Source organism: Enterobacter sp. Li2LvB3 (genome assembly GCF_056156645.1).
In genome coordinates this window covers 57,341-154,623 of sequence record NZ_JBSICG010000011.1, presented here as the reverse complement: position 1 = coordinate 154,623, position 97,283 = coordinate 57,341, and the positions used below count along the sequence as shown (strand labels likewise).

The window sequence follows — 97,283 nt, the reverse complement described above, 5'->3', positions numbered from 1 at the left end:
GATTATGGCTGCAACATTCTGGCTATTTTCTGGAATCAAACTTCCCAAGCCCTTGTGTCGTGTAGCCATCTGGATTCACCTGACAACGTCAGATAAAGACTGAGCGGGATTAATGCCATCCAGTCATTTGTTCCGGCGTGATGTTACCTGTCAGCAGACTCTCACTTAACGACAGACTCCGTGTCTTATGTGCGCCTCGAGGTTATCAGCAGTATTGAGGATATCGACGCTTGGCTTGAGACTTTCATTGCAGACTTCAATCGTCGTTTCGCCAGACCATCAAAATACCCCAAAGAACTGCATTACTATACGCTTCGCGACCATCTGGCTGGAGATCACTTACGCAGGCACTGTATATTTACGCGAGTGATATACCGACTTCGAGTCGATACTGGCGTGTGGAAAGTTTGAAGAATTTCACGACGTCCTTCCGTCAAAAAATATCTCTGGCTTAACGGAACCGTTCTTCCCTACTCCACCATAATCAGGCAAATCGGCCAAGGTGTTATTCGGGCGCACACTCGGATTTATCCAAACGGTTCAGGATAAACGCGACAACAGCCCTTCACAGGCATTACCGACCGGTTACGATCTCTCAAACAAATCCCAATATTAGTTAAAACGATACGCCTGATGCGTTGAAGACATTAAAGCTAAATTCTGAGGAAATCTTTGGTACAAGTAAATAACTTCAATGATATGATGTATAAGGAAGACTTTTTGGAAACAATGGTAAAAAGTTCTGCTCGAGTGTCAAAGAGGAATTGAACCTTGTTCTGAGCAATTCCGTTATCTTCCTTAGCTCTCATTTTTTAACCTCAAGTTAAAAAGGGTTTTTATGGCGAAAGTTATGACACAAGCTGATTGGAGGAGTGAACTGGTGATGGTGGTAAATATTAACCCGCCTTCCGATGATGATGACATTCCATTCTAACAAGAACAAACTCTCTTTCTATCAATCTAACAAGTAAAGCCTCTACTATTTAATATTTAGAGGCTTTGCAGTAAATCAATATCACTGACTTCAAGTGATTTGTAGATCGCAATTTTTCCTGATAAAGAGTTTTCTGCGGCTATACATGATGCCGAGATATTCATTGTGAACAACCTTAACCTACGGCCATATCTCGGAAATGTTCAGAATCACACTACATCATTGTAGCCGACTGTCATGCTGACTGCATTTTGCCCTGATTTCCTTCGAGCACGTTAACCTAGTATTGCGCTACGGGAGTCGTTGGTGTAATGACTGCCTTCTCAACTGATAATTGTTCATCGGTGGTATTTTTGATAGCTGACATTACATCCTTTACATCTAAACTTTTCCCACCCTGTACAGGCGTAGTGACAACAACGCTACCATTGCCACCACTATTATCTACAGAAATGCATTCCTTTCCTTTCTCCCATTGTTGACAAATAACTTTTTCGGCATAAATTGGGGTTACGATAAGCATCAGTAAAAGACTGGCCAGATTTATTTTCATGCTCATTTTAATTCATCCTTATACAGTTGCTGAACCATGCTAACAAGGCACTGCTGAAATCTCTCATCATCATACTTCCTGCAACTTTTATAAAATCCTACCAATGCACTTGTTTTATCTATCTCATCGTTTTTTTCAGGAGTTGAGGAAGTAAGAATCTGTACGTATCCAGGAATAGAAGCAGTGGTATAAAGATTATTAATTAAAGCCCCGCCGGAGGCCATAAGTGCGCCAGCGATAAATACAGCAAGTCCAGATGATGCTGTTTTTATATTAAACGACATGCCAGTAAGATTTGCAGTTCCATCTGCGCCGCCATCGTTTATTCCTAAGATAATAAACATCATCCCTACACTCATGACGGCCAGTCCGATATGAATAATAGCAATCTTCATTGACTGCTTATTGAGCATGGTTCTTTGGTTTGATTGTTCTATAAACATCAGAGAATATAATATATAGTCATTGGCTGAGGCCAAATTACCTTTTAGAGTCGTGTAGTTATTCTGTAATTCCTTAGAGGTATCTATTCTATTTATTTTCTCATCAATATCTGTCAGGTGAGAGTAGGCACCAATTAGTAAAAATACCGGTAATATTAATCCGAATAAAAAAACCACTGTACCGTGTGTTAGTTTCTTCATTGCAATCACCCAAATATTATATAGTTCCGCAAATATTCAATTGTTTTTGTTGACCTTTAATAAGTTTAGTATTTTAAAATAATTTAGTGGGTGATTTTTCTACTACTTTTTATCCTGTATTTTCTCCATTCCAGCCCTATTCCTCTGTACTTTGCCATAGGGCAACCACACCCACGCCAAACTTTCATGCACAAATCCACTTGAAACTGCACGATAATGCGTATTAACATGCATTCTTCATTTTAAAACATGCAAATACATGCTTAACCGTGCAGTCTCGCGCAATAAAACGGTTAAGCAGGTTTGCAGGACCTACAACAAAGAATGAGGTATGTATGACACAACAACTGATCTTAATCGCTGGCCCTTATCGCAGTGGAACTGACGGCGTACAGGCCCGCATTGATGAGAATCTTGTCAGGCTGGAAAATGCCGCACTGGCGGTTTACCAGCGTGGGCATGTTCCGGTTATCGGTGAGTGGCTGGCTCTGCCGCTGGCAAAAGCGGCGGGATCTCAGTCCGTGGGTGATGAAATCAGTGAAGCGATGCTTTATCCCGTTGCTCACCGGCTCATTGCAAAATGCGATGCCATTTATCGTATTGCCGGAGAATCCAGAGGGGCTGATTTGGATATTGAAGTGGCGCAGAAACTGGGATTAGCGGTGTACACATCCCTCGACAGCATTCCTCAGGTCTGAGGATAGTCGCAAACCTGCCTGTATTTTCAGGCAGGTTTCAGGCTCAGGCCCCTGCACTTTTGCTCAACCGGCCGTGTAGCCTGAGCACATTCTTGTATATCGAGGTCGCGACCTTTTGCGAAAAGTCCGTGGGTAAAGACGCCATCACCGTATCCAGTGCCTGCGGCACATGGTCGATAAATTCCTGCATAATCTCGGTCATCTGGTTTTCAGGAAACCTGACGGCCCTGGCTGTCGCCATAAAATGTCTCGGGTAGATCTTGTCGATATCGTTTTTACGACCTTTTGAGGCATTCAGGCTCATGGCCAGTTTCAGATCGCTGATGTGGATCCCGGCGCCGCCCAGAACAGGAAAAGCCGAAATGATGTCGTAGAACGGCGTCAGTCGATAGCTTCCGCCAGGCTGGATGAATATTGAGAAGTTCTTGGCATGTCCATCCGTTGCGCCCGTTATCCACTGAAATAGCTGGAATTTCATGAAATTATAACGATCGGTAAGTGCTTCGCTGGAGCCCTGTAAAAATGCCATGATTTGTGGAATACCTGGACCGCCATCAGATTCATACTTCACGGACGAAGGAAGCCCAAAAGTCTGACACATATCTTCCTGCGGTAATCGCAATAAAATGGAGCGGCTCGCGTTCCAGCGGCGGTCAAAACGCTCGACGGCTAGTGCCCGCACCCTGCCCGCTCTGATGATTTCCGCCTTTGGTACATCAAGGCCCAGCGCTCTCGCCAGCTCTAAACAGAAGTATTCATTATCCACACTATCGCTCAGATCCAACGTGGCATTGGGCTGTTTAATCTCGCCAATCGGCAGTTTGATGATATGCGTGGTCGGCGTGATCCCTTTCGGGATACACCAGTCGTCGCCGGCTTTAAGGAGCGCCGTTTTTTCCTGAGCACCGGCAACGGAAATGCGGAAATCATTTTCCTCATTAATCATCCCCAGCGGAATGTCTGACTGATAAGCCGTCAGCACCGTCTCGAGCTTCTCTTCGCTCAGCGTCTCCCATGTCATTTCCGGTGTCGTACTGTTTTCATTCGCGGGTAATAACGTTACCGCGCCAACGCTGTCACGCCCTACCTCAGCCAGTAAATCAAAAGGTTGCTTAGAACGGGCATGGTAGCGCTTCACTATACGATCCCGTACCGCAGGGCTATCCGGGAGCAGGTTGTCAAAGAAATTGAACACCGCATCGGAGGTAATCTCACCAAATTGCAGCGGAAGCGATAACGACAAAGGCCTGGCATACCGGTTCATTAGCCATTCATTGGCGTATTTAAACGTATGGGCCCCGTTGGTAAGCTTTGTCAGTTCGCCGACCCGCTCGTTATTCATCCACGTCACTAATTTTGGCATTACCAGTCCAGGCCCTGTTGGCTGTTATTGTCTGACCCCGACGCCGCATCGTCTTTTTCATACAACGCCATTGTCATTCCAAGGGATTGCAAGATCCTGAAGAACGTTGTCAGCGTGGTGTTATCCGGGTTGTTTTCAAAATTTGAGATGGTGGCCTGCTTAATGCCGATTCTTTTGGCCAGGTCGCTTTGCGTCCAGTTATTTTTCTGACGCACCAGTTTCATGGTATTTGCCAACTGGACCGGACTATAAATCATTGGTGGTTTCATCTGTTCACGCCCGTGGTTTATCCTCTCAAAGGGATATTGTCAGTATTATCCCTTGCAGGGGATATTGTCAATGCTTTATCCCCCATAAGGGATATCGCAGCATTTATCCCTTATAGGGGATAATACCCACGCTTTAAACCTATTTTGATACAAATGTTGTCGCCATTACAGGAGACGACACAACGCTCCACCCGTACCTGTTCGCAGGAATCGATATCAATGCCGTCAGTGCTTGTCCCTGCTGAATTGTTCTGAAGCAGGCCATGATAGTTTGAAAAGTGAGCCATTTTCTTGTGTTACGCTGTAGCTAACGTCTCCGCCGTGGGCACGCATAATGGCTTTTACTACTGACAACCCTAAGCCACAACCCTCAGGGTTAATATTTTTGGCGTATTCTCCTCGTTGAAAAGGCTGGAATAAGGACTTCTGAAGTTCTTCAGGAATTCCAGGTCCTTTGTCCTGAACGAGGATAAAATTATCATTCCCCACAATACCATTCTTCACTAAAAGTGTTTGAGATGTGGAATACTTTAAGGCATTGTCAAAAAGAACGGTCAGGCACTGAATAATGCGTAAAGGATCGCAGATGCAACGCTGACAGCTAATCTCAGTAACTATGTTAAAGTCTTTCGTTTCGAAATCAGGCAAAAAAGTATCAAGCGCACTGGAGATAGTTGCCGCGAGATCGACTTCGCAGGGCATCAAGGAATATCCTGCCGCACCTGAGGAGCTCACGACACGAAGATCCTCGATTAAGTTAGTCAGACCTTCAGTCTGTTTAAGGAGGTTTCTGAAGAGCGGCAGTTCTGGTTCGAATACTCCGTCAACCAGCCCCTGAAGCCTGCCCCGCAAAATAGTAACAGGTGTTCGGAGTTCATGAGCGATTGCAGCATTCCATAAATTTCGCTGAGCATCCAGCGTCTGTAACTTCTCCGCCATTTCATTAAAATCATCGACGAGTTTATTCATTTCCCCCAACTGAGAACCGCGGCTAATCGCTCTTGCGCTAAGGTTTCCCTGAGAGATTTGTTTAAGGCTGTATGCTACATCATTCAGGGGTTTTAATATTCTTGCAGACAGTTTTACGGTAAAAAAAAGCGAAACAACCAGACTGGTCAATGAAGCGATCAATATCCACATCCAGTCAAGAAAGGTCATAGTATCTTCGTTTCCAGAGTTTATACCTCCCGGAAGGTAGTCAATCAAGAAACTATAAAATAAGTAGGAGCCCAGTACAGCAATTGCAATTATTACGAATGTTAACGACAGCATATATGTCAATATCTGGCGGCTAAGAATTGTTTCTTTGTTCATTTTTTGTCACCCAACCGGTAGCCTAATCCTCTGATACTTTCAGGAACGCCTTTAAGTCCGGCATGTTCAAGCTTTTTCCGGAGCTTGCTCATATGACTGTCTACAGTGCGATCCAGCGAATCCCCCTCAGGCAAACACGCATCGAGTAACTCTTCACGTGAACATACTTTTCTTGGATTTCTGGCCAAATAGGTTAGAAGCTTAAATTCAGTGGTAGTTAATACCGGCGTGGAAACCTCACCTTGGGTCGCGATCTCAACGTAAAATTCATCGGGATAAATTGTAAGAAAAGGCGTTCTTAAAGGCCGTGAATGTGCCGCCTCTGCAACCGTTCTGGTTCTGCGAAGTACGGCTTCAACTCTGGCAACAACCTCAGAGGGATTGAAGGGTTTTATCACATAGTCATCAGCCCCGAGCCGCAGGCCCATCAGTTTATCAACGTCTTGATCAAGTGCTGTAACCATGATGACAGGTACGTTCGTTTCCTTTCTTAACGTTGTCAGAACATTCCAGCCATCGTACACGGGCAGGTTGATGTCCAATAACAGGAGGTCAGGCTTGTTTAGACGGGTAAGGTTGATTGCCTGCTCACCGTCTTCGGCTCTTAAGGTTTTCATGCCTGCCTTATTTAAATAGCCTATCAGTATGGCGGCGATGTCATCATCGTCTTCTGCGACGATAATCAGATTGTTGTTGTTCATATTTTCTTCCACAGTACTGATGACAGCATGCATTTTACCCTGAAAGGCTCTTTTATCGTCATGCCTAAAAATTTTTTACTCAATTAAAAACCTTAATTTTCAGGTTGGTTTTTTTTGACAGGTATTTTTTGAAAAGGTTCATCAAAAAAAATTCTGTAAACTTAACCTGCCACTCTCTCCACATTCACTACATATTTCATAAATAATTAATCAACATCGCTAAGCGATAATCCACAACCAGTTGAGGGTTACATTCAATATGTACTGTTGTGTAAGGAACGTTATGGTGCTGACTAAGTCTTTTGTCCGACGTGAGAATTTGATGGCCTCACTTTTATTTTGCATGGTTACATATGGGTTATTATCTTCCTGGCTTTATCTTGTGCATGCAATTAATGAAAAAGTAGAATCCACTTTACCCTCATCCTTACTGATTCGTGTTTTGATAATCATTGCTGCATTATTTTTTATTATTCAGAAAAAACCAGGGGTTTTAAGATACCTCATTGCAATAACATTCGGCCTTATTTTGCTATTTATACATACTATCACAGTATTACATCTGCTTTTGAATATTCTTCCAGATATTTATGATTTTGTTTTTTATTATGAATGTTTTTTATTGATTTTCTTTTGCGGACTACCTGTGTGCTTATGTATAAGAATGATTTGATCTTATGCATTGTCATCACGATGCACAACTTCAGGAGTGAGTACACATATCCTCCATAAAACATCCATTCACGATTGACATCATGACGTTACACTTAGCGCATGTCTTTTATGACAGCTCTATTATGCCGCCTCGTTTCACTTAACTGCAATAATAAACCAACGGCAGAATACTTTTACACTTCGATGCTTAATACTCATTTATCATGATTTATAAAGACAACAATAAGCCTACGGCCCCCGGGGTTGCTATCTCGCTTAAGAGACTCGCCTACCGGCACAGAAAGAAATTGTGCATTACTTTTATGCTGGTTATTGCTGAAAACGGTGCATTCCTGCTCTACCCCGTACTGGCGGGCATGGCGATAAATGCCATCCTGGCCGGACAGACGCCACGTGCGGTCCTTTATGCCCTGATGGTTCTGTTCATGTGGTGCATGGGAGCCGCCAGACGTAGTGTAGATACGCGAACGTTTGCACGTATCTACGCAAGTCTTGCTGTGACTGTAGTATTAGCCCAGCGAAAATATTCACTTAATCACTCGACTATTGCTGCGAGAGTGACTCTATCACGAGAATTTGTGGATTTCTTCGAGTTGCACCTGCCTGTATTGATCACCTCAATCATTTCCCTTTTCGGTGCAGCAATGATGCTGTTATGGATTGAATTCTGGACAGGAATAACCTGTTTGACCATCGTGGCAATACTGATGTGCTTCGTCTCCGGCTATGCCCATAAAAACGAGACGTTATATCAGCGTCTTAATAATCGCCTCGAAAAAGAGATCGATTATGTTAATAAGGCATCATTTGGGGCTCTCAAAAGACACTATGACACGCTTGCCCGCCTGCGCGTGGTGTTATCCGACAGAGAAGCATGGGGATATTTATCCATAGGCGTTCTGGTTTCTGCTCTCTTTTCCACGACCATTATCAGGATGAGCATGGAATCTGGAATTAATGCCGGACATATTTATTCCGTCATGACGTATATGTGGATGTTTTCAACCAGCCTGGATGACGCTCCACGTCTCCTGGAAAAATTTTCCCAGCTCAAGGATATCGGTAAACGAGTCTCAACAGACGATGAGCCTTCTTTATCAGGAAAGATATATTGATTTTTGACCATTCGTACGTTGACTGGAAGTACATCTGATGCCGCATTTTTTTATTGAACGCCCTATTTTTGCATGGGTTATCGCCCTGTTTATTGTTCTGACAGGAATATTGTCTATTCCTCATTTACCGGTGGCGCAATACCCTGCCGTTGCCCCACCGGGTATTATCATTTCAGTCAGTTATCCTGGTGCGAGTCCGGACGTAATGAATACGTCCGTTGTGTCTCTTATCGAGCGCGAAATAGCGAGTGTTGATAATTTACTTTATTTTGAATCTTCCAGCGACACGACGGGGATGGCGTCAATTACCGTAACCTTCAAACCCGGAACCGACATCAAACTCGCCCAGATGGATCTGCAAAACCAAATTAAGATTGTGGAATCTCGCCTGCCGCAGTCGGTAAGACAAAATGGGATAAATGTTGAGGCAGCTAATTCCGGGTTTTTAATGATGGTGGGATTAAAATCTCAAAACGGAGAATATCAGGAAGCTGACTTAAGCGATTATTTTGCCCGGAATGTTACTGATGAACTCCGGCGCGTACCTGGTGTAGGTAAAGTCCAGCTTTTTGGCGGAGAAAAGGCACTTCGCATATGGCTGGACCCGATGAAATTGCACGGCTATGGGATGTCTGTTACTGATGTATTAAACGCCATCAGTCAACAAAACGTGATTGTTTCACCGGGCAGAACCGGAGATGAACCAGCGACTAACGGGCAAGGGGTGACCTATCCGATAACAGTAAAGGGGCAACTCTCTTCGGTTGAAGAATTTCGCAATATTACGATTAAATCGGAGGCTTCCGCCGCCCGGCTGACGTTGGCAGACGTTGCCCGCGTAGAATCCGGGTTACAAAGTTATGCATTTGGGATCCGTGAAAATGGCGTGCCAGCAACTGCTGCCGCTATTCAATTGTCTCCTGGCGCGAATGCGATCAGCACCGCTGCGGGTATCCGGGCGCGGTTAACCGAACTATCGGGTGTACTTCCCGAGGGCATGGAATTCACCGTACCTTTCGATACGGCACCGTTTGTGAAGCTATCGATATTGAAGGTGGTTGAGACATTTATTGAAGCCATGGTGCTGGTGTTCTTCGTTATGCTGCTTTTTCTTCACAAGATACGCTGCACGCTTATCCCGGCGATTGTCGCACCCGTGGCGCTGCTCGGTACCTTTAGCGTGATGTTATTAAGCGGCTACTCCATCAATATTTTGACCATGTTTGGTATGGTGCTGGCCATCGGAATCATCGTCGACGATGCGATTGTTGTGGTAGAGAACGTCGAACGTCTGATGGAAGACAAAAAAATGTCTCCCCAGGATGCAACGCGAGAAGCGATGCGCGAAATTACGCCGGCAATTATTGGCATTACATTGGTTCTTACTGCGGTATTTATTCCTATGGCTTTTGCCAGCGGATCCGTTGGTATTATTTATCGACAGTTCTGTATTTCGATGGCGATATCCATATTACTATCGGCATTCCTGGCGCTGACGTTAACCCCTGCGCTTTGTGCAACCCTGCTTAAACCGCATGGCAGCCATCAGGGTAAAAGCAGTGTATTTTCCGCGTGGTTCAACAGTCACTTTAGCAGGATGGCTTCATTTTATGCCACTGGCCTGGGCTTTGTTCTGAAGCGTACCGGCCGTATGATGGTCATCTACGCCGCGTTATGTTTAGCGCTGTACGCTGGTCTGTCTTCCTTACCTACATCATTTTTACCCGATGAAGATCAGGGCTATTTTATGTCATCAATCCAGCTTCCCTCTGATGCCACGATGCAGCGGACGCTTAAGGTCGTCGATGCATTTGAAGAGGAAATCGCCCACCGACAGGCGGTAGAAAGTAACATTATGATCCTGGGATTCGGTTTTTCTGGCTCGGGTCAGAACTCGGCCATGGCGTTCACCACCCTGAAGGACTGGAAGCACCGTGAAGGAACCACGGCACAGGATGAAGCCGACTCCATTCAGTCACGAATGGCAAACGTGCCAGACGCAGTGACGATGAGTCTGCTGCCTCCAGCCATTTCTGATATGGGTACCTCATCCGGGTTCACTTACTATTTACAGGACAGAGGCGGTAAAGGGTATCAGGCGCTAAAAAAGACGGCGGATGAACTCGTTCTGGAAGCAAATCATAATTCTCAGCTTGCCGATGTCTATATTGATGGGCTTGGTGAGGGGATGAGCCTTGCTCTCAATGTCGACAGGGAAAAAGCGGAAGCCATGGGCGTGTCCTTTGATGAGATTAATCAAACCATTTCCGTATCTGCGGGCTCCAATTATGTCAATGACTACACCAATAATGGCCGGGTTCAGCAGGTTATCGTCCAGGCGGACGCGCCGTACCGGATGCAACCAGAACAGCTTTTGGCCTTGTCGGTCAGAAATCGTCTGGGGCAGACGCTTCCGTTATCCACTTTTGCGACATTTTCGTGGAATGTTGCACCACAGCAACTGATACGCTACCAGGGATATCCCGCTATACGCATAACCGGAAGCGCCGCGCAGGGAACATCGTCGGGTATCGCAATGGCGGCAATGGACAGCCTGGCCGGGCACTTACCGGCAGGGTTTGCAGGAGAATGGGCAGGAAGTTCGCTCCAGGAAAAGGAGTCTGCATCACAGCTTCCGGGGCTCATTGCGCTCTCGGTACTGGTGGTATTCATGGTACTGGCTGCACTTTACGAAAGCTGGTCGGTTCCCTTCGCGGTAATGCTTGTTGTTCCGCTGGGGCTGCTCGGTGCCGTGCTGGCCGTATCCGTTACGAATATGACGAACGACGTCTTTTTCAAAGTGGGTCTGATAACCCTGATTGGACTTTCCGCCAAAAACGCGATTCTGATTATCGAATTCGCCAGACAGTTGATGAAAGAAGGAAAGAGTCTTATTGATGCGACATTGATGGCTGCAAAGCAGCGTTTGCGGCCCATACTGATGACTTCTCTGGCATTTACGTTAGGCGTTGTTCCGCTGATGCTGGCTAATGGAGCCAGTGACAGCACGCAGCATGCTATTGGTACCGGTGTATTCGGCGGGATGATTAGTGGAACGCTACTGGCAATTGTCTTCGTTCCGGTATTTTTCGTGGTGATTACCCGATTTACTGAAAAGAGAAAATACAGCAAGGAAAATTATCGATATCCAGACTGACCCCTAATCACCCAATACCCGATCAGAAAGCGAGTTCAGGCACCAGGGCATCTTTACTGTGCACACACGCCTTCCACGCTCGCCCAGGGTCGCCGTTATCTAAAATCGTGGATGTTCTGTATTCAACAACGCGTACCCGCTGGGTGGTGAATTCCTCATCCGGCGGAAGAACATATTTCACCGTCGTCCAGCGGCTGTTGGTTGATTTCCCCTTAACCACCAGGTCGATCGTTTTCTCTTTTACCTCTTCCGAACACTGATGCGCCGCCGCATCAACCCGCTGGTATTTCTTTTCCTGAGGGGATAAATACCCCTGAGACGAGCAACTCACCACGGCAAAACATGCCAGGGTTGCTACACACATCTTCTGAAACATGGTCTGTTCCTTAAGCGTAAAATCTGCTCACCGTTTTTGGCAGTTTCCACCTAAGCGTAGTCACGGTATCCTGAATTTTCATGTCTATAGCGGAGCATATTATGTCAATGCTGCATCTTCTTTGCGGGAAAATCGCCAGCGGAAAATCCACGCTGGCCGCGAGCCTGAGCGAAACGCCTGGCACGTTGGTGATAAGTGAGGATACCTGGCTTGCGGCGCTTTACGCCGACCAGATGGCAAGCGTGGCAGACTATGTTCGTTGCGCAGGAAAATTACGTCTGGCACTCACGCCGCATCTTGTGGCGTTACTGAAAGCGGGAGTCTCAGTGGTGCTCGATTTCCCGGCGAACACCGTTGCTAACCGCCAGTGGATGATGACGGTTATCCGTGAATCCGGGGTGCCGCATCAGCTGCATTTTTTGGATGTGGCGGACGATATTTGTAAAACCAGGCTGCGCGCCAGAAATGCTTCTGGCGAGCATGATTTTGCAGCCTCCGATGAGCAATTCGACCTGATCACCCGTTACTTTGTCGCCCCGGAAGAACAGGAAGGATTCAACATCATTCGTTATCAGGGTCAGCCGTCGTAATCACGGAAACCCCCTTTTCTTTGATCGTTTTTATCCAGGTCTTATCGGTGTCGCTTTCAACCACGACGGTGTTGATAAGCGACAGGTCGCCAATCACAAAAGACGATGCGGCATTAATTTTCTCCGGTGAAGCCAGAACGATGGTTTCCGCCGCTCTGCCGGAAAATGCACGTTTGATGCACGCTTCTTCATAATCTCCCGTCGTCAGGCCGGCATCAGGATGAATACCGGTGACACCCATAAAGAACAGATCGGCATGAATGTTACCGATACCCTCAATGGCCGCGGCACCCACGGTAACAATCGAGTGCTTATACAGTCGCCCGCCAATCAGGATAACCTCAACACACGGATGATCGACCAGACCCAACGCAATTCCCGGGCTGTGCGTCACCACGGTAATGCGCAGATCCCGTGGTAAAAAGGTCAGCAGTTCGGAGGTGGTTGTCCCACCATCCACAATCACCACTTGCCCCGCAGAAATCAGCTGAGCCCCTTTTCTGGCGACACTCTTTTTAGCGTCAATTTTCAGCGTCTTACGTTCAGCAAACGGAGCAATCGCAGTGGAAGATGGCAATGCGCCGCCGTGGACGCGTTGCAGACGCCCTTCTGCGGCAAGCTCGCGCAAATCGCGGCGGATAGTATCTTCGGACACATCAAAATGGAGGCTCAGTTCCCTGGAGAGAACCTGTCCCTCCGCGCCAAGTTTTTCAAGGATCAATTGCTTTCGCTGGCTGGTTAGCATAGTCGTTTTCCTGATATTGCACGTTTTATCTTGAAAATGCGCGTTTATGCTGATTATGATAACAGCTCAACGCGAGGAGATACAATCGTGCACACCAAACATGCAGAAATACGCATCATCGAAACGAAGACGTTGTCCGATAACTGGTACATCCTGAAAAAATACACATTTGACCTGCAACGCCACGACGGTGAATGGCAAAGACAGCAGCGCGAAGTCTATGACCGGGGAAACGGCGCAACGATCCTGCTCTATAACCGCGATAAAAAAACGGTGATCCTGACCCGCCAGTTCCGCTTCCCGGTGTTTATCAACGGACATAATGGCTATCTGATTGAATCTGCAGCTGGGCTTCTGGACAACATGGATCCTGAAAGCAGAATCAAAGCCGAAGCAGAGGAAGAGACCGGCTTTCGTGTCTCCCGCGTGCAGAAGGTTTTCGAGGCGTACATGAGTCCCGGCTCTGTTACCGAAAAACTCTATTTCTATCTTGCTGAATATCAGCCCCACGACCGGGCAAGTGCTGGTGGGGGTATAAAAGCGGAAGGTGAAGATATCGAAGTGCTTGAGCTGACGCTTGAAGATGCTTTGCGCGGAATTGAAACCGGGCTTATCGTCGATGGTAAAACCATCATGCTGCTTTATCACGTTGCACTGAAAGGTATTTTATAAAATCAAATCTCAACAGATACCTGCGCGCCGCGCAGGTATCTGCCTATGCTATTCTTGCTGAAGAATAAAACAGGAGATGCGCAAATGGCTGACTGGAACCCCTCGCTTTATCTGCAATACGGCGCAGAACGCACGCGCCCCGCCATTGAATTGCTCGCCAGAATCACCCTTGACAATGTCACATCAATTGTTGATCTCGGTTGCGGGCCGGGTAATAGCACAGCACTGTTAAAACAACGCTGGCCTGCCGCCGACATTACCGGCGTTGATAATTCCCCTGCAATGCTTGAAGAGGCGCGCCATGCGCTGCCAGAGTGTCGTTTTGTTGAATCCGATATCCGGCAATACAAACCAGGTCAACCGCTGAGCCTGATTTACGCCAATGCGTCTTTGCAGTGGGTCCCTGACCATTACACGCTTTTGCCCCACCTTGTTTCGCTACTGCGTTTAAACGGCGTTCTGGCCATTCAAATGCCTGATAACTGGCTTGAGCCAACGCACGTCGCGATGCGCGAAGTGGCGTACGAGCAAGGTTATCCTGACCGTGGCCGTGAACCCTTACCGGGCGTATATGCGTATTACGATATTTTGAGCGATACCGGGTGTGAAGTGGATATCTGGCGGACAACCTATTATCACAAAATGAGTTCGCACCAGGCGATTATTGACTGGGTTAGCGCTACCGGGTTGCGCCCGTGGTTGCAGGAGTTAAACGAGAGCGAGCAGAATAATTTCCTGAAACGTTACCTTCAATTGCTGGAAGAGCAGTATCCGCTCCAGGAAAATGGGCAGATACTGCTGGCTTTTCCGCGACTGTTTATTATCGCTAAACGTGTGCCCTGAGGCGTTTATCAGAACTGATAAACGACGCCTACAGCGACAACATCGTCGGTGTTGATCCCGGCTTCACGGGTAAATTTATCTTCATCGACGAGGTTAACCATATAATCAACAAACACATTAATGTTTTTGTTGAAGTTATACGTTGCACCAAAATCAACATATTTGATCAGGTCTTCGTCACCATAAGTATTTCCTGTGGCTGCTTTGCCCAGGTTTTTACCTTTCAGGACGTCATACGCCACAAATGGTTGCAGACCGAAATCAAATTGATAACCCGCGTAGAATTCCATGATTTGCGATTTATTCGCATAGCCATAGGCACTGTCGCTGGAATGAGAGCCAAAGCGCGATGCATTATATGCCTGGGTAAACATAGCGGCCAGATAGATATTATTGGCATCATATTTAATTGCGCCGGAATACGCTTCAGCGCGTTTACCCTGCCCCATAATACCGCTGGTGTTATTTTGCTCGTTAGAGCGATCAGCACTCATCATGGAGCCGGCAATGCTGAAACCTGCGCCGATATCATAAGTAATAGATGCACCGAAACCATCGCCATTCTGGCGCAACACGTCGCGCACGCCAGGCTCACCGCCACCGTCATTTTTACCCTGATATTGCAGGGCAAAATCGAGACCATCAACAGCACCGAAGAAATCGGTATTACGGTAAGTCAGCAGACCGTTGGCACGGCTAAACATGAACTGGTCTGATCCATAGGTCATGCCATCGAACTCAGGCTGCATGTCGGTATAGCCAAGGGAATCGTACAGTACGCCCTTGTTACGACCGTAATCGATGGAGCCGTAGTCTTTCACCTTCAGGCCAGCAAACGCATAACGAGTACGTGGATTGTTGCTTTCTGATTCTGCGCCGTTAGCATTAATATGCATCTGCCACTGACCATAACCAGTGATTTGATCGTTAACCTGGGTTTCACCACGGAAACCAAGACGCATATAGGTTTGGTCGCCATTCCAGTCGCTGCTGTCATTATCGGAGAAATAATGTTCGGCAGAAACTAAACCATACAGATCCAGTTTATTACCATCTTTATTATAAATTTCGGCTGCGTGTGCAGTTGTCGCGAGCAGCGCTGTGCCAATCAGCACGCTCAGTTGATTGATTTTCATTTTATATACCCTGTTATATGCCACTTATTATATTTTTTGCAACGCCAAAGCAGTTGCAGGGCAATATAGTTACCATCGTTGTAAATCTATGTAAAACGATTAAATCATTAGCGCACAAATCGCCAAGAATGAATAAAATAAAACCATTATTTAAAAAGCACATATTGTTAAGGCGTGTCGCTTTAAAAAAAGATATTAAGGCAACACGCCATCAATTTATGTTCTGGCCTCTTTCAATAGTTGCTGAATCACCTGTTCTTGCTTGTCATAATTTCCTTCGCCAAATGAGGTATAACGAAGCTGGCCTTTAGCATCGAAATAGTAATGTGCCGGCCAGTACTGGTTCCCAAATGCGTTCCAGATCTGGTAGTTGTTGTCTGCCACAACGCGGTACGGGAGCTGCCATTTATTCACCGCATCTTTCACCGAGGAGAGCGGTTTCTCCCAGGGATATTCCGGTGTGTGTACCCCAATGACCACCAGGCCCTGAGACTGGTATTTATTCGCCCAATCGCGAACATAAGGCAACGTATGTTGGCAGTTGATGCAATCCCACGTCCAAAAATCAATCAGAACCACCTTCCCTTTTAAAGATTCTGGGGTAACCGGGTCGCCATTTATCCAGTCAGTGCCGCCACTCAACGAAGGCAGGTCGCTACGTGGCATCTCCTGCACAACAGGCTGTAATTTCGGCTGGGTTGATGCTGTTTTAGCCAGACTCAGCAGCGAATTTTCAAGGTTATCGGCAAGACCATTCGCCCCTTTTAAGGTCGTGATAAACCCTGTGGCATTGAATACAACGGCTGCCAGCATCACAACGCCCGCCCCCTGGCGTAACCTTGCCATCAGCGCCGATTTTGCTCTCAGCGGTGCCATCAGCGTGCGCCCTCCAGCCGCCAGCAGAGCCAGCATCAGGGCGCATCCGCTGCCGTAAGCAACCAGCAGCGCGCCGGTCGTAATAGATGAATGTCCGGCGATATTAATACTGAAAATCGCCCCCAGGATCGGCCCGGCACAGGGCGACCACAGTAAGCCAACCGAAAGCCCGGCCAGAAATGCAGACAACAACCCGCGCGTCTGCGTACTGCGATTATTCAGAGCATTCCCCGCACTGACCGCAGGCCCGGCAATGCGCAGGGCGAACTGCGGGAAGATTAACGCCAGCGCCGCAATCGCCAGAACCAGCAGCGCTATCCAGCGCCCAATCAGGGTGGCATTCACAATCCACTCGCTTGCCACCGTAACCAGCATGGCAACCAGAGTGAACATCACGATCATACCGGCAAATAGCGCAAGGAGATGGCGGCGTTGCCCCTGAAATCCGGCAAACAGCAGCGGGATCACGGGGAGCGTACAGGGGCTGAGCAGGCTTATCATCCCGCCCAGAAAAGCGATAATCAGAAACATAATGACCTCACAGGACAGATTATCTGCGACGTTGCAGTGAGGACATTTCAGCGTGCTGATGTGTTCAGACGATGTGCAAAACAACGCGTTTTGTGAGGCCCTGTATCCCGTTCCCTGTTTGATACAAAGCCGTACAATTAACTGCGGGGTAAGGTGATAACAACATCCAGCCCGCCTTCCGCGCAGTTATTCAATTGTAGAGTGCCATTAAGCTGGGCGGTTAACTGCGCGGCAATGGCCAGCCCCAGCCCGGTGCCGCCGGTATCGCGATTGCGCGACGTTTCGACCCGGTAAAATGGCTGCAATACCGCTTCCAGCTCGGCCTCAGGAATGCCAGGGCCGTTGTCACTGATATGAATGACAACGTGCTCAGGATCATGGTCATTGAGGGTGATAACCGCACAATCGCCAAACTTAAGCGCATTATCCAGCAAGTTAGTCATCACACGCCGCAAGGCCTGCGGGTGTGTTGTCAGCGGCAGGTGTGTGTCTGTTGCCTGAAACTGCACGTTTTTACCGATATCCTGGTAGTCACACGCGATGCTGTTAATCCAGGCGTTCAGCTCCAGTTTTAACGAGGTTTCTTCCAGAGGTTCTGATGACCGGGCATAGGCAATGCCTTCCCGCACCAGGCGAGACATATTGTCTAAATCATTTAATAGCTTATCGCGCAGTTCGGGTTGGTCTGCCATTTCAACTCGCAGCTTCATCCGGGTGATTGGCGTCTGGAGGTCGTGCGAGATCGAAGCCAGAATTTGCGTGCGCTCGCGAAGATAAGCCTGAATACGGGATTGCATGGCATTAAAGGCGTGCGCCGCGCGGTGAACTTCGATCGGCCCCTGCTCCGTCATCGGGGTGTTGGCCGAAGGATCGAGCGTATCAACCGCCCGGGTGAACAGCGAAAATGGCCGCACTACCTGGCGAACCGCAATCCAGGAGCACAACGCGACAAGCAGCAATTGCATAACCAGCACCACAGGCAGCCAACTGGCAACTGGCGGCATTCGCGGGATCAGGTCGATCGTCAGCGGCGCGCCGTCGTGCAGTTGCAGGTGGGCCTGAATATGTGAAACCGGCCCGGGGACGGCTGTGAAACGCAGCGGGTATTGGGCAGCAAGCGTATCAGTTAATGTGCGGATCGCATCCTGAGAGCGTTTATCCTGCGGAGTTGCACCTGCCTCGCCCTCGCCCAGGATATAACGGTAATTACCACGTTCGAGCCGTGGCAGCCAGGCTGCGCGCTCATTCGCTGGCAGACGGTCGAGGATCGCCACGCTGGTGGCGACATCGTATTCAAGGTTGCCAAGCATCACGGTACGGGCGCTGCGCATTCGCTCATACATAACCAGCGTCAGGCTGAGAGAGTTCGCCAGCAGAAGCCCCATCAGGACAATGATCAACAGGCGCGAAAGTAATGAGCGCGGCCAGAGCCTCATTCATTGGCCTCTTTGATGGTGACGGGCATCGTAAATACGTAACCTTCGCTGCGCACGGTTTTGATGTAGGCCGGTGTCCGGGCGTCTTCGTTAAGGCGCTGGCGCACGCGGCTGACCAGAAGATCAATTGAACGTTCAAACAACTCGGCATCGCGCCCTTGAGTCAGATTGAGCAGTTGATCCCGCGTCAGCACGCGCTGGGGATGGTCAAGGAACACGCGTAATAGCCGGTATTCCGCCCCGCTTAACGCCACTATCATGCCTTCGTTATCAATCAGATGGCGGGCAACGGTGTCCAGTTGCCATTCACCAAACACCACTAACCGTCCGGCTTCCGTCACCTGTAAATTGGGCGGCATGGTTCGGAAACGGCGCAAAATGGCTTTGATTCGCGCCAGTAACTCCCTGGCAACGAAGGGCTTAACCACATAGTCGTCAGCCCCCATTTCCAGCCCGAGTATCCGGTCGGTATCTTCATTGCGCGCGGTCAGCATCAAAATTGGCAGGTCTTTATGCTTACTGCTGCGCAACTGGCGACAAAGCGTGAGCCCGTCATCGCCGGGCATCATTACATCCAGTACCAACAAATCGACATGCTGTTTATCCAGGATCACACGCATCTCTTTACCATTGGCGGCACCAGACGCGTGATAACCCGACTTCACAAGATAATCGACGATTAACTCACGAATATCCCTGTCGTCATCGACGACAAGGATATGATCAATATGCTCCACCGAACGCTCCTGAATGAAGGGTAACGTATTGAAAATAGCACATTTCAGAGCTTATCCGCGTCGACGACTGCTTTCACGAAATCCTGCGGATCTTCCTGTGGAGGATTGTGGCCAACGGTTGCCCCAAAGGTGCGGTGCTCATATTTGCCGGTAAATTTACTGGCGTACGCTTCGGGTGCCGGGTGCGGCGCGCCGTTGTTGCCGCCTTCAATGGTGATGGTCGGCACGCTGATTGTCGGTAACATCGCCAGTTTTTGCTCGTAGCTGTCGTATTTGTGTTCACCTTTTTCCAGGCCTAAACGCCAGCGGTAGTTACTGAGGGTGACAGCGACATGGTCCGGGTTGTCCAGTGATTTGGCGCTGGCGTTAAATGTGGCATCGCTAAATTTCCAGTCAGGCGATGCCTGGGACCAGATTAAACGGGCGAAGTCGTGGGTGTTTTTTGCATAGCCCTGCGCACCGCGCTCGGTCGCAAAATAGAACTGATACCACCATTGCAGCTCCGCTTTCGGCGGCAGCGGCTGTTTGCCGATGGCCTGGCTGCCAATCAGATAACCACTAACGGAAACCAGCGATTTCACACGTTCTGGCCACAGTGCCGCCACAATATCAGCGGTGCGGGCACCCCAGTCGTAACCGGCGAAAACGGCCTGTTTGATATTCAGTGCGTCCATCAGATTCACAATGTCTTTTGCCAGGGCAGAGGGCTGGCCGTTGCGCGGCGTTTTGTCTGACAGAAAACGGGTGGTACCGTAACCACGCAGTGAAGGCACAATAACGCGATAGCCTTTCGCCGCCAGCGCCGGAGCTACATCCGCGTAACTGTGAATGTCGTACGGCCAGCCGTGTAACAGGATAACGGGCTGTCCATCTTTCGGGCCGATATCCACATAACCCACGTTCAGATCGCCTGCGTTAATCTGATGAACCTGGTTAAACGCGGCGGAGTAATCTTTGCCGGTGACTTCAGCCTGGCAGGACATCACAGTGCCAAGAGAAACGGTCAATGCTAATGCTGAGGAAGTGAGTTGAGTAAACATGTTGGTATCTCCGGTTGAGTACGATTGACGGGGATATCACAACAAATTTATGTATAGGGGATATGTGTGAATACGGCTTTTTTGCAAGCCTGTGTATGTATCTCAATACCCGATACAGTGTGATACAAACACAGGCTCATTCAGCGGGGCGTTACAGCGAAATACGGTAGCGAACATAGTCATCGGCTTCGCCAAAGCGGTCATACAGTTTTCGCGCAGGGTTATTCTGCCTTGTTACCCAGTAGAGTTTTGACCATCCTTCGCGCTTGCCCTCTTCCATCAGCGCATCGATCAGTGCCTGGCCAGTTCCGGCACCACGCACCGCGGCATCTACAAACAAATCTTCGAGATAGCAAATGGGTGCCGTCGACCATGTGCCCTCGTGCAAAACACACATCGCAAACCCAATCACGCGCCCCTCTTTTTCTGCCACCCGACAAAACATCGATGAGTGCGGGTTTATCGCCCGCTCCCAGGTGGATGCAGTGACAGATTCATCCAGTACACAGTCATAAAAATGCGTGTACCCGTCCCAGAGCGGGCGCCACTGTGGGTAATCTTCTGCACGTATTGCTCTTACAATGACTGCCATATTTTCCTCATATTACAGATCTAAAACCATTTCAAAACAGCGCAACTCCGCCCCCGCCATGCGGGAAAGATGACGACTCTCCCTGAGCGTGACAAAGCCGTGCTTCTGATAAAACGTGTGTGCGTTTGGCGTTGAAGAGAGGTTTATACGTACTATTCCGCGCGTTCTGGCCTCTGAAATTAAGGCATTGATAATCTGCGTTGCCAACCCTTTTCCTGATGCGCCAGGCAAAGTAAATATCGCCTCGACACTCTGGGTTTCCAGGTCCAGATACCCCGTAGCAACGATCTCCCCGGTGTCATCTTCGACCACATAAAACGGGTTTATCTCTACCATATGTCGGTAGTGCTCTGGCATCAGTTCCGGCGTCCAGCGGGCAATCACGTCCGCGTCGTAACTGGATTTGCAGCCAAAACGGATCGCCTGATTGCGAACGTTCCAGAGTATTTCAGCCTCTTTCGGCTCAGCCTGTCTTAACGTCATTGCGCCCCCTGCAAAGAGTAGTAGTGAATGAAACACAGCACGCCATGATGGAATGTGGTAAAGATGAAAATACCAGAAGACAAACAAAAGCATAACGCTTAAAAAAGGAGATCAAGGGATGACGACACCCACGTTAAAAACGGAGCGTTTGTTGCTAAAACCGCTGGTTTCGGAAGATGCACCGCAGATCCAGCGGCTCTATCCGCGTTGGGAAATTGTGCGTTATATGGTAGCCACGGTTCCCTGGCCTTATCCGGATAACGGCGCGGAAAACTACGTGAATAATGTTGCGTTACCGGATGTGGAGAAAGGCGTGGCCTGGTTCTGGACGCTTCGCCGCCACGACGCCCCTGATGAGCTGATGGGCCTTATCTGTCTGTATGACGTAGAAGATAACAACCGTGGTTTTTGGCTAGCACCGGAGTGGCAAGGCCAGGGTTACATGCGTGAAGCCAGCATTGCCGCAACGGATTTCTGGTTTAACACTCTGAATAAGCCGGTGCTGCGTGCGCCAAAAGCGGCGGACAACTGCCGCTCTCAGCGAATTTCTGCCAGTAGCGGCATGAGACTTATCAGAACAGAAAAGAAAGAGTACGTCAGCGGCCTGCTGGACTCTGAGCTGTGGGAGATCACCCGCGACGAGTGGAACGCCCGTTACGTCAGTTGATAGTGCTTATCCGGCAGCATTCTTTCCGGTATTGCCTCTTCATCGTTCATCTGTAACAGATCACGTTCCATCGCGTTACAGATGGCGTTTAATGGCAAATCGTTGTCCTCGGTACCAAACGGATCTTCCAGCTCTTCTGCCAGCGTATCCAGCGAGATAAAGGTATAGGAAATCAGCGCAGAGACGAACGGCGTCATGTAGTGCAGATCCACAACCAGCGCGAACGGCAGCATAATGCAGAACAGGTACACCGTACGGTGCAAGATAAGCGTATAGGCAAACGGCACGGGTGTGGTGGCGATACGCTCGCAGCCGGAAAGCACAACCGACATGTCGTTGAGGCGGTTATTCAGGCTGTGGAACAGTATGTCGGAAAGCTGCCCTTCCCGGCGTCTTACGGCAAGCCATTCTCCCATTAACAGCAGAATGCGGTTGGCCGGGGAACTGGAATCCATCACCCGACGCAGATTGTCAGCGGACATATAGCCTGCGAGCTGCTCTGCCTGCGGTTGACGTCTCAGGGTCATTCTTAAGCAATGCGCAAAGGCAATTTGCAGGCGGACAAACTCCCCCAGATGCGGATCGTCCGGCAAGGTGTTTTTTACCTCGCGAAACAGCGAGCGTGCCGCTATCATCAGTTGCCCCCAAAGCAGGCGAGCCTCTACATAGCGCGAATAACAGGCGTTATTTTTGAAACCCAGAAATATGGCGATGGCCACACCCAGGATGCTGAACGGCGCAACGGTGAATTTGATGCCAAGCGAGGTATACCACGGCAGCATTATGATCACAGCGATGGAAAGCAGGAAGTTTAGAAACAACCGGGTGTATATTTTAGGCAGTACTGAGCCGTGCCAGACAAAAATAAGACGCAGCCAGTGCTGTTGAGGACGAACAATCATAGTCAGCTTCAGAAAAGATAAAGAGCGCAGCTATTAAACGTGATCCCCCTCATGGTTGCAAGCATGTTAATAGAACATTGTTTTTTCTGCACTGAATAGCTTAAACCGCACGGTGCTGAAGTCTGTTTTTTAAAAAAAACAGCAAATAGTATGTTGTAACTAATGTATTATTCAAATAAAGGGGAAAGCCAAAAAGCGCTGTTCCCCTCGCTTCTGCCCGCTCAATACCAGAGCGCTACAGGTTTTAGCAGAGCGGTTTTACCGCGTCACGCATCCCCTGATGCAGTATGGCATCGAGATCCAGCGTAACTTGTTCTACCAATCCGCTAACCTGAGTGAGATCTTGCTCCCAGTGTTCGCTGACGCTGAGTACAGATTTCACCAGTTCACTGGTGCTGATCTGTTTGTCGTGGTGCTGCGTCCAAAGTTGTTGATAGCGTTCCAGCCAGTGAGCATCGTCCTGAACCGGGTAGTTTTCGCCCTGGCGTTCAGCGCGGTAGAACGCAATCAGTGCCGCCAGGGCAAAGGTCAGGCGCGCAGGCAGTTTACCGTTGGCTTTCTGCCCTGCCAGCAGTTGCGGAAGAATACGGGTGCGGAATTTTGTCATGCCGTTCAGTGCAATAGACAGCAACTGGTGCTTGATGTACGGGTTACGGAAACGCCCGGTTACCGCACTGGCGAAGGATTCCAGCTCATCACGCGGCAGGTCCAGCACCGGAATGATCTCTTCGTAAATGGCTTTTTCAACAAACGCGCACACTTCGGTGTCGTTCATTGCTTCACCCACCGTATCCAGCCCGGCCTGGAATGCAACCGGAACCAGCGCCGTGTGCGCACCGTTCAGAATAGCAACCTTACGCTCTTTGTACGGTTTGATGTCGTCAACAATCAGTACGTTAAGCGGCAGTTTGTCCAGACGCAGTTCACTGGCAAGGGATTTAGGCCCCTGAATAACAAACAGATAGAAGTGCTCAGCGGTATCAAGGAACCCGTCGTGATAACCGAGCTGTGCTTCCAGCGCGGCCACTTCATCACGCGGATAACCGGTAACGATACGGTCAACCAGCGTGGAGCAGAAGCTGTTTGCATCATTCAGCCATTGGGTAAATGCCGCCGGTAACGCCCACTCCTTTGCATAGCGCAGCACCAGTTCACGCAGTGCGTCGCCGTTGTAATCAATCAGCTCACAAGGAATGATAATCCAGCCTTTATCCGCAGCACCATTAAAGTGGCTGAAACGTTCGAACAGCAGACGCGTCAGCTTCGCCGGGTAGCTCACCGCCGGGGCATCATTGAACTTATCGTCCGCATGGTAGCTGATGCCCGCTTCCGTGGTGTTAGAGAACACAAAACGCATATCCGGGTTATGCGCCAGCTTCAGAAACTCATCGTACTGGCCATAAACGCTGATTTCGCGGTTAACAGAGCGGATAAGACGCGCATCGCTAACAGCTTCGCCCTGCTCGTTCAGGCCACGAATAATGGTGGTGTACAGGCCGTCCTGAGTGCTCAGTGACGGCGGGAAATCGCTCTTGATTGGGCGGACAATCACCACGCCAGAGTTAAGATCGGTATGTTCGTTAAGCAGGTCGATTTGCCAGTCTACGAAGGCGCGCAGGAAGTTGCCTTCACCAAACTGAATGATACGTTCTGGGTAGAGAGCTCCGGGGAAATCACGACGGTTGAGTGTGTTCACTATGGGGTCCTTTTTTGATTAGTCATACAGCCTGATAAGATTGGTGTAATAACTTATCAAAACTTTTCGACCGCGACCCCTGTTTTGATCAATTCATGAAGCAATTGTGAAAAATAATCACAAGAATTTATAGAACACCGAAGTAGCCGTCATCGCCCCGTCAGGCATCAAGGCATAGCGCGGGATTTCACCCACTTTGTGCCAGCCTGCGCGCTGGTAGAACGTCTCTGCCCCGCTACCTGTGGAAGTATCCAGTACCAGCACTGATATACCTTGCTTTCTGGCCTCTGCCTCCAGGGCTTCCATCAGGGCCATTGCTGCGCCCTTACGCCGTGCTTTCTCATGAACCAGTAATTTTGCGACATCCGCACGGTGGGGCTGGTTTTCGGGTTGATCGGTTATCAGCTGAACCGTACCGATAAGTTCACCCTGCTCATCGGCACAGGCCAGCACGGTGCGCTCCTGGCGGCCAACGCTTTCAGCGATGCCAAGCCAGAATGCGCGGGCTTTTTCGTGGGTAAAAGGCAGCATAAAGCTGACGGAGGCACCGCCGTTAACGCAGTTTTCGAGGATCTCGGCCAGCGCATCAATATGCAAAAGCACGTCGTCCCGGGTGAGTGTGTGGAGAGTCAGTGAGGTTGTCATTGTATTTCCTTGTGTTGAGTCCCCTCACTTTGCATTTAACAATAATTTAACGCAACGCGCGTAAACATAGGCTTTTGTTATGTTACCGGGTATGCCCTCGCTGACGCTTCATGGTGAACATCTTGTCGTCGGCATCTTTCAGCCATTGCTGCAGATCGTTGCGGTTGTGATCAAATTCGCTCACGCCCCAGGAGAACATCAGCGACCAGGGGTGTAACTTACGGTCGTTGTACTGGGCAACCTGCTCGGTAAGATACTGCATGGCAATCCATGCCCCCTGCTCATCCGTGTCGGCGAAAAGCACGGCGAACTCATCGCCGCCAAAACGTACCAGCAGGTCAGCTTCACGGAACGATGCCCGCAAGATGTCGGCCATCGCAGTTAACGCTTTATCGCCCTCTTCATGCCCAAACCGATCGTTAATCTGTTTGAACTGATCCAGATCTATCCAGCCCAGCGTAACCGGCGCTGCGCGGCGCCTGGCCACAGAAAGCGCGAAACTGACGAACTGATTAAACCCGCGACGGTTATATAACCCGGTCAGTTCGTCGGTTGTTGCCACACTGATGGCCGCAAACTCATCCTCCACCAGCGCGCCGAGGTCGCTCAACACGGAAAGATCGGCCTCTGAAAACTCGCGCGGCGAGTAATCGACAAGACACAGCGATCCCACACTGGCGCCATCACGTAAACGCAGTGGCATCCCGGCATAAAACCGGATACCCGGCTGCCCAATGACAAGCGGATTATCGGCAAAACGCTCATCCTGATGGGTATCAGCCACCACCAGCGGCGCAGAATGAAGAATGGTGTGACCGCAAAACGAGATATTGCGGGGATAAGTGCAGTTGGCTGTGCCATCGATAGATTTGGCCACCAGCTCGTGTTCGTCCACCACATTGACCATCGCCAGCGGGACCTGGAAAAAACGTTTAGCCAGCCGGGTTAACCGGTCAAAGGCTTCTGAGCCATCTATATCGAGTAGCCCGGACTCTCGCAGAGAGTTCAGACGTTCCTTTTCACTTGCGGGGAATTCAGGTGCTTTCATACTGTCTCCTGACGCTTAGTTCTCTTAAAAGCGTAGCCTAAACAGAGACATTTTCAGTGTGCGAATATTCTGTTCTTGCCTTCACGCTTGGCCTGATAAAGCGCGCTATCTGCGGCCTGTAGCCAGTCTGTAACGCTTCTCATGTCGCGCGTGGCACACGCTATACCAATACTGAGCGTGCAATGCACGGCCTCTTGCACCTCATCTTTCATTATCGCGGTGGCCTCCATAATGCGTGTTGCAACAATATGGGCCTCATCGAGGGTGGTATCAGGCAGCAGGATAACAAACTCGTCACCCCCCAGCCGTGCCGGGGTGTCTGCGGGCCGCGTCGCCACATGCAATATTTGTGAAACGGTCACCAGCATGGCATCGCCTACCTTGTGGCCAAACCGGTCGTTCACTTCCTTAAAATTATCGATGTCGATAAACATCAGTGCCGATTCACGGCACGCCTGCTGAAGCTTTTTCAGCTCATTCTCGATACGTTTTTCGAGCAAACGTCGGTTAGCAATATCCAGCAGTGGATCCATCATGGCTATCCGCTCAAGCTCACGGCTTTTAATCCGTAAACGCAGCGCAATACTGTCGGTGAGCACGCTCAGGGCGACAAGGTAAATGGCAATCAGGGGTAACGTCGCGAACATGGTTTGCTGGGAGACAAACAGATCGACCGCCATTCCCTGGGTCAGCCAGCTCAACAGAAACACGCCAAGCATCGCAGCGGCGGCTTTCTTCATCAGCGTAAAACCGCCCGCAGAAAGTCGGTCGGCAAGCAAAATGGTGGCAATCACCACAGAAGGCAGCGGATTGACCGCCATCATGGCGATCCAAAAGCCCCCCGCGCCGGCATCAAACACCAGATTTTGATGTTCCGTCCTCAGAGGTGCGGGTGATTTTCGGGAACGAAACCACGCAAGAGTCGGCCAGACAAAGGCATTCGCCCCCAGCAGAATCATTAGCCAGACTGAACGTTGATGTTCAATCAACACGCAGAGGATCGGAATAAAACAGAGCAGCGTACCAAGAATACGCATCAGGTACATACGTTTGACAAACCGACTTCCTGATAAGCGAGGATTTTTACTGAGTTTGCCAGTTCCGTTCATGCCACGATTTTTCCGATATATTTCTTGCGGTATCTTATTGAGCTTAAAAATGTGTAGCAAGCAATTTATCAGCGAATTGTTAACATCAATGTCGCATTCTACCTAATGTGGTTACGCTTACACCGGTTATGTTCCACTCTCAGGTCCCGCCACGATTAAATCGTCTGACAAACGTGCACTGGTACGATTTCGCCCTGCTTTTTTCGAACGATAGAGATAATCGTCCGCCTCGGCCATCAGCCGGGTAAAGACTTCAGTCAGCTGCCAGGATTCCGATTTACCACTCCCCAGACCAATGCTCACGGTTAAAAAAAGTGTTTGTTGCCGCCAGATAAACGGATGATTTGCTATCGAAACTCTAATACGTTCGGCCAGTTCAATTCCCTTACTGGCGTCGCCGGAGTTCACCACAACCGCGAACTCTTCGCCTCCCATGCGCGCCACCAGCCCTTCTTCCCCCACGACTTTCTGCACCTTCTGGGCAAAGGCCGCCAGTACCCTGTCCCCGCACTCATGGCCGTAGTTATCGTTGATGCTCTTGAAGTAATCGATATCCAGCAGCATCACCGTCAGGTAACGAGGATGGCGATGGGCCTCTTCCCGTTTAAGCGCTTCATACAGGCCAGAACGGGAATAGACATGGGTCAGGAAGTCGAAGTCGGCACGCAGCGAAACTTGTTTAATGAGCGAATTAATGGCCGCCACGCTGACGGAAACCATCACCGGGCAGATAGCCATGGTCGCGATACCAAGACGAGCAGAAAACATCTGTGGCGTGGAAAGCGGCGTCGCAACGGCAATATTGATAATCGAGTTCGCCACCAGAATAACTTCAACGGCCCCCGTCAGGAAGGTCAGCAGACAGGTTGCGGGCAGCGAATAGCGCACGGCACACCAGATAAGTGCAGGCAGCGGAAAGGCGAGGCTACCAGCCCCCCCAATGACAACCGATGCCACAACCGAAACGATCAGCGCCACCACCGGTAAGCATTTTTCAGGTGCGGGCCAGGACGGGATAAACCGCTGCGGCATTTTCACCGTCAACATGCACGGCACAATTAACACACCCGTGGAAAACTGCTCGCTAAACCAGTCCGCAAACAGTGGCCAGAAGGTTTTACTGTCAATCCCGACCGAACCAAACGCCCCCAACAATGCACAGAATACGGCGGCGATAAGGCAATAATTAAACAACCGCAGCGCATTAATCGGGTCTGGTCTGCTCTTCAGCAGCCGTTTGTCGCGCATGACCAGCAAGGCCACGATAACAATGAAGACCATATTCGACAGGTTGATCACCACCGACGCAACGCCCCAGTTGGTGGTGACCGCGTCGTACATCAGCATGGCGACATACGATACCGCGTAATAATGCAGACGATTAAGATACGCGTAACGGGCAAATACCCCCGCCATCACGCCATTCAGCGGCCAGAATAGAGATAACGCTTCCACCAGGCGTAACTCTGCCCCCACAAAATAAAACAAGGTGGTGAGCACGAATATCCCCACCGCATTTCGCAGGGGGCTATCTGGATGAAAAAGCTTGAACGACGCGACTGCAGAAGACATTAAATATCAATCCATATAATTGCTTTTCGCAATTATTTGTGGTCATCGGCATGAATGAGAATAACTCAAAGTCCATCTATAGCACATATAGAACCGGATAATAACTCGTCAATTTTGGGGGTTCATCTGCAATACCAGCCAGTGATGTATTACGCCGACAATATGGTGCTGTTGCTGTGCATCAAGCACAACACCCTGCGGAATATCGTGCCATTTTTCCAGGCACCCCCGACAACAGGTCGCTGTAGCATGTTGCGCGATAAACACCGGATGGCCGCGCATGGGCGTTTGCTTTCCGTCATTCGCCGGATAAGCAGGTGCCAGCCTTTTAGCGACGAAGTCAGCGGCGTGCTGGTCAATGGTGTCGGCACCTTTATCCCAGCAGTATTGCCGCTCTTTAGGCCCCAGGCGAAAGCGCGAACGAAATGTGGAACGCGCCAGCCTGATAAATAACGGATCATGTGTCGACATCAGTACACAGAGCGCCCCAGCCGTTGCGTGAGTTTCTCCAGTACCGCGACTCCCGCCAGCGAGTTACCCGTTTCATCCAGTTCAGGGCTCCAGACAGCAATCGCCATCTCATGCGGCACAATCGCCACCACACCTCCGCCAACACCAGATTTTGCAGGCAGGCCAACGCGCCAGGCGAATTCACCCGCATTCTGGTACATGCCACTGGTCGCCATCAAGGCATTAATCTGACGCGCCTGCATTGGCGAAACCACTTCCTGAGAGAGATGCGATGCGTAACCCTGATGCGCCAGGAACAAAAACGTCTGGGCCAGTTCGACACAGCTCATTTTCAACGCACAATAATGAAAGTAATTTTGCAGAACCGTTGCAACATCATTATGAAAATTGCCGAAGGATTTCATCAGCCAGGCAATAGCGGCGTTGCGGGCGGAATGCTCAAACTCAGAGCGTGCCACGACGGGATCGTAGGCAATATCCTGCTCGCCACAGAGCAAACGGACAATTTCGAGCATTCGCTGACGCGGCGCGCTCAGGCGGCTTTGCAACATATCGCACACCACCAGCGCCCCGGCATTGATAAAGGGGTTACGCGGCTTTCCGTGTTCAATTTCCAGCTGAAGCAGTGAGTTAAAGGGCTGCCCGGACGGGTCCTTACCCACGCGCTGCCAGATCTCCTCTTCCTCGTACTGGCGCATTGCCGCCACCAGACTCAGCACTTTCGAAATCGACTGAATAGAGAAGCGTTCAGTGGCGTCTCCGGCCTGATAGCGCTGTCCATCCACCGTACAAATGGCGATACCAAGCTTATTGCCGCTGACGGATGCCAGCGCCGGAATATAGTCGGCAACTTTCCCCTGTCCCAGTAATGGACGAACCTGCGCCAGAATCTCTTCCAGCATCTCATTATGGATGACCGCAGCCACATTTTGCTCCTTGCCCTCAGGCTAAAACGGGCTGCGAGTATAACAGAGGCTTATCGATTGCGTCAGGCGGGAAGACGAAAACGCGATACCGCCTGGAGTAAAATGTCGGACTCCTGATGCAAACGTTCGGAAGCCTGTGACGCGCCAGACACCAGCACATCCGTCTGACGTGACACCTGGTTCAGCGCCTGAAGCTGACGTGTCATCTGATGAATACTCTCCCCCTGGCTCAGGGTTGCCACCGAGATATCATTCAGCAAACTGCTTAAATTCCCCACCAGGCCGGTCACCTGTTGCAGATTGTCCTCAAGACGGGTCACCGCTTTAGAACCGTCTTCTATGCCCTGCAAGGAGTGGTTAATCAGCTCCTGAATCGTTTGGGTCGAATGGCTGCTTTTACGGGCCAGCAATCCCACTTCTCGGGCCACCACTGCAAAGCCCCGCCCCTGATTACCCGCATGAGCCGCCTCAATTGCCGCATTCAGCGCCAGAATGTTGGTCTGGAACGCCACGTTGTCGATCAGGGAGACGATCCCGCGCATTTCAGACGATCGCTCAACGATCGCCTGCATTGAGGCATTGACCTTGGACATCATCTGGTCGCCGCCGGCTGCCGCTTCCCGTGCTTCGTCAGCGCGTGAACTGGCAAGCTTCGCATAGCCGGTATTGCCCTCTACATGGGTTTCCAGCGACGCAATATGCGCCGTCACCTCTTCCAGCTCTTTTGCCTGGCGTGCCGACTGCTGATACAGCTTCTGATTACCCTGCGCAAGCGATCCAATATTCTCTACCATTGAGGTGGTGGCCTCACTCACCTGCGTGACCAACTGCTGTAATCCCTGCTGCATGGTGAAAATGCTGTCGCCCAGTTGCCCTATTTCACGGTTAAAACGCGTCACACCCGGCGGGCTGGCAGACAAGTCCCCCGCCGCAAGCTGATTAATATGACCAATCAGACGACGCAGCGGGGTAATGACCCACTTCGCCATACCAAACCAGACCACAATAACAATCGCCAGCAACACCAGCGGGGCAAAAAGGAACAGCGTTTGCAGCCCGGAGAGTCGCTCCATTAAGGATTGTCGTCCCTCTGTCGCCTGCTTTTCGCTTATCTGCTGGTAGCGGGCATAGTTATCGTTGAAATCAGTCTGAAAGGCCTGCGCGGGTACAGCAAAAAAGGCATCGATGGAATTGGTTTTGATAAGCCCTTCGGCTTGTTCTTTGATGGCACCATAGAAAAGCTGATAGCTGTTCACCAGCGCCTCATCTTTCGGCGGATTTAGTGCCAGCCATGCCTTCCACGCCTGCCGGGACGCATCGAGCGCCTTTTGCGCTTCATCCATCAGGCTGTGCCAGCTGCCGTCAGAGCCGGTCTCTTTATCCTGCATAAAATACACGCCCGAGCGGTTCAGTAAATCGCTTGCGGCCAGCAATGACACGCGCGCCTGATCCAGTTTCCCCTGCTGCTGGTATGCGAGCTGATTATGTTGTTCGTTGCGCTGTGCTTCACGAAGAGAAGCGGTGAGCAAAAATGAAGAGGAGAGTTGCAGTGCGGAGAAAAGCCCAATAATACAAAAGATGCCGGCCAGCAATCCAAACTGACGAGGAATAATACGCTGCGCAATACGGCGAAAAATTTGCGTTAGGTTCATAATTTTCTTCTGTAACAATACGTTAGACGCGAAGAAGTCTACGAAACGAAAATGACAGAACCATTGCAGAAAAATGACAGGGGGCAGGAATTGCCGGGTGGCGATAATGCCCGCCCGGCTTGATAAGATGTTGATTAAATTACACGCGATCCTTCCACACCGTCTGCACATTACAGAATTCGTGCAAACCGAAGTGAGAAAGCTCACGGCCGAAACCGCTCTTCTTCACGCCGCCAAAGGCCACGCGGGCGTCGCTCGCGCTATAGCCATTGATAAACACGCCGCCGCACTCCAGCTCGCGGGAGAATGTTTCAGCCAGTGCAACGCTTGCGGTAAATACCGTCGCCGACAAACCAAAGTCGCTGTCGTTAGCAAGCGCCAGGGCATGAGCGGCATCTTTCGCCACCGTAATGGCTGCTACCGGGCCAAACAGCTCCTGACGAAACGCGGTCATTTCAGGGGTAACATTGCCCAGCACTGTCGGCGCGTAATAGTTACCCTCACCCGCGATTTTCTCACCGCCCAGCAGAAGGGTTGCGCCTTCAGCAAGGGAAGCAAGAACCTGCTGATGCAGCTCATCACGCAGATCGTAACGCGCCATCGGGCCAACATAGTTTTCTTCTTTATCCGGTGCGCCCATCTTCAGCGCTGCTGTGGCTGCAACAAAACGTTGGGTAAAGGCATCGGCAATGCCCTCTTCCACGATAAAACGCTTCGCCGCCGCGCACACCTGTCCCGTATTTTGATAACGCCCGGCCACCGCTGCTTTCACCGCCAGGTCCATATCCGCGTCGTTCAGGACGATAAAGGGATCCGATCCCCCCAGCTCCAGCACGCATTTTTTCAGTGCCGCCCCGGCCTGCGCACCAATCGCTGCCCCGGCGCGCACGCTACCGGTCACGGTTACGGCTGCAATACGACGATCGTTAATCGCCTGGCTTACACCTTCGTTGGTGGCATTGACCCAGCCAAACACGCCCTGCGGGAAGCGAGCATCGGCAAAAATGTCGGCGATAAGCGAAGCAGATCCCAGCACGTTCGGGGCGTGTTTAAGCAGATAGCTGTTACCGGCAAGCAGAATGGGCACCGCGCCACGCAGAACCTGCCACAGCGGGAAGTTCCACGGCATCACGGCCAGGACAGGTCCCAGAGGGCGATATTCAATGACCGCGTTGTAGTTTTCAACCTGAGTAGCTTCCGTTTTCAGCATTGCCGGGCCATGTTCGGCATACCAGTCGCAAAGGTTGGCTGATTTGGTCACTTCACCGCGAGCCTGGGTAATGGGCTTACCCATCTCGCGGGACATCATTTGAGCCATCTCTTCGGCGCGCTGGCGAAGTGCTGCACCTAAGTCGCGCAGTTTTTGCGCTCGGTGGGCTATCGTTTCGTTGCGCCATTGACGGAAACCGGCATCGGCCAGTGCAATCGCCTGTTCTACGTCGTCTTGTGTTGCCCACGGATAGGTTGCCAGGGTTTCGCCGGTGGCCGGGTTAACAGACAGTGCATGTGTGGCAGGTGAATGAATCATGATTATCTCCATGCAATAACAGTTGATTCATTGTGGCCCACTCTGCTATTTCTTAAAAATGAATAATACTAACCACCTTATTCACGAATCGAGAATGGCATGGACTTAACTCAGCTTGAAATGTTTAACGCCGTTGCGCAGACCGGCAGCATTACCCAGGCCGCGCAAAAGGTGCATCGCGTTCCATCTAACCTCACCACCCGCATCCGCCAGCTTGAAGCGGATCTGGGCGTTGAGCTGTTTATTCGTGAGAACCAGCGCCTGCGGCTTTCCCCCGCCGGGCACAACTTCCTGCGCTACAGCAAGCAGATCCTGGCGCTTGTTGACGAAGCGCGCATGGTCGTGGCGGGCGATGAACCCCAGGGATTATTTGCGCTTGGCGCGCTGGAAAGCACCGCCGCGGTGCGCATCCCGGAAAGTCTTGCCCAGTTTAACCAACGCTACCCGCGCATTCAGTTTGCCCTCTCCACCGGGCCATCCGGGACCATGATTGATGGTGTTCTGGAGGGCACGCTAAGCGCCGCCTTTGTCGACGGGCCGTTATCGCACCCTGAACTGGAAGGAATGCCGGTCTACCGGGAAGAGATGATGCTGGTTGCCGCGGCGGGCCATCCTGAGGTTTCGCGGGCCACAGAGGTGAACGGCAGTGACGTGTATGCATTTCGTGCCAACTGCTCTTACAGGCGGCATCTGGAAAGCTGGTTCCATGCTGACCGGGCGATGCCCGGGCGCATTCATGAGATGGAGTCCTATCACGGGATGCTGGCCTGCGTTATCGCTGGCGCGGGTATTGCGCTGATGCCCCGCTCGATGCTGGAAAGTATGCCGGGGCATCATCAGGTTGAGGCGTGGCCGCTGGCGGAAAACTGGCGCTGGCTCACCACCTGGCTGGTGTGGCGACGCGGCGCAATGACCCGCCAGCTGGAGGCGTTTATAGCGCTGCTAAACGAACGTCAACCACCAGCGCCTTCTCCATAAACAGGCTCAGGGGATCGGCAGTATAAGGGGCAAACGGCGGGCGCATTTCGTAGCCGCAGCGCTCATAAAGCCGCACCGCCGCATGTTGTTTGATCCCCGTTTCCAGACGCACAGTATGGCAGTGGCGGCTTAACGCCTCGTCCTCCAGCGCAGCTAACAGGGTTTCCCCCAGATGTTGCCCCCGATGGGTGGGGTCGATATACACCCGTTTCATTTCGCCGGTGCCGTCACCGTTGAGCACCACCGCGCCACAACCCACGGCGGTCAACTGCTGGTCACGAATGACCATCAGGATCAGGTTCTCTTCGGTCAGTTCTGATAAATCAAGCAGATGGTTGCTTTCCGCCGGATAGAGTTCGCTCTGATAACGATCAAGCGCCGCAATCAGATTGATGATGTCAGGATGGTGTGACGATTCAGAGGTAATAGAGTACATAGCCGGATCCTTATCTTTTTATTTCATCTTTATTTCAAAATAGCCCAGCCACTTAAGGGTGCTTCATAGGATTAACTTATGCGTCTCTTCACCTGTTGCACGCCGTTCCATCCGGCAGTAATTTTGTGCGCAGAAGCCGTTAAATCACAATGGAAAACGAATGAACACCAAAGCCCGTAAAGTGATGATTATTGGTGCAGGAAACGTTGGCGCCTCTGCCGCCTATGCCCTGCTCAACCAGAACATTTGTGAAGAGCTGATCCTGGTCGACTTAAACCGCGAGCGTGCCCAGGGCCATGCACAGGATCTTAGCGATGCGGCAGCCTATATGCCGGGGATGATGACTATCTCAACCCGTGATGCCAGCGAGTGCGCCGATGTCGATATCGCGGTGATCACCGTTTCGGGCGGTGCGTTACAGCCCGGGCAATCCCGTCTTGATGAGCTGAACAATACCGCGCGTATAGTCAAAAGCATTGTCCCGCAGATGATGGACAACGGCTTTAAGGGCATTTTCCTGATAGCCACCAATCCGTGCGACATCATTACCTGGCAGGTGTGGCAGCTGTCTGGCCTGCCGCGCAACCAGGTGATCGGCACCGGCGTGTGGCTGGATACCACCCGTCTTCGCCGCACGCTGGCGCAGGAGCTGGATATCGGCGCGCAAAGTATCGATGCCTTTATTCTGGGTGAGCATGGGGATACCCAGTTCCCGGTCTGGTCTCACTCATCGGTTTACGGCTCCCCCATTGCCGGGGTTTATCAGCGCCACACCGGGAAAGTGCTCGACAAAGAGCAACTGGCGGAAAAAGTCCGCAAACTTGGGTTTGAGATTTACAATCGTAAGGGCTGCACGGAATACGGGATCGCCGGAACCATTGCCGAGATTTGCCGCAATATTTTTACCGGCAGTCACCGTGCGCTGGCGATCTCCTGCGTTCTGGATGGTGAATACGGCGTAGACGGAGTGGCGATTGGTGTGCCTGCGGTACTGGCACAGGGCGGCGTACAGCAGATTATTGAATTGCAGCTGGCAGAAGAAGAACAGGCCAAATTCCGCCACTCTGTTGAGGTGATTAAAAGCAATATCGCCCGCCTGCCCTGACCAGAAAACAGGGATGACGGGCGGAGCATCACTCAGTTAACGCAGATAAATACGGCCTTTCAGATACAGCGTGGCTTGTCCGCCAATCAACACACGATCGCCCTGCAATTCGCAGCGCAAATCCCCGCCCCGCCGGGATACCTGGCGGGCGTTTAACTGGGTTTTGCCCAGCTTCTCGCTCCAGTACGGGATCAACATGCTGTGCGCTGACCCGGTCACCGGGTCTTCCGGCACCCCTTCTCCCGGGCAGAAGAAGCGGCTGACAAAATCGTACTGGTCACCCGGCGCGGTGATGCAGACCATTTTATCCAGCGGGATCATCGCCGAGATATCTGGCGTCACGGCTTCCACCTGCTGCTGGTTTTCCAGCACCACCATATAATCACGCCCGACACGCACCTCTTTGGCACTGCTGATGCCCAGGGCGCTGAAGAGTAACGCTGGCGGATTATCTACCACCTCCGTTGACCACGCCGGGAAGTTCAGTGTCAGCCAGTCACCGTGACGTTTTACCGTCAGGTTGCCAACAAAACGAGTGGAGAATTTAATTTCTGTATACGGATAGTTGAGATATTCAAAAATGACATGGGAGGCGGCCAGCGTGGCGTGTCCACAGAGGTCGATCTCATCCAGCGTGGTGAACCAGCGCAGCTCAAATCCATCATCCGTGTGCACAAAGAACGCGGTTTCCGACTGGTTGTGTTGTTGCGCCATTTTGAGCAGCGTTTCGTCCGGCAACCACGTTTCAAGCGGGCAAACGGCTGCTGCGTTTCCGCCAAAGGAGGTGTCGCTAAAGGCATCTACCAGATAAAAATCGATTTCCTGCATTGTCTCTTCCCCTGTTGTTATATGTTTTTAGCGCAAAAATACCGTGCCTTTCAGATAGAGCGACGCCTTGCCGCTCATCAGTACGCGTTGCCCGTTCAGTGCACAGCGGACATCACCGCCGCGGGCTGATACCTGGCGTGCGAACAGCGTGGATTTCCCCAGTTTCTCACTCCAGTATGGGATAAGCATGGTGTGCGATGAGCCAGTGACCGGATCTTCCCAGACGGCAACGCCCGGCGAGAAAAAGCGGCTGACAAAATCGTAATCACCGTTGCCGCGCGCGGTAACGGCCACCTTATGTTCACCGGGCGTCATCGCTGAGATATTCGGCGTGACCGCTTCCACCTGCTGCTGATTTTCCAGCACAATGACCCAGGCCCGGCCTTTGCGGGCTTCAACATAGTGGCTTATCCCAAGCGCTGAAAGCAACTCTGGCGGCGGGATTTGTACCTGGGTTAGGCAGGCCGGGAAATCCAGCGTCATCCAGTCACCCTCGCGGCTGACGGTCAACCGGCCTGAGGCGGTGTCGAAATGAATGCGTGAATCGGGGTAACCCAGTTCGTTAAACAATACATAAGCACTGGCGAGCGTTGCATGACCGCAGAGATTGACCTCCGTTACCGTGGTGAACCAGCGAAGTTCGATGCCGCCCTTGCTGCACACAAAAAACGCGGTTTCTGACTGGTTATGCTGCTGCGCCATCCTGAGTAATGTCTCATCCGGCAGCCACTCCTTTAACGGGCAGACTGCTGCCGGATTACCCCCAAACGCGGTATCGCTGAACGCATCAACCAGATAAAAATCAATCTCCTGCATTGTCTTCCCCCCTGTTTTTGTTGTGCTGTTCTTTATATTCAAGGAAAACACCCGCCTTCGCTACCGCTGTCACAAGGTAAATTTTGAGATCTGAATCACATAATGATTGAGTTTTAGCCGTTTCACGCTTTAAGATCCCCGTCACATCCTCCAGGCAACGGATCAAGACATCCCTATGACAACAAACACGGTTTCCCGCAAGGTTGCGTGGCTACGTGTGGTCACGCTTGCCATTGCAGCGTTTATCTTCAATACCACTGAATTTGTCCCCGTCGGGCTGTTGTCCGACATCGCTGAGAGTTTCCGGATGGAAACTGCTCAGGTTGGCATCATGCTGACCATTTACGCCTGGGTGGTGGGCCTGATGTCGCTGCCGTTTATGCTGCTGACCAGCCAGATGGAGCGGCGCAAACTGCTGATTGGGCTGTTCGCCTTATTTATCGCCAGCCATGTGCTGTCGTTTATGGCCTGGAACTTTACCGTGCTGGTGATAAGCCGCATCGGGATTGCCTTTGCCCACGCGGTCTTCTGGTCAATCACCGCCTCATTAGCCATTCGACTCGCCCCTGCCGGTAAACGCGCCCAGGCCTTAAGCTTGATTGCAACCGGCACAGCGCTGGCGATGGTTTTAGGCTTGCCGATTGGTCGCGTGGTGGGGCAATACTTTGGCTGGCGTACCACCTTCTTCGCCATTGGCGTGGGAGCCCTGGTTACGCTGCTGTGCCTGATCAAACTGCTGCCAAAAATGCCAAGCGAACACTCGGGTTCACTGAAAAGCCTGCCGCTGCTGTTCCGACGTCCTGCGCTGATGAGTATCTATCTGCTCACCGTGGTGGTGGTTACAGCGCACTATACGGCCTACAGCTATATAGAGCCGTTTGTGCAGACCGTGGCCGGATTTAGTGCGAACTTTGCCACCGTGCTACTGCTGATCCTGGGCGGCGCGGGCATCATCGGCAGCGTACTGTTCGGGAAACTGGGTAATCAGCACGCGTCGCTGCTGGTGAGCAGCGCCATTGGCCTGCTGCTGGCGTGCCTGCTTCTGCTTATGCCTGCAGCAGACAGTGAAATGCATCTTGCCGTGCTGAGCATTTTCTGGGGCGTGGCAATCATGATTATTGGCCTGGGAATGCAGGTCAAAGTTCTGGCGCTTGCACCCGACGCTACCGACGTGGCAATGGCGCTGTTCTCCGGGATATTTAACATTGGGATTGGCGCGGGTGCGCTGGTAGGCAATCAGATAAGCCTGCACTTTTCGATGGCGTCGATTGGCTATATTGGCGCAATCCCGGCGCTGGCGGCGTTTATCTGGTCGGTTCTGATTTTCCGTAAATGGCCAGTGGCGATGGAAGAACAGGCGCATCACGGTTAGTGATTGATGCCGGGTAAGCGACAGCGCCACCCGGCATCGTTTTTAATGGTAGGTCTTAATAATTTCGAGCACGCCGTTAATAATAAACTGCACGCCCATACAGACCAGCAAGAAGCCCATCAGACGAGAGATAGCTTCAATACCGCCCTTGCCCACCCAACGCATAATCGCGCCAGAACTGCGCAAAGAGCCCCACACAATAATCCCGATAAGCGCAAAGATGATTGGCGGTGCCACCGTGATAACCCAGTCCGGGAAAGTAGCGCCGTCACGCACCGTTGAGGCAGAACTGATTATCATGGCTATCGTCCCTGGCCCGGCGGTGCTTGGCATCGCTAAAGGGACGAAAGCAATGTTGGCGGAAGGCTCAGTTTCCAGCTCTTCGGATTTGCTTTTTGCTTCCGGCGACTCATGCGCTTTTTGCGCCGGGAACAGCATCCGAAAACCGATAAACGCAACAATCAGCCCACCCGCAATACGCAGACCCGGAATCGAGATCCCGAAGGTGTTCATCACCAGCTGTCCGGCGTAATACGCAACCATCATGATCGCAAAAACATATACAGAGGCCATCATCGACTGATGATTGCGCTCTGCACTGTTCATATTCCCTGCCAGCCCTAAAAACAGCGCAACCGTCGTCAACGGGTTAGCCAGCGGCAGCAAGACCACCAGCCCAAGACTAATTGCTTTAATCAAATCCAACATAGTGCGTCGTTGTCCTTATCCATATTCAACACCGCAATTATAGGGTGAAACTGCACATTTCAGCCATGGTCACAACGTAAGGATTATTTTCGCTGCTGAATCATAACTACTCGTTATGTTTATGATTTGAAAGCCGCAAAAAGAGTCCATGAATCGTTTTAGCAATTCGTGGCATCGGCTAATTCATTCAGTTGACTTATACTTGCCTGAGCAATAATATCTGCCGTGACTAACTACTTGCCAGGGCAACCATTGTGAAAAGCACCAGTGATCTCTTTAACGAAATTATTCCGCTGGGTCGCCTTATTCATATGGTTAATCAGAAAAAAGATCGCCTGCTTAATGAATACCTGTCTCCGCTGGATATCACCGCAACGCAGTTCAAAGTGCTGTGTTCCATTCGCTGCGAAGTGTGTATCACGCCGGTAGAGCTGAAAAAGGTGCTCTCTGTAGATCTCGGTGCCCTGACTCGAATGCTGGATCGACTCGTCTGCAAAGGATGGATAGAACGAAGCCCTAACCCGAATGACAAACGCGGCGTACTGGTGAAACTGACCAGCGACGGCGCGGCGATGTGTGAGCAATGTCATCAATTAGTAGGACAAACAACGCACCAGGAACTAACAAAAAACTTAACGGCGGATGAAGTGGCAACGCTTGAGCACTTGCTTAAGAAAATACTGCCGTAATACAGAAAGAGGTATGACGATGTCCAGACGCAATACTGACGCTATCACCATTCATAGCATTTTGGACTGGATCGAAGATAACCTGGAATCACCGCTCTCCCTTGAAAAAGTGTCAGAGCGTTCAGGTTACTCAAAATGGCACCTGCAACGGATGTTTAAAAAAGAGACCGGTCATTCATTAGGACAATACATTCGCAGCCGCAAGCTGACGGAAATTGCCCAGAAGCTCAAAGAAAGCAATGAACCGATCCTTTATCTGGCGGAGCGGTATGGGTTTGAATCGCAACAGACCTTAACGCGTACGTTTAAGAACTACTTCGACGTGCCGCCTCATAAGTATCGAATCACCAGTATGCCGGGTGAATCCCGGTACCTGTATCCGCTGAAACATTGCAGCTGAATGAATAAAGCTAACCATCGCCTTTAAGACGTAACCGAGGAAATCATGAAATTCACCGTCTCCGCCGCCCTCGCCTTGCTGGTGCTTGTCTCCAGCCAGACCTTCGCGGAGCAAACCCCACAAGCAGCTCAGCAGAATAATCGCAATGCGATGTTCTTGCCCTCTGCCAATAACCAGTCACCTTTTGATTTCAACCACATGGGTGCTGGTAGCGACAAATCCGACGAATTAGGCGTGCCGTATTACAACCAGCGCGACCACTGATTCGTTTTGCCCCGCTGATGCGGGGCTTTTTTTAGCGTTAACTTCTCACCCGCGTCACCCGACGCAAGCGCAATCCAAACACGTTGATATACAGCCCGGCCATAATCAGCACCGCGCCAAGCAGCTGTAACGCACTGAGTTTCTCCCCCAGCAATACTGCGGCACTGGCAATACCAACCACCGGAACCAGCAAAGAGAGCGGCGCCACACGCCAGGTTTCATAGCGGCCCAGGAGTGATCCCCAAATACCGTAGCCAATGATGGTTGCCACAAAGGCCAGGTAGACCAGCGACAAAATCGTGGTCAGGTCGATATTCACCAGGCTATCGAGCATGACGGTCGGGCCATCAAGAATAGCTGATACCACCATAAACGGAACGACAGGGATCAGCGCACTCCAGACCACCAGCGACATCACCGGTGGGCGTGCTTCGTGCTGCATAATCAGTTTGTTAAAAATATTACCGCAGGCCCAACTCAGCCCCGCCGCCAGGGTCAGCATAAAACCAAGCAACGCCACATGTTGCCCGTTCAGGCTGGCCTCAACCAGCACCAGAACGCCAAACACGGCAAGGGTAATCCCCGCCAGCTGTTTGGCCTGCAAGCGTTCGCCAAAGACAAAGGCACCCAGAATAATGGTGAAGAAAGCCTGCGCCTGAAGTACCAGTGACGCCAGCCCGGCGGGCATCCCAAATTTGATGGCGCAGAACAGAAAGGCGAACTGACCAAAGCTGATGGTCAGGCCGTAACCCAGCAACAAGGTGAACGGGATTTTAGGACGGGCAACAAAGAAGATTGCCGGGAAGGCCACCAGCAGAAAGCGCAACCCCGCCAGCATTAATGGCGGCATGTTGTGCAAACCGACTTTGATTACAACGAAATTGAGCCCCCACACTACGACTACCAGCAACGCCAGTAGCCCGTCTTTACGCGTCATACCCTGCCCCTGATTATTAAATTTTTGTAAACAGATTCAAGGTAACGAAAAAAAGCACAGAGGAAAAGATCATTAATTCTGGCAGTCAGTGGAAGCACTTACGGATAAATTAGGTGCTATACAAGCCCCTTATGGCGTGATAATCCTGATAAGACACAACAATAAATCATAAGCTAATGTCGGACAGGAATATGAAACCATCTCTCAGGCGCTCAACCACAGCGCTGCTGGCATCATCATTGTTATTAACCATCGGTCGCGGGGCAACACTGCCGTTTATGACCATCTATCTGACGCGCATGTATAACATGAGCGTAGAGAATATCGGTTATGCACTGACCGTGGCGCTGACTATCGGCGTGGTGTTCAGCATGGGATTTGGCATTCTGGCGGATAAATTCGATAAGAAACGCTATATGTTGATCTCCATTACGGCCTTTATTGTGGGCTTTGTGGCGATCCCGCTGGTGGATAACGTTACCCTGGTGGTGCTGTTCTTCTCGCTTATCAACTGCGCCTACTCTGTATTTTCGACGGTACTGAAAGCCTGGTTTGCCGATGTGCTGACATCGAGCGAAAAGGCCCGCGTGTTCTCGCTGAACTACAGTTTTCTCAACATCGGCTGGACGATCGGGCCGCCGATTGGCACCTGGCTTGTGATGTACAGCCTGCAACTGCCGTTCTGGCTGGCCGCGGTTTGTGCCGCGCTGCCGCTGGTCTTTATTCAGTTTTACGTCCAGAAAAGCATTGCGTCTGACACATCGCAGGTGACCCCCCCGTGGCAACCCTCGATCCTGCTGAAAGACCGGACGCTGATGTGGTATACGCTTTCCGGCCTGCTCGCCTCCTACGTGGGTGGTTCATTCGCCACCTGTATTTCCCAGTACGTGCTGGCCGCTAACGCCGACAGCGATTTTGCGCAGAATGTAGTTGCGGTGGTGTTACCGGTGAACGCCGCCGTGGTGGTGACGCTGCAATATGCCATCGGGCGCAAGCTGACTGCTGCAAACATTCGCCCGTTAATGGCAGTTGGCACGCTCTTTTTTGTTCTCGGCTTGGGTGGGTTTATGTTCTCTGGCGATAACCTTATCTACTGGGGGATCGCCGCAGGGGTCTTTACGCTGGGTGAAATTATTTATGCGCCGGGTGAATACATGCTCATTGATAACATTGCCCCGCCGGGGATGAAAGCGAGCTATTTCTCGGCTCAGGCTCTGGGCTGGCTCGGCGCGGCGGCAAACCCGATGATCACCGGTATCATCCTGAGCCATCTGCCGCACTGGTCATTGTTTGCCATTATGATGGCGGCGATTGTGGTGGCCTGGCTGATGATCCTGCGCGGGATGAGCGTGAAAAGTGGCGCTAGCGTGTTAGCCTGTAGGCCGGGTAAGGCGTAGCCGCCACCCGGCAACAGCAAATTCTAGTGGTGCAACATCTCGTCTACTACCTGATCTTTGTACATCTCATTAGGATAATAGGTTGGCCAGTTATCCATCTCTTTCAGCAGCGCCTCGTGGGAGGTGTTGCCCATAAAGATATGGAAATGCGAGGACGCTTTTGGCCCGATGATGTGGTCGCTGAACTGCACAAACTTCGGCGCGCCGCTGCTGGCATCCTTACACTCAAACAGATAGCGAACGCCTTTCTTGCCTGATGCGTAAGTCAGGATCTTGTAGCCGCTGTAATCGTAGTGACAGCTACTGACCTCTCTGCCTGTGTGGAATTCCATGACGTTATTTTCAATGCCAATGCTGTCGACATCCGTGGCGTAGCCCGTGCGGTAATACGCTTTGACCTGGTCGAACGTTTTGCTTTTATCCTTTGCGGCTTTCTGTTTAAAGACCGGATCCAGCGAACCGTCCAGCAGGAACGGATAGACAGATTGCCAGACGCCGTCCCAGTCGGACAATTTTCGGTCCTTCACATCTTTGTCAGCAAAAACGCCGTTCGCCGCCTTCTGTTCGGCTTCCGTCATCTGGTGACCATGTGAATGAGCAAAAAGCTGGCCACTGACCAGCAGCGCCCCCAGAGTCATCGCAAATTTTCCAATATGTGCAGACAAAACAATACCCTCACTCCGTTTTATAAGAATGAGAATGTTATATTATAACATTTCAGATCGCAACCAGACCGCGAACGCCTTCTTGTTCCATATTTTCGCCACGACCACGCTGTATGATGGTTCCGCGCGACATCAGTAAATAGCTGTCGGCCAGTTCAGCGGCAAAGTCGTAAAACTGCTCAACCAGCAGAATGGCCATATCGCCCCGGTCGGCAAGCTGGCGGATCACCTGCCCAATCTCTTTAATAACCGAGGGCTGAATACCTTCGGTAGGTTCATCCAGGATAAGCAGCTGCGGGCGGCTCGCCAGCGCACGGCCAATAGCCAGCTGCTGCTGCTGCCCACCGGAAAGATCGCCGCCCCGGCGGTGTTTCATCTCTTTGAGCACCGGAAAGAGCTGCCAGATCTCGTCCGGGACGTTTTTCGCCTCGCGCGCAGAGAAGCGCGATAACCCCAGGAGCAGGTTTTCTTCAACGGTTAAACGCGGGAAGATCTCCCGGCCCTGTGGCACATACGCCACGCCTGACTGCACGCGCTGATGGGGTTTGCTGTGCGTGATTTTTTTCCCCTGCCAGAGCACCTCGCCCGTTTTGGCCGGAATAAGCCCCATCAGGCATTTCAGCAGCGTGGTTTTCCCCACGCCGTTGCGCCCTAAAAGGCAGGTGACTTCGCCCGTTACCGCTTCAAAGCTGACACCGCGCAGAATATGGCTTCCGCCGTAATACTGATTCAGTTCGTTGACCTGTAACATCAATGCTCCTTAGCGCCCCAGATACACTTCAATCACCTGCTCGTTGGCCTGCACCTCGCGAAGCGAACCTTCCGCCAGCACCCGTCCCTGATGCAGTACCGTCACGTGATCGGCAATGGTTTCAACAAAGCCCATATCATGCTCAACCACCATCAGCGAATGTTTACCCGCCAGCGTCCTGAAGAGCTCTGCCGTGTATTCAGTTTCTGCATCCGTCATCCCGGCTGCGGGTTCGTCGAGCAGCAATAAATGCGGGTCCTGCACCAGCAACATACCGATTTCCAGAAACTGTTTTTGCCCGTGGGAAAGCAGACCCGCACGCCTGTCACGTTCACTGCTCAGACGTAACAGCACCAGCATCTCGTCGATGCGGTCAGCCTGTTCGCCGCTGAGCTTTGCCCGCAGGCTTGCCCACACGGATTTATCACACTTCATGGCCAGCTCCAGGTTTTCCCACACCGTCAGCGCTTCAAACACCGTGGGTTTCTGGAATTTTCTGCCAATACCCTGACGGGCGATAGCCGCAGGATCCAGCGCAGTCAGATCAATCGACTGGTCGTACACCGCCCGCCCGCTTTGCGGCCGTGTCTTACCGGTTATCACATCCATCAGGGTGGTTTTACCGGCACCATTGGGGCCAATCACACAGCGTAATTCGCCTACGCCGATGTTTAATGACAGGTCCGTTAGCGCCTGAAACCCGTCGAAATTGACGTTAATGGCCTCAAGTTGCAGTACCGGGTCGGTCTGATCGCGGTAGCGATCGCCGGGCAACTGGCGGGTAAAGAGTCCTTCGGCTGGCTGCATTATTTCTCTCCCTTACGAAACAGGCCGTAGACACCGCGCGGTAAAAACAGGGTGACGGCGATAAAAATCAGCCCCAGAAACAGCTGCCAGTACTCCGGCATTGCCACGGTGAACACACTTTTCGCGCCGTTGACCAGCGCAGCGCCAATCACCGGGCCAATCAGCGTGCCACGTCCACCCAGTGCCACCCAGATAGCGGCTTCAATCGAGTTGGTGGGCGACATTTCGCCCGGATTGATAATACCCACCTGCGGGACATACAACGCGCCCGCCAGGCCGCACAGCACGGCAGACAACGTCCACACCAGCAGTTTAAAACCACGCGGATCGTAGCCACAGAACGTCAGGCGGTTTTCCGCATCACGCACGGCGGTCAGAATGCGGCCAAATTTGCTTTTCGCCAGCGCAAAACCGATGCCCAGCGTCAGCAACAGCAGCACAACGGTAGCCAGGAACAGCGCAATGCGCGTGGACGTTGCGGTGACAGAAAACCCGAGCAGCGTTGTGAACCCCGTAAAGCCGTTATTGCCGCCAAAGCCGGTTTCATTACGAAAGAACAGCAACATGCCTGCGTAGGTTAGCGCCTGGGTCATGATCGAGAAATAGACCCCTTTAATTTTTGAGCGAAACGCAAACCAGCCGAACACCAGGGCAAGCAGACCCGGGATCATCACAATTAACACTAATGCCCAGGCAAAATGCTGGGTGCCCCACCAGAACCAGGGCAGCTCGCTCCAGGAAAGGAACGACATAAACGCGGGCAGCCCATCACCCGCGGCCTGACGCATCAGGTACATCCCCATCGCATAGCCGCCCAATGCGAAGAAAATGCCATGTCCTAACGACAACATCCCCGCATAGCCCCACACCAGATCCAGAGCGACGGCTACAATGGCGTAACAAAGAATTTTGCCCACCAGGGTGAGCATCCAGGTGGATAACGCCAGAGGGTGCGTGGCGGGCAACAGTGCCAGGAAAGGCAACACCAGCAGCAGTGTCACCAGCAGGCTGCCGAGAATTTGCGTGGTACGCGGCGCTTTACGCGCCAGCGTTAAGGTAAGTGGCTGGCTCATCAGTCAATAACCCTCCCTTTAAGTGCAAACAGCCCCTGCGGACGTTTCTGAATGAACAGAATGATCGCCACCAGGATCAGGATTTTGCCCAGAACAGCGCCCATCTGCGGTTCGAGGATTTTATTGAAGATCCCAAGGCCAAAGGCGGCAGCCACACTACCTGCCAACTGACCGACACCACCAAGCACCACCACCAGGAACGAGTCAATAATGTAACCCTGACCCAGTTCCGGCCCCACGTTGCCCAGCTGTGATAACGACACTCCGCCCAGACCGGCAATGCCCGACCCCAGGCCAAAGGCCAGCATATCAATGCGTCCGGTGGGCACGCCGCAACAGGCCGCCATGCTGCGGTTTTGTGTTACCGCGCGCACGTTCAGCCCCAGACGGGTTTTATTCAGGGTAAGCCAGGTAAAGAACAGCACCAGCAGCACAAAACCGAGCACCACAATGCGGTTCCACGGCAGCGTCAGGTTGGCAAAAACCTGCACCCCGCCGGAAAGCCATGCCGGGTTTGCCACTTCGAGGTTTTGCGCGCCAAACGTCATCCGCACCAGCTGGATAATCATCAGGCTGATCCCCCAGGTTGCCAGCAGGGTTTCCAGTGGGCGGCCATACAGATGGCGGATAACAGCACGTTCAAGCACCATGCCAACACAGGCTGTCAACATAAAGGCCACCGGTAGCGCCACTACCGGATAGAGTGCCAGCCACTGCGGGGTAAATTGCGCCATGACCTGTTGCACCATCCAGGTGGCATATGCTCCCAGCATCAACATCTCGCCATGGGCCATGTTGATGACGCCCAGTAATCCATAGGTGATGGCCAGCCCCAGCGCGGCCAGCAGTAATACGGACCCCAGCGACAACCCCATAAAAGCCTGGCCGAGTAAATCGCCCCACATCAGGCGGTGTTTAATGTGATTAAGGCTCTCTTCGGCAGCGGCACGCACTCTGGCATCCGGTTCAGTTTGCGCCTGAGCATATGGCGTCAGTTTTGCCTGAACATCAGGATCGTCTGACTGCCCCAGCAGCTCCACGGCCTTCAGACGCACATCAGCCTGTGGGCTGGTCAGTTGCAGATTCGCCAGCGCCAGTAACAGCGCCTGGCGTGCGACATCATCTGTTTCACTGCCCGCCCGCTTTTGCAGGAAATCGAGCATATCGGGCTGCGCGTCGCGCTGAAGTTGTCTTGCGGCATCGCGCCTTTGCGTGACACTGTCACTCACAAGCTGATGCGTGGCGAGCGCAGTGGTCGCCAGAACCCGCAGGCGATTGGTCAGGCGAACGGCTTTTGTCTGCCCCTCTGCGTTCGTTGCATCACCCAGAGCCACCATCGTACCGTTGCTGCGGGTAAACGCATGTTTTTGACTGTCGAGATAGAGATTTTCCTTTTGCAGCGCCTGCAACAGCGGCAGCCGCGCCGCTTCCGGCGAGGCCGCCCACTGTTCCAGCATCGCAGCCTGCTGGCTACGGTTGGCGGCAACAAAATCATCAGCATCCGATGCCTGCGCCATCCCTGGCAGCAGTCCGGTAAGCCATACAACAGCGACAATAACGCGCATGATATTCATGGCTTTTCTCCCTTTGACAATGACTTAGTTGCTGGCCGTTTTCATTGGCTGATCAGGTTTTTTGTCATTACCGGCAATGAACGGACTCCACGGCTGCGCACGTACAGGCTGTTCTGTCTGCCAGACCACGTTAAACTGCCCGTTACCTTCAATTTCGCCAATCATGACCGGCTTATGCAGATGGTGGTTGGTAGCATCCATGGTCAGCGTAAAGCCAGATGGCGCTTTGAAGGATTGCCCCGCCATCGCCGCACGGACTTTATCCACATCGGTGGTTCCGGCTTTTTCTACCGCCTGCGCCCACATATGGATCCCCACGTAGGTCGCTTCCATCGGGTCGTTGGTGACTACGGTATCGGCGTTAGGCAGCTTGTGCGCTTTGGCATAGGCTTTGTAATCCGCCACAAAAGCCTGGTTGGTTGGGTTATCGACGGATTCAAAGTAGTTCCACGCTGCAAGGTTACCCACCAGCGGTTTGGTATCGATGCCGCGCAGCTCCTCTTCACCGACGGAGAACGCTACCACCGGAACATCGGTCGCTTTCAGCCCCTGGTTTGCCAGCTCTTTATAGAACGGAACGTTGGAATCGCCGTTAATGGTGGAAACCACGGCCGTTTTGCCGCCCGCAGAGAATTTCTTGATATTGGCGACAATGGTCTGGTAATCACTGTGCCCGAACGGGGTGTACACCTCTTCGATGTCTTTATCCTGAACCCCTTTGGAGTGCAGGAACGCGCGCAGGATTTTGTTGGTGGTGCGCGGGTAGACATAATCGGTGCCGAGCAGGAAGAAGCGTTTGGCACTGCCGCCGTCTTCACTCATCAGATACTCCACCGCCGGGATGGCCTGTTGGTTTGGCGCTGCCCCGGTATAGAAGACGTTTGGCGACATCTCTTCGCCTTCGTATTGCACCGGATAGAACAGCAGACCGTTCAGCTCTTCAAAGACCGGCAATACGGATTTACGTGATACCGATGTCCAGCAGCCAAACACCACAGCCACCTTATCCTGGCTTAACAGCTGACGGGCTTTTTCCGCGAACAGCGGCCAGTTAGACGCCGGGTCTACCACCACTGGCTCCAGCTTTTTACCCAGCACGCCACCTTTCGCGTTGATCTCATCGATCGTCATCAGGGCAACATCTTTCAGGGGCGTTTCAGAAATGGCCATCGTGCCGGACAACGAGTGCATGATCCCCACTTTGATAGTATCCGCAGCCTGAACACCAAAACTCATTCCCATTGCGACCGCAGAGGCCGACAGTGCAAAAGCTTTTAACAAGGTACGACGGTGCATATTTTCACTCCTGAAAAGAAAGCTGTGCTAAACGTCCGTGACCGACTGGACGCAGAAAATAAACATGTGTCAGCTTAGGAGGAGCAAAAAGGATGCCAGGATGAAAAACGTGGATTTTCGGGGGCGGAATGAAGGCCTGCGGGGAAAACGACTCAGAATGGTACAGCGCTGCACTTTAATAATGCAGCGCTGTGTCAGAAGTGTTACCAGACTTCGCTGGCGATTTGTGTCACCAGACGCACTTTGTCCCACTGCTGGGTTTCGTTCAGGGTATTGCCCTCTTCAGTGGAGGCAAAACCGCACTGCGGGCTTAAGCAAATCTGCTCTTTCGCGACATATTTTGCCGCCTCTTCCAGACGCGCCTTCACGCCCTGCGGGTTTTCCAGCTCGCCATTTTTGGTGGTAATAAGGCCCAGCACCACCTGCTGTTTACCCGGGCGGATAAAGCGCAATGGCGCAAAATCACCGCTGCGATCGTTATCGTATTCCAGGAAGAAGGCATCGACGTTGACCGTGCCGAACAGCACTTCCGCCACTGGCTCGTAGCCGCCTTCGGAAATCCAGGTTGAACGGAAATTGCCGCGACAGACATGCAGGCCGATGGTCAGATCATCGGGTTTCCCTTCCAGCGCTTTATTCAGCACGCGAGCATAGATGCGCGCCAGCTCGTCGGCGTCATCCCCACGTTCGCGGATTTGACGACGCTGATCGTCAGAGCAGAGATACGCCCAGACGGTGTCGTCCAGTTGCAGATAGCGGCAACCTGCGGCATAGAACGCATGGATAGCATCGCGCCAGGTGGTCGCCAGGTCGTCAAAATAGGCATCCAGATCCGGGTAGACCGTTGCGTCGATATCTTTGCGGCCGCCACGGAAATGCAGCACGCTTGGGCTTGGAATGGTCATCTTCGGCTGCGCATTCCCGCTGATACTCTTCAGGTAGCGGAAATCAGCCAGCATTGGATGGTCACCGAAGCCCAGCTTACCGGTGACACGCACGCCGTGGGCTTTGGTCTGTACCCCATTGAACTGGATACCCTGCTGAGAATCATAACGTTCAACGCCCTGCAACCCGTCGAAGAAATCGAAATGCCACCAGGCGCGACGAAACTCCCCGTCGGTGACTACGTGCAAACCACAGGCGCATTGCTGTTCGACAACATGGCGGATCGCCTCGTCCTCAACAGCACGAAGCTGCCCGGCATCAATCTCACCGCTGGCAAATTTCAGACGAGCCTGTTTGATGGCATCCGGGCGTAAAAAACTGCCTACTACATCGGCGCGGTACGGGGCATGTTGTCGCTGCATGGAAATCTCCTGTTTCTGCCGGCAGATAATTGCCGACAGTGATAATTCATTTCTTGAACTTTTAGACTTCTGGATGTCTAAATGTCCAAAAAAGATGTCATACCCGCCGCGTCACGACAAACGAGAAAATTTCACCTGTGTTGAAAAAAATTCATCTTCAGCCGAGTACCGCTGAAATTTGCCCGGCAAAGTCGAAGTTTTCATCCTGCCAGCCGGTGATCCCGCCGAGCATGATTTTTACCGGCAACCCCAGCCGGGCGAGTTTCAGAGCGGCTCTGTCGGCGCCGTTACAGTGCGGCCCGGCACAATAGACCACAAAGACCGTGTCTTCTGGCCACTGCGCCATGCGCTCCGCTGTGATCTGGCTCCAGGGCAAATGGATAGCGCCCGGAACATGACGACGGGCAAACTGCTCGGGTTTGCCCACCACGTGCAGCAAAACAAAGTCCTGATCGTTATTGGTCATGGCGTGATGCACATCGGCGCAGTCTGTTTCCACACTCAGGCGACGCAGAAAATGGGCAACGGCTTCTTGTGGCCCGGCTGCCGGAAATTCCGTAACATAACTCATGAATCTTTCTCCTCTAAGGTGTTTGTGTTAACACTACTCTATCCACAAATTCCTCCACTGAATGCGTCCGCTCATGCCAGAAAACCGCAAAAAGATGACAAAGTTAAGACAGCTTTCCTCCCCACGGGTGGTCGTACTGGCCTATGACGGGCTGTGTACCTTTGAATTTGGCGTAGCGGTTGAAATTTTCGGGCTTCCGCGTCCCGAAATGGGTGACGACTGGTATCGTTTTGCCGTGGCGGCGGTTGATGAAGGTGAGCTTCGTGCGACCGGCGGGATCCGCATTCTGGCCGACGGCAATCTCAACTTGCTGGAACACGCCGACCTGGTCGTTGTGCCAGGCTGGCGAGGAGTAGACTCGCCGGTGCCGGAGGCTCTGTGCGACGCGCTGCGCCAGGCCAGCGCCCGGGGGTGCCAGGTGATGTCTATCTGCTCCGGCGTGTTCGTGCTGGCCGCCGCCGGGTTACTCGATGGACGTCGCGCCACAACCCACTGGCGCTATATTGAGACGCTGAAATCCCGCTTCCCGTCCATCGATGTGGTTGAAGACGTGCTGTATCAGGATGAGGGGGATCTTCTGACCTCCGCCGGCAGCGCGGCGGGCATTGATTTATGCCTGCACGTGGTCCGCCGGGACTACGGCATGGAAGCAGCGAATCGTGTCGCCCGCCGTCTTGTCATTCCACCTCATCGGGATGGTTCGCAGACACAGCAACTGAGCCGCCCGGTGGCGCAACTGCGCGAAAGCCAGCGTTTTGGCAAGTTGTTTGATTATCTTCATCAGTATCTGGCACTGCCACACAGCGTCGATTCACTCTCGCAGCGCGTGGGAATGAGCCAGCGCACCTTTCTGCGCCGCTTTCAGGACGCAACAGGCACAACGCCCGCGCGCTGGTTGCTCAACGAAAGGCTACTGCGGGCAAAAGATTATCTGGAAAACAGCCGGTTAAGCATCGACAGCATTGCCGAACAGACCGGGTTTGGGCAAGCGGCTACGCTGCGTCACCATTTCCGCATGCATTTCGCGCTTTCTCCGGCGCAGTATCGCAAACAGTTCGCCCTTTCATCTGAACGGCCCTGATGGCGGACAGGCAAAAAAAAACCGCCATTGAATGGCGGTAAATGCTTGCATGGATAGATTTGTATTTAGGTATCAACATCCCCGCCATTCCATGACGGGTTGTGTACTGCGATCACCCTATCACGGGTCGTCTCAACAAATGCTAAACAACGCAATTAACCCTGCTTAACGATCAGGACTGGGTGACGTCCGCGTCTTTAGTGTTGATTTGCAGAAACTTCATCAACCCCTGTTTTGCGCTCTGTTTTGCATCGTCGTTGATGGCTTCGAGATAGAAAGAGCGAGAAACATCGTAAGGAGCTTGTTCTGCCGAATAGACCGCAAACTGGAAGCTTTTTCCGCGTTTTTGATTCAGGCAATCCAGCTCCCAACGTTGTTCGTCAATCTGGATGCTGGTGCAGGAAACTTTACCGTAATCGCTGGTCAGATATGAACCCACTCGGGATTCGGCAGATTCCATAAAGTCAGGTTTGTTATTATAGGCGTAACTCGCACACGCTGTTGCCGCTACAGCGAAAACCGCAATAGCCACAGAGAGTGATTTTTTCATTTTGGAAGATCCCATTCCTAAGCCACAAGAAAGCCATTATATAAGATTTATCTTGAATCCTCATTTATCTTTATTTACCAAAAATGGTTGGTTTTTTAGATTTATATTGATACTACACCCCCAGACCTGATTCTACGGGCTTAATTGTTCAATTAACCGCCTATATCCGGAATCATACCAGGCCTATTTTTTCAGATTATTCCTTGATTTACTCTCTAACTTTTCCAGTTATCCAGGCAGATTCTTAATCTCAGTACGCATCCACACTTTCTCCATTTTTCGGTGTTCAAATCAGCGGCATTGAACAAAGAGAATGGAAACAACAAAATGAAAAACATCACTACACTTGCTACGGTCATCGTGCTGGGCCTGTCGTCTTACGCGTTTGCGGATAACAAACCACCTGTGCCGTTCGAAAAGCAGCCAACTGAACACAATCAAAAACAGCCTCCACGTGATGGCAAACCACCTCAGCACGAAGGTAAAACATCGCAGCATAATATGAATGGCGATAAGTCTCAGCACCGTGGTGATAAACCAGAACACAACGGAAAACGCCTGCAGCATAATGACGGTAAACAACCGCCAAAAGACGGTAAAAAACCATTACCACCGCAAGACCAGCGTAATTAATAAACAGGGGCGTTATGCCCCTGTTTTATTTCCGGTTACCACAGAAACTGACAATCCCTTTGCGTTAATTTGATCATCGGAATAATAACTTAATAAAACTATCTGCATCATAGCCGTGAAATGTCATTCAGCGGTGAAATAATGTTTAGAAAAGGGTTATCAGCAATAATGTTGATCTGCGCATTATTTTCGGGTCAGTTGATGGCGGGACACAAAGGGCACACCTTTTTATGGGTGAAGAATGTCGACCATCAGCTTCGTCATGAAGCCGACAGTGACGAACTACGCAGCGTGGCAGAGGATTCCGCAGAGGGCTTGCGCGAACACCATCACTGGCAGAAATCACGCAAACCCGATACTCACTTTCGTTAATTAACTGCCTCTACGTTTTGGCAGGGTTTTCATCAGATCTTCAGGGCTGACAGAGGCGACAATGCTGCCCGGCTGCGGCATTTTAAAGATGTGGTTTTTCATCTTACCAATGACGTGCATCTCACAAGGACGGCAGTCAAATTTCAGGGTCAACACCTCGTCCCCGTTCACCAGCTGCATAGGGGTCGCTTTCCAGCTTTTGATATTTCCCTTCGCCTGTTTCGGGCACAGGTTAAACGCAAAGCGCAGACAGTGTTTGGTGATCATCACCGGTACATCGCCCTTCTCTTCATGCGCTTCATACGCCGCGTCAATCAGCTGCACGCCATAGCGATGATAAAACTCGCGGGCTTTATGGTTGTAGACGTTTGCGAGGAAGGATAAGTGCGAATCAGGATAGACTGGCGCAGGCACAGAAACAGCTTTACGGCTGCCGCGTGGATAGTTAACCAGACGCGCGTCATCAAGCATTTCTGCCGTTTCACGACGGAACTGATTCAGCAGACTATTTGGCACAAACAGTGCTGCCGGCAGGTTAACGTCGATATTACGCGCGTAGTAAAGGGTTTGCCCCAGCTTCGCCACCCCATCCTTCAGGTTGTTCAGCGCTTTTTCCGCGTTGTTGGCGACTTCAAACTGGCCGTCAAGAGTATGGGTCACGCTGACGCCATCTTCACTGGTCATGGTCAGGATCAGCTGCTCTTCCCAGCCACCCAGTTCAATATCTACCGCAATGCGACGCTCGCTGGAGGTCTTCAGTAACGCCTGCTGCCAGTTGTGGTCCAGGTTGCGGTTAAGCGCTGCGTCAGGACGCGCTTTATACAGATCGGCTGGCATCTCATTCGGCCATACGCGATAACGGTTCTCAGCGGTTTTTTCGACCGTGTTGGCGCGGAAACCAACTACTTCACGCTTGATCATCACGTTCAGACCATCACCGTTCGCCAGCGGCTCCGTCACTTCCACGTCCAGATGATCTTTCGCCACTTTCAGCACCTTGCCTACCGGCAGACCGATAAACTTCGGCGAATCGAACGCACCGATGTCATCTTTACGGGCATTCACGAAGTAATCGGTGCTGCCGCGGTGGAAGGTTTTATCTGTCGACGGGATAAAGAAGTGCTCGGTACGTCCGGCAGACGCACGCGCCAGGTCACCGCGATCTTCAATAATGGCATCCAGCATCTGACGGTAGTGCGCGGTGATGTTTTTCACGTAGCTCATGTCTTTGTAACGCCCTTCGATTTTGAAGGAGCGCACGCCGGCGTCGATCAGCGCACCCAGGTTGGCGGTCTGATCGTTATCTTTCATGGAAAGCAGGTGTTTTTCAAAGGCCACCACGCGGCCCTGATCGTCTTTCAGGGTATAGGGCAGACGGCACGCCTGAGAGCAATCGCCACGGTTAGCGCTACGCCCGGTCTGGGCATGGGAGATATTACACTGCCCGGAATAGGCAACGCACAGTGCACCGTGGATAAAGAACTCAATGGTAGCGTCAGTGGCCTGGTGGATATCGCGGATCTGGTTCAGGTTTAGTTCACGCGCCAGCACTATCTGGGAGAAACCGACGTCGGAGAGGAATTTGGCCTTTTCTACCGTGCGGATGTCGCACTGGGTACTGGCGTGTAGCTCAATCGGCGGAATATCCAGCTCCAGCACGCCCATGTCCTGCACGATCAGCGCATCAACGCCGGTCTGGTACAGGTCAGTTATCAGACGCTGCGCAGGCTCCAGCTCATCATCATGAAGAATGGTGTTCAGGGTCACGAACACTTTCGCCCCGTAGCGATGGGCGAACGGTACCAGCTCGGCAATATCGCTCAGGCTGTTGCTGGCGTTATGGCGGGCACCGAAGCCAGGGCCGCCAATGTAGACGGCATCGGCACCGTGAAGGATCGCTTCACGGGCAATGGCGGCATCGCGGGCCGGGCTTAAAAGTTCAAGATGATGGGATTGCAGGCGCATACTTCGTCGTTATCCGTTATGGTCAAAATGGCGGCTATTGTAGTCAGAAGTATGCGTCAGCGAAACAGTTTTGCGTACCTTCAGCGGGGATAATGAATCAGTGAATGAAAGTGCACCGTCAGGGCGCTGCTGTTACGGTACGCGTGGGGTTTGTCGCCCGCAAAACGCACGCCAGAATCAGCCTGAATGGTGCGCCACTCTCCGTCGATGTGCATATCAAGCTCACCGCTTATCACCACCACATGCTCAATGACGCCCGCTTCGTGCGGCGTGGATTCACTTATCGCGCCGGGTGCAAGGGTTATCGAGAAATGATCGTATCTCAGCGCCTCGTCCCAGGGGAATAACGGTTTAACCACCATCGCCTGCTGCTGCGGGTCGAACACTGCTTCCGGGCTGGCCTGCGGGGTGATGAAAACGGAAAACGGCACGTTCAGTCCGGTTGCTATTTTCCAGAGCGTCGAAACCGTAGGGCTGGATTCGTTGCGCTCAATTTGTCCGAGCATCGCTTTTGACACGCCCGTCTCTTCTGCAAGCTTTGACAGACTCCACCCGCGTGTCTGGCGCAGGGTCTTCAGTGTGGATGCAAGATGCTGAGTAATGTCCATAAATCCTCCCGTTGGCGAAAAGTGTACCACTTGTACGCTATAGCGCACAGTGTTACATTGCTTCGGACGCTATAACGCACAGTGGAGTTTTTATGCGCAGTTCAACGCCTCTCTTTCCCGCCATTCTGGCCGGATTTGTTGCCGTGCTGGTGGGCTACGCCAGCTCAGCGGCAATTATCTGGCAGGCCGCCGCCGCCGCAGGGGCAAACGCCCAGCAGATTGCTGGCTGGATGACCGCGCTTGGCCTTGGGATGGGGGTCAGTACGCTTGCGCTCTCCTGGTGGTATAAAGCACCGGTGCTTACCGCCTGGTCCACGCCGGGTGCCGCTCTGCTGGCCACCAGCCTGCATGGCGTAACCCTGGCAGAAACGATCGGTATTTTTATTTTTGCCAACGCACTCATCCTGTTGTGCGGGCTAACCGGGCTGTTTGCCCGCCTGATGAAGCTAATCCCGCACTCCCTGGCGGCAGCCATGCTGGCCGGGGTACTGCTGCGTTTTGGGCTTCAGGCATTCAGCCATCTCGACGGTCATTTTCTGCTGTGCGGCAGTATGCTGGCGGCGTGGTTAATAGCCAAAGCGTTTGCGCCGCGCTATGCCATTGTGGCCACCCTGTTGGTCGGCGGTGTCGTTGCCTGGGCTGGTGGTGACGTTGTCACGGAAAAAATTACGCTTTCGGTTGTTATGCCGCAATTTATTGCCCCTGCATTTACCTTTACTAGCCTGGTCAGCATCGGCTTGCCGTTTTTCCTGGTGACCATGGCCTCGCAGAACGCCCCCGGCTTTGCCACCATGAAAGCTTCCGGCTATCCGCTGTCGGTGTCACCGCTCATCATCATCACCGGCGGGATTGCATTACTGTTTTCACCGTTTGGGGTCTATTCCATCTGTATCGCGGCGATCACCGCCGCCATTTGCCAGAGCCCTGATGCACACCCTGATGCCAGTAAACGCTGGATTGCCGCCGCAGCTGCGGGCATTTTTTATCTTCTGGCGGGCGTGTTCGGCGGCTCCATTACCGGGCTGATGGCCGCCCTGCCGCTGAGCTGGATCCAGACGCTGGCAGGGCTGGCACTACTTGGCACTATTAGCGGCAGTTTGTATCAGGCATTGAATAACGAAGCGGAGCGTGACGCGGCGATTGTCACTTTCCTGATGACCGCCAGCGGGGTAACGATTCTGGGAATTGGTTCAGCGTTCTGGGGGCTGGTTGCCGGTGGGCTTTGCTACAGCGTTTTTCTACGCGCTCGCCGCACGTAACTGAGATGGCGTCACGCCCATTACGCTGCGAAAGCGGTTGCTGAAATGGCTGGCAGAGTTAAAGCCGCAGGCAAGCGCGATATCGGTCAGCGGCTGGCTGGTTTGTGTGACCAGCTCTCTGGCTTTTTCCATCCGGCGCTGCATCACGTACTGATGCGGCGCTTGCTGCATTGACTGGCGGAACATGCGGGCAAAGTGGTACTCGCTGAGCGCGGCCTGGGCGGCAAGCTCAGCCAGCGTCAGCGGTTGCGCGAGGTTTTCTTCAATAAATGCCAGTACGTTTCGCAGTACAAATGGCGACAATCCCCCCGTCACTACCGGCAGTTTCCACTGCACGTTGGCGTAGTTTTGCAGCAGATGCGTCAGCAACATCGTTGATGCCGTGCTCAGCGTGAGTTGATTCGCTTTTTGCTGCCAGTCGCAGCCGAGCAAAAACTGGCGATACAGCGCAGTAATTTTCGGGTCGCTGCCAAAGATTTTTTCATCAAGCGTGAGGGATACCGGTCGCTTATCCCAGATCTTCTCGCCGATATCGCGCAAATGCTCATCGGTACAGTAAAGATGGACAAACGACAGGTCGTCGCGGATATCCCAGGTGGATTCACTCTCTTTCGGCATCAGGCAAAAACGGTCAGGGCCGCCGCCATTTTTCCAGCCACCGGGTGTTTTTTGATAACTCTCGTAGCCGTCAGCCACGTACAGGCTGAGGGTATGGTGATCGCTCTTAACGGTTATGGTGTCGTGCTTGTTGTACCACGCCGCCAGCTGAATACCGGAGTTAAGCGCAACGGTCTCCCGGAGCACCGCGTTCTGCTGGCGTAGCGTTTCAAAGGTTTCGTAAGCGTGGGACATAACCATCAACACGTCATTAATCAGAGTATCAGTCTAAGAATTGTTGCCCCCTGTTGCCAGTGCCCTGACGATAAAAAAGCGCAAGAATTTGCAAGTCCGCCGCAACCAGGTGAAAGCGTGCCGGGCAGACAACCGTCAGACTGAGGGTTTTCGCGGTTTGAGAAGAGAGAGAACATGAACGCACTGTTATACGGGCTGGTGGTGGTTATCTGGGGAACCACCTGGATTGCGATTTTTCTGCAACAAGGGCCTGTCGCGGCCCCCGTGTCCATTTTTTGGCGCTTTGCCGTTGCCTGCGCCATTATGATGATTGTCTTAGTTGCCCTGCGTCGTCTGCGCAAACTGTCATTGCGGGACCATCTTTTTTGCATCATTCAGGGCTGCTGCGTGTTCTGCTTCAACTTCTGGTGCTTCTACACCGCGGCGGCGCACATTAACACCGGGCTGGAGTCTGTGATTTTCAGCATGGCGGTGCTCTATAACGCCATCAACAGCTTTATCTTCTTCGGCCAGCGACCACCAGCCCGCTTCTGGACGGCAGCGGCACTGGGTTTAATCGGTATTATCACCCTCTTCTGGGACGACCTGCTGGCAAGCGGCTGGAGCGCCTCACTGCTGACGGGGATTGGCCTTTCCGCGCTGGGCACTTACGGGTTCTCTCTGGGGAATATGATCAGTATGCGCCACCAGCGAAACGGTCTGGAAACCATGACCACCAACGCCTGGGCGATGCTCTACGGGACGCTGGTAATGGGCTGTATTGCCCTGATCCGGGGAGACAGCTTTGCACCTGAGTGGACGGTGAGCTATATCGGTGCGCTGCTTTATCTGGCGCTGTTTGGTTCGGTGATTGCCTTTGGCGCTTACTTCACCCTGGTGGGCCGTATTGGCGCGGGAAAAGCGGCTTACAGCACGCTTCTGTTCCCACTGGTTGCGTTGTCTATCTCAACCGTTTACGAAGGTTACGTGTGGCATATTAACGGGATTATTGGTCTGTTGCTGATTCTGGGGGGAAATATGGTGATGTTTACAAAGCCGGAAACCTGGTTCAGACGTCTGCGTACGGCATAAAAAAAACGGCCTGCGTAATGCAGGCCGTCTTCAGAATTATTTCATTGTCTTTTTCACATCAAACATGGTGGCATCGGTTGCCATGTCATCCACAACCTGTTTCAGGGTTGCGAAGCCCATCGGCGTATTTTCGTTTGTCAGCTCTTTACCTTCGCCTTTACGAACCACTTTCATAACTGGTTTGCCGGTTTTCGCATCGATCAGCTCACCTTCAAAGTACAGATGGGTGTCCATGGTACGGTGGCCAGACGCCATTTGCGTACCTGCAACCACCAGCGCCACTGGCACCACTTCATAGAACTGTAAACCTTCCTGTTTAGAGGTGACACCCGTAATGGCACCACGGAAGATCAGGCTACGTGGCCCTGCCGTAGCGACGATCGGTTTACGCTGACCAATCGCGGTTTTCATTTTGTTGTTGGTGTAGCTCAGCAGTTCATCCAGCGTTTTTTGACCAATTTGGGTCGTAGGTTTTGGCACCGGATAATAGGTAATCGGATTCCAGACAATACTGTCATAATTCGCTTCATTGTAAGACGGATCAACCCAACGCAAGGTTGGTTTACCCGTCGCAGATGTCGTTTCCTTCAAGCCAGAATAGTCTTTTAAAAAGCCTGAGTATTGTTCAGGAGCAGCGACTTTTGAGGAGCAACCCGCCAACGCCAACAGACCAGTAAGCACTGCAACCCTAAAGAAAGTTTGAGTACGCATGATGATATTCCATGTTATCTGCAAGTATGCATTTGAAGTTATAGCAAAAGATTGGCAAGTATGTGGTGGGAAAAAATGTTGTTGAGAGCACAAATTGAAAAAAACTGCCCGAAATGCTTCGGGCAGTGAAAAATTACTGGTTAATATCCACTTGCCAGAAGAGATGCTTACCAAACGGGTCGATTTCGTAGCCTGTCACTTCTTTGCGTACCGGCTCGAAAATAGTGGAATGCGCAATCATTACCGCTGGCATTTGATCGTGCATCATTTGCTGAGCTTCTTTGTATAACGCCACACGTTTATCGTGATCGGTTATCGATTTAGCTTCAGCAATAATTTTATCAAACGGCTTATAACACCATTTCGCGGAGTTCGATCCGCCGTTGGCGGACGTACAGGTAAACAGCGGGCCAAAGAAGTTATCAGGATCGCCCGTCGCCGTAGTCCAGCCCATCAACGCCGCCTGATGTTCACCGCCTTTCACTCGCTTGAGGTATTCGCCCCACTCGTAGGTGACGATTTTGGTCTGCACGCCAATCTTCGCCCAGTCCGCCTGAATCATCTCAGCCATGCGCTTAGCGTTCGGGTTATACGGGCGCTGTACCGGCATCGCCCACAAATCAATGCTGATACCGTTGGCAAATCCCGCCTCTTTGAGCAGGGCTTTGGCTTTTTCAGGAGAATAGTCGTAATCCTTGAGTTCGCTGTCCGCACTCCAGACGCCCGGCGGCAACAGATTTTTCGCCGCGGTGCCGGTACCGTGGAACACGGCATCGATAATCGCCGGTTTGTTGATGGCCATCGCCAGCGCCTGACGCACTTTCACGTTATCAAGCGGCGGTTTTTGGGTATTAAACGCCAGAAATCCGGTGTTCAGCCCTGCCTTGCTCATCAGGTTGATGTCTTTGTTGGCCTTCATGCGCGGCAGCTCAGCCGGGTTCGGGAACGGCATCACCTGGCACTCGTTTTTCTCAATTTTGGCAAAACGCACCGAGGCATCCGGCGTAATGGAAAACACCAGGCGATCGAGCTTTGATTTACCCTGCCAGTATTCCGGGAATGCGGTAAACAGAATGCGTGAATCTTTCTGATACTGCGCCAGCCGGAACGGCCCGGTGCCTATCGGATCCATATCGACCTTCTCTGGCGTTCCAGCTTTGAGCATCGCATCGGCATATTCAGCCGACAGGATCGAGGCAAAATACCAGGCCAAATCGGCCACAAACGGGGCTTCCGGGTGCGCCAGGGTAAAGCGCACCGTATGGTCATCCACCCGGTCAATGGCGGTGATAAGGCTGCCAAACTCCAGGCTTTCGAAGTTGGAATAGCTGCCGTTAGAGACATTGTGATAAGGATGATTAACGTCTTTCTGGCGCATGAACGAGAAAATCACATCATCCGCGTTAAAGTCACGCGTTGGCGTAAAGGACTTGTTGCTCTGGAACTTAACCCCTTTGCGCAGATGGAAGGTATAGACCTTGCCGTCTTCACTCACATCCCAGCTTTCTGCCAGGCTCGGCACCAGCTTGGTTGTGCCGGGTGTAAAGTCCACCAGGCGGTTATAGACCGGTACAGCACTGGCATCTACGCTTGTGCCAGACGTATACAACTGAGGATTGAAGTTCTCCGGCGATCCTTCGGAGCAATACACCAGCGTTTTCGCACTGACGGCGGAACTGGCCGTCAGCGCGGCAAGCGCCAGCGTTAACATGGTGAGTTTGCTTTTCATCTTTTTTCCTGTCTTTTTAATTCGACGGCTAATTAATTCTTTTGCCATTTCATAAATAACATTAAAGTGACATTGCAAACACCTGATAATACAAAATAAGAAGGAATCACTATGGCTTCAGAACTCTCCAGACAATTAACCCATCGTTTTTTCCGCTATCTCGCCATCACCAGCCAAAGCGATCCTAAAGTCAAAACACTCCCCTCCACACCAGGGCAGCACGACATGGCGCGTGAACTGGCGAAAGAGCTGGCACAGCTGGGTTTAGAGGATATCGTCATCGATGAGTTCGCGACCGTTACCGCGGTTAAAAAAGGCAATGTGGCAGGCGCGCCGCGTATTGGTTTTATTACGCATATCGATACCGTCGACGTGGGATTATCACCGGATATTCATCCACAAATATTAACGTTTACCGGAGAAGACCTCTGTCTGAATAAAGAGAAAGACATCTGGTTACGTGTAAAAGAGCACCCGGAAATTCTGTCGTATCCCAATGAAGAGATTATTTTCAGCGATGGAACCAGCGTATTAGGCGCAGATAATAAATCTGCGGTAACCGTGGTGATGACGGTGCTGGAAAATCTGAAAGCCGAACATCAGCATGGCGATATCGTGGTGGCGTTTGTACCGGATGAAGAGATCGGTCTGAATGGCGCCAAAGCGCTGGATCTTAAGCGCTTCGACGTCGACTTTGCCTGGACCATCGACTGCTGCGAAATTGGAGAAATTGTTTACGAGAACTTCAACGCCGCGGCGGCCGAAATCCGCTTTACCGGCGTCACCGCGCACCCGATGTCCGCCAAAGGCGTGCTGGTGAATCCGTTATTGATGGCGACAGACTTCATCAGCCATTTCGACCGTCAGCAAACGCCGGAGTGCACCGAAGGCCGCGAAGGTTATATCTGGTTTAACGGTATTCAGGCCGGGCAAAATGACGCAGTACTGAAAGCGAACATTCGTGATTTTGATAAAGAAAACTTTGCCGCGCGTAAGCAGCAGATTGCCGATGTGGTGGCACTGATTGCCGCACAGCACCCTGCCGCAAAAGTGGAATACCGCATTGAGGACACTTACAGCAATATCAGCAATGCGATTGGCGAAGACCGCCGCGCCATTGACCTGATGTTTGCCGCGATGGAGTCACTCGGGATCACGCCAAAACCGACGCCAATGCGCGGGGGCACAGACGGTGCGGCGCTCTCCGCAAAAGGGCTGCTCACCCCGAACTTCTTCACCGGCGCCCATAACTTCCACTCGAAGTTTGAGTTTTTACCGTTGTCGTCGTTCGAGGCGTCTTACAAGACAGCCCTGCAAATCTGTCTGCTGGCCGCCCGTTAAGCGGGATTACGCGCCAGCATGGTGGCAAAACGCAACTGGATGCGATTACCGTTGGCATCGGTGCGGTGCAGTTCACCCACCTCTTCGTTGTATTTGAGCAATTCCCAGCCTTCATAGTGATTGCTCAGCTCACCGCTTTTGAACGCGAACGGGAAGCCAACGGTGCACGGATAATCTGCGGTATCCATCGCGGCAACGATCAGGTTAAAGCCGCCCGGTTTAGTGCAGCGCTGCATATTGGCGATAAGGCCAGGGATGGTTTTCGCTTCCAGAAACATCAGCACCACGGTTGAGAGAATAAAATCATACTCGCCGTCAAAGCTCAGGCTGTTGAGGTCTTTGATCGCTGCCTGCAAATTGACGATCCCTTCTGCCGCTTTGATGCGTTCGATATTGTCGATGCTCATTGGGTTCTTATCCCACGCCGTCACATCGTAGCCGTTGGCAGCCAGATAAAGGCTGTTACGGCCATTTCCGCAGCCCAAATCCAGGGTTTTACCCGGTTTGACAATATCTGCGCTGTACAGCACCTCTGAGTGCGTGCGGGTCAGACCATATTTATCAGTGAAGTAGTTCTCATCAACAGTCATTGTTTTTCCTCAGGAAGCATAAGCAGTGCCTTATCAGTGCGTACCAGAAGTTTGCCCTGCATCAGCAAGATAAACGTACGAACCAGCAACATCGCAATGATAATGTTAGTAAAAATAAACAACGGGACGGCAATCGCGTGGAAGAAGCCCGACGGACTGCTCTGCCCCAGATGCAATCCGGTGGTCGCCAGCGCCGAAACGCCGAACGAGAAACTCCAGAAAGAGGCATTAAATGGCTGTGACAGATACCATGGCATCAGACGCAGCATAAACAACAGCTGCAACAGCCCGTAACCAAACAGCATTTTGGCGAAGGTATCGGCCTGCCCACCGTTCACGCTGAACCAGGCGCTACAGGCCACCAGCGCCGGGGCCAGTTGAATGCCAAGCGAAGTACGCAGCGCGGAGGGTAACTCCCCGGCACTGCGCAGGCGTTGCAGGATAACCGGCTCCAGGCTGAGCCATGAAAAAACGCCAGCCCCCAGGAACACCAAACCGGCATCGGTAAATCCCAGCGCGCCACAGGCCATGGCGCTGATAAAATTGTTGGCGACCGTCGGCAGGTAGAGCCCTGGTGTGGTGGCCTCTTCAGGGTGATTACCCCGCCATAAACCGGCACTCTGCCAGGCAGAGTAGCTCAGCTGCATCACCACGCCTGCGCCGAAAAGCACCAGCGAAATGGGTCGAAACCAGGGAACAAATCCAATTGATACCAGCATGGTGGTCGCGGGAAACAGGCTCACAAAACTGCTCATCACCGGGTGGCGCATCTCAGTCAGTATGCTGTGCGGAAAACGAATGGCGCGGGTAATAAATGCCAGCGTCAGCAAAAACCAGATACACACCGCCAGCCCGACCAGAATATCGCCCGGCCAGCGCGTCACTGGCCAGAGAGTGCTGGCATAACGCCAGGCAAACCCCATACCAATCGTCCCCAGCACCATACCGAAGTAACCCGAGGGTAAGTTAAGGACTTGTTGAGTTCTGTTACTTTTACGCATTTATTTTAAATTATAAAATGTATTTTAAATGCCATTTTATGAGGTTTAAGCGGTGAGCGCCAGCATTTCGAAACGCCTAAACTTTGCTACGTTTAGTTAAGACGCTTATCAGGGATAATACGATGAAAAAGTATCGGCTTGGCGACGAAATCCGCCTCTGGCAATGGCAAAACGGCGAAAGCAAAACCACAACCCCACTGCGGCAGATTATCGCGACCACTGATTTTAACGATATCGTCAGCGGGACAAAAGGCGGATGGGTCGACGATGAGCGCGCGCTCGCTCAGGAGGGCCATTGCTGGATCTACGACGAAAACAGCGTGGTCTTTGGCGGCGCCAGAGTGCTCGGCAATGCGCGGATAACCCAGCCCTGCGTGATAAGCCATAACGCCTGGATTGGCGGCGACTGCTGGGTCGATGGCGCGCAAATCAGCCACGGCCCACGAATAAGTGACAACGTCACCATTCAGCATTCTGATATTCGTGGTGAATGCCACATATTTGGCAATGCCCGTGTCCTTCATCACAGCCAGGTCATCGCGGCAAAAGGCTTAACCCCCGACAACGATCAGCTTTTACAGATTTACGGCAACGCCACCGTGAGCCAGTCCCGGGTAGTTCATCAGGCGCAAATCTACGGAGACGCCCTGGTGAATTACGCCTTCATTGAGCACCGCGCCGAGGTGTTTGAAAACGCCATTCTGGAAGGCAATGACCTGAATAACGTCTGGGTGTGCGACTGTGCAAAAGTGTACGGCAATGCCCGCCTGATTGCCGGTAAAGACGATGATGCCATCCCCACGCTGCGCTACAGCTCGCAGGTGGCGGAAAACGCCGTCATCGAAGGCAACTGCGTGATAAAACATCATGTGCTTATCGGCGGCCAGGCCTGGTTACGGGGCGGGCCGATCATGATTGACGATAAGGTGGTTATCCAGGGGCGCGTACGCATCAGCGGAGATGTGCTGATCGAGCATCGAATAGAGATAACCGATGATGCAGTGATTGAAGCCTTTGCCGGGGAAAACATCCACCTGCGCGGCGAAAAGGTGATTAACGGCAATCAGCGAATTACCCGCACGCCCCTGCTGGGCGCGCTATAGCGGGAATAGTCTGGCGTAGCTGTTCACATCGTCAAAGCGGCCATTAAGGTATTCCGCCTCTCGCAGGCAACCTTCAAGCGTAAAGCCATTTCGTATTGCGACTTTATTGCTGCTGACATTGTCTACGCGGCACTTAAGCACAAAGCGACGGACTTCGCCCCGGCTGGCGTAATAGTGCATAAACGCCTGTAACGCCCGGGAAATAATCCCCTGCTTCTGGTGATGCTCGTCCAGCCAGTAACCGATGTAGCCCGTTTTGTTGGTCGGCTCAATGGCATTAAACGACAACACGCCCACCAGAATATCGTCCTGAAAAATAAGAAACATTTTGGCGTAACCGCGTGCGTGTAGCATCTGGTTACTCTGCACGTTGCGCCGGGTGTCGTCTTCAGTCCCCACGTGCTGCGCCCAGTCGAATGCGGTTTGCAGAAAGGTTCTATTTTTGATGACGAGGTTGTGCAACTCGGCAGCGTAGCGATCTTCGACGGCACGAAGATCGATGTTGTGGGTAACGGGGATGATTTCAGAAGACATGATCACTCTCAATGGTCTGGTAGGTCTGGTAGGCCGGGTAAGCGTTAGCGCTACCCGGCACAATCCCACAAGGACTAACGCATAACCCGGTCGTCAACGTAATTACGTTTATCCGGTGCTGGCGGGAAGTACTGGTAGAGCCAGGTTTCACTGATAGCATCCCCCTGGCAGCGCAGGAACATCCGCATATCCACCGGCTCCGTTGAGTCGGACGTTGGATACCAGTCAAACAGGATACGATACCCATCGAACGGCTCAACGTAGAGGATCTCAATCTGCTTCGCTTCACCGTTTGAAAGTGTAATCACAGGCTCAATCCCCTTCGGCGCTGCGGCTTTCAGATCGCCACCGACAAAATCAATGGCAAAGCGACGCGCCCAGGTTTTCGGGTAGTTTTCGCCCGGCGCCCAGCCTTCAGGGAACCCACCCATACCGGTGCGGGTCGCGAAGACGTTGGCCAGCGGCGAGCGCACCGGAGGCTGTGCGCTCCAGTACAGGCGATATTTGAAGTCCAGCTCATCGCCCGCTTCCACCGGTTTTTCGGGCTGCCAGAAGCAGACCACGTTATCCAGTGTTTCACCGGTTGTCGGGATCTCCATCAGGCCAACAGCCCCCTTACCCCAGTTGTTACGCGGCTCTACCCACAGGCTTGGGCGTTTGTTATACCAGCCCATGATGTCCTGATAGTGCGAGAAATCGCGGTCAAGCTGGAGCAGACCGAACCCTTTCGGGTTTTTATCCATGTAGGCATTGAACTGCAGTTTCTGCGGGTTGTTCAGCGGGCGGCAGATCCATTCGCCATTACCACGCCACATCGCCAGACGGTCGGAGTCATGGATTTGCGGGTGAATGGTGTCGCACATGCGGCGCTCGTTATTCCCACAGCTGAACATGCTGGTCATCGGGGCGATGCCAAGCTGTTTGATGTCTTTACGTGCATAGAGGTGGTTTTCGACGTCCATGATCACCTGGCTTTTCTCGCAGTGGATCACAAACTTGTAGGCACCGGTAATGCTTGGGCTGTCCAGCAGCGTATAGACGGTAAAGGTGGTGTCGCCAGGCTTCACGGTTTCAAACCAGAATGAGGTGAAATCCGGGAACTCTTCCGGCGTATCCGTAAAGGTATCAACCGCCAGACCACGGGCAGAAAGACCGTACTGGTAGGTGTCGTCAACCGCGCGGAAATAGCTCGCGCCGAGGAACGAAACGATATCGCGGCGTGCCAGCTCTGGCGCTTTGAACGCGCGGAAGCCCGCAAAACCGAGGTCGCTCTGCCCTTGCAGCTGTTTGGTATCGACGTCCGTCTCGTTATAGCTGAACAACTCTGGACGGAAGTGGATCTCACGCGCCTGAGACGTAGACGAGTCCAGCGAGAACATACGCACACGGCGGCGGAAACCCATCCCCATATGGAAGAACTGCACGTCGAGCTGACGGCCTTCAATGTTGTTCCACAGCGACTGTTTTTCGTCGTAGCGAATGGCGTTGTACGCCTGCGGGGTCATGTTCGCCAGCGTTTCCGGCAGCGGACGCGGTGCTCCACCCCACGGGGTTTTTGCCAGGTCATGTGCCATGGATTGCAGTACGGAGTAGTCAAAACGTCGGCTCTGACCGTCAGCAATGTCAGAGTCAGCAGCGAATGCCGCTTTAGAAAACAGTGAAGCAAGGCCTGATGTGCCGCTCAGGGCAGCCATTGCCAGCGAACCTTTTAAAAAACGTCTGCGATTCATGCCTGGAAAAACGTCCTTATGGTCGTGTGAATGTGTTTCGCACTCGGCGAAATGACGGCAAGAAAGAACGCACAGCCTAAACAAAAACGGTTAAGAATCCAATTGTTGCCGGGTGATTATATGAGCAAAGTGAGAAATATTTTCTGTCGACCGGAACAGCCTGAAAGAGGCGTAAAGAAAGGTAACGACATTAAACACGCAAGGCGGCAAGTCTGAGGGGAAATGAGAGTCGCAGGAATAAAAATGCCCCGGCTGGACATCGACAGCCGGGGCAAAACGAGGCGGTTATTTTACGCTGACATCGATACCCGGGAAGTACTTATCAGCGAGTTTAGCGATCGTGCCATCGGCACGTACTTTATCAATCGCGGCATTAAGCTGCTTCTGGGTGGCCTCATCCCCCTTGCGCAATCCAAAACCGATCCCACTGCCCAGGATAGTGTCGTCAGACACCGGTTTGCCGATAAAGCCAAACCCTTTCCCCTGAGGCTTGCTCAGGAAACCTGCCTGCCCGGCCGCGGACATGACTAACGAGGCATCGATACGGCCATTCAGCAAATCTCCCCACGCCATGTTCTGATCTTTATAAGACACCACGGTGACACCCTGCTTTTCCCAGTGCTCTTTGGCGTATGTCTCCTGGATAGAGCCCTGCAACACCCCGATGGTTTTACCTTTCAGCCCTTCAGGCGTTGCTTCTACCGCCGTGCCCGCTTTCCCCACCAGCTGTGACGGAATGCGATAAATCGGCTGCGTAAAATCAATGCTTTTGCGGCGTTGCTCGGTAATGTTCATAGCCGAGTTGATGGCATCAAATTTTTTCGCCACAAGGCCCGGGATCAACGCATCAAACGAGGTTTCAACCCAGGTACATTTCAGCGCTGCCGCTTTACAGATGGCATTGCCCAGCTCAACGTCGAACCCTTCCAGCTCGCCTGAGGCATTACGGCTTTCAAACGGTGGATACTCTGCTTCCAGCCCGTAACGCAGCTCCGTGGCGGCAAAAGAAGAGAACGTACACAGCAATCCCATGCCGACAACTAACGCGCGTAATTTCATGTAAAACTCCTTAGCGTGGTTTAACCCGACACAGGGCCTGGGCACCTGCCCGTAACGTTGCCTCATCTTTCGCAAAAGAGAGACGGATCAATTTATTATCTGTGCCATCAGCATAAAACGCCGACAGCGGAATGGTTGCAACACCGCACTCGGTAATCAACCGCTTCACCATGTCACTGTCGCTTTCATCACTAAAATGGCTGTAATCCGCCAGCAGGAAGAATGAACCGGCGCTTGGCAGCAAGCGGAACGGTGATTCTGCAAGCAGCGATTGCAGCAGGTCGCGTTTACGCTGATAAAACGCGGCCAGTGACAGCCAGGTTTGCGGATCGGTCATGTGTTCTGCAAATGCGTGCTGCATTGGGGTATCGGCAGAAAACATTAAAAATTGATGGACCTTGCAGATTTCTTCCATCAGCCCTGCCGGTGCAACACAGTAACCGACGCGCCATCCGGTGACGTGATAGGTTTTTCCGAAGGATGAAATAATGACGCTGCGCTCCGCCAGCTGCGGGTGTGTGGCCATCCCGTGATGTGGCTCGCCGTCAAAGACGACGTGTTCGTACACTTCGTCAGACAAAATAATGATATCGGTATTACGTGTGACTGCCGCCAGCTGTTGCAGATCGTTCGCAGAGAAGACCTGCCCGCTTGGGTTGTGCGGAGTATTGACGATGATCATCCGTGTTTTCGGGGTGATGGCGGCGCGCACTTCATCCCAGTTCACGGCAAAATCTGGCACGGTCAGTTTAATGGCAACAGGAGTTGCACCCTGTAATCGCACGATAGGCGCGTAGCTATCAAACGACGGTTCAAAGTAAATAACCTCGTCACCCGGATGCACAAGTCCACTTATCGCCGAATACAGCCCTTCGCTGGCGCTGGCCGTGACCAGTACTTCGCTACCGGGATCATATTGCGTGCCATAAAGCGTTGCGATTTTCTCGGCAATCCGCTCTTTCAGTGTCTGAAGGCCGGTCATCGCCGCATACTGGTTATGCCCGGCTTCCATGGCGCGGGTGACACCGGCGACCAGTTTAGGGTCACAGGAAAAATTCGGTGCGCCCTGAGAAAGGTTGATGGCGTTATGTTGTGCCGATAGCTGGCCAATAACGGTAAAAATCGTGGTGCCAACATCAGGCAGTTTTGACCGGGTTTGCACCGGAGTTCTCAAAGTCATCATCTTTCCTTTCTCATAAAGATTGCATAACTATTCAAACAATAAGTCGGTTGTGGCGACAAACGAATTGTTGTCATAATAGCCATGAGAAAAATGCATACCTGAGGAGTTCTATGTCGCGCCGTTCCTTCCCGCTTAATGCCGTTGACGCATTTTTAAAAACGGCCCGTCATCTGAATCTTACCCATGCGGCAAAAGAGCTGTGCCTGACCCAGGGCGCTGTAAGCCGTAAAATTGCGGCACTTGAGGCCTGGTTCGGCTTTCCACTTTTTGAGCGTCACGCCCGTGGGCTGCGGCTTTCCCCCCAGGGAAGCGCCCTGCTTCCCGAGCTGCAATCCGCCTTTGAGCATCTGCTGACCGTGGCTGAGCAGGCTCGCGCGCAGCAAACTGTGGTGCGACTGAAAGCGCCAACCTGCGCGATGCGCTGGCTGATCCCACGTTTGTTACAGGTAGAGCGCGAGCAGCCCGAACTGCAAATCGCGCTCACCACTACCACCGATCACAACGTCAATTTCAAAACCGAATCCTACGATGCCGCCATTGTTTTTGGCACGCACATGAGCGCAGGCGATCTGCTGTTTGAAGAGGCACTGACGCCGGTCATCAGCCCGTTACGCGCGGGTGCAGAGCTTGAGTCGTTAACCTTCCTTCACCCCACTCGTGACAAAACAGACTGGTCGCTGTGGCTGGCAAAACAGGCGCTGTCCCCTAAAGCCATGCTCAAAAATCAACACTTCGATACGATGGATCTGGCCATCACCGCAGCCATTCAGGGGCTTGGGATCGCCATTGCTGATGAAACGCTGGTGGAAGAAGATGTCCGCGCCGGACGGCTGACGCGGCCTTTTGAGACGAGTATTAAAACCGGTGCGAGCTACCGACTGGTGTTACGCGAGTCGCATAGTCAGGATAACGGACTCGCAGCGTTTCGCTCCTGCCTCCTCAATCAAGACTGACGTGGTGCTTCATGACCCGTTTGAAGAGGCTCATGCGGGCGCGCATAAAGCGGTTTTCAAGCCTGAAACCTGCATTTTTATTCACTCCGATCCGTAACAGTACATCCCGACCTTTACGGCAGGCAGGCCAGTGGGTCGGCCCCTGGAGCGTGTCACGACTGCTGCTGGCATGGTGAGCGAAGCTCACCCAGTAGTCAGCCACCTGAGCAGAAAACTGCATATCGCGGGAATTAACATAATGACGAGACGACTCCACCTGTCCCAGCGTGTCGAACACGTAAGGCACCTCGTTACCGTGCCAGGCGCCGTTGATATAGGTGGCATGTTCCGCTTCGGCAACATAGTCAAACCAGTACCGCCAGCACGGAGCCCCCACACGCTGCTGAGCCTGCATCACCACAAATCCCATGGTGGTAAATGCCATATCGCGACAGACCTGTCTGCCAAGCTCTTCATCCCCTTTAACACCTGGATAAAGCAGTTTAATTAACCCCAGACCAAACCGGCGTTCACGGCGCAGCTTCTGAATTTGCCCGGCGAGATCGATCCCAAATACCGCCATTACGCTTGCTTCATCACTGTTTGAGCCAATCATCACCGGAACCGGATGCTGACGGGCGGCAAAGAACACATCGAGCATCGCTTCAGGGAGCACGCAATCGCCTACTACCGGTGCCGGGGCGATATTCAGCGGCGAGGCCAGCGGCCAGAACGCCTCAGGAGGAATGGCACGCAGCTGTTCTGCCGTCGCGTTTTCAAAACCAAAATGGGCAGCCAGTGCTTCGCCTTTTTGCAGCGCCTGTTCGCGCGGCGTGTCCGGTAAGGTGTAACCGCTCTGCACAATCGCTTTATGGAAAAGTCCGCCTGCCAGCGGAGAGGCCAGCAGCGACAGCACGCTTCGCGCGCCAGCAGATTCACCGAACAGGGTTATCGAACTCGGATCGCCGCCAAAGGCCGCAATATTGTCCCGCACCCAGTTCAGCGCAGCGATTTGGTCCAGTAGAGCAAAATTGTGCACCACCTGGTTCTCTTCCCCGGCAAGAGCCGGATGGGCGAAGAAACCCAGATGCCCAAGGCGATAATTGATGGTCACCACCACCACATCACGTCTTGCCAGCGCTTTGCCGTTATAGGGAGGAAGCCCGCCGGCCCCAATGGTAAAGCCACCACCATGCAGCCAGACCATCACCGGCAGCGGCGTGGTACGTGCAACCGGCGACCAGACATTCAGATAGAGACAATCTTCGGAGAACTGGCCCGGATCGCCACCGCCCAGCTCCTGACAATACTCGCTGCTTTGCCAGCTTGATGCAGAAAACGTCGTAGCGGAGCGCAGCCCTTCCCAGGCGGCGGGAGGTTGCGGGGAACGCCAGCGCCATGCGCCCACAGGCGGAGCGGCGTAAGGAATTCCGCTCCACACGTGTACATCCTCATCGGTAAAACCAGCGAGTGCGCCCTGGCGCGTTTCAACCACAGGGGCGGAGGGATTTTGCATACTAACCTTCTTTTTCCGTCACACCCCCGCAGAGTAACGTTTTCAGAGCAAACCGCAACGGTGTTTGCTGCGCGCTTCCGCCTCCTGGTACAACGTAAACTCGTCATAGACCGCACAACCAAGCGCGGCTTCAAACGCATCGCGGCTGGCGTTTCCGTGGCTACGCGCCTGAGTTTCATTCCCAAGATTTGACTGGAAAATGCCCGCCGCACTCACTGGCAGGAAATCTTCGTAGGTAATCGGCTGAGCGACCATCCATCCCCGCTCGATCAGCGGTTGCGGATCGTCGCCCGGGCGGAACGCCTGGCGATGCGCTTCACCCGCAGGCGTCAGACGGTAACGGAAATAGGCCAGCTCCTGACGTCGCAGGAACATTTCGCTGTCCGGGAAGGCGCTGAACACCTCTTGCAGATGCAGCTGGTGCGTCAGGTTGTCTTTTCCCGTACCGGCCTGCCCAAGAAGGCTATCGTACAGCTCGCGGCCTTTCGGCGTCAGCGCCACGCCGCGCTGTTCAATTTCACCAAAACGGGCAGTATGAGTGCCCAGATGTTCACCGGAAAACAGCACCGGCTCTTCAAGGGCTTTGAAACTGGTCTGGCGCAGTAAAATCGGCACTTCGCGGCGCGGCGGACCTTCAATCAGGATTTTCGGTTCAATGCCGTATTTCGGCATCAGCTCCTGCGCGCGGTCAATATCCAGCGTGCGAGGGGTCAGGTGATTAATGTGGCATCCCGGGAAACAGACCACATCAGCAATCAGCCGGTGTTCATTGCTCAGTGCCAGATAGGTTTCCTGGTCAACCGTGGCGTGGCGGTGCCAGCGGAAGGTTTCAATCGCCTCTGTCACAAACTCGCGGGCCTGCGCCTCTGTAAATCCCCCTTCTGACTCATACAATTCAATCAGCGCCAGACAGCGCGGGGTAAAGATATTCCTGCTCGCCAGAATTTGCGTGGCGCGTTCACGCAGTGCGACGTTTTCTATCAGCTCCAGGCGCAGCAGCGAGGTAAAAATACGAAACGGATTGCGGGACAACGCGTCATCATCAATCGGGCGGAAAGCCGTTGAGTGGACGGGTACACCCGCCTGGGAAAGGTCGTAATAGCTGACGGGGAACATCCCCATAATCGCAAACATCCGGCGTAGTGTGGACAGCTCAAGCGCCGTGCCAACACGGATCGCGCCATGCCGTTCAACGTTCAGGCGCGCCAGTTCATCTGCGTTCGCCAGTTGTTCATGTAACAGGGGATTGTTTTCCAGAACGGCCAGGTTAACGTCGGCAACCAGTTCAAGTAACGTGCCGTACTGCGGAACTTCCTGCTGGTACATCGCCGACATAGCCTGCGAAAAGTGTTCCCGAATATCATCAGCCGTGATGGTGTTCGCCATGATGTCATGCCTCCAGTGAATATTACCTGGAGTGTAGAGAAGCCCGTCCTGGTTGGCGGGAAGAATTTACAAATTGTGATCCAGGCAGATGAGTGGTTAAAGGCTGTACTTTCGGGTGTGAATTCAGGTTATTGCGTGCGGGAGTAAAATCGGTCAGTTGAAAAACAGCTTGTAACTCAAATAGATCAAATGTTAAAAATATTTTGCTATCAGGTTATCAAAATTAAACAACTTAACTTGTCACCCGCATCGCTCTGTTTTTAACATCGCCTATGGAAAAAAATGGTCAGTTCAGTCAGCGCATACGCTTGCGCCATTTGCATACATTTGTGGCCGTCGCTCAACAGGGAACGCTGGGGCGAGCGGCTGAAACTCTTAACCTAAGTCAGCCCGCACTGTCTAAAACACTCAACGAGCTGGAACAACTTACCGGAACCCGGCTGTTTGACAGAGGCCGCCTGGGCGCACAGCTCACGCTCGTGGGCGAGCAATTTCTGACCCACGCTGTGAAAGTCCTGGATGCACTCAACACCGCAGGCCAGGCGTTAAACCGCAAAGACGACCACACCAGCGAAATTGTTCGCGTGGGCGCGCTGCCAACGGCGGCGCTGGGCATTCTGCCTGCCGTAATTGGCCAGTTTCATAAGCAGCAAAAGCACACCACGATTCAGGTTGCGACCATGAGTAACACCATGCTGCTTGCGGGGCTCAAATCTGGTGAACTGGATCTGGGGATCGGTCGAATGTCCGACCCGGAACTGATGACGGGTCTTAACTATGAACTGTTGTTCCTGGAATCGCTCAAGCTTGTCGTTCGGCCAAACCACCCGTTGTTGCAGGATACCGTCACCTTAAGCCGCGTCATGGAGTGGCCAGTGGTGGTGTCACCAAAAGGTACAGTCCCGCGTCAGAACGCCGAAGCGTTGTTGCAGCTACAGGGCTGCACCCTGCCAACAGGCTGTATCGAAACCCTGTCAGCTTCCCTTTCACGCCAGCTGACGGTTGATTTCGACTATGTGTGGTTTGTGCCTTCGGGTGCGGTGAAAGACGATTTACGTCACGGCACGCTCACGGCGCTACCGGTCACATCGCCCGGAGCCGGAGAGCCTATCGGTATTCTGACCCGCGTCGATATCCCACTTTCAACAGGCACACAGACGCTGCTCAGCGCTATTCGCAAGTCAATGCCTGCCTGATGCTCCTTTAGCACCTTTTCCCTTAACCCGCCGTCGAGGCGGGTTTGATCTATTTTCTAATCAAATAATGCGAAATCTTTCATTAACAATTGCGTAAAACAATTTAACAGTTTTATCATAGTCGAGAATTCACCAAATGGTTCACAAGCCGTTTGTTACCTGTGAATTCCTGCGCTATATGACGCAATCATTAGCGTAAAAACTACCATAACCCTCGTCTTTATTTACCCATTTGGTACAGAGCCGCACAGCACAGACCTGAAAAGACGAGAGTATTTAAGGAGACAGAAATGGCATTTGGCAGCGCGCCGCGTGGGTTACCTCGTATCCTGCAGTGGCTCCTTGCCGGATTGATGGCACTCATCGGTCTGGCAGTCGGCGGCTTGGGCTTCAAGCTCGCCACAGTAGGCGGAAGTTGGTACTTCCTGATAATGGGCGTGGTGATGGTCATCGCTGCGGGACTGATTTTCACTAACCGCACCAGCGGCATTGTGCTTTACGCCATCGCGTTTATTGCATCACTGTTCTGGGCCGTCAGCGATGCAGGCTGGGATTTCTGGCCGCTCTTCTCGCGCCTGTTTACTTTTGCGGTGCTGGCGTTCCTGTGCGCGATTGTCTGGCCTTTCCTGCGCGCGGCAAACAGCAATGCGCCCGTCAGAAAATCCGCTCCATTCGGTATCGCCGCGGTGCTGGCCGTTGCCATGCTGGCAAGTTTCGGCTGGATGTTTAAACCGCAAACTCTGGTTACTGCCAACGAGCCGGTTCCGGTTAAACCTGTCGCTCCTGGCGAGCAGCAAAAAAACTGGGAACACTGGGGTAACACCACCCACGGTGACCGCTTTGCCGCACTGGATCAGATCAACAAGCAAAACATCGGCGATCTGAAAGTAGCCTGGGTTGCTCATACGGGCGATATCCCGCAGAGCAACGGCTCCGGCGCTGAAGATCAGAATACCCCTCTCCAGGTTGGCGACACGTTGTATGTCTGTACCCCGTACAGCAAAGTGCTGGCCCTGGATGTGGATTCCGGTAAAGAAAAATGGCGTTATGATTCCAAAGCCACCGCGCCAAACTGGCAGCGTTGCCGTGGTCTGGGTTATTTTGAAGACCACAACAACGTGACAACGTCACAGGCAGAAACGTCGCCTGCGGCCTGCTCCCGTCGTCTGTTCCTGCCAACCACCGATGCGCGTCTGATTGCCATCAATGCCGACAACGGCAAAGTCTGCGAAGACTTTGGCGACCACGGCATCGTTGACCTGAGCGTGGGCATGGGTGACATCAAACCGGGTTACTACCAGCAAACCTCTACGCCACTGGTGGCGGGTAATGTGGTGGTGGTCGGTGGACGCGTGGCCGATAACTTCTCCACTGGCGAACCGCCGGGCGTTGTGCGCGCTTATGATGTTCACACCGGTAAACTGGCCTGGGCATGGGATCCGGGTAATCCGAACCTGACCGGCCTGCCGCCGGAAGGCCAGACCTACACGCGCGGTACGCCGAACGTCTGGTCTGCGATGTCTTACGACGCAAAACTGAACCTTATCTATCTGCCAACCGGTAACGCCACGCCAGATTTCTGGGCGGGTGAACGTACCGCGCTGGATGATAAATACAGCTCGTCTATCGTCGCCGTTGATGCAACCACCGGCCAGGTGCGCTGGCATTTCCAGACCACGCATCACGACCTGTGGGATTTCGACCTGCCATCTCAACCGCTGCTGTATGACCTGCCAGACGGTAAAGGCGGCACCACACCTGTGCTGGTCCAGACCAGTAAACAAGGCATGATCTTCATGCTCAACCGCGAAACAGGTGAACCTGTTGCGAAGGTTGAAGAGCGCCCGGTTCCTGCTGGTAATGTGGAAGGCGAACGTTACTCCCCGACTCAGCCGTACTCCGTAGGGATGCCGATGATCGGCAACCAGACACTGACGGAATCCGACATGTGGGGTGCCACACCGGTCGATATGCTGCTGTGCCGTATCCAGTTTAAAGAGATGCGTCATCAGGGGGTCTTCACCCCGCCGGGTCTTGACCGTTCATTGCAGTTCCCTGGCTCGTTGGGTGGGATGAACTGGGGCAGCGTTTCCGTTGACCCGAACAACAGCCTGATGTTCGTGAATGATATGCGCCTGGGCCTGGCTAACTACATGGTTCCACGTGCAAACGTTGCGAAAAATGCCAGCGGGATCGAGATGGGTATCGTGCCAATGGACGGCACGCCGTTCGGCGCTATGCGTGAGCGTTTCCTGTCGCCTCTGGGTATTCCGTGCCAGAAACCACCGTTTGGTACCATGTCTGCGGTGGATCTGAAAACCGGTAAGCTTGTGTGGCAGGTTCCGGTTGGCACCGTGGAAGACACGGGTCCGCTGGGGATCCGTATGCACATGCCTATCCCAATCGGGATGCCTACGCTTGGTGCATCGCTCTCTACACAGTCTGGCCTGCTGTTCTTCGCAGGTACTCAGGACTTCTACCTGCGCGCGTTTGATACCGCAACCGGGAAAGAGCTCTGGAAAGACCGTCTGCCGGTTGGCAGCCAGTCTGGCCCGATGACCTACGTTTCACCGAAAACCGGTAAACAGTACGTCATCATTAACGCAGGTGGCGCACGTCAGTCACCGGATCGGGGTGATTACATCATCGCGTATGCGTTGCCGGATAAGCAGTAACGGATGAAAAAAGGGACCTTTCGGTCCCTTTTTTTTGCCCGGTGGCGCTTCGCTTACGCGGGCCTACAGGCCTGGTTTTGTAGGTCGGGTAAGCGAAGCGCCACCCAACACTGCTGGCGACTCAGAACGTTTCCCAGTTATCCCCGGAAACCGTCGCTGCCGGACGCATAGGCACATTTTTCGCCACGGGTGCAGAGGCTTGCGCACGGCCCGCCTTCGCTCCGTTCAGACGAAACGCACCAACCGCCTCGGTCAGACGTGCGCCCTGTTCTTCCAGAGACGCTGCCGCCGCAGAGGCTTCTTCCACCAGCGAGGCGTTCTGCTGGGTCACTTTATCCATCTCAGAGATGGCCTGGCTCACCTGCACAATACCACGGCTTTGCTCATCGGAAGCCGCAGCAATCTCCAGCATGATGTCGGTGACGCGCTTAACGGCTTCGACGATTTCATTCATGGTGTTACCTGCGGCAACCACTTCACCAGAGCCCTGGTCAATCAGCGACACGGATTCGTTGATCAGGCTTTCAATCTCTTTCGCTGCGTTCGCACTGCGGCTTGCCAGGGTACGAACTTCACTCGCCACCACCGCAAAACCACGCCCCTGCTCACCGGCGCGTGCAGCTTCCACTGCGGCGTTAAGCGCCAGAATATTGGTCTGGAAAGCGATGCTGTTAATCACCGCGGTGATTTCAGAGATTTTCTTCGAGCTGGTAGAGATATTGCCCATGGTTTTCACCACGCCGGACACCATCTGGCCGCCACGGCTGGCTTTACCGGAAGCATCTTCCGCCAGTTTGCTGGCATGGTGTGCGTTATCGGCGTTCTGCTTCACGGTAGCAGTCAGTTGCTCCATGCTGGCTGCAGTCTGCTCAATGGCGGCCGCCTGCTGCTCGGTGCGTGACGAGAGATCGGTATTGCCGGCAGAAATCTCGCTGGTTCCTCGATAGATTTCTTCCGCCCCCTGGCGAACCGTACCCACGGTCGTCACCAGCGAGTGCTGCATAGTTTGCAGGTCACGCGTCAGACGGCCAATTTCGCTGCGGCCAGTTGCGTCGTCCGGCATCGTCAGATCGCCTTTAGCGATATTCTCAATGCGCTTAGCAGCACGCTGAAGTGGGTTAATCACCGTGCGGCGCAGCACAATAAATGTCACCGCCGTCAGCGCCAGCGCCAGCGCAAAGGCGCCGACCATAAACATCAGCCCCATCTGCGTGCGAGTATGTGCCTGTGCCGTCAGTGCATTCGCGCGATCGGTACGGATTTTAATCGCCTTCATCAGCACCTCGTTATACCCGTCATCCAGCGGACGTGCAGTTTCGTTTTCGTGGTTGATAATGGCTTCGAACATGCCATTTTTGGCATATTTTAGCATCGGCTGGAGCCCGGCAACGTAGGCGTCGTAACGCGCTTTCAGATCCGCGTCCAGGGCTTCATCTGCCGGGGTGCGAACCGCGCGATTCATATACACCGCAAAACTGTCCTGGGATTGTTTAATGCGCGTTTCCGCCTCGTGGATGTTCTGCTTCATTGCATCCATTTCGGCGATACGGCTCGCCGCACCCGCGTGGATCATATTGATACGGGCGGTGCGTAAGTGGTTTGAACTGTTCGATAACCCCAGACGAACCTGAATTTCGGATGTGACATCCTGCTGATCGGTGTCAGCTTTTAAAAGGAAGTAACCCGCCAGACCGGAGCTCAAGGCAAACAGAAGAATAATGCCACCGAGAATGGAGGAAAACAGCGGAACCAGCCTGATGTGATGCAAGAAGCTCAGCTTGTGCTGTGCCTGCATCGAAGTTGTGTTGTCCATGACCGTCGACTCTCTTATAGGTAAGATGCGTAAAAACACGCCTGTAAAATAGTCATCGGCACAGCGGGGAATTTGATTACGGCTAAAATCGCCAGCCAGGTCACAGTTTCGAGAAGATTATTAAAGAAATGCCAGCGGCAAAAACCGCTGGCAGAATAATTAGTTGTCGCCGAAATGGATGACGGTACGGATCGATTTACCTTCGTGCATCAGGTCAAACGCTTCGTTGATCTGCTCTAACGGCAGACGGTAGGTAATGAACGGATCGAGCTGAATCTTTCCGCTCATGGCATCTTCAACCATTCCCGGCAGCTGGGTACGGCCTTTCACACCACCGAACGCAGAGCCGCGCCATACGCGGCCCGTCACCAGCTGGAATGGACGTGTGCGGATCTCCTGACCTGCACCAGCCACACCAATGATGATGCTTTCGCCCCAGCCTTTATGGCAGCATTCAAGCGCAGAACGCATCACGTTGACATTACCGATACATTCAAAGCTGAAATCAACGCCGCCGTCGGTCAGCTCAACAATCACGTCCTGAACCGGCTTTTCGTAATCTTTCGGGTTAACGAAATCGGTCGCGCCCATTTCACCGGCCAGCTTGAATTTTTCCGGGTTGGTATCCACCGCAATGATACGACCGGCTTTTGCCTGCACCGCACCCTGGATAACCGCCAGACCAATCCCGCCCAGGCCGAACACCGCCACGGTATCACCCTCTTTCACTTTCGCCGTATTGTGTACCGCACCGATACCGGTGGTTACACCACAACCCAGCAGACACACTTTATCCAGCGGTGCCTGCGGGTTCACTTTGGCCAGGGAAATCTCGGCGCATACGGTGTATTCGCTGAAGGTACTGGTGCCCATATAGTGATAAATCGGCTCACCGTTGTAGGAGAAACGGGTTGTTCCGTCTGGCATCAGTCCTTTACCCTGGGTGGCACGCACGGCCTGACAGAGGTTGGTTTTGCCGGATTTACAGAACTTACACTCGCCACATTCTGCGGTGTACAGCGGAATAACGTGATCGCCAGGTTTCAGGCTGGTAACGCCTTCCCCCACTTCAACCACAACACCGCCGCCTTCATGGCCAAGTACCGCCGGGAATACGCCTTCAGGATCATCACCAGACAGGGTGAACGCATCCGTATGGCACACGCCGGTGTGGGTGATTTTAATTAATACTTCGCCTTTTTTCGGCGGCGCAACGTCAATTTCGACGATTTTCAACGGCTGGCCTGGGCCAAATGCGACAGCAGCGCGAGATTTCATAATGTCTTTCCCTTGTTGTGAGGTCTGTGGGTTTATTTTAGATAAGAGCGCAGCAAATGGCCGACTTCTGCCATTCTGACTGCCCGCTGGTCCGGGGTTGTCTCCCCCGTCACCAGCTCATCTTTGAGGTGAATTTCGACCATTTCGCCCATCAGACCATTTGCAGCACCGCGCACGGCGGCGATTTGTTGCAGGATGGCCAGACAGGGCTCGCCGGATTCCAGCGCACGTTCCAGGGCGTCAACCTGCCCACGGATGCGCCGGACGCGAGTGAGGATTCGTTTTTTATCTGCGGGTGAATGCGGCATACGCCCTCCTGATACTATAGGGGGGTATAGTAATTTGTTATTCATTCCCTGTAAACCGTCGGTTTCTTATGGGTTTCCGGCAAAATGCTGTAATATGCGACTTATTGCGATATTTTGCAGGATTGAACACAGATGCATAAAACCGCTCGTCAGAAATACTTGCTTGATATTATTAGTGAAAATGGTCAAGTCAGTATCAGCGACCTCGTTGAAAAATTGCAGGTTTCTGCGGACACCGTTCGCCGGGATCTTACAGACCTTGAGAATCAGGGGCTGGCGCAAAAGAACCACGGTGGCGCCATTGCCCTCGATCTGTCGGCGATGAACCGCCAGAGCAGAAATACATTACTGCCCAAAACCAAGCAGCAGCTTGGCAAAAAGGTTGCAGAGAGCGTACCTGAGGGCTCAACCCTGTTTCTTGATGCGGGAAGCACGGTAATGGCCGTCGCCACCTTTCTTCAGGGGCCGCTGAAGGTCATCACCACCTCGCTGGATATTGCCCAGCATTTCAGCGACCGTGCAGACATCGAACTCATTCTGCTCGGGGGCCAGTGGGATCAGAAACAGCGCCTGTTTGCCGGTAGCGCCACCCTTTCACTGCTGTCACGCTACCGGGCGGATATCGCCATCCTTGGTGCCTGCGCCATTCACCCTCAGTTGGGGCTGAGTGCCAGCAAAGAAGCCGATGCTGACGTAAAACGGGCCATGCTGGCAGCCAGCCGTGAGCACTGGATCGTTGCCGATCACCTGAAACTCAACCACTGCGAGCCTTACCTGGTTTCCGGGTTAGCCGACATTCATCAATTGTTCTTAGATCGTCCCTGGGCAGAGCTTGGGGACAACAGCGCACTACAAGTCACTCTTGCAGATGCTTAATAATGTGGAGATGGTCATGAATAAAGTTGTCGCTCGAAACGGTAAGACAATCAACATTGCGCTGATCGGCTATGGGTTCGTGGGAAAAACCTTCCACGCGCCGCTGATCCAGTCCGTCGATGGCCTGAAGCTGGCGGTTGTCTCTTCCCGCGACGAAGAAAAGGTCAAACGCGATATCCCGGATGCCATCGTGGTGGCCACACCTGAAGAAGCTATTCAGCACCCGGATATCGATCTGGTGGTGATCGCCTCCCCTAACGCAACCCACGCGCCGCTGGCAACGCTTGCCCTGAACAGTGGTAAGCATGTGGTGGTGGATAAACCCTTTACCCTCGACATGCAGGAAGCGCGTGATCTGATCGCACTGGCAGCGGAAAAACAGTTACTGCTGTCAGTCTTCCATAACCGCCGCTGGGATAGCGATTTCCTCGGTATTAAGCAGGTTATCGGGCAGGGTCAAATCGGTAAAGTGAAGCATTTTGAGTCTCACATTGACCGCTTCCGCCCGGAAGTTCGCGTGCGCTGGAGAGAACAAAACGTGCCGGGCAGCGGCCTGTGGTTTGATATCGGGCCACACCTGATTGACCAGACGTTGCAACTGTTTGGCCTGCCGCAGTCAGTGCAGGGCAATATCGCCACCCTTCGCGCAGGCGCAGAAATTAACGACTGGGCGCATGTGGTATTAAATTACCCGGAACATAAAGTGGTTCTGCATTGCAGTATGCTGGTTGCCGGTGGCACGTCGCGCTTTACGGTTCACGGTGATAAGGCAAGCGTGGTTAAAGCCAGAATCGACCAGCAGGAAGCGCAGCTTCTGGCAGGCGTCATCCCTGGCAGCGACACCTGGGGTGAAGACAGCGATAACATGGTGCTGTTTGATGCCAACGGCGAGCCGCACGCGGTTAGCACGCCAAAAGGCGATCAGCGCCAGTATTACATTAACGTGCGTAATGCACTGAACGGTGAAATCGAAAACCCGGTTCACCCGGTTGAAGCGCTGGCGGTGATGGCCGTACTGGAAGCCGCGGTGACCTCTTCCGAAACCGGCACCACGCAGCCGCTGGCATTAACCGCAGGCGAGCGCGCTCACCTGCAAAAATAACCTCTGCGGTAACCTGCGGTTTTCCGCAGGTTACTCTTACCGCGGTAGCGGTTTACCGGCTGTTTCTTTCGCCCGCATCACCGTCAGCAAGGTGATTAACGCAGCAGCGATGACATACCCGGCAGGAGAAAATGGGTTACCGGTGATCGTCATCAGATACACCGAAAACCACGGTGTGAACCCACCCAGCAGCGCCGCCACAATATTCCCGGCCATCGCCATACCACCAAAACGCACGCGGGTCGGAAAAAGCTCGGCCATTGCCGCACTGCTCGCGCCATCAAACGCCGCGATAAAGCCCCCAAGGATCAACATTGCCAACACGGCAGAGGCCATATCCCCACGCGCCATCAGCATCATGGCAGGCAAGGTAAAGACGATTAATCCGCCGCAGCCTACCAGCATCAATGGTTTACGGCCCACGCGATCGGATAACCACCCCATCAGCGGTATCAGAAGGACAATCGCAAATAATCCAAGAGTAGTTATCGCGTAGGCATCCCGCTGCGAATACGCCATTGCACCCGAAAGATAGTGAGGAATAAAGGTTTGCAACGTCCAGTGTCCCACCGCCTTGATGACCATAAAGCCGGCACAAAACAGCAGAGCAGCCCGGGAATGTCTCACCACGGAATGAAGGGGTGCTGCGTCGGTTTTTCCGCTTTTCAGCGCGGCCAGAAATTCAGGGGAATCCTGAAGGTAAAGACGCAGATACAGCCCCACAATCCCGAGCGGGCCAGCAATCAGAAAAGGAATGCGCCAGCCCCAGTCATTCATTGCGCTTTCACCCAGCACAGCCGTCAGAAGGAACACCAGCCCGGAGCCTGCGACAAACGCCAAAAAACCGAAGCTGTCTGTCCAGCTGGTGAAATAGCCGCGGCGGTTAGCTGGCGCGTATTCGGCCAAAAATGCGGTTGCCCCTGCACTTTCACCGCCGACTGCGAATCCCTGAACCAGGCGGGTGAGCACCAGTAAAACGGTGGCGCTTACCCCCAGTTGCGACCAGGTGGGTAAAATCCCCATCACGAAGGTCGCGCCCGAGGTAAGTAAAATGACCGTGGCCAGCACTTTCTGCCGGCCAATGCGATCGCCAAGCGAACCGAAAAACAGCCCGCCGAGCGGGCGCATAATGAACCCTGCGCCAAACACCGCAAACGATGAGAGCAGCGCTACGCCCGGGCTGTCGGTATGAAAAAATTGCATACCGATAATCCCCGCCAGCGTGCCGTAAAGGCCAACGTCAAACCATTCGACAAAATGGCCGATACCGGTCGCGAGGAGTACCTTGCGCAGTTTTCCCACTGCGGGTGTCACTGACGTTTCTTCGGCATCATGCGCAGCAGCGTATTGTCTTTCCAGAAATAGTGGTGGATTAACGCCGCCAGAGCGTGAATACCAATGAGGAAATACCCGGTATTTGCCAGAATGGAGTGCCACTCTTTGAGCGAGTCGACCCGGTCAAAATTCGCTTCTGCCGCGTGAGGCATAACCAGACCAAAGGCATACCAGTCGTTGCCACGGAAATACATCATGGTCAGGCCAATAACCGGCAGCACCATAAACAGCAGATACACCGCCAGATGCCCCAGGTGGGATAAACCGGTGATCATGGCCTTTGGTTTTGGCTGAATAGGTGGCGCCGGATGTTTAAGGCGCATCAGCAAACGAGCACACATCAGAACCAGGATAGAAATGCCGCAGGAGACGTGGATCATGTTGATCGCTGGGCGGGCGGTACGCGGGAATAAGCCTCTGAATTCCATGGCACAGTAGGCCACTATGACCAACATAAACACCATCCAGTGGATGCCAATTTGCAGGCCCGTATATTTAGTGCGCATATGATTTCCTGAGAAAAAACGAATTTACGGCCAACATAACCAGCTTTCCTTAAAAATTCATTAACTTTTCTGTATGGTTTTTCAAATGTTTCCCGACGCATGACATATCTTCAATTGCCTGCGCGGGTTTCATGGTCTAAGCCTGGATGAGTTCAAACTGTCACTTCGACAGATTCACCAGGAGAAAGCCATGAGTAAAATTGGTATTAACGGATTTGGTCGCATTGGACGTCTTGTATTGCGTCGCCTACTCGAAACCCAGGACAGCAACAGCGTGGTTGCCATCAATGACCTCACCTCCCCCAAAGTGCTGGCCTATCTGCTCAAACATGATTCTAACTACGGTGGTTTTCCGTGGAGCGTTGATTTCACAGAAGACTCGCTGATTGTCGACGGAAAATCCATTTCGGTGTATGCCGAAAAAGAGGCGCAGCATATTCCGTGGAAGGCTGCGGGTGTGGATCTCGTCGTGGAATGCACCGGTTTTTATACCTCTGAAGAGAAATCAAAAGCGCACCTGAATGCGGGTGCTAAAAAAGTGCTGATTTCTGCCCCCGCGGGTGAGATGAAAACCATTGTGTTCAACGTCAACGACGACACTATCACTGCCAGCGATACCATTATTTCCGTGGCATCCTGCACCACCAACTGCCTTGCGCCGATGGCAAAAGCCCTCCATGACGCGTTCGGCATTAAAGTGGGTACCATGACCACTATTCACGCCTATACCGGGACACAGGCGCTGGTCGATGGCCCGCGCGGCAAAGATCTTCGCGCTTCACGTGCGGCGGCGGAAAATATCATCCCGCACACTACCGGTGCCGCCAAAGCGATTGGGCTGGTGATCCCGGCCCTGAGCGGCAAGCTGAAAGGCCACGCCCAGCGCGTGCCGGTCAAAACCGGCTCAGTCACTGAACTGGTGTCCATTCTGGATAAAAAGGTCACGGTAGAAGATATCCACCAGGCGCTGAAACAGGCCACCAGGGATAACGACTCGTTTGGCTACACCGACGAAGAGATCGTCTCATCCGATGTTATCGGTTCACATTTTGGTTCGGTGTTTGACGCCACCCAGACGGAAGTGACGGATGCAGGGGATGTACAGCTGGTGAAAACCGTTGCCTGGTACGACAACGAATATGGCTTTGTCACCCAACTGGTACGCACGCTGGATAAATACGCCGCACTGTAAAATAAAAACCCCCTCTGCAATTGCGAGGGGGTTTTCGCTTATGACTGCAAATAAACCACCTGAGTTTGCAGATACTCGTTCAGACCGTGTTTACCATCGGCCCCACCAATCCCGGACTTGCGCCAGCCCGCGTGGAAGCCCTGCATTGCTTCAAAGTTTTCGCGGTTGATATAGGTTTCGCCAAACTTCAGCCCTTTGATGGCCTTCATCGCGACATTCAGATCCTGCGTATAAATAGAGGAAGTCAAACCGTAATCGCTGTCGTTCGCCATCTTCAGCGCCTCTTCCAGCGTGTCGAAGACCACTACGGGCAGCACCGGGCCGAAGGTTTCTTCATGCATGATGGTCATCTCCTGACGGACATCCAGCAGCAGTGTTGGCGGGTAGTAATAACCTTTACCTTCAATCGCTTTTCCGCCGAGTACCACTTTTGCCCCTTCCTGTACCGCACGCGCCACTTTTTGTTCCACGCGTTCAAGCGCGGCGGCGTTGATAAGCGGCCCTATCGCAATGTCATTGCGTTCTGCCGGGTTACCAAACTGCACGGATTTCATCGCCTCGCCCAGACGGTTCACAAAGCGGTCGTAAATGCCCTTCTGCACATAAACACGCTCGGCACAGTTACACACCTGCCCGGTATTGATCACACGCGAATCAACAATCGCCTTCACGGCCAGCTCCAGGTTCGCATCGTCCATCACGATGGCTGGCGCTTTACCGCCCAGCTCCAGGCCAACCTTAGTGATGTTTTTCGCGGCGGCGGCCATGATTTTCTCACCGGCACCGACGCTGCCCGTCATGCTCACCATCGCCACTTTCGGGTTGCCCGCCAACTCCTGGCCCACGGTTTCACCACGCCCCAGAACGAGGTTAAACACCCCTTTCGGCAAGCCGATTTCATCCACAATTTTGGCAAAGGCAATGGCGTTATTTGGGGTGAACTCGCTCGGTTTGATAACAATGGTGTTGCCGGTCAGCAACGCTGGCGCGAGCTTGCGGGCAATCAGGAAGAACGGGAAGTTCCACGGCAGAATGCCGGTGGTCACGCCAAGCGCGCGTTTAAAGACCAGGATATTCTCGCCAGGTCTGTCACTCTGGATGATTTCTCCTTCGTAGCGGCGCGCCCACTCGGCCATGTAGTCGATATAGTCGGCAGTAAATGCCACCTCGACTTCCGCCAGCTGCTGAATTTTCCCGCCTTCGGCCACGATTAAGGCGCTAATTTCACTGGCGCGCTCGCGAATACCCGCTGAAATTTTCCGTAGCCAGTTGGCACGCTGAATAGCAGGCAGTGCTTCCCAGTCGGCCTGGGCGCGGTCAGCGGCCTCGATAGCTTTACGCGCGTCTTCAGCGCGACCGTCGGGAATACGGGAAATGACCTCTTCGGTTGCCGGGTTGATCACATCAATCCAGGCATCACCCTGCCAGGCAACAAACTGACCATCAATATACATCGGATGTTGTACGGGTACTGTCATGACCTGCTCCTGTAATTACACTGTTTTTGATAAGTAAATTTATTGTTAAAAACTACAATCACAGGGCTGCATTCCTACCCTATCGCGCTGTTTTTGTGAGATATCTCATAAAAGAATCGCGTCAGCAGATTTTTATAATTACAAATTGGCAACATAAATTGCCCGTTTGCGGAAAACCCTGCGCAAACGGGCAGCAGGCTAGATAAGTGAGCGGCTGGTCAGGGCATCGGTCAGAATGGTGTCACAGCGTAAAATCTCCCATGACCTGAGTACCGCATCTGGGAAATCAACGTGCGCGATATAGTCGCGGCCCGCAGGGCCATACCCGTTGGCATCATCAAACAGGCGCGGCAGCTCACCAAGCACCAGCGACAGATAGCGGTCGACAGGCCACACGCCTTCGCCACCGCCACAGAATACCAGCCCCTTGTCACTGTTCTGCAGTTGCGGGATAAACCCAGGGTGGCTAATCCACTGCGGTGAAACCGGCTCATCGCGGCAGACGCGGGCGAAGGTCGCCATCGTGCGTCTTTGCATTGTGGGATCCTGAACCACCAGCACATGTTCAGCCAGAGGGCGCTGCTGCTTCATCATATTCCAGCTAAAGCGGGCATTTTCGCCACAGTTAGTTGACTGGTCATCTACCCGGACATGTTCCGGCGGTACATGCCAAAACTGGCGCGCCACATCTGCAAGGATGCTGGCTTCCGCCCTGCCCGTGGTGGCAATACCGTGGTAGCGAGGATGATGTGCAATCGCGGCATACAGATACGACGTGGAATGGCCGATCCCACCACTAATCAGCAACGGCACGTTTTGCGTTGCCGCAAACCGACAGGCAGCATCAATGGTCGGGATCACCGCATTTCCCGCCAGCACTACAAAATCAATGTTCTGCGCCGCAGTGCCCGCGTTGACATCATCCTGCGCCAGCCACTCACCTACGGTGTTGACGGCGGCCAGTGTTTCGTCTGGCAGGCACGGAAAGATCGCCCGGTTCATTGTATACTCCTTATGCGCTTTTCTGTTCAGGGTAGCGGTTTTTTCCTGACAAAACAGAGGAGCACTCTGAAAGCCGGGACACCAAAACCCGCTCAATTTGTCATCTTTCCAAATAACCAAAAATATCCAAAAAGAGGCAGGTTGCAGCTGCATTTTATGCTTTTAATGACAACGCATACAAAAGATCATGCCACTCATACCGCCTGAAAAAGCACCGGTCGCTGCTTATTTCATTGTAACCTGACCAGTGCGCGCTCCTCTCCGGTGGGCTAATCAGTAGCAACATGACGGGTGGCAGCTGCGCCTTGCCCGGCCATTAATCCCAGGGAGTCAATCTATGCAACAACAATGGTCTGCCGTAGATAATTTCATGATTTCTCGTCTTATACCTCAGGATGACGTGCTCCGGCAGGTACTTGAAAACAATAAACGCGCCGGGCTACCGGAGCATGATGTTGCCGCCAATCAGGGGCAGCTTCTGGCACTGTTTGTCCGTATGACGCAGGCAAGGCGCGTTCTGGAAATCGGCACTCTGGGTGCATACAGTTCAATCTGGATGGCGCGCGCCCTGCCGCCTGACGGGCAACTCATCACCCTGGAAGCAGACCCGACCCATGCAAATATCGCCCGACAGAATATTCATCTGGCAGGTCTGGACACGCGCATCACCTTGATTGAAGGCCCTGCGCTGACATCACTTGAAAAGCTGGGCGATATTCTGCCGTTTGATCTGATTTTTATTGATGCCGACAAACCAAATAACCCGGGTTACCTGGAGTGGGCGCTGTACTACTCCCGCCCGGGAACCTTGATTATCGGCGATAACGTGGTACGTGATGGCGAAGTGATTAACGGACAGAGTGACGACGCGCGCGTACAGGGCGTGCGGCGGTTTTTCGAGATGATTGGGGATAACCCACGTTTAACCGCCACCGCGTTGCAAACGGTGGGGGTTAAAGGTTGGGATGGGTTTACGCTGGCGATGGTGAATGGGTGAAGGTACGGCTCCCTCGCCTTATGGGAGAGGGAGAAAACAGAGATTTAACCGGAAATCTGCTCCATCGCCTGCAAAATACGCTTATCCGAAATCGGATACGGCGTACCCAGTTGCTGCGCGAAGAAGCTGACGCGTAACTCCTCAATCATCCAGCGGATTGCCTGAACATCTTCATCGTCACGGCGGGCTGGCGGCAGTTTATTGAGCCACTGCTGCCAGGCCTGCTGCACACTTTCCACTTTCAGCATTTGCACGCGATCGCGATGCGGATCCACGGCCAGCTTCTCAAGGCGTTTTTCGATAGCCAGCAGGTAACGCAGCGTGTCACCCAGACGCTTAAAGCCGTTGCCGGTGACAAAACCACGGTACACCAGCCCCGCCATCTGGGCTTTTACGTCCGACAGCCCCAGCGCCATGGTCATATCCACGCGCCCTTTCAGGCGTTTGTTAATATTGAACACGGCCGTCAGGATCTGCTCTACCTGTTTGGCGATGTCGACCACGGTGTCGTTCAGCTCTGCGCGCACTTTATCGTGCAGTTTCGCAAACGCCTCTTCCGTCCAGACCGGGCCGCCCGCCTCGTCAATAAGCTTGTCCACGCCGCAGGAGATGCAGTCGTCAATCAGGTCCAGCACTTTCCCGTACGGGTTAAAGTAGAGACCCAGCTTGGCTTTGTTCGGCAGTTTTTCGTGCAGATACTTAATCGGCGACGGAATGTTCAACAGCAGCAGGCGGCGTAAACCGCGCCACATCATTTGCTGCTGCTCCAGCGGATTATCAAACAGCTTGATCGCGACACTGTCACGTTCATCCACCAGCGCAGGCCAGGCCTTCACCTTGTAGTTTCCGCGTTTCTGCTCGTAGCTTTCCGGCAGTTGACCAAAGCTCCAGATATGCAACCCGCTCTGTTCGATACCGTCATCCGCCACGGCAGACAAGGTTTCCTGTACCTTACCTTTGAGCGCATCTTTCAGCTCCATCAGGGAACGCCCTTCCAGGAGCTTTTTGTTTTTATCGTCCACCACGCGGAAACTGATTTTCAGGTGATCGGGCACCTGATCCCAGTTCCAGTCGTCGCGGTCGATGGTCGTGCCGGTCATACGTCGGAATTCACGTTCCAGCGATTCCAGCAGCGGCAGTTCCAGCGGTGTAACGCGGCCCAAAAATGCCTCGGCATAGTTCGGCGCCGGAACAAAGTTACGGCGCACCGGTTTTGGCAGCGACTTAATCAGGGCAATCACCAGCTCGCGGCGCAGGCCGGGGATCTGCCACTCAAAACCACTCTCCTCCACCTGGTTTAACAGCGGCAGCGGGATATGTACCGTCACACCGTCGGCGTCTGCCCCTGGCTCAAACTGATAGGTCAAACGCAGCTTCAGGTTGCCCTGATGCCAGAAGTTCGGGTAGTCCAGTTTGCTGACCGATTCCGCCCCTTCTTTGATCAACATGCTCTTCTCAAAGTTGAGCAGGTCTGGCGTCTCTTTACTGGCTTTCTTCCACCAGCTGTCAAAGTGGCGCGCAGAAATCACGTCATGGCTAATACGCTGGTCATAAAATTCGAACAGCGCATCGTCATCCACCAGAATGTCGCGGCGTCGGGATTTGTGCTCAAGCTCTTCCACTTCAGCGCGCAGTTTCAGGTTTTCACGGAAGAACGCGTGGCGCGTCTGCCAGTCACCTTCAACCAGCGCATGACGAATAAACAGCTCGCGGCACAGCGCCGGGTCAATCTGGCTGTAGTTGACCTTACGCGCCGCCACTACCGGCAAGCCGTAAACGGTCACTTTTTCTGTCGCCATGACCGCGCCCTGCGCGCGCTCCCAGTGCGGTTCACTGTACGAGCGTTTCAGCAGGTGCTGAGCAACCGGCTCAACCCATTCTGGATCGATGCGGGCAGCAATACGCCCCCACAGACGGCTGGTTTCCACCAGCTCGGCCACCATTGTCCACTTCGGCGGTTTTTTGAATAAACCAGAGCCCGGGAAAATAGAGAAACGAGCGTTACGCGCACCGGTAAACTCCTGCTTATCGGCGTCTTTCATCCCGATATGGGACAGAAGCCCCGTCAGCAGTGAAATATGAATTTCGCGGTATTCAGCCGGCTCGCTGTTCACCGGGATGCCAAGCTCTTTCACCACCTGGCGCAGCTGGGTGTAGATATCCTGCCACTCACGCACGCGCAAATAGTTTAGGAAATCAACCCGGCACTGACGGCGGAACTGGTTAGACGACAGCGCTTTCTGCTGTTCACCCAGATAGTTCCACAGGTTCACAAAGGCGAGAAAATCTGACTCTTTGTCGTGGAAACGGCGGTGTTTCTCATCGGATGCCTGCTGTTTATCCATCGGACGCTCGCGCGGATCCTGAATGGAAAGCGCCGAGGTGATGATCATCGCTTCACGCACGCAGCCATGTTTTTGCGCTTCCAGCACCATACGTGCCAGTCGCGGGTCAACCGGAAGCTGGCTGAGCTGACGCCCCTGCGGGGTCAGTTTATACGCCGTTGCCTGTTCGTCAGTGGTGATGGCGCCTAACTCTTCCAGCAGGCGCACGCCGTCCTGAATGTTGCGTTTATCCGGCGCTTCCACAAACGGGAACGCGGCAATATCGCCCAATCCTAACGCGGTCATTTGCAGAATGACGGACGCCAGGTTGGTACGCAGGATTTCCGGGTCGGTAAACTCCGGACGGGAGAGGAAATCATCTTCAGAATAAAGACGAATACAGATCCCCTCAGATACACGACCGCAACGCCCTTTACGCTGGTTAGCAGAGGCCTGGGAAACCGGTTCAATCGGCAGGCGCTGCACTTTGGTGCGGTAGCTGTAGCGGCTGATACGCGCCGTACCTGGGTCGATTACGTACTTAATACCCGGTACGGTCAGTGACGTTTCCGCCACGTTGGTTGCCAGCACGATACGACGCCCGCTGTGCGCCTGGAATACGCGGTTTTGCTCGCTGTTTGACAGACGGGCATACAACGGCAGGATCTCGGTATGGCGCAGATCACGCTTGCTCAGCGCGTCGGCGGTATCGCGGATTTCGCGCTCGCCGCTCATAAAGATCAGGATATCGCCCGCGCTTTCGTTCCCCAGCTCATCGACGGCATCGAAAATAGCCTGCAACTGGTCGCGCTCGGTATCGTCCGCCTCTTCAACAATCGGGCGATAACGCACTTCCACCGGGAAGGTACGGCCAGAAACTTCGATAATCGGCGCATTGTTGAAATGCTTCGAGAAACGTTCCGGGTCGATGGTCGCGGACGTAATGATGATTTTCAGATCCGGCCGGCGCGGCAGCAGCTCTTTCAGATAACCGAGCAGGAAGTCGATATTCAGGCTGCGTTCGTGCGCTTCATCGATGATGATGGTGTCGTACTGCATCAGCAGGCGATCCTGCTGGATTTCCGCCAGCAGAATACCGTCGGTCATCAGCTTGACCATGGTGTTATCGCTGACGTGATCGCTGAATCGCACCTTGTAGCCAATGCAGCCGCCCGGCTCCGTTTGCAGCTCTTCGGCAATACGGTTCGCCACGGTACGCGCCGCCAGACGACGAGGCTGTGTATGGCCAATCAGCCCTTTCACACCGCGCCCCAGCTCCATACAGATTTTAGGTAGCTGTGTGGTTTTCCCGGACCCCGTCTCCCCCGCCACGATCACCACCTGGTTGTCGCGTACGGCGTTAAGAATGTCCTGTTTCTTCTGGCTGACAGGCAGGTTTTCCGGGTAGGTGATCGCCGGACGCGCGGCTTCGCGCAGCACAACTTTCCCTGCCGCCTGTTCAATCTCTTGCGCCATCTCCTGGTAAATGGCCTGTTGTGCATCAGGATTTTTAACCTTCTTCACGCCATGCAGACGGCGGGCAAAACGCTGTTTGTCCCGCAGCATAAGGGAATCGAGCTGTTGCAGGAGCATCGGGAAGGATAATTTTTGTTGTTCTGTCATAGCGTTAACGGGCAGTGCTCTGCCTGGTAAAATCTCATTTTAATGATTGGTATAGATTACCACATTGCGGCTTTGGCCGCCTTATTCAAAAAAATCGAACATAGGATTCGATATATTGCGCTATCCCTGCGACAGGATTGTGAATAGAGTGTCAACAAGCAACGGGGCAACCCCCTTCAATCAAATGCACAACAGGAATCACCCATGAGCAAAGTATTAGTTTTGAAATCCAGTATTCTGGCAGGGTACTCTCAGTCTGGTCAGCTGTCTGACTATTTCGTTGAACAGTGGCGTGAACAGCATTCTGCTGACGAAATCACCGTACGTGACCTGGCGGCTAACCCGATCCCTGTGCTGGACGGCGAACTGGTTGGCGCACTGCGTCCGAGCGATGCTCAGCTGACTCCACGTCAGCAGGAAGCGCTGGCGCTGTCTGATGAGCTGATTGCAGAACTGCAAGCTCACGACGTTATCGTGATCAACGCTCCAATGTACAACTTCAACATCCCAACCCAGCTGAAGAACTACTTCGACCTGGTGGCGCGTGCTGGCGTAACCTTCCGTTACACCGAAAAAGGCCCTGAAGGTCTGGTGAAAGGCAAACGTGCGGTTGTGCTGACCAGCCGTGGTGGTATCCACAAAGATACCGCGACTGACCTGGTGACCCCATACCTGAGCGTTTTCCTGGGCTTCATCGGCATCACCGACGTGAACTTCGTGTTCGCTGAAGGTATCGCTTACGGTCCGGAAGTGGCGACCAAAGCTCAGTCTGACGCGAAAGCCGCTATTGACGGTTTCGTAGCAGCATAAGATTTAGCCCTCTCACCGCCCGGTGGGAGGGTTTTAATTTTCCCCCGTATTTCGCTATCATCCGCTCCCACTCTCCAGCCGGGTAGCCTGATGTCTGTCATTGTTGATACGTTTATTGCCCCACCTTGTCCTGATGAGATAGAGATCCTCTGGCAGGACGAACACATCGCGCTTATCAATAAACCGTCCGGGCTGCTTAGCCTTTCCGGTAAAAACCCGCACAATCTCGATTCCGTCCATTACCGGCTGGTTAAAATTTTCCCTGGCTGCACGCTGGTGCATCGTCTGGATTTCGGCACATCCGGATTAATGGTGATCGCCCGCAATAAAGCCATCAACGCCGCCCTGTGTCACCAGTTCAGTCAGCGCACCATCAGCAAGGTGTATACCGCCCTGCTTTGCGGGCATATGGAAGAAGATGAAGGAGTGATCGACGCGCCGATTGCCAAAGATCCGGCGCTGTTTCCGCTGATGTCGATTTGCGCTATGACCGGCAAACCGGCCCGCTCCCGCTATCGGGTCATTGAGCGTTTTTATCAGGGTGCGGAACTGCCGTTAACGCGGGTCGAGCTTATCCCGGAAACCGGGCGCACTCACCAGCTGCGCATTCACTGCCAGCAGACAGGACACCCGATTTTAGGCTGTGATTTGTACGGAGGGCTTGCGTTGCCGGGCACAGAAAATACCGCGAGGCTGATGCTACACGCCAGTGGACTGGATTTTGTTCATCCGGTCACCGGGGAGTTAATAAAGGCGCGTAACGCCAGCCCGTTTTAGATACGACTTACCACATCAAATCGTCAGGGATTTTGAAATCTGCGTACGGGTCGTCTTCATCTTCCGCTTCTTTGCTGAGCGCGCTGTTCAGCACAATGCTGTCTGCATCACGCTGGGCAATTTTATCCGCCACAACTGCCGGGATAATCGCGTATTCACAGTCACCGCTGGCGTTAATCACCAGACGCGCGATGGCGAGGCGGCCATTAATCAGCTGCGTCTGGGTTTGCTTATCCACCTCAATCTTTTTGATCAGATTGCCGTCGGTGAAGTTAAATGTGATATTGCCTCTTGAGACCGAAATACGGTTCATTTCAATCAGCTGCTTGACCTGAGCTTTAAACTCTTTCGCTAACACAGCCTGTTTCTGCTGCTCGCTCAACTGCTTATCACGCTCGATCTGCGCTTTTTTGTTCTCTTCTACCGCTTCTCTCGCCTCGCGGGCCTGAACGCGTGATTTTTTTGCCGTGCGCTGAACTTTGGCCATTTTCTTGCTGGTCACTAAGCCCGCTTTTAGCATCTGCTCTTGTAAGGTGAGTTTTGTCATGTTCGTTTCTAAACCGGTTGGAGAATTTCGGGGGATTATACAGGGGATTGGTCAGAGTGTGCCACGCCGGAGGCGGTGATCGTGAAGAAGTGGCCGCGAGCGCGCATAACCGGGACAATTGTATTGCAAATGCATTCCTGGTTAAACAATATTACGTTCATCTCTTTGTCTGTAATAATCTTTACGCTTTATCGCGCAGCTAATCTAAACCTTATGCCCCCTATTAAAAAAACAGGAGTTCAGAGATGATCAGGATTTTCCATAGCGACCGGATGGATAACAGTGAAGAGGCATATAAAGCATGGTTATATGAAAACCCGACGGGCTATGTTGTTAATTTGCCGAAAAGCGCCAACGGTACCGGGCGAAAAACAGACGCTACGCTCACCCGCGTCCATAAAGCGTCCTGCCCAACCATAAATGGCGGAGAAGATTCAACATTTACCACTTCTGCATATTTCAAATGCTGCTCGCCAGGGCGTGAAGAGGCGGAGCAGGAAGCAAAAGACATTACTGGCCTGGAGTCGTTGCAGCCTTGCGCTAAATGCATGTGATTCATAACGACTAT

The 97,283-nt window shown here is 52.9% G+C and carries 93 protein-coding genes and 1 pseudogene; 32 read left to right on the top strand and 62 right to left on the bottom strand.

Features of this window, described 5'->3' with window-relative positions; genetic code table 11:
* Positions 1-1,214: 1,214 nt before the first annotated feature.
* The gene (locus ACS603_RS11450) at positions 1,215-1,493 is read right to left on the bottom strand and encodes a hypothetical protein (RefSeq protein WP_474944288.1); all 279 of its coding nucleotides are present in this window, start codon (positions 1,491-1,493) and stop codon (positions 1,215-1,217) included.
* Positions 1,490-2,131, bottom strand: coding sequence for a hypothetical protein (locus ACS603_RS11445; protein ID WP_315688659.1), 642 nt, complete (start codon positions 2,129-2,131; stop codon positions 1,490-1,492). The genes ACS603_RS11450 and ACS603_RS11445 overlap by 4 nt, the downstream gene beginning before the upstream one ends.
* A 335-nt stretch (positions 2,132-2,466) precedes the next feature.
* On the opposite strand from ACS603_RS11445, the gene ACS603_RS11440 reads away from it, so the two are divergent.
* Complete coding sequence (locus ACS603_RS11440; protein WP_315688658.1) at positions 2,467-2,829, top strand: DUF4406 domain-containing protein; 363 nt, start codon at positions 2,467-2,469, stop codon at positions 2,827-2,829.
* Positions 2,830-2,872: 43 nt separating this feature from the next.
* Here ACS603_RS11440 and ACS603_RS11435 read toward each other — a convergent pair whose 3' ends face one another.
* The 5 genes and pseudogenes from ACS603_RS11435 to ACS603_RS11415 form a co-directional block, all read right to left on the bottom strand.
* Positions 2,873-4,192 (bottom strand): type II toxin-antitoxin system HipA family toxin, encoded by a 1,320-nt coding sequence (locus tag ACS603_RS11435; RefSeq protein WP_474944287.1) that lies wholly within the window; start codon positions 4,190-4,192, stop codon positions 2,873-2,875.
* Positions 4,192-4,461, bottom strand: a complete 270-nt coding sequence (gene hipB / locus ACS603_RS11430; protein WP_182061117.1) for a type II toxin-antitoxin system antitoxin HipB — start codon at positions 4,459-4,461, stop codon at positions 4,192-4,194. Before hipB ends, ACS603_RS11435 begins: the two co-directional genes overlap by 1 nt.
* Before the next feature lie 128 nt (positions 4,462-4,589).
* A pseudogene (locus ACS603_RS11425) lies at positions 4,590-4,724 on the bottom strand (glycoside hydrolase family 28 protein); the annotation flags it as partial.
* Positions 4,687-5,775, bottom strand: coding sequence for an ATP-binding protein (locus ACS603_RS11420; RefSeq protein ID WP_315688656.1), 1,089 nt, complete (start codon positions 5,773-5,775; stop codon positions 4,687-4,689). The pseudogene ACS603_RS11425 and the gene ACS603_RS11420, both read right to left, overlap by 38 nt.
* Positions 5,772-6,476, bottom strand: a complete 705-nt coding sequence (locus ACS603_RS11415) for a response regulator (RefSeq protein ID WP_315688655.1) — start codon at positions 6,474-6,476, stop codon at positions 5,772-5,774. The genes ACS603_RS11420 and ACS603_RS11415 overlap by 4 nt, the downstream gene beginning before the upstream one ends.
* A gap of 283 nt (positions 6,477-6,759) precedes the next feature.
* Here ACS603_RS11415 and crrC point away from each other — a divergent pair, with 283 nt between their 5' ends.
* The 3 genes from crrC (at position 6,760) to ACS603_RS11400 (ending at position 11,423) form a co-directional block, all read left to right on the top strand.
* Positions 6,760-7,149 (top strand): colistin resistant protein CrrC, encoded by a 390-nt coding sequence (gene crrC / locus ACS603_RS11410; RefSeq protein ID WP_474944286.1) that lies wholly within the window; start codon positions 6,760-6,762, stop codon positions 7,147-7,149.
* A gap of 205 nt (positions 7,150-7,354) precedes the next feature.
* Positions 7,355-8,266, top strand: coding sequence for an ABC transporter six-transmembrane domain-containing protein (locus ACS603_RS11405; RefSeq protein ID WP_315688653.1), 912 nt, complete (start codon positions 7,355-7,357; stop codon positions 8,264-8,266).
* 37 nt (positions 8,267-8,303) lie between these two features.
* A complete protein-coding gene (locus tag ACS603_RS11400; RefSeq protein WP_474944285.1) occupies positions 8,304-11,423 on the top strand; it encodes a multidrug efflux RND transporter permease subunit in 3,120 nt (1,039 codons plus the stop codon).
* Between the two features lie 22 nt (positions 11,424-11,445).
* Here the strand turns inward: ACS603_RS11400 and ACS603_RS11395 are convergent, their stop codons facing one another.
* A complete protein-coding gene (locus ACS603_RS11395) occupies positions 11,446-11,799 on the bottom strand; it encodes a hypothetical protein (RefSeq protein WP_474944284.1) in 354 nt (117 codons plus the stop codon).
* Between the two features lie 101 nt (positions 11,800-11,900).
* Here ACS603_RS11395 and ACS603_RS11390 point away from each other — a divergent pair, with 101 nt between their 5' ends.
* Positions 11,901-12,389, top strand: a complete 489-nt coding sequence (locus ACS603_RS11390) for a P-loop nucleotide/nucleoside kinase family protein (RefSeq protein WP_182061112.1) — start codon at positions 11,901-11,903, stop codon at positions 12,387-12,389.
* On the opposite strand, the gene ACS603_RS11385 is transcribed toward ACS603_RS11390, so the two are convergent.
* Positions 12,361-13,134: a DeoR/GlpR family DNA-binding transcription regulator gene (locus tag ACS603_RS11385; RefSeq protein WP_474944283.1), complete on the bottom strand. Its 774-nt coding sequence runs from the start codon at positions 13,132-13,134 to the stop codon at positions 12,361-12,363. The two genes, ACS603_RS11390 and ACS603_RS11385, sit on opposite strands and share 29 nt — an antisense overlap.
* 36 nt (positions 13,135-13,170) lie before the next feature.
* Between ACS603_RS11385 and ACS603_RS11380 the strand changes: the two genes are divergently transcribed.
* Positions 13,171-13,806 (top strand): GDP-mannose pyrophosphatase, encoded by a 636-nt coding sequence (locus ACS603_RS11380; protein ID WP_474944282.1) that lies wholly within the window; start codon positions 13,171-13,173, stop codon positions 13,804-13,806.
* An 84-nt stretch (positions 13,807-13,890) separates the two neighbouring features.
* Positions 13,891-14,649 carry a trans-aconitate 2-methyltransferase gene (tam, locus tag ACS603_RS11375; RefSeq protein WP_474944281.1) on the top strand — a complete coding sequence of 253 codons (759 nt, stop codon included), beginning with the start codon at positions 13,891-13,893 and terminating at the stop codon, positions 14,647-14,649.
* An 8-nt stretch (positions 14,650-14,657) separates the two neighbouring features.
* On the opposite strand, the gene ompC is transcribed toward tam, so the two are convergent.
* The 7 genes from ompC to ACS603_RS11340 all read right to left on the bottom strand — a co-directional run bounded on the left by ompC (position 14,658) and on the right by ACS603_RS11340 (position 21,480).
* Positions 14,658-15,785, bottom strand: coding sequence for a porin OmpC (gene ompC / locus ACS603_RS11370; protein ID WP_474944280.1), 1,128 nt, complete (start codon positions 15,783-15,785; stop codon positions 14,658-14,660).
* Between the two features lie 216 nt (positions 15,786-16,001).
* Positions 16,002-17,192 (bottom strand): cytochrome c biogenesis protein/redoxin, encoded by a 1,191-nt coding sequence (locus ACS603_RS11365; protein ID WP_474944279.1) that lies wholly within the window; start codon positions 17,190-17,192, stop codon positions 16,002-16,004.
* Between the two features lie 137 nt (positions 17,193-17,329).
* Positions 17,330-18,628, bottom strand: a complete 1,299-nt coding sequence (locus ACS603_RS11360) for an ATP-binding protein (protein WP_474944278.1) — start codon at positions 18,626-18,628, stop codon at positions 17,330-17,332.
* Entirely contained in the window at positions 18,625-19,365 is a 741-nt protein-coding gene (locus ACS603_RS11355) for a response regulator (RefSeq protein ID WP_474944277.1), read from the bottom strand. Before ACS603_RS11355 ends, ACS603_RS11360 begins: the two co-directional genes overlap by 4 nt.
* 44 nt (positions 19,366-19,409) lie before the next feature.
* Positions 19,410-20,405, bottom strand: coding sequence for an alpha/beta fold hydrolase (locus tag ACS603_RS11350; protein WP_315688645.1), 996 nt, complete (start codon positions 20,403-20,405; stop codon positions 19,410-19,412).
* Between the two features lie 151 nt (positions 20,406-20,556).
* Positions 20,557-20,997: an N-acetyltransferase family protein gene (locus ACS603_RS11345; protein ID WP_474944276.1), complete on the bottom strand. Its 441-nt coding sequence runs from the start codon at positions 20,995-20,997 to the stop codon at positions 20,557-20,559.
* Between the two features lie 12 nt (positions 20,998-21,009).
* Positions 21,010-21,480 carry a GNAT family N-acetyltransferase gene (locus ACS603_RS11340; RefSeq protein ID WP_315688644.1) on the bottom strand — a complete coding sequence of 157 codons (471 nt, stop codon included), beginning with the start codon at positions 21,478-21,480 and terminating at the stop codon, positions 21,010-21,012.
* A gap of 118 nt (positions 21,481-21,598) precedes the next feature.
* Between ACS603_RS11340 and ACS603_RS11335 the strand changes: the two genes are divergently transcribed.
* Positions 21,599-22,147 carry a GNAT family N-acetyltransferase gene (locus ACS603_RS11335; RefSeq protein ID WP_474944275.1) on the top strand — a complete coding sequence of 183 codons (549 nt, stop codon included), beginning with the start codon at positions 21,599-21,601 and terminating at the stop codon, positions 22,145-22,147.
* On the opposite strand, the gene ACS603_RS11330 is transcribed toward ACS603_RS11335, so the two are convergent.
* From ACS603_RS11330 to sad, 10 genes are all read right to left on the bottom strand, one after another.
* The gene (locus ACS603_RS11330; RefSeq protein WP_474944274.1) at positions 22,135-23,049 is read right to left on the bottom strand and encodes a bestrophin family protein; all 915 of its coding nucleotides are present in this window, start codon (positions 23,047-23,049) and stop codon (positions 22,135-22,137) included. The genes ACS603_RS11335 and ACS603_RS11330 overlap by 13 nt on opposite strands.
* A gap of 244 nt (positions 23,050-23,293) precedes the next feature.
* Positions 23,294-24,745, bottom strand: a complete 1,452-nt coding sequence (locus tag ACS603_RS11325) for a tagaturonate reductase (RefSeq protein ID WP_474944273.1) — start codon at positions 24,743-24,745, stop codon at positions 23,294-23,296.
* Between the two features lie 117 nt (positions 24,746-24,862).
* Positions 24,863-25,390: an N-acetyltransferase family protein gene (locus tag ACS603_RS11320; RefSeq protein ID WP_474944272.1), complete on the bottom strand. Its 528-nt coding sequence runs from the start codon at positions 25,388-25,390 to the stop codon at positions 24,863-24,865.
* Between the two features lie 82 nt (positions 25,391-25,472).
* The gene (locus ACS603_RS11315; protein ID WP_315688639.1) at positions 25,473-26,438 is read right to left on the bottom strand and encodes a GGDEF domain-containing protein; all 966 of its coding nucleotides are present in this window, start codon (positions 26,436-26,438) and stop codon (positions 25,473-25,475) included.
* Between the two features lie 53 nt (positions 26,439-26,491).
* Entirely contained in the window at positions 26,492-27,484 is a 993-nt protein-coding gene (locus tag ACS603_RS11310) for a diguanylate cyclase (protein ID WP_474944290.1), read from the bottom strand.
* Positions 27,485-27,673: 189 nt separating this feature from the next.
* Entirely contained in the window at positions 27,674-29,119 is a 1,446-nt protein-coding gene (locus ACS603_RS11305) for a sensor domain-containing diguanylate cyclase (protein ID WP_182061096.1), read from the bottom strand.
* Between the two features lie 108 nt (positions 29,120-29,227).
* The gene (locus ACS603_RS11300) at positions 29,228-29,590 is read right to left on the bottom strand and encodes a DUF4186 domain-containing protein (protein ID WP_474944271.1); all 363 of its coding nucleotides are present in this window, start codon (positions 29,588-29,590) and stop codon (positions 29,228-29,230) included.
* Positions 29,590-30,516, bottom strand: coding sequence for a glutaminase B (glsB, locus tag ACS603_RS11295; protein ID WP_182061094.1), 927 nt, complete (start codon positions 30,514-30,516; stop codon positions 29,590-29,592). The genes ACS603_RS11300 and glsB overlap by 1 nt, the downstream gene beginning before the upstream one ends.
* Positions 30,517-30,578: 62 nt before the next feature.
* A complete protein-coding gene (locus tag ACS603_RS11290; RefSeq protein ID WP_474944270.1) occupies positions 30,579-32,168 on the bottom strand; it encodes a methyl-accepting chemotaxis protein in 1,590 nt (529 codons plus the stop codon).
* A gap of 139 nt (positions 32,169-32,307) precedes the next feature.
* The gene (gene sad / locus ACS603_RS11285; RefSeq protein ID WP_474944269.1) at positions 32,308-33,696 is read right to left on the bottom strand and encodes a succinate-semialdehyde dehydrogenase; all 1,389 of its coding nucleotides are present in this window, start codon (positions 33,694-33,696) and stop codon (positions 32,308-32,310) included.
* Between the two features lie 99 nt (positions 33,697-33,795).
* On the opposite strand from sad, the gene ptrR reads away from it, so the two are divergent.
* On the top strand, positions 33,796-34,674 hold the full coding sequence (gene ptrR, locus ACS603_RS11280) for a putrescine utilization regulator PtrR (RefSeq protein ID WP_182061091.1): 879 nt from the start codon (positions 33,796-33,798) through the stop codon (positions 34,672-34,674).
* On the opposite strand, the gene ACS603_RS11275 is transcribed toward ptrR, so the two are convergent.
* Positions 34,628-35,110 (bottom strand): GNAT family N-acetyltransferase, encoded by a 483-nt coding sequence (locus tag ACS603_RS11275; protein WP_182061090.1) that lies wholly within the window; start codon positions 35,108-35,110, stop codon positions 34,628-34,630. The two genes, ptrR and ACS603_RS11275, sit on opposite strands and share 47 nt — an antisense overlap.
* 160 nt (positions 35,111-35,270) lie before the next feature.
* On the opposite strand from ACS603_RS11275, the gene ACS603_RS11270 reads away from it, so the two are divergent.
* Positions 35,271-36,215, top strand: coding sequence for an L-lactate dehydrogenase (locus ACS603_RS11270; RefSeq protein ID WP_315688632.1), 945 nt, complete (start codon positions 35,271-35,273; stop codon positions 36,213-36,215).
* Positions 36,216-36,251: 36 nt separating this feature from the next.
* On the opposite strand, the gene ACS603_RS11265 is transcribed toward ACS603_RS11270, so the two are convergent.
* A complete protein-coding gene (locus tag ACS603_RS11265) occupies positions 36,252-37,043 on the bottom strand; it encodes a PhzF family phenazine biosynthesis protein (RefSeq protein ID WP_474944268.1) in 792 nt (263 codons plus the stop codon).
* Between the two features lie 27 nt (positions 37,044-37,070).
* Entirely contained in the window at positions 37,071-37,859 is a 789-nt protein-coding gene (locus ACS603_RS11260; RefSeq protein WP_474944267.1) for a PhzF family phenazine biosynthesis protein, read from the bottom strand.
* Positions 37,860-38,034: 175 nt separating this feature from the next.
* Here ACS603_RS11260 and ACS603_RS11255 point away from each other — a divergent pair, with 175 nt between their 5' ends.
* Positions 38,035-39,231, top strand: a complete 1,197-nt coding sequence (locus ACS603_RS11255) for a sugar transporter (RefSeq protein WP_474944266.1) — start codon at positions 38,035-38,037, stop codon at positions 39,229-39,231.
* A 42-nt stretch (positions 39,232-39,273) separates the two neighbouring features.
* Here ACS603_RS11255 and ACS603_RS11250 read toward each other — a convergent pair whose 3' ends face one another.
* Entirely contained in the window at positions 39,274-39,939 is a 666-nt protein-coding gene (locus ACS603_RS11250; protein ID WP_182061085.1) for a MarC family NAAT transporter, read from the bottom strand.
* A gap of 254 nt (positions 39,940-40,193) precedes the next feature.
* On the opposite strand from ACS603_RS11250, the gene marR reads away from it, so the two are divergent.
* Genes marR through marB form a run of 3 tightly spaced genes read left to right on the top strand, consistent with a single transcriptional unit; the run spans position 40,194 to position 41,292 of the window.
* Positions 40,194-40,628 (top strand): multiple antibiotic resistance transcriptional regulator MarR, encoded by a 435-nt coding sequence (marR, locus tag ACS603_RS11245; RefSeq protein WP_014070273.1) that lies wholly within the window; start codon positions 40,194-40,196, stop codon positions 40,626-40,628.
* A gap of 19 nt (positions 40,629-40,647) precedes the next feature.
* On the top strand, positions 40,648-41,028 hold the full coding sequence (marA, locus tag ACS603_RS11240) for an MDR efflux pump AcrAB transcriptional activator MarA (RefSeq protein WP_001303241.1): 381 nt from the start codon (positions 40,648-40,650) through the stop codon (positions 41,026-41,028).
* Between the two features lie 45 nt (positions 41,029-41,073).
* Positions 41,074-41,292 carry a multiple antibiotic resistance protein MarB gene (marB, locus tag ACS603_RS11235; protein WP_315688629.1) on the top strand — a complete coding sequence of 73 codons (219 nt, stop codon included), beginning with the start codon at positions 41,074-41,076 and terminating at the stop codon, positions 41,290-41,292.
* A gap of 37 nt (positions 41,293-41,329) precedes the next feature.
* Here the strand turns inward: marB and eamA are convergent, their stop codons facing one another.
* Complete coding sequence (gene eamA, locus ACS603_RS11230; protein ID WP_474944265.1) at positions 41,330-42,229, bottom strand: O-acetylserine/cysteine exporter; 900 nt, start codon at positions 42,227-42,229, stop codon at positions 41,330-41,332.
* Between the two features lie 191 nt (positions 42,230-42,420).
* On the opposite strand from eamA, the gene ydeE reads away from it, so the two are divergent.
* Complete coding sequence (gene ydeE, locus ACS603_RS11225; protein ID WP_474944264.1) at positions 42,421-43,626, top strand: efflux MFS transporter YdeE; 1,206 nt, start codon at positions 42,421-42,423, stop codon at positions 43,624-43,626.
* 23 nt (positions 43,627-43,649) lie between these two features.
* Here ydeE and zinT read toward each other — a convergent pair whose 3' ends face one another.
* From zinT to ACS603_RS11185, 8 genes are all read right to left on the bottom strand, one after another.
* Positions 43,650-44,291 (bottom strand): metal-binding protein ZinT, encoded by a 642-nt coding sequence (gene zinT, locus ACS603_RS11220; RefSeq protein WP_182061081.1) that lies wholly within the window; start codon positions 44,289-44,291, stop codon positions 43,650-43,652.
* A 52-nt stretch (positions 44,292-44,343) separates the two neighbouring features.
* Positions 44,344-45,042: an urea ABC transporter ATP-binding subunit UrtE gene (gene urtE, locus ACS603_RS11215; RefSeq protein ID WP_315688626.1), complete on the bottom strand. Its 699-nt coding sequence runs from the start codon at positions 45,040-45,042 to the stop codon at positions 44,344-44,346.
* Positions 45,043-45,051: 9 nt separating this feature from the next.
* Positions 45,052-45,849 (bottom strand): urea ABC transporter ATP-binding protein UrtD, encoded by a 798-nt coding sequence (gene urtD, locus ACS603_RS11210; RefSeq protein ID WP_182061079.1) that lies wholly within the window; start codon positions 45,847-45,849, stop codon positions 45,052-45,054.
* Positions 45,849-46,922, bottom strand: coding sequence for an urea ABC transporter permease subunit UrtC (gene urtC / locus ACS603_RS11205; RefSeq protein ID WP_182061078.1), 1,074 nt, complete (start codon positions 46,920-46,922; stop codon positions 45,849-45,851). The genes urtD and urtC overlap by 1 nt, the downstream gene beginning before the upstream one ends.
* Entirely contained in the window at positions 46,922-48,496 is a 1,575-nt protein-coding gene (urtB, locus tag ACS603_RS11200; protein WP_474944263.1) for an urea ABC transporter permease subunit UrtB, read from the bottom strand. Before urtB ends, urtC begins: the two co-directional genes overlap by 1 nt.
* Positions 48,497-48,520: 24 nt before the next feature.
* The gene (gene urtA / locus ACS603_RS11195; protein ID WP_182061076.1) at positions 48,521-49,792 is read right to left on the bottom strand and encodes an urea ABC transporter substrate-binding protein; all 1,272 of its coding nucleotides are present in this window, start codon (positions 49,790-49,792) and stop codon (positions 48,521-48,523) included.
* Positions 49,793-49,995: 203 nt separating this feature from the next.
* The gene (locus ACS603_RS11190; RefSeq protein ID WP_474944262.1) at positions 49,996-51,099 is read right to left on the bottom strand and encodes a cobalamin-independent methionine synthase II family protein; all 1,104 of its coding nucleotides are present in this window, start codon (positions 51,097-51,099) and stop codon (positions 49,996-49,998) included.
* Positions 51,100-51,256: 157 nt separating this feature from the next.
* Positions 51,257-51,670, bottom strand: a complete 414-nt coding sequence (locus ACS603_RS11185) for a rhodanese-like domain-containing protein (protein WP_315688623.1) — start codon at positions 51,668-51,670, stop codon at positions 51,257-51,259.
* Positions 51,671-51,743: 73 nt separating this feature from the next.
* On the opposite strand from ACS603_RS11185, the gene ftrA reads away from it, so the two are divergent.
* Positions 51,744-52,751 (top strand): transcriptional regulator FtrA, encoded by a 1,008-nt coding sequence (gene ftrA / locus ACS603_RS11180; RefSeq protein ID WP_474944261.1) that lies wholly within the window; start codon positions 51,744-51,746, stop codon positions 52,749-52,751.
* Between the two features lie 172 nt (positions 52,752-52,923).
* Here ftrA and ACS603_RS11175 read toward each other — a convergent pair whose 3' ends face one another.
* Positions 52,924-53,301 (bottom strand): hypothetical protein, encoded by a 378-nt coding sequence (locus ACS603_RS11175; RefSeq protein ID WP_182061072.1) that lies wholly within the window; start codon positions 53,299-53,301, stop codon positions 52,924-52,926.
* 327 nt (positions 53,302-53,628) lie between these two features.
* Here ACS603_RS11175 and ACS603_RS11170 point away from each other — a divergent pair, with 327 nt between their 5' ends.
* Together ACS603_RS11170 and ACS603_RS11165 are read left to right on the top strand one after the other, a co-directional pair.
* Positions 53,629-53,934: a hypothetical protein gene (locus ACS603_RS11170; RefSeq protein ID WP_315688621.1), complete on the top strand. Its 306-nt coding sequence runs from the start codon at positions 53,629-53,631 to the stop codon at positions 53,932-53,934.
* 141 nt (positions 53,935-54,075) lie between these two features.
* Positions 54,076-54,306 (top strand): DUF2554 family protein, encoded by a 231-nt coding sequence (locus ACS603_RS11165; protein ID WP_182061070.1) that lies wholly within the window; start codon positions 54,076-54,078, stop codon positions 54,304-54,306.
* Here ACS603_RS11165 and ACS603_RS11160 read toward each other — a convergent pair whose 3' ends face one another.
* Together ACS603_RS11160 and ACS603_RS11155 are read right to left on the bottom strand one after the other, a co-directional pair.
* Positions 54,307-56,271: a peptidase U32 family protein gene (locus tag ACS603_RS11160; RefSeq protein ID WP_474944260.1), complete on the bottom strand. Its 1,965-nt coding sequence runs from the start codon at positions 56,269-56,271 to the stop codon at positions 54,307-54,309.
* Between the two features lie 80 nt (positions 56,272-56,351).
* Positions 56,352-56,879: a helix-turn-helix domain-containing protein gene (locus ACS603_RS11155; protein WP_315688619.1), complete on the bottom strand. Its 528-nt coding sequence runs from the start codon at positions 56,877-56,879 to the stop codon at positions 56,352-56,354.
* A 71-nt stretch (positions 56,880-56,950) separates the two neighbouring features.
* Here ACS603_RS11155 and ACS603_RS11150 point away from each other — a divergent pair, with 71 nt between their 5' ends.
* Positions 56,951-58,138 (top strand): benzoate/H(+) symporter BenE family transporter, encoded by a 1,188-nt coding sequence (locus tag ACS603_RS11150; RefSeq protein WP_474944289.1) that lies wholly within the window; start codon positions 56,951-56,953, stop codon positions 58,136-58,138.
* Here ACS603_RS11150 and ACS603_RS11145 read toward each other — a convergent pair.
* Positions 58,118-58,990 (bottom strand): helix-turn-helix domain-containing protein, encoded by an 873-nt coding sequence (locus ACS603_RS11145; protein ID WP_182063576.1) that lies wholly within the window; start codon positions 58,988-58,990, stop codon positions 58,118-58,120. The two genes, ACS603_RS11150 and ACS603_RS11145, sit on opposite strands and share 21 nt — an antisense overlap.
* Positions 58,991-59,164: 174 nt before the next feature.
* On the opposite strand from ACS603_RS11145, the gene ACS603_RS11140 reads away from it, so the two are divergent.
* A complete protein-coding gene (locus ACS603_RS11140; protein WP_474944259.1) occupies positions 59,165-60,061 on the top strand; it encodes a DMT family transporter in 897 nt (298 codons plus the stop codon).
* A gap of 36 nt (positions 60,062-60,097) precedes the next feature.
* Here ACS603_RS11140 and ACS603_RS11135 read toward each other — a convergent pair whose 3' ends face one another.
* Positions 60,098-60,772, bottom strand: a complete 675-nt coding sequence (locus ACS603_RS11135; protein WP_315688616.1) for a DUF3313 domain-containing protein — start codon at positions 60,770-60,772, stop codon at positions 60,098-60,100.
* A 133-nt stretch (positions 60,773-60,905) separates the two neighbouring features.
* Positions 60,906-62,501 carry an ABC transporter substrate-binding protein gene (locus ACS603_RS11130; RefSeq protein ID WP_474944258.1) on the bottom strand — a complete coding sequence of 532 codons (1,596 nt, stop codon included), beginning with the start codon at positions 62,499-62,501 and terminating at the stop codon, positions 60,906-60,908.
* Positions 62,502-62,612: 111 nt separating this feature from the next.
* On the opposite strand from ACS603_RS11130, the gene pepT reads away from it, so the two are divergent.
* Positions 62,613-63,842, top strand: a complete 1,230-nt coding sequence (pepT, locus tag ACS603_RS11125) for a peptidase T (protein WP_474944257.1) — start codon at positions 62,613-62,615, stop codon at positions 63,840-63,842.
* Here the strand turns inward: pepT and tehB are convergent.
* Positions 63,839-64,432 carry a tellurite resistance methyltransferase TehB gene (tehB, locus tag ACS603_RS11120; RefSeq protein ID WP_474944256.1) on the bottom strand — a complete coding sequence of 198 codons (594 nt, stop codon included), beginning with the start codon at positions 64,430-64,432 and terminating at the stop codon, positions 63,839-63,841. The two genes, pepT and tehB, sit on opposite strands and share 4 nt — an antisense overlap.
* The gene (gene tehA, locus ACS603_RS11115) at positions 64,429-65,433 is read right to left on the bottom strand and encodes a dicarboxylate transporter/tellurite-resistance protein TehA (RefSeq protein ID WP_474944255.1); all 1,005 of its coding nucleotides are present in this window, start codon (positions 65,431-65,433) and stop codon (positions 64,429-64,431) included. Before tehA ends, tehB begins: the two co-directional genes overlap by 4 nt.
* 122 nt (positions 65,434-65,555) lie before the next feature.
* Between tehA and ydcK the strand changes: the two genes are divergently transcribed.
* Positions 65,556-66,536: a YdcK family protein gene (gene ydcK, locus ACS603_RS11110; RefSeq protein ID WP_315688611.1), complete on the top strand. Its 981-nt coding sequence runs from the start codon at positions 65,556-65,558 to the stop codon at positions 66,534-66,536.
* Here the strand turns inward: ydcK and rimL are convergent.
* The 4 genes from rimL to ACS603_RS11090 form a co-directional block, all read right to left on the bottom strand.
* Positions 66,531-67,070 (bottom strand): 50S ribosomal protein L7/L12-serine acetyltransferase, encoded by a 540-nt coding sequence (gene rimL, locus ACS603_RS11105; RefSeq protein WP_474944254.1) that lies wholly within the window; start codon positions 67,068-67,070, stop codon positions 66,531-66,533. The genes ydcK and rimL overlap by 6 nt on opposite strands.
* 74 nt (positions 67,071-67,144) lie before the next feature.
* Positions 67,145-68,800 carry a glucan biosynthesis protein D gene (locus ACS603_RS11100; protein WP_315688610.1) on the bottom strand — a complete coding sequence of 552 codons (1,656 nt, stop codon included), beginning with the start codon at positions 68,798-68,800 and terminating at the stop codon, positions 67,145-67,147.
* A gap of 285 nt (positions 68,801-69,085) precedes the next feature.
* Positions 69,086-69,859 carry an ABC transporter substrate-binding protein gene (locus ACS603_RS11095; protein ID WP_182061057.1) on the bottom strand — a complete coding sequence of 258 codons (774 nt, stop codon included), beginning with the start codon at positions 69,857-69,859 and terminating at the stop codon, positions 69,086-69,088.
* A gap of 10 nt (positions 69,860-69,869) precedes the next feature.
* Complete coding sequence (locus ACS603_RS11090; protein ID WP_182061056.1) at positions 69,870-71,039, bottom strand: pyridoxal phosphate-dependent aminotransferase; 1,170 nt, start codon at positions 71,037-71,039, stop codon at positions 69,870-69,872.
* Positions 71,040-71,152: 113 nt separating this feature from the next.
* On the opposite strand from ACS603_RS11090, the gene ACS603_RS11085 reads away from it, so the two are divergent.
* Positions 71,153-71,995, top strand: coding sequence for a LysR family transcriptional regulator (locus tag ACS603_RS11085; RefSeq protein ID WP_446493079.1), 843 nt, complete (start codon positions 71,153-71,155; stop codon positions 71,993-71,995).
* Here the strand turns inward: ACS603_RS11085 and ACS603_RS11080 are convergent.
* Positions 71,982-73,490 (bottom strand): carboxylesterase/lipase family protein, encoded by a 1,509-nt coding sequence (locus tag ACS603_RS11080; protein WP_474944253.1) that lies wholly within the window; start codon positions 73,488-73,490, stop codon positions 71,982-71,984. The two genes, ACS603_RS11085 and ACS603_RS11080, sit on opposite strands and share 14 nt — an antisense overlap.
* Before the next feature lie 42 nt (positions 73,491-73,532).
* Positions 73,533-74,876, bottom strand: coding sequence for a 2-oxoadipate dioxygenase/decarboxylase HglS (gene hglS / locus ACS603_RS11075; protein WP_474944252.1), 1,344 nt, complete (start codon positions 74,874-74,876; stop codon positions 73,533-73,535).
* A 272-nt stretch (positions 74,877-75,148) separates the two neighbouring features.
* On the opposite strand from hglS, the gene ACS603_RS11070 reads away from it, so the two are divergent.
* Both ACS603_RS11070 and ACS603_RS11065 read left to right on the top strand, forming a co-directional pair.
* Complete coding sequence (locus ACS603_RS11070) at positions 75,149-76,072, top strand: LysR substrate-binding domain-containing protein (protein ID WP_182061052.1); 924 nt, start codon at positions 75,149-75,151, stop codon at positions 76,070-76,072.
* Between the two features lie 290 nt (positions 76,073-76,362).
* Entirely contained in the window at positions 76,363-78,747 is a 2,385-nt protein-coding gene (locus ACS603_RS11065) for a membrane-bound PQQ-dependent dehydrogenase, glucose/quinate/shikimate family (RefSeq protein WP_182061051.1), read from the top strand.
* Between the two features lie 121 nt (positions 78,748-78,868).
* Here the strand turns inward: ACS603_RS11065 and ACS603_RS11060 are convergent, their stop codons facing one another.
* The 3 genes from ACS603_RS11060 to ACS603_RS11050 form a co-directional block, all read right to left on the bottom strand.
* Positions 78,869-80,560, bottom strand: coding sequence for a methyl-accepting chemotaxis protein (locus tag ACS603_RS11060; RefSeq protein WP_182061050.1), 1,692 nt, complete (start codon positions 80,558-80,560; stop codon positions 78,869-78,871).
* Between the two features lie 159 nt (positions 80,561-80,719).
* Positions 80,720-81,838, bottom strand: coding sequence for an S-(hydroxymethyl)glutathione dehydrogenase/class III alcohol dehydrogenase (locus tag ACS603_RS11055; RefSeq protein ID WP_474944251.1), 1,119 nt, complete (start codon positions 81,836-81,838; stop codon positions 80,720-80,722).
* A gap of 32 nt (positions 81,839-81,870) precedes the next feature.
* Positions 81,871-82,146, bottom strand: a complete 276-nt coding sequence (locus ACS603_RS11050) for a metal/formaldehyde-sensitive transcriptional repressor (RefSeq protein WP_006175178.1) — start codon at positions 82,144-82,146, stop codon at positions 81,871-81,873.
* 132 nt (positions 82,147-82,278) lie between these two features.
* On the opposite strand from ACS603_RS11050, the gene ACS603_RS11045 reads away from it, so the two are divergent.
* Both ACS603_RS11045 and ACS603_RS11040 read left to right on the top strand, forming a co-directional pair.
* Complete coding sequence (locus ACS603_RS11045) at positions 82,279-83,022, top strand: DeoR/GlpR family DNA-binding transcription regulator (protein ID WP_182061049.1); 744 nt, start codon at positions 82,279-82,281, stop codon at positions 83,020-83,022.
* Complete coding sequence (locus ACS603_RS11040; RefSeq protein WP_395676420.1) at positions 83,015-84,124, top strand: oxidoreductase; 1,110 nt, start codon at positions 83,015-83,017, stop codon at positions 84,122-84,124. Before ACS603_RS11045 ends, ACS603_RS11040 begins: the two co-directional genes overlap by 8 nt.
* A 36-nt stretch (positions 84,125-84,160) precedes the next feature.
* Here the strand turns inward: ACS603_RS11040 and ACS603_RS11035 are convergent, their stop codons facing one another.
* Both ACS603_RS11035 and cybB read right to left on the bottom strand, forming a co-directional pair.
* Positions 84,161-85,438 (bottom strand): MFS transporter, encoded by a 1,278-nt coding sequence (locus tag ACS603_RS11035; RefSeq protein ID WP_474944250.1) that lies wholly within the window; start codon positions 85,436-85,438, stop codon positions 84,161-84,163.
* On the bottom strand, positions 85,435-85,965 hold the full coding sequence (cybB, locus tag ACS603_RS11030; protein ID WP_474944249.1) for a cytochrome b561: 531 nt from the start codon (positions 85,963-85,965) through the stop codon (positions 85,435-85,437). Before cybB ends, ACS603_RS11035 begins: the two co-directional genes overlap by 4 nt.
* A 190-nt stretch (positions 85,966-86,155) precedes the next feature.
* On the opposite strand from cybB, the gene gap reads away from it, so the two are divergent.
* Positions 86,156-87,157, top strand: a complete 1,002-nt coding sequence (gene gap, locus ACS603_RS11025) for a type I glyceraldehyde-3-phosphate dehydrogenase (protein ID WP_182061041.1) — start codon at positions 86,156-86,158, stop codon at positions 87,155-87,157.
* Between the two features lie 38 nt (positions 87,158-87,195).
* On the opposite strand, the gene aldA is transcribed toward gap, so the two are convergent.
* Together aldA and ACS603_RS11015 are read right to left on the bottom strand one after the other, a co-directional pair.
* Complete coding sequence (aldA, locus tag ACS603_RS11020; RefSeq protein ID WP_474944248.1) at positions 87,196-88,635, bottom strand: aldehyde dehydrogenase; 1,440 nt, start codon at positions 88,633-88,635, stop codon at positions 87,196-87,198.
* A gap of 198 nt (positions 88,636-88,833) precedes the next feature.
* Complete coding sequence (locus ACS603_RS11015; protein ID WP_315688603.1) at positions 88,834-89,637, bottom strand: YdcF family protein; 804 nt, start codon at positions 89,635-89,637, stop codon at positions 88,834-88,836.
* Positions 89,638-89,974: 337 nt separating this feature from the next.
* Here ACS603_RS11015 and ACS603_RS11010 point away from each other — a divergent pair, with 337 nt between their 5' ends.
* Positions 89,975-90,634, top strand: coding sequence for an O-methyltransferase (locus ACS603_RS11010; protein WP_474944247.1), 660 nt, complete (start codon positions 89,975-89,977; stop codon positions 90,632-90,634).
* A gap of 44 nt (positions 90,635-90,678) precedes the next feature.
* Here the strand turns inward: ACS603_RS11010 and hrpA are convergent, their stop codons facing one another.
* A complete protein-coding gene (hrpA, locus tag ACS603_RS11005) occupies positions 90,679-94,581 on the bottom strand; it encodes an ATP-dependent RNA helicase HrpA (protein ID WP_474944246.1) in 3,903 nt (1,300 codons plus the stop codon).
* A 204-nt stretch (positions 94,582-94,785) separates the two neighbouring features.
* Between hrpA and azoR the strand changes: the two genes are divergently transcribed.
* Both azoR and ACS603_RS10995 read left to right on the top strand, forming a co-directional pair.
* On the top strand, positions 94,786-95,391 hold the full coding sequence (azoR, locus tag ACS603_RS11000; protein WP_014070219.1) for an FMN-dependent NADH-azoreductase: 606 nt from the start codon (positions 94,786-94,788) through the stop codon (positions 95,389-95,391).
* Positions 95,392-95,481: 90 nt separating this feature from the next.
* Positions 95,482-96,168: an RluA family pseudouridine synthase gene (locus ACS603_RS10995; protein ID WP_315688600.1), complete on the top strand. Its 687-nt coding sequence runs from the start codon at positions 95,482-95,484 to the stop codon at positions 96,166-96,168.
* 7 nt (positions 96,169-96,175) lie between these two features.
* On the opposite strand, the gene ACS603_RS10990 is transcribed toward ACS603_RS10995, so the two are convergent.
* Positions 96,176-96,715 (bottom strand): DUF2058 domain-containing protein, encoded by a 540-nt coding sequence (locus tag ACS603_RS10990; protein ID WP_182061025.1) that lies wholly within the window; start codon positions 96,713-96,715, stop codon positions 96,176-96,178.
* 245 nt (positions 96,716-96,960) lie between these two features.
* Here ACS603_RS10990 and ACS603_RS10985 point away from each other — a divergent pair, with 245 nt between their 5' ends.
* Positions 96,961-97,269: a hypothetical protein gene (locus ACS603_RS10985; protein WP_474944245.1), complete on the top strand. Its 309-nt coding sequence runs from the start codon at positions 96,961-96,963 to the stop codon at positions 97,267-97,269.
* The last annotated feature ends 14 nt before the right edge of the window (positions 97,270-97,283 follow it).

Coding starts and splice junctions, on each gene's coding strand:
- ACS603_RS11450 (WP_474944288.1), bottom strand. CDS start 1,493: ATGAGCATGAAAATAAATCTGGCCAGTCTTTTACTGATGCTTATCGTA.
- ACS603_RS11445 (WP_315688659.1), bottom strand. CDS start 2,131: ATGAAGAAACTAACACACGGTACAGTGGTTTTTTTATTCGGATTAATA.
- ACS603_RS11440 (WP_315688658.1), top strand. CDS start 2,467: ATGACACAACAACTGATCTTAATCGCTGGCCCTTATCGCAGTGGAACT.
- ACS603_RS11435 (WP_474944287.1), bottom strand. CDS start 4,192: ATGCCAAAATTAGTGACGTGGATGAATAACGAGCGGGTCGGCGAACTG.
- hipB (WP_182061117.1), bottom strand. CDS start 4,461: ATGAAACCACCAATGATTTATAGTCCGGTCCAGTTGGCAAATACCATG.
- ACS603_RS11420 (WP_315688656.1), bottom strand. CDS start 5,775: ATGAACAAAGAAACAATTCTTAGCCGCCAGATATTGACATATATGCTG.
- ACS603_RS11415 (WP_315688655.1), bottom strand. CDS start 6,476: ATGAACAACAACAATCTGATTATCGTCGCAGAAGACGATGATGACATC.
- crrC (WP_474944286.1), top strand. CDS start 6,760: ATGGTGCTGACTAAGTCTTTTGTCCGACGTGAGAATTTGATGGCCTCA.
- ACS603_RS11405 (WP_315688653.1), top strand. CDS start 7,355: ATGATTTATAAAGACAACAATAAGCCTACGGCCCCCGGGGTTGCTATC.
- ACS603_RS11400 (WP_474944285.1), top strand. CDS start 8,304: ATGCCGCATTTTTTTATTGAACGCCCTATTTTTGCATGGGTTATCGCC.
- ACS603_RS11395 (WP_474944284.1), bottom strand. CDS start 11,799: ATGTTTCAGAAGATGTGTGTAGCAACCCTGGCATGTTTTGCCGTGGTG.
- ACS603_RS11390 (WP_182061112.1), top strand. CDS start 11,901: ATGTCAATGCTGCATCTTCTTTGCGGGAAAATCGCCAGCGGAAAATCC.
- ACS603_RS11385 (WP_474944283.1), bottom strand. CDS start 13,134: ATGCTAACCAGCCAGCGAAAGCAATTGATCCTTGAAAAACTTGGCGCG.
- ACS603_RS11380 (WP_474944282.1), top strand. CDS start 13,171: ATGCGCGTTTATGCTGATTATGATAACAGCTCAACGCGAGGAGATACA.
- tam (WP_474944281.1), top strand. CDS start 13,891: ATGGCTGACTGGAACCCCTCGCTTTATCTGCAATACGGCGCAGAACGC.
- ompC (WP_474944280.1), bottom strand. CDS start 15,785: ATGAAAATCAATCAACTGAGCGTGCTGATTGGCACAGCGCTGCTCGCG.
- ACS603_RS11365 (WP_474944279.1), bottom strand. CDS start 17,192: ATGTTTCTGATTATCGCTTTTCTGGGCGGGATGATAAGCCTGCTCAGC.
- ACS603_RS11360 (WP_474944278.1), bottom strand. CDS start 18,628: ATGAGGCTCTGGCCGCGCTCATTACTTTCGCGCCTGTTGATCATTGTC.
- ACS603_RS11350 (WP_315688645.1), bottom strand. CDS start 20,405: ATGTTTACTCAACTCACTTCCTCAGCATTAGCATTGACCGTTTCTCTT.
- ACS603_RS11345 (WP_474944276.1), bottom strand. CDS start 20,997: ATGGCAGTCATTGTAAGAGCAATACGTGCAGAAGATTACCCACAGTGG.
- ACS603_RS11340 (WP_315688644.1), bottom strand. CDS start 21,480: ATGACGTTAAGACAGGCTGAGCCGAAAGAGGCTGAAATACTCTGGAAC.
- ACS603_RS11335 (WP_474944275.1), top strand. CDS start 21,599: ATGACGACACCCACGTTAAAAACGGAGCGTTTGTTGCTAAAACCGCTG.
- ACS603_RS11330 (WP_474944274.1), bottom strand. CDS start 23,049: ATGATTGTTCGTCCTCAACAGCACTGGCTGCGTCTTATTTTTGTCTGG.
- ACS603_RS11320 (WP_474944272.1), bottom strand. CDS start 25,390: ATGACAACCTCACTGACTCTCCACACACTCACCCGGGACGACGTGCTT.
- ACS603_RS11315 (WP_315688639.1), bottom strand. CDS start 26,438: ATGAAAGCACCTGAATTCCCCGCAAGTGAAAAGGAACGTCTGAACTCT.
- ACS603_RS11310 (WP_474944290.1), bottom strand. CDS start 27,484: ATGTACCTGATGCGTATTCTTGGTACGCTGCTCTGTTTTATTCCGATC.
- ACS603_RS11305 (WP_182061096.1), bottom strand. CDS start 29,119: ATGTCTTCTGCAGTCGCGTCGTTCAAGCTTTTTCATCCAGATAGCCCC.
- ACS603_RS11300 (WP_474944271.1), bottom strand. CDS start 29,590: ATGTCGACACATGATCCGTTATTTATCAGGCTGGCGCGTTCCACATTT.
- ACS603_RS11290 (WP_474944270.1), bottom strand. CDS start 32,168: ATGAACCTAACGCAAATTTTTCGCCGTATTGCGCAGCGTATTATTCCT.
- sad (WP_474944269.1), bottom strand. CDS start 33,696: ATGATTCATTCACCTGCCACACATGCACTGTCTGTTAACCCGGCCACC.
- ptrR (WP_182061091.1), top strand. CDS start 33,796: ATGGACTTAACTCAGCTTGAAATGTTTAACGCCGTTGCGCAGACCGGC.
- ACS603_RS11275 (WP_182061090.1), bottom strand. CDS start 35,110: ATGTACTCTATTACCTCTGAATCGTCACACCATCCTGACATCATCAAT.
- ACS603_RS11270 (WP_315688632.1), top strand. CDS start 35,271: ATGAACACCAAAGCCCGTAAAGTGATGATTATTGGTGCAGGAAACGTT.
- ACS603_RS11265 (WP_474944268.1), bottom strand. CDS start 37,043: ATGCAGGAAATCGATTTTTATCTGGTAGATGCCTTTAGCGACACCTCC.
- ACS603_RS11260 (WP_474944267.1), bottom strand. CDS start 37,859: ATGCAGGAGATTGATTTTTATCTGGTTGATGCGTTCAGCGATACCGCG.
- ACS603_RS11255 (WP_474944266.1), top strand. CDS start 38,035: ATGACAACAAACACGGTTTCCCGCAAGGTTGCGTGGCTACGTGTGGTC.
- ACS603_RS11250 (WP_182061085.1), bottom strand. CDS start 39,939: ATGTTGGATTTGATTAAAGCAATTAGTCTTGGGCTGGTGGTCTTGCTG.
- marA (WP_001303241.1), top strand. CDS start 40,648: ATGTCCAGACGCAATACTGACGCTATCACCATTCATAGCATTTTGGAC.
- marB (WP_315688629.1), top strand. CDS start 41,074: ATGAAATTCACCGTCTCCGCCGCCCTCGCCTTGCTGGTGCTTGTCTCC.
- eamA (WP_474944265.1), bottom strand. CDS start 42,229: ATGACGCGTAAAGACGGGCTACTGGCGTTGCTGGTAGTCGTAGTGTGG.
- ydeE (WP_474944264.1), top strand. CDS start 42,421: ATGAAACCATCTCTCAGGCGCTCAACCACAGCGCTGCTGGCATCATCA.
- urtE (WP_315688626.1), bottom strand. CDS start 45,042: ATGTTACAGGTCAACGAACTGAATCAGTATTACGGCGGAAGCCATATT.
- urtD (WP_182061079.1), bottom strand. CDS start 45,849: ATGCAGCCAGCCGAAGGACTCTTTACCCGCCAGTTGCCCGGCGATCGC.
- urtC (WP_182061078.1), bottom strand. CDS start 46,922: ATGAGCCAGCCACTTACCTTAACGCTGGCGCGTAAAGCGCCGCGTACC.
- urtB (WP_474944263.1), bottom strand. CDS start 48,496: ATGAATATCATGCGCGTTATTGTCGCTGTTGTATGGCTTACCGGACTG.
- urtA (WP_182061076.1), bottom strand. CDS start 49,792: ATGCACCGTCGTACCTTGTTAAAAGCTTTTGCACTGTCGGCCTCTGCG.
- ACS603_RS11190 (WP_474944262.1), bottom strand. CDS start 51,099: ATGCAGCGACAACATGCCCCGTACCGCGCCGATGTAGTAGGCAGTTTT.
- ACS603_RS11185 (WP_315688623.1), bottom strand. CDS start 51,670: ATGAGTTATGTTACGGAATTTCCGGCAGCCGGGCCACAAGAAGCCGTT.
- ftrA (WP_474944261.1), top strand. CDS start 51,744: ATGCCAGAAAACCGCAAAAAGATGACAAAGTTAAGACAGCTTTCCTCC.
- ACS603_RS11175 (WP_182061072.1), bottom strand. CDS start 53,301: ATGAAAAAATCACTCTCTGTGGCTATTGCGGTTTTCGCTGTAGCGGCA.
- ACS603_RS11170 (WP_315688621.1), top strand. CDS start 53,629: ATGAAAAACATCACTACACTTGCTACGGTCATCGTGCTGGGCCTGTCG.
- ACS603_RS11165 (WP_182061070.1), top strand. CDS start 54,076: ATGTTTAGAAAAGGGTTATCAGCAATAATGTTGATCTGCGCATTATTT.
- ACS603_RS11160 (WP_474944260.1), bottom strand. CDS start 56,271: ATGCGCCTGCAATCCCATCATCTTGAACTTTTAAGCCCGGCCCGCGAT.
- ACS603_RS11155 (WP_315688619.1), bottom strand. CDS start 56,879: ATGGACATTACTCAGCATCTTGCATCCACACTGAAGACCCTGCGCCAG.
- ACS603_RS11145 (WP_182063576.1), bottom strand. CDS start 58,990: ATGTCCCACGCTTACGAAACCTTTGAAACGCTACGCCAGCAGAACGCG.
- ACS603_RS11140 (WP_474944259.1), top strand. CDS start 59,165: ATGAACGCACTGTTATACGGGCTGGTGGTGGTTATCTGGGGAACCACC.
- ACS603_RS11135 (WP_315688616.1), bottom strand. CDS start 60,772: ATGCGTACTCAAACTTTCTTTAGGGTTGCAGTGCTTACTGGTCTGTTG.
- ACS603_RS11130 (WP_474944258.1), bottom strand. CDS start 62,501: ATGAAAAGCAAACTCACCATGTTAACGCTGGCGCTTGCCGCGCTGACG.
- pepT (WP_474944257.1), top strand. CDS start 62,613: ATGGCTTCAGAACTCTCCAGACAATTAACCCATCGTTTTTTCCGCTAT.
- tehB (WP_474944256.1), bottom strand. CDS start 64,432: ATGACTGTTGATGAGAACTACTTCACTGATAAATATGGTCTGACCCGC.
- tehA (WP_474944255.1), bottom strand. CDS start 65,433: ATGCGTAAAAGTAACAGAACTCAACAAGTCCTTAACTTACCCTCGGGT.
- ydcK (WP_315688611.1), top strand. CDS start 65,556: ATGAAAAAGTATCGGCTTGGCGACGAAATCCGCCTCTGGCAATGGCAA.
- rimL (WP_474944254.1), bottom strand. CDS start 67,070: ATGTCTTCTGAAATCATCCCCGTTACCCACAACATCGATCTTCGTGCC.
- ACS603_RS11100 (WP_315688610.1), bottom strand. CDS start 68,800: ATGAATCGCAGACGTTTTTTAAAAGGTTCGCTGGCAATGGCTGCCCTG.
- ACS603_RS11095 (WP_182061057.1), bottom strand. CDS start 69,859: ATGAAATTACGCGCGTTAGTTGTCGGCATGGGATTGCTGTGTACGTTC.
- ACS603_RS11090 (WP_182061056.1), bottom strand. CDS start 71,039: ATGACTTTGAGAACTCCGGTGCAAACCCGGTCAAAACTGCCTGATGTT.
- ACS603_RS11085 (WP_446493079.1), top strand. CDS start 71,153: ATGTCGCGCCGTTCCTTCCCGCTTAATGCCGTTGACGCATTTTTAAAA.
- ACS603_RS11080 (WP_474944253.1), bottom strand. CDS start 73,490: ATGCAAAATCCCTCCGCCCCTGTGGTTGAAACGCGCCAGGGCGCACTC.
- hglS (WP_474944252.1), bottom strand. CDS start 74,876: ATGGCGAACACCATCACGGCTGATGATATTCGGGAACACTTTTCGCAG.
- ACS603_RS11070 (WP_182061052.1), top strand. CDS start 75,149: ATGGAAAAAAATGGTCAGTTCAGTCAGCGCATACGCTTGCGCCATTTG.
- ACS603_RS11065 (WP_182061051.1), top strand. CDS start 76,363: ATGGCATTTGGCAGCGCGCCGCGTGGGTTACCTCGTATCCTGCAGTGG.
- ACS603_RS11060 (WP_182061050.1), bottom strand. CDS start 80,560: ATGGACAACACAACTTCGATGCAGGCACAGCACAAGCTGAGCTTCTTG.
- ACS603_RS11055 (WP_474944251.1), bottom strand. CDS start 81,838: ATGAAATCTCGCGCTGCTGTCGCATTTGGCCCAGGCCAGCCGTTGAAA.
- ACS603_RS11050 (WP_006175178.1), bottom strand. CDS start 82,146: ATGCCGCATTCACCCGCAGATAAAAAACGAATCCTCACTCGCGTCCGG.
- ACS603_RS11045 (WP_182061049.1), top strand. CDS start 82,279: ATGCATAAAACCGCTCGTCAGAAATACTTGCTTGATATTATTAGTGAA.
- ACS603_RS11040 (WP_395676420.1), top strand. CDS start 83,015: ATGCTTAATAATGTGGAGATGGTCATGAATAAAGTTGTCGCTCGAAAC.
- cybB (WP_474944249.1), bottom strand. CDS start 85,965: ATGCGCACTAAATATACGGGCCTGCAAATTGGCATCCACTGGATGGTG.
- gap (WP_182061041.1), top strand. CDS start 86,156: ATGAGTAAAATTGGTATTAACGGATTTGGTCGCATTGGACGTCTTGTA.
- aldA (WP_474944248.1), bottom strand. CDS start 88,635: ATGACAGTACCCGTACAACATCCGATGTATATTGATGGTCAGTTTGTT.
- ACS603_RS11015 (WP_315688603.1), bottom strand. CDS start 89,637: ATGAACCGGGCGATCTTTCCGTGCCTGCCAGACGAAACACTGGCCGCC.
- ACS603_RS11010 (WP_474944247.1), top strand. CDS start 89,975: ATGCAACAACAATGGTCTGCCGTAGATAATTTCATGATTTCTCGTCTT.
- hrpA (WP_474944246.1), bottom strand. CDS start 94,581: ATGACAGAACAACAAAAATTATCCTTCCCGATGCTCCTGCAACAGCTC.
- azoR (WP_014070219.1), top strand. CDS start 94,786: ATGAGCAAAGTATTAGTTTTGAAATCCAGTATTCTGGCAGGGTACTCT.
- ACS603_RS10995 (WP_315688600.1), top strand. CDS start 95,482: ATGTCTGTCATTGTTGATACGTTTATTGCCCCACCTTGTCCTGATGAG.
- ACS603_RS10990 (WP_182061025.1), bottom strand. CDS start 96,715: ATGACAAAACTCACCTTACAAGAGCAGATGCTAAAAGCGGGCTTAGTG.
- ACS603_RS10985 (WP_474944245.1), top strand. CDS start 96,961: ATGATCAGGATTTTCCATAGCGACCGGATGGATAACAGTGAAGAGGCA.